The organism is Amorphus orientalis, from assembly GCF_030814015.1.
GTDB lineage: Bacteria > Pseudomonadota > Alphaproteobacteria > Rhizobiales > Amorphaceae > Amorphus > Amorphus orientalis.
This window is the reverse complement of sequence record NZ_JAUSUL010000001.1, coordinates 227,145-341,161: the sequence shown is the minus strand read 5'-3', so window position 1 is coordinate 341,161 and position 114,017 is coordinate 227,145. Positions and strand designations below refer to the sequence as shown.

107 protein-coding genes and 1 tRNA gene (2 of these 108 cut by a window edge) are annotated in these 114,017 nt (G+C 67.2%); 61 read left to right on the top strand and 47 right to left on the bottom strand.

All coding sequences use genetic code 11. From position 1 onward, the window contains the following. The 3 genes from J2S73_RS01580 to J2S73_RS01570 all read right to left on the bottom strand — a co-directional run. Positions 1–194, bottom strand: partial view of a F0F1 ATP synthase subunit delta gene (locus J2S73_RS01580; RefSeq protein WP_370874398.1) — the 5' end (the start) only. The gene continues 373 nt to the left of window position 1, outside the view; 194 of the gene's 567 nt are visible here — the first part of the coding sequence; the start codon lies at positions 192–194; its stop codon lies off the left edge, out of view. A 243-nt stretch (positions 195–437) separates the two neighbouring features. Continuing rightward, positions 438–2,642, bottom strand: coding sequence for a primosomal protein N' (locus tag J2S73_RS01575; RefSeq protein ID WP_306883668.1), 2,205 nt, complete (start codon positions 2,640–2,642; stop codon positions 438–440). Between the two features lie 28 nt (positions 2,643–2,670). Further along, a complete protein-coding gene (locus tag J2S73_RS01570) occupies positions 2,671–3,057 on the bottom strand; it encodes a VOC family protein (protein ID WP_306884924.1) in 387 nt (128 codons plus the stop codon). 71 nt (positions 3,058–3,128) lie between these two features. Here J2S73_RS01570 and fsa point away from each other — a divergent pair, with 71 nt between their 5' ends. The 5 genes from fsa (at position 3,129) to J2S73_RS01545 (ending at position 6,811) form a co-directional block, all read left to right on the top strand. Continuing rightward, positions 3,129–3,785 (top strand): fructose-6-phosphate aldolase, encoded by a 657-nt coding sequence (fsa, locus tag J2S73_RS01565; RefSeq protein ID WP_306883667.1) that lies wholly within the window; start codon positions 3,129–3,131, stop codon positions 3,783–3,785. A gap of 82 nt (positions 3,786–3,867) precedes the next feature. Further along, the gene (locus J2S73_RS01560; RefSeq protein WP_306883666.1) at positions 3,868–4,803 is read left to right on the top strand and encodes a tyrosine recombinase XerC; all 936 of its coding nucleotides are present in this window, start codon (positions 3,868–3,870) and stop codon (positions 4,801–4,803) included. Positions 4,804–4,890: 87 nt separating this feature from the next. Beyond that, complete coding sequence (locus J2S73_RS01555) at positions 4,891–5,499, top strand: 2-hydroxychromene-2-carboxylate isomerase (RefSeq protein WP_306883665.1); 609 nt, start codon at positions 4,891–4,893, stop codon at positions 5,497–5,499. A gap of 82 nt (positions 5,500–5,581) precedes the next feature. After that, positions 5,582–6,121 carry a DUF3833 family protein gene (locus J2S73_RS01550; protein WP_306883664.1) on the top strand — a complete coding sequence of 180 codons (540 nt, stop codon included), beginning with the start codon at positions 5,582–5,584 and terminating at the stop codon, positions 6,119–6,121. A 48-nt stretch (positions 6,122–6,169) separates the two neighbouring features. Beyond that, positions 6,170–6,811, top strand: coding sequence for a LysE family translocator (locus J2S73_RS01545; RefSeq protein WP_306883663.1), 642 nt, complete (start codon positions 6,170–6,172; stop codon positions 6,809–6,811). Positions 6,812–7,068: 257 nt separating this feature from the next. Here J2S73_RS01545 and rlmN read toward each other — a convergent pair whose 3' ends face one another. Together rlmN and J2S73_RS01535 are read right to left on the bottom strand one after the other, a co-directional pair. Further along, positions 7,069–8,280: a dual-specificity RNA methyltransferase RlmN gene (rlmN, locus tag J2S73_RS01540; RefSeq protein ID WP_306883662.1), complete on the bottom strand. Its 1,212-nt coding sequence runs from the start codon at positions 8,278–8,280 to the stop codon at positions 7,069–7,071. Between the two features lie 245 nt (positions 8,281–8,525). After that, positions 8,526–9,038, bottom strand: coding sequence for an invasion associated locus B family protein (locus tag J2S73_RS01535; RefSeq protein ID WP_306883661.1), 513 nt, complete (start codon positions 9,036–9,038; stop codon positions 8,526–8,528). A 310-nt stretch (positions 9,039–9,348) separates the two neighbouring features. On the opposite strand from J2S73_RS01535, the gene J2S73_RS01530 reads away from it, so the two are divergent. Both J2S73_RS01530 and J2S73_RS01525 read left to right on the top strand, forming a co-directional pair. Then, a complete protein-coding gene (locus J2S73_RS01530) occupies positions 9,349–9,915 on the top strand; it encodes a sigma-70 family RNA polymerase sigma factor (protein WP_306883660.1) in 567 nt (188 codons plus the stop codon). A gap of 36 nt (positions 9,916–9,951) precedes the next feature. Then, positions 9,952–10,926, top strand: coding sequence for an NADPH:quinone oxidoreductase family protein (locus J2S73_RS01525; protein WP_306883659.1), 975 nt, complete (start codon positions 9,952–9,954; stop codon positions 10,924–10,926). Between the two features lie 100 nt (positions 10,927–11,026). Here the strand turns inward: J2S73_RS01525 and J2S73_RS01520 are convergent, their stop codons facing one another. Both J2S73_RS01520 and J2S73_RS01515 read right to left on the bottom strand, forming a co-directional pair. Then, positions 11,027–11,410, bottom strand: coding sequence for a YkvA family protein (locus tag J2S73_RS01520; protein ID WP_370874373.1), 384 nt, complete (start codon positions 11,408–11,410; stop codon positions 11,027–11,029). A 49-nt stretch (positions 11,411–11,459) separates the two neighbouring features. Beyond that, complete coding sequence (locus J2S73_RS01515) at positions 11,460–11,753, bottom strand: 4a-hydroxytetrahydrobiopterin dehydratase (protein WP_306883657.1); 294 nt, start codon at positions 11,751–11,753, stop codon at positions 11,460–11,462. Between the two features lie 189 nt (positions 11,754–11,942). Here J2S73_RS01515 and J2S73_RS01510 point away from each other — a divergent pair, with 189 nt between their 5' ends. After that, positions 11,943–12,437 (top strand): low molecular weight protein-tyrosine-phosphatase, encoded by a 495-nt coding sequence (locus tag J2S73_RS01510; protein WP_306883656.1) that lies wholly within the window; start codon positions 11,943–11,945, stop codon positions 12,435–12,437. Positions 12,438–12,480: 43 nt separating this feature from the next. Here the strand turns inward: J2S73_RS01510 and pcaB are convergent, their stop codons facing one another. Beyond that, entirely contained in the window at positions 12,481–13,788 is a 1,308-nt protein-coding gene (gene pcaB, locus J2S73_RS01505; RefSeq protein ID WP_306883655.1) for a 3-carboxy-cis,cis-muconate cycloisomerase, read from the bottom strand. 209 nt (positions 13,789–13,997) lie between these two features. Here pcaB and J2S73_RS01500 point away from each other — a divergent pair, with 209 nt between their 5' ends. Continuing rightward, on the top strand, positions 13,998–15,503 hold the full coding sequence (locus tag J2S73_RS01500) for an NAD-dependent succinate-semialdehyde dehydrogenase (protein WP_306883654.1): 1,506 nt from the start codon (positions 13,998–14,000) through the stop codon (positions 15,501–15,503). Between the two features lie 27 nt (positions 15,504–15,530). Here the strand turns inward: J2S73_RS01500 and J2S73_RS01495 are convergent, their stop codons facing one another. After that, positions 15,531–16,325, bottom strand: a complete 795-nt coding sequence (locus J2S73_RS01495; protein ID WP_306883653.1) for an HpcH/HpaI aldolase family protein — start codon at positions 16,323–16,325, stop codon at positions 15,531–15,533. Positions 16,326–16,517: 192 nt separating this feature from the next. Between J2S73_RS01495 and J2S73_RS01490 the strand changes: the two genes are divergently transcribed. Beyond that, a complete protein-coding gene (locus J2S73_RS01490) occupies positions 16,518–17,978 on the top strand; it encodes an FAD-binding oxidoreductase (RefSeq protein ID WP_306883652.1) in 1,461 nt (486 codons plus the stop codon). Between the two features lie 18 nt (positions 17,979–17,996). Here the strand turns inward: J2S73_RS01490 and J2S73_RS01485 are convergent, their stop codons facing one another. Both J2S73_RS01485 and J2S73_RS01480 read right to left on the bottom strand, forming a co-directional pair. Then, positions 17,997–19,610, bottom strand: coding sequence for an ATP-dependent acyl-CoA ligase (locus J2S73_RS01485; RefSeq protein ID WP_306883651.1), 1,614 nt, complete (start codon positions 19,608–19,610; stop codon positions 17,997–17,999). 103 nt (positions 19,611–19,713) lie between these two features. Further along, on the bottom strand, positions 19,714–20,241 hold the full coding sequence (locus J2S73_RS01480; RefSeq protein WP_306883650.1) for a flavin reductase family protein: 528 nt from the start codon (positions 20,239–20,241) through the stop codon (positions 19,714–19,716). Positions 20,242–20,386: 145 nt separating this feature from the next. On the opposite strand from J2S73_RS01480, the gene J2S73_RS01475 reads away from it, so the two are divergent. Continuing rightward, entirely contained in the window at positions 20,387–21,058 is a 672-nt protein-coding gene (locus J2S73_RS01475) for a GntR family transcriptional regulator (RefSeq protein WP_306883649.1), read from the top strand. Positions 21,059–21,085: 27 nt separating this feature from the next. Further along, positions 21,086–22,174 carry an LLM class flavin-dependent oxidoreductase gene (locus J2S73_RS01470; protein WP_306883648.1) on the top strand — a complete coding sequence of 363 codons (1,089 nt, stop codon included), beginning with the start codon at positions 21,086–21,088 and terminating at the stop codon, positions 22,172–22,174. Between the two features lie 41 nt (positions 22,175–22,215). On the opposite strand, the gene J2S73_RS01465 is transcribed toward J2S73_RS01470, so the two are convergent. From J2S73_RS01465 to J2S73_RS01440, 6 genes are all read right to left on the bottom strand, one after another. Then, positions 22,216–23,154: an NADP-dependent oxidoreductase gene (locus J2S73_RS01465; protein ID WP_306883647.1), complete on the bottom strand. Its 939-nt coding sequence runs from the start codon at positions 23,152–23,154 to the stop codon at positions 22,216–22,218. Then, entirely contained in the window at positions 23,147–25,021 is a 1,875-nt protein-coding gene (locus tag J2S73_RS01460; protein ID WP_306883646.1) for a dipeptide ABC transporter ATP-binding protein, read from the bottom strand. Before J2S73_RS01460 ends, J2S73_RS01465 begins: the two co-directional genes overlap by 8 nt. Before the next feature lie 4 nt (positions 25,022–25,025). After that, a complete protein-coding gene (locus J2S73_RS01455) occupies positions 25,026–25,883 on the bottom strand; it encodes an ABC transporter permease (RefSeq protein WP_306883645.1) in 858 nt (285 codons plus the stop codon). Positions 25,884–25,885: 2 nt separating this feature from the next. Then, positions 25,886–26,902 carry an ABC transporter permease gene (locus tag J2S73_RS01450; protein WP_306883644.1) on the bottom strand — a complete coding sequence of 339 codons (1,017 nt, stop codon included), beginning with the start codon at positions 26,900–26,902 and terminating at the stop codon, positions 25,886–25,888. A 102-nt stretch (positions 26,903–27,004) separates the two neighbouring features. Further along, a complete protein-coding gene (locus tag J2S73_RS01445; RefSeq protein ID WP_306883643.1) occupies positions 27,005–28,540 on the bottom strand; it encodes an ABC transporter substrate-binding protein in 1,536 nt (511 codons plus the stop codon). Positions 28,541–28,829: 289 nt separating this feature from the next. Further along, a complete protein-coding gene (locus J2S73_RS01440) occupies positions 28,830–29,525 on the bottom strand; it encodes an EthD family reductase (RefSeq protein WP_306883642.1) in 696 nt (231 codons plus the stop codon). 193 nt (positions 29,526–29,718) lie between these two features. Here J2S73_RS01440 and J2S73_RS01435 point away from each other — a divergent pair, with 193 nt between their 5' ends. The 10 genes from J2S73_RS01435 (at position 29,719) to J2S73_RS01390 (ending at position 40,841) form a co-directional block, all read left to right on the top strand. Further along, positions 29,719–30,435, top strand: a complete 717-nt coding sequence (locus J2S73_RS01435) for a GntR family transcriptional regulator (protein WP_306883641.1) — start codon at positions 29,719–29,721, stop codon at positions 30,433–30,435. A 368-nt stretch (positions 30,436–30,803) separates the two neighbouring features. Then, a complete protein-coding gene (locus J2S73_RS01430) occupies positions 30,804–32,165 on the top strand; it encodes a globin-coupled sensor protein (protein WP_306883640.1) in 1,362 nt (453 codons plus the stop codon). A gap of 129 nt (positions 32,166–32,294) precedes the next feature. Continuing rightward, complete coding sequence (locus J2S73_RS01425; protein ID WP_306883639.1) at positions 32,295–32,534, top strand: hypothetical protein; 240 nt, start codon at positions 32,295–32,297, stop codon at positions 32,532–32,534. 283 nt (positions 32,535–32,817) lie between these two features. Beyond that, positions 32,818–34,125: an urea ABC transporter substrate-binding protein gene (gene urtA, locus J2S73_RS01420; protein WP_306883638.1), complete on the top strand. Its 1,308-nt coding sequence runs from the start codon at positions 32,818–32,820 to the stop codon at positions 34,123–34,125. 102 nt (positions 34,126–34,227) lie between these two features. After that, on the top strand, positions 34,228–35,889 hold the full coding sequence (gene urtB / locus J2S73_RS01415; RefSeq protein ID WP_306883637.1) for an urea ABC transporter permease subunit UrtB: 1,662 nt from the start codon (positions 34,228–34,230) through the stop codon (positions 35,887–35,889). Beyond that, a complete protein-coding gene (urtC, locus tag J2S73_RS01410; protein WP_306883636.1) occupies positions 35,889–37,091 on the top strand; it encodes an urea ABC transporter permease subunit UrtC in 1,203 nt (400 codons plus the stop codon). Before urtB ends, urtC begins: the two co-directional genes overlap by 1 nt. Continuing rightward, complete coding sequence (gene urtD, locus J2S73_RS01405) at positions 37,088–37,834, top strand: urea ABC transporter ATP-binding protein UrtD (protein WP_306883635.1); 747 nt, start codon at positions 37,088–37,090, stop codon at positions 37,832–37,834. Before urtC ends, urtD begins: the two co-directional genes overlap by 4 nt. A 10-nt stretch (positions 37,835–37,844) precedes the next feature. After that, positions 37,845–38,540 carry an urea ABC transporter ATP-binding subunit UrtE gene (gene urtE / locus J2S73_RS01400; RefSeq protein ID WP_306883634.1) on the top strand — a complete coding sequence of 232 codons (696 nt, stop codon included), beginning with the start codon at positions 37,845–37,847 and terminating at the stop codon, positions 38,538–38,540. 209 nt (positions 38,541–38,749) lie between these two features. After that, positions 38,750–39,016 carry a helix-turn-helix domain-containing protein gene (locus J2S73_RS01395; RefSeq protein ID WP_306883633.1) on the top strand — a complete coding sequence of 89 codons (267 nt, stop codon included), beginning with the start codon at positions 38,750–38,752 and terminating at the stop codon, positions 39,014–39,016. A 118-nt stretch (positions 39,017–39,134) separates the two neighbouring features. Continuing rightward, positions 39,135–40,841: a SulP family inorganic anion transporter gene (locus J2S73_RS01390; RefSeq protein ID WP_306883632.1), complete on the top strand. Its 1,707-nt coding sequence runs from the start codon at positions 39,135–39,137 to the stop codon at positions 40,839–40,841. A gap of 1 nt (position 40,842) precedes the next feature. On the opposite strand, the gene J2S73_RS01385 is transcribed toward J2S73_RS01390, so the two are convergent. Then, on the bottom strand, positions 40,843–41,595 hold the full coding sequence (locus J2S73_RS01385) for a DUF4336 domain-containing protein (protein WP_306883631.1): 753 nt from the start codon (positions 41,593–41,595) through the stop codon (positions 40,843–40,845). Between the two features lie 122 nt (positions 41,596–41,717). Between J2S73_RS01385 and J2S73_RS01380 the strand changes: the two genes are divergently transcribed. Then, positions 41,718–42,182 carry an acyl-CoA thioesterase gene (locus J2S73_RS01380; protein ID WP_370874372.1) on the top strand — a complete coding sequence of 155 codons (465 nt, stop codon included), beginning with the start codon at positions 41,718–41,720 and terminating at the stop codon, positions 42,180–42,182. A 71-nt stretch (positions 42,183–42,253) separates the two neighbouring features. Here the strand turns inward: J2S73_RS01380 and J2S73_RS01375 are convergent, their stop codons facing one another. Continuing rightward, positions 42,254–42,811: a sigma-70 family RNA polymerase sigma factor gene (locus J2S73_RS01375; protein WP_306883630.1), complete on the bottom strand. Its 558-nt coding sequence runs from the start codon at positions 42,809–42,811 to the stop codon at positions 42,254–42,256. After that, the gene (locus tag J2S73_RS01370) at positions 42,811–43,011 is read right to left on the bottom strand and encodes a NepR family anti-sigma factor (protein WP_306883629.1); all 201 of its coding nucleotides are present in this window, start codon (positions 43,009–43,011) and stop codon (positions 42,811–42,813) included. The genes J2S73_RS01375 and J2S73_RS01370 overlap by 1 nt, the downstream gene beginning before the upstream one ends. 247 nt (positions 43,012–43,258) lie before the next feature. Here J2S73_RS01370 and J2S73_RS01365 point away from each other — a divergent pair, with 247 nt between their 5' ends. Beyond that, positions 43,259–44,062: a response regulator gene (locus tag J2S73_RS01365; protein WP_306883628.1), complete on the top strand. Its 804-nt coding sequence runs from the start codon at positions 43,259–43,261 to the stop codon at positions 44,060–44,062. A 233-nt stretch (positions 44,063–44,295) separates the two neighbouring features. On the opposite strand, the gene amt is transcribed toward J2S73_RS01365, so the two are convergent. From amt to tesB, 3 genes are all read right to left on the bottom strand, one after another. Further along, positions 44,296–45,636, bottom strand: coding sequence for an ammonium transporter AmtB (gene amt, locus J2S73_RS01360; protein ID WP_306883627.1), 1,341 nt, complete (start codon positions 45,634–45,636; stop codon positions 44,296–44,298). Positions 45,637–45,683: 47 nt separating this feature from the next. After that, entirely contained in the window at positions 45,684–46,022 is a 339-nt protein-coding gene (locus J2S73_RS01355; RefSeq protein ID WP_306883626.1) for a P-II family nitrogen regulator, read from the bottom strand. Between the two features lie 292 nt (positions 46,023–46,314). After that, positions 46,315–47,184, bottom strand: a complete 870-nt coding sequence (gene tesB / locus J2S73_RS01350; protein WP_306883625.1) for an acyl-CoA thioesterase II — start codon at positions 47,182–47,184, stop codon at positions 46,315–46,317. A 143-nt stretch (positions 47,185–47,327) separates the two neighbouring features. Between tesB and J2S73_RS01345 the strand changes: the two genes are divergently transcribed. The 9 genes from J2S73_RS01345 (at position 47,328) to J2S73_RS01305 (ending at position 55,731) form a co-directional block, all read left to right on the top strand. Continuing rightward, positions 47,328–48,557, top strand: a complete 1,230-nt coding sequence (locus J2S73_RS01345) for a ubiquinone biosynthesis hydroxylase (protein ID WP_306883624.1) — start codon at positions 47,328–47,330, stop codon at positions 48,555–48,557. Between the two features lie 67 nt (positions 48,558–48,624). After that, positions 48,625–48,816, top strand: coding sequence for a twin transmembrane helix small protein (locus J2S73_RS01340; protein ID WP_306883623.1), 192 nt, complete (start codon positions 48,625–48,627; stop codon positions 48,814–48,816). A 55-nt stretch (positions 48,817–48,871) separates the two neighbouring features. Further along, positions 48,872–49,438, top strand: a complete 567-nt coding sequence (locus J2S73_RS01335) for a cob(I)yrinic acid a,c-diamide adenosyltransferase (RefSeq protein ID WP_306883622.1) — start codon at positions 48,872–48,874, stop codon at positions 49,436–49,438. A 185-nt stretch (positions 49,439–49,623) separates the two neighbouring features. Continuing rightward, a complete protein-coding gene (locus J2S73_RS01330) occupies positions 49,624–50,373 on the top strand; it encodes an electron transfer flavoprotein subunit beta/FixA family protein (RefSeq protein WP_306883621.1) in 750 nt (249 codons plus the stop codon). 172 nt (positions 50,374–50,545) lie between these two features. After that, on the top strand, positions 50,546–51,484 hold the full coding sequence (locus tag J2S73_RS01325) for an electron transfer flavoprotein subunit alpha/FixB family protein (RefSeq protein WP_306883620.1): 939 nt from the start codon (positions 50,546–50,548) through the stop codon (positions 51,482–51,484). 134 nt (positions 51,485–51,618) lie between these two features. Beyond that, positions 51,619–52,497, top strand: a complete 879-nt coding sequence (locus J2S73_RS01320) for a 3-hydroxybutyryl-CoA dehydrogenase (protein WP_306883619.1) — start codon at positions 51,619–51,621, stop codon at positions 52,495–52,497. Positions 52,498–52,660: 163 nt separating this feature from the next. Beyond that, complete coding sequence (locus J2S73_RS01315) at positions 52,661–53,293, top strand: thermonuclease family protein (protein WP_306883618.1); 633 nt, start codon at positions 52,661–52,663, stop codon at positions 53,291–53,293. Positions 53,294–53,298: 5 nt separating this feature from the next. Next, positions 53,299–54,783 carry a M48 family metalloprotease gene (locus J2S73_RS01310; RefSeq protein WP_306883617.1) on the top strand — a complete coding sequence of 495 codons (1,485 nt, stop codon included), beginning with the start codon at positions 53,299–53,301 and terminating at the stop codon, positions 54,781–54,783. Positions 54,784–54,951: 168 nt separating this feature from the next. Next, positions 54,952–55,731, top strand: a complete 780-nt coding sequence (locus tag J2S73_RS01305; RefSeq protein ID WP_306883616.1) for a dienelactone hydrolase family protein — start codon at positions 54,952–54,954, stop codon at positions 55,729–55,731. Between the two features lie 112 nt (positions 55,732–55,843). Here the strand turns inward: J2S73_RS01305 and J2S73_RS01300 are convergent, their stop codons facing one another. Together J2S73_RS01300 and J2S73_RS01295 are read right to left on the bottom strand one after the other, a co-directional pair. Then, positions 55,844–57,052: an MFS transporter gene (locus J2S73_RS01300; protein WP_306883615.1), complete on the bottom strand. Its 1,209-nt coding sequence runs from the start codon at positions 57,050–57,052 to the stop codon at positions 55,844–55,846. A 156-nt stretch (positions 57,053–57,208) separates the two neighbouring features. After that, positions 57,209–58,432 (bottom strand): argininosuccinate synthase, encoded by a 1,224-nt coding sequence (locus J2S73_RS01295; protein ID WP_306883614.1) that lies wholly within the window; start codon positions 58,430–58,432, stop codon positions 57,209–57,211. A 359-nt stretch (positions 58,433–58,791) separates the two neighbouring features. Between J2S73_RS01295 and J2S73_RS01290 the strand changes: the two genes are divergently transcribed. The 4 genes from J2S73_RS01290 to J2S73_RS01275 all read left to right on the top strand — a co-directional run bounded on the left by J2S73_RS01290 (position 58,792) and on the right by J2S73_RS01275 (position 63,455). After that, complete coding sequence (locus J2S73_RS01290) at positions 58,792–59,418, top strand: J domain-containing protein (protein WP_306883613.1); 627 nt, start codon at positions 58,792–58,794, stop codon at positions 59,416–59,418. A 69-nt stretch (positions 59,419–59,487) separates the two neighbouring features. After that, positions 59,488–60,474: a cobaltochelatase subunit CobS gene (gene cobS / locus J2S73_RS01285; protein ID WP_306883612.1), complete on the top strand. Its 987-nt coding sequence runs from the start codon at positions 59,488–59,490 to the stop codon at positions 60,472–60,474. Positions 60,475–60,519: 45 nt separating this feature from the next. Further along, a complete protein-coding gene (cobT, locus tag J2S73_RS01280; RefSeq protein WP_306883611.1) occupies positions 60,520–62,415 on the top strand; it encodes a cobaltochelatase subunit CobT in 1,896 nt (631 codons plus the stop codon). After that, positions 62,412–63,455, top strand: a complete 1,044-nt coding sequence (locus J2S73_RS01275) for an esterase-like activity of phytase family protein (RefSeq protein ID WP_306883610.1) — start codon at positions 62,412–62,414, stop codon at positions 63,453–63,455. Before cobT ends, J2S73_RS01275 begins: the two co-directional genes overlap by 4 nt. Before the next feature lie 44 nt (positions 63,456–63,499). Here J2S73_RS01275 and J2S73_RS01270 read toward each other — a convergent pair whose 3' ends face one another. Both J2S73_RS01270 and rpmB read right to left on the bottom strand, forming a co-directional pair. Next, complete coding sequence (locus J2S73_RS01270) at positions 63,500–64,150, bottom strand: queuosine precursor transporter (protein WP_306883609.1); 651 nt, start codon at positions 64,148–64,150, stop codon at positions 63,500–63,502. Between the two features lie 44 nt (positions 64,151–64,194). Beyond that, positions 64,195–64,488 (bottom strand): 50S ribosomal protein L28, encoded by a 294-nt coding sequence (gene rpmB, locus J2S73_RS01265; protein ID WP_306883608.1) that lies wholly within the window; start codon positions 64,486–64,488, stop codon positions 64,195–64,197. Positions 64,489–64,821: 333 nt separating this feature from the next. On the opposite strand from rpmB, the gene J2S73_RS01260 reads away from it, so the two are divergent. The 6 genes from J2S73_RS01260 (at position 64,822) to J2S73_RS01235 (ending at position 72,624) form a co-directional block, all read left to right on the top strand. After that, positions 64,822–65,643: a DUF3108 domain-containing protein gene (locus J2S73_RS01260; RefSeq protein WP_306883607.1), complete on the top strand. Its 822-nt coding sequence runs from the start codon at positions 64,822–64,824 to the stop codon at positions 65,641–65,643. A gap of 784 nt (positions 65,644–66,427) precedes the next feature. After that, a complete protein-coding gene (locus tag J2S73_RS01255; protein ID WP_306883606.1) occupies positions 66,428–69,712 on the top strand; it encodes a helicase-related protein in 3,285 nt (1,094 codons plus the stop codon). Further along, complete coding sequence (locus J2S73_RS01250) at positions 69,699–70,022, top strand: RNA-binding S4 domain-containing protein (protein ID WP_306883605.1); 324 nt, start codon at positions 69,699–69,701, stop codon at positions 70,020–70,022. The genes J2S73_RS01255 and J2S73_RS01250 overlap by 14 nt, the downstream gene beginning before the upstream one ends. 179 nt (positions 70,023–70,201) lie before the next feature. Next, positions 70,202–70,540, top strand: coding sequence for a ferredoxin FdxA (gene fdxA, locus J2S73_RS01245; RefSeq protein WP_306883604.1), 339 nt, complete (start codon positions 70,202–70,204; stop codon positions 70,538–70,540). 435 nt (positions 70,541–70,975) lie between these two features. After that, complete coding sequence (locus J2S73_RS01240; protein WP_306883603.1) at positions 70,976–71,569, top strand: CarD family transcriptional regulator; 594 nt, start codon at positions 70,976–70,978, stop codon at positions 71,567–71,569. A 185-nt stretch (positions 71,570–71,754) separates the two neighbouring features. Then, complete coding sequence (locus J2S73_RS01235; protein WP_306883602.1) at positions 71,755–72,624, top strand: RNA polymerase factor sigma-32; 870 nt, start codon at positions 71,755–71,757, stop codon at positions 72,622–72,624. A gap of 112 nt (positions 72,625–72,736) precedes the next feature. Here J2S73_RS01235 and J2S73_RS01230 read toward each other — a convergent pair whose 3' ends face one another. From J2S73_RS01230 to aroA, 4 genes are all read right to left on the bottom strand, one after another. Further along, positions 72,737–72,883: a DUF3096 domain-containing protein gene (locus J2S73_RS01230; protein WP_306883601.1), complete on the bottom strand. Its 147-nt coding sequence runs from the start codon at positions 72,881–72,883 to the stop codon at positions 72,737–72,739. Positions 72,884–73,234: 351 nt separating this feature from the next. After that, entirely contained in the window at positions 73,235–74,947 is a 1,713-nt protein-coding gene (rpsA, locus tag J2S73_RS01225) for a 30S ribosomal protein S1 (RefSeq protein ID WP_306883600.1), read from the bottom strand. A 249-nt stretch (positions 74,948–75,196) separates the two neighbouring features. Beyond that, complete coding sequence (cmk, locus tag J2S73_RS01220) at positions 75,197–75,835, bottom strand: (d)CMP kinase (protein ID WP_306883599.1); 639 nt, start codon at positions 75,833–75,835, stop codon at positions 75,197–75,199. Beyond that, the gene (aroA, locus tag J2S73_RS01215) at positions 75,832–77,175 is read right to left on the bottom strand and encodes a 3-phosphoshikimate 1-carboxyvinyltransferase (RefSeq protein WP_306883598.1); all 1,344 of its coding nucleotides are present in this window, start codon (positions 77,173–77,175) and stop codon (positions 75,832–75,834) included. Before aroA ends, cmk begins: the two co-directional genes overlap by 4 nt. Positions 77,176–77,474: 299 nt before the next feature. Here aroA and J2S73_RS01210 point away from each other — a divergent pair, with 299 nt between their 5' ends. Together J2S73_RS01210 and J2S73_RS01205 are read left to right on the top strand one after the other, a co-directional pair. Next, the gene (locus tag J2S73_RS01210) at positions 77,475–77,885 is read left to right on the top strand and encodes a TIGR02300 family protein (protein ID WP_306883597.1); all 411 of its coding nucleotides are present in this window, start codon (positions 77,475–77,477) and stop codon (positions 77,883–77,885) included. Between the two features lie 213 nt (positions 77,886–78,098). After that, a tRNA-Ala gene (locus J2S73_RS01205) sits at positions 78,099–78,174 on the top strand. 432 nt (positions 78,175–78,606) lie between these two features. Here the strand turns inward: J2S73_RS01205 and J2S73_RS01200 are convergent. From J2S73_RS01200 to J2S73_RS01190, 3 genes are all read right to left on the bottom strand, one after another. After that, a complete protein-coding gene (locus J2S73_RS01200) occupies positions 78,607–79,929 on the bottom strand; it encodes an esterase-like activity of phytase family protein (RefSeq protein WP_306883596.1) in 1,323 nt (440 codons plus the stop codon). 204 nt (positions 79,930–80,133) lie between these two features. After that, positions 80,134–81,000, bottom strand: coding sequence for a sterol desaturase family protein (locus J2S73_RS01195; RefSeq protein ID WP_306883595.1), 867 nt, complete (start codon positions 80,998–81,000; stop codon positions 80,134–80,136). A 111-nt stretch (positions 81,001–81,111) separates the two neighbouring features. Then, positions 81,112–81,675 carry an NADPH-dependent FMN reductase gene (locus J2S73_RS01190; protein ID WP_306883594.1) on the bottom strand — a complete coding sequence of 188 codons (564 nt, stop codon included), beginning with the start codon at positions 81,673–81,675 and terminating at the stop codon, positions 81,112–81,114. 92 nt (positions 81,676–81,767) lie between these two features. Between J2S73_RS01190 and J2S73_RS01185 the strand changes: the two genes are divergently transcribed. Continuing rightward, positions 81,768–82,157, top strand: coding sequence for a winged helix-turn-helix transcriptional regulator (locus J2S73_RS01185; protein WP_306883593.1), 390 nt, complete (start codon positions 81,768–81,770; stop codon positions 82,155–82,157). Between the two features lie 13 nt (positions 82,158–82,170). Here J2S73_RS01185 and ispG read toward each other — a convergent pair whose 3' ends face one another. The 3 genes from ispG to J2S73_RS01170 all read right to left on the bottom strand — a co-directional run bounded on the left by ispG (position 82,171) and on the right by J2S73_RS01170 (position 84,976). Continuing rightward, positions 82,171–83,439 (bottom strand): flavodoxin-dependent (E)-4-hydroxy-3-methylbut-2-enyl-diphosphate synthase, encoded by a 1,269-nt coding sequence (gene ispG, locus J2S73_RS01180; protein ID WP_306883592.1) that lies wholly within the window; start codon positions 83,437–83,439, stop codon positions 82,171–82,173. 122 nt (positions 83,440–83,561) lie between these two features. Further along, positions 83,562–84,494 carry a DMT family transporter gene (locus J2S73_RS01175; RefSeq protein ID WP_306883591.1) on the bottom strand — a complete coding sequence of 311 codons (933 nt, stop codon included), beginning with the start codon at positions 84,492–84,494 and terminating at the stop codon, positions 83,562–83,564. Then, a complete protein-coding gene (locus tag J2S73_RS01170; protein WP_306883590.1) occupies positions 84,491–84,976 on the bottom strand; it encodes a Fur family transcriptional regulator in 486 nt (161 codons plus the stop codon). The genes J2S73_RS01175 and J2S73_RS01170 overlap by 4 nt, the downstream gene beginning before the upstream one ends. Positions 84,977–85,222: 246 nt before the next feature. Between J2S73_RS01170 and J2S73_RS01165 the strand changes: the two genes are divergently transcribed. Beyond that, a complete protein-coding gene (locus tag J2S73_RS01165; protein ID WP_306883589.1) occupies positions 85,223–86,005 on the top strand; it encodes a 3-hydroxybutyrate dehydrogenase in 783 nt (260 codons plus the stop codon). Positions 86,006–86,069: 64 nt separating this feature from the next. Here the strand turns inward: J2S73_RS01165 and J2S73_RS01160 are convergent, their stop codons facing one another. Continuing rightward, positions 86,070–86,483: a tellurite resistance TerB family protein gene (locus J2S73_RS01160; protein ID WP_306883588.1), complete on the bottom strand. Its 414-nt coding sequence runs from the start codon at positions 86,481–86,483 to the stop codon at positions 86,070–86,072. 366 nt (positions 86,484–86,849) lie between these two features. Here J2S73_RS01160 and J2S73_RS01155 point away from each other — a divergent pair, with 366 nt between their 5' ends. Then, on the top strand, positions 86,850–88,523 hold the full coding sequence (locus J2S73_RS01155) for a lysine--tRNA ligase (protein ID WP_306883587.1): 1,674 nt from the start codon (positions 86,850–86,852) through the stop codon (positions 88,521–88,523). A gap of 21 nt (positions 88,524–88,544) precedes the next feature. On the opposite strand, the gene J2S73_RS01150 is transcribed toward J2S73_RS01155, so the two are convergent. Next, complete coding sequence (locus J2S73_RS01150) at positions 88,545–89,378, bottom strand: thermonuclease family protein (protein WP_306883586.1); 834 nt, start codon at positions 89,376–89,378, stop codon at positions 88,545–88,547. Beyond that, positions 89,378–90,022: a S24 family peptidase gene (locus J2S73_RS01145; RefSeq protein ID WP_306883585.1), complete on the bottom strand. Its 645-nt coding sequence runs from the start codon at positions 90,020–90,022 to the stop codon at positions 89,378–89,380. Before J2S73_RS01145 ends, J2S73_RS01150 begins: the two co-directional genes overlap by 1 nt. A gap of 338 nt (positions 90,023–90,360) precedes the next feature. Here J2S73_RS01145 and J2S73_RS01140 point away from each other — a divergent pair, with 338 nt between their 5' ends. Then, positions 90,361–90,708, top strand: coding sequence for a DUF952 domain-containing protein (locus J2S73_RS01140; RefSeq protein WP_306883584.1), 348 nt, complete (start codon positions 90,361–90,363; stop codon positions 90,706–90,708). After that, entirely contained in the window at positions 90,705–91,799 is a 1,095-nt protein-coding gene (locus tag J2S73_RS01135; protein ID WP_306883583.1) for a quinone-dependent dihydroorotate dehydrogenase, read from the top strand. The genes J2S73_RS01140 and J2S73_RS01135 overlap by 4 nt, the downstream gene beginning before the upstream one ends. Before the next feature lie 117 nt (positions 91,800–91,916). Here the strand turns inward: J2S73_RS01135 and J2S73_RS01130 are convergent, their stop codons facing one another. Next, positions 91,917–93,041 carry an NAD(P)-dependent alcohol dehydrogenase gene (locus J2S73_RS01130; protein ID WP_306883582.1) on the bottom strand — a complete coding sequence of 375 codons (1,125 nt, stop codon included), beginning with the start codon at positions 93,039–93,041 and terminating at the stop codon, positions 91,917–91,919. A 202-nt stretch (positions 93,042–93,243) separates the two neighbouring features. Further along, positions 93,244–94,278 carry an aspartate-semialdehyde dehydrogenase gene (locus J2S73_RS01125; protein ID WP_306884922.1) on the bottom strand — a complete coding sequence of 345 codons (1,035 nt, stop codon included), beginning with the start codon at positions 94,276–94,278 and terminating at the stop codon, positions 93,244–93,246. A gap of 295 nt (positions 94,279–94,573) precedes the next feature. On the opposite strand from J2S73_RS01125, the gene J2S73_RS01120 reads away from it, so the two are divergent. From J2S73_RS01120 to J2S73_RS01080, 9 genes are all read left to right on the top strand, one after another. Then, positions 94,574–94,843, top strand: coding sequence for a hypothetical protein (locus J2S73_RS01120; RefSeq protein ID WP_306883581.1), 270 nt, complete (start codon positions 94,574–94,576; stop codon positions 94,841–94,843). Beyond that, a complete protein-coding gene (locus J2S73_RS01115) occupies positions 94,840–96,387 on the top strand; it encodes a methyl-accepting chemotaxis protein (protein WP_306883580.1) in 1,548 nt (515 codons plus the stop codon). The genes J2S73_RS01120 and J2S73_RS01115 overlap by 4 nt, the downstream gene beginning before the upstream one ends. 480 nt (positions 96,388–96,867) lie before the next feature. Further along, a complete protein-coding gene (gene typA / locus J2S73_RS01110; protein ID WP_306883579.1) occupies positions 96,868–98,691 on the top strand; it encodes a translational GTPase TypA in 1,824 nt (607 codons plus the stop codon). Between the two features lie 133 nt (positions 98,692–98,824). Next, positions 98,825–99,364 (top strand): GNAT family N-acetyltransferase, encoded by a 540-nt coding sequence (locus J2S73_RS01105; protein ID WP_306883578.1) that lies wholly within the window; start codon positions 98,825–98,827, stop codon positions 99,362–99,364. A gap of 131 nt (positions 99,365–99,495) precedes the next feature. Beyond that, a complete protein-coding gene (ppa, locus tag J2S73_RS01100) occupies positions 99,496–100,041 on the top strand; it encodes an inorganic diphosphatase (protein WP_306883577.1) in 546 nt (181 codons plus the stop codon). 109 nt (positions 100,042–100,150) lie between these two features. Continuing rightward, positions 100,151–100,738 (top strand): TetR/AcrR family transcriptional regulator, encoded by a 588-nt coding sequence (locus J2S73_RS01095; protein WP_306883576.1) that lies wholly within the window; start codon positions 100,151–100,153, stop codon positions 100,736–100,738. A gap of 49 nt (positions 100,739–100,787) precedes the next feature. Continuing rightward, complete coding sequence (locus J2S73_RS01090) at positions 100,788–102,002, top strand: efflux RND transporter periplasmic adaptor subunit (protein WP_306883575.1); 1,215 nt, start codon at positions 100,788–100,790, stop codon at positions 102,000–102,002. Positions 102,003–102,014: 12 nt separating this feature from the next. After that, positions 102,015–105,167 carry a multidrug efflux RND transporter permease subunit gene (locus J2S73_RS01085; protein WP_306883574.1) on the top strand — a complete coding sequence of 1,051 codons (3,153 nt, stop codon included), beginning with the start codon at positions 102,015–102,017 and terminating at the stop codon, positions 105,165–105,167. A gap of 92 nt (positions 105,168–105,259) precedes the next feature. Continuing rightward, positions 105,260–106,192, top strand: coding sequence for a CHAD domain-containing protein (locus J2S73_RS01080; protein ID WP_306883573.1), 933 nt, complete (start codon positions 105,260–105,262; stop codon positions 106,190–106,192). Positions 106,193–106,232: 40 nt separating this feature from the next. Here J2S73_RS01080 and J2S73_RS01075 read toward each other — a convergent pair whose 3' ends face one another. From J2S73_RS01075 to J2S73_RS01060, 4 genes are all read right to left on the bottom strand, one after another. After that, positions 106,233–107,114 carry a choline/ethanolamine kinase family protein gene (locus J2S73_RS01075; protein WP_306883572.1) on the bottom strand — a complete coding sequence of 294 codons (882 nt, stop codon included), beginning with the start codon at positions 107,112–107,114 and terminating at the stop codon, positions 106,233–106,235. Between the two features lie 68 nt (positions 107,115–107,182). Then, on the bottom strand, positions 107,183–109,186 hold the full coding sequence (locus J2S73_RS01070; RefSeq protein WP_306883571.1) for an ABC transporter permease: 2,004 nt from the start codon (positions 109,184–109,186) through the stop codon (positions 107,183–107,185). Beyond that, complete coding sequence (locus J2S73_RS01065; RefSeq protein ID WP_306883570.1) at positions 109,183–110,271, bottom strand: quaternary amine ABC transporter ATP-binding protein; 1,089 nt, start codon at positions 110,269–110,271, stop codon at positions 109,183–109,185. Before J2S73_RS01065 ends, J2S73_RS01070 begins: the two co-directional genes overlap by 4 nt. A 154-nt stretch (positions 110,272–110,425) precedes the next feature. Beyond that, the gene (locus tag J2S73_RS01060) at positions 110,426–111,403 is read right to left on the bottom strand and encodes an ABC transporter substrate-binding protein (RefSeq protein WP_306883569.1); all 978 of its coding nucleotides are present in this window, start codon (positions 111,401–111,403) and stop codon (positions 110,426–110,428) included. A 347-nt stretch (positions 111,404–111,750) separates the two neighbouring features. Here J2S73_RS01060 and J2S73_RS01055 point away from each other — a divergent pair, with 347 nt between their 5' ends. Next, entirely contained in the window at positions 111,751–112,548 is a 798-nt protein-coding gene (locus tag J2S73_RS01055; RefSeq protein ID WP_306883568.1) for a DeoR/GlpR family DNA-binding transcription regulator, read from the top strand. Between the two features lie 74 nt (positions 112,549–112,622). Here the strand turns inward: J2S73_RS01055 and J2S73_RS01050 are convergent, their stop codons facing one another. Then, positions 112,623–113,543: a choline/ethanolamine kinase family protein gene (locus tag J2S73_RS01050; protein ID WP_306883567.1), complete on the bottom strand. Its 921-nt coding sequence runs from the start codon at positions 113,541–113,543 to the stop codon at positions 112,623–112,625. A gap of 224 nt (positions 113,544–113,767) precedes the next feature. Here J2S73_RS01050 and J2S73_RS01045 point away from each other — a divergent pair, with 224 nt between their 5' ends. Further along, on the top strand, positions 113,768–114,017 hold the start of the coding sequence (locus tag J2S73_RS01045; protein WP_306883566.1) for a class I SAM-dependent DNA methyltransferase. The gene runs 380 nt beyond the window's last position; only the first 250 of its 630 coding nucleotides appear in the window; the start codon lies at positions 113,768–113,770; its stop codon lies off the right edge, out of view.

The following is a 114,017-nucleotide window of genomic DNA, read 5'->3' as shown; positions in this document are numbered from 1 at the left end:
TGATCGCTCTTGGAATAGAGCGGGCTTACGGCAAGGCGGCGCAGATCCTCGCTTTCGTCGAGCATCTTGCCAAACGCTTCGACGTCGGATTCCACCGCGTCGAGGGCGTTTTCATCCTTGGCAAGCTCGAACAGAGCCGAGGCGTACCGCAGCGCAACACCGGATGTGAACGATTGGGCGTCTGTCACCGGTATCCTTCTTTCGTTCAGGCGGACGGGTCGGCAGCAAGTGCCGCGAGTGCCTAGAAATTTCGCAGAACAGAAATCGGCGGCTGGCCAGCCTCTCGGCGGCCGCGGCCCGCTTAGCACACGGGATATCGGCGCGCAACATACCGGGCGGCGCGCATGGTGCGTTTCGCCGCGAAGTTGCGCTGACCGGAAAAACGGCGGCCAGCTTGAAAAAACCGCATCTTCGGGCGGATCCGGTCGGGAATCCGCTCACAGAAAACTTTGCGGATCGACGTCGACCATGCACTTCAGCGCGCCGCGCGGACGCGGACCGGCGGCGAGCCAGTCGCGCAGATAGGCCTGCAGATCCACCGAACGCGGCGCGCGGGCCAGGAGCCGGAACCGGTAGCGTCCGCGCAGCACCGCGAGTGCCGCCTCGGCCGGACCCAGGACCTCGACGGCATCGGATCTCGGCGCGGCGCGGGCGAGCGCCCGGGCATAGGATTCGGCCTCGTGCTTGTCCGGACCGGACACGACGATCGCCGCGAGCCGTCCGAACGGGGGCAGGCCGGCATTGCGTCGGGCCGCCACCTCCTCCCGGTAGAACGCCTCCCGGTCGCCGGAGACCAGCGCCTTGATCACCGGATGCTCCGGCGCATAGGTCTGCAGCATCCCCTCGCCCGTCCCGCCGGTGCGTCCGGCCCGGCCGGTCACCTGGGTCAGGAGCTGAAAGGTGCGCTCCGCCGCGCGCGGATCGCCGTTGGCGAGCCCCAGATCCGCATCCACGACGCCGACCAGCGCCAGGTTGGGAAAGGTGTGGCCCTTGGCGACCAGCTGGGTGCCGACGATGATATCCACACCGCCGTCCGCCACCAGCTGCAGTTCCCGGCGCAGCCGGTCCGACCCGCCCGGCAGGTCGGACGAGAGCACGAGAATGCGGCTGTCGGGATGGCGCGCGCGCACTTCTTCCGCGATCCGCTCCACGCCAGGCCCGCAGGCGACGAGGCTGTCCAGATCGCCGCATTCGGGGCACGCCTCCGGCCGCTTCTCGCTGTGGCCGCAATGATGGCACTCCAGGCGACCGCGCAGCCGGTGATCCACCAGCCAGGTCGAGCAGTTCGGGCAGACGAAGCGGTGGCCGCAGGTCCGGCACAGCGTCAAAGGCGCATAGCCGCGCCGGTTCAGGAAAAAGAGAACCTGGCGGCCGTCCGCCAGCACCCGCTCGGCGGCCGATGCGAGCCGGGGCGAGATCCACTGGCCCTGCTCCGGACCGTCGCGGCGCATGTCGATCGCCGTCACCTCCGGCATTTCCGACCCGGCGATCCGGGTCGGCAGATGCAGCCGGCGGTAGCGTCCCTGGTCGGCGTTGACCCGGCTCTCGATGGACGGTGTCGCCGACGACAGGATGACCGGAAAGCCGCCTTCGCGCCCGCGTACGATCGCCATGTCGCGGGCGTGGTAGCTGACCCGGTCCTCCTGCTTGTAGGCGGGGTCGTGCTCCTCGTCGACGATCACCAGACCGAGATCGGCAAACGGCAGGAACAGGGCCGAGCGTGCGCCGACGACGATCGGCACCCGTCCCTCTGCGACGCCACGCCACACCCTGGCCCTTTGGCGCGGCGGCACGGCGGAATGCCATTCGGCCGGCCGCGCCGCGAATCGTCGCTCGATCCGGTCGATGACCACGTTGGTAAGCGAGATTTCCGGCATCAGGATCAGGCTCTGGCGGCCCCGCCGGACGGTTTCCGCCACCGCCTCCAGAAACACCTCCGTCTTGCCGGAGCCGGTGACGCCGTCCAGCAGCGACACGGAGAACCGGTCGGCCGCGACGGCCGTCACCAGACTGTCGGCCGCATGGCGCTGGGCGTCGAAGAGTTTTGGGGGCCGCGCCTCGGGATCGGGGACCGCATAGGCCGTGCTCGGCGGGATGAGGACGGCTTCGAGACAGCCCTGGGCCACCAGCCCGTCGACCACCGAGGGGGACACCCCCGCCGCGGTCGCAAGACCCGACTTGGACCAGGCCATCCCGTCGCTCATCATCTCCAGAACCCGGGCGCGGGCGTCGGTGCGTCGCTCCGGCGCGGTTCCGGTGGCGCGCACCGCCTTGATCGGCGGCTCCGGCTCCAGCGCGTCCGGCACCCTCAGCACCATTCTGAGGATCATGCCCCGGGTGCCCAGGGTCCACGCCGCGACCCAGTCCACGAACCGGCGCAGATCGTCGGCGATCGGCGGGCAGTCGAAGATCCGGCTGACCTCCCGGATCCGGTTGTGGCCGATGGTCTCGTCCGGCGGATCGTCCCAGACGCAGCCCAGTACCTCGCGCGTGCCCAGCGGCACAGCGACCACGGTTCCCGGCGCGAGCGCCCGGTCGCTGGCATAGGTGTAGGGGGCGTCGACGGCCACCGGAACCAGCACCGAGACGCGATGATCGCGCCGGCCGCTCGCCCTCGGCGCCGTGCCGAACAGATCCGTCACCCGATCGATCCCCCGACTGCGCGCGCCCTCAGGCCGGCCCGTGGCACACGGCCTCGAGATTGTGGCCCTCGGGATCGATCACGAAGGCGCCGTAGTAGTCCGGATGATACTGGGGCCGCAGGCCGGGTGCCCCGTTGTCGGTCGCCCCCGCCTCGAGCGCCGCGCGGTAGAAGGCGTCGACCTGTGCTCTGTCCTCGGCCAGGAGCGCGATGTGCATCTGCGGCGAGGGCCCGCCTGTCGCGATCCAGAATTCCGGCTTGAAGCCGCGGCCGAACCCGATCGCATGGCCGCCGTGCGCCGTCTGCTCCGGCCCGACCTCCATCACCGCGGCGATGCCGAGCGGCGCGAGGGCAGCCGTGTAGAACGCCTTTGCCTTTTCATAGTCCCCAACCGCAAATCCGATGTGATCGATAATCACCGTCTTTCCTCCTTGCGTCCGAGACGAGGCTGGCCCATGACGACGCGGAACGTGAAGAGGACGCCCCCATGAAATTTTTCGTCGACACGGCCGATGTAGCCGAGATTCGCGCCCTTGCGGAGACCGGTCTTCTGGACGGGGTAACCACGAACCCGTCCCTGATCATGAAATCCGGCCGGCCGATGACCGATGTGATCGCGGAAATCTGCGAGATCGTGCCCGGTCCGGTGAGCGCGGAAGTCGCCGCGACCGATGCGGACGAGATGATCGCCGAAGGCCGCAAGCTCGCCAAGATCGCCTCGAACGTGACGGTGAAGGTGCCGCTGACATGGGCCGGGCTGAAGGCCTGCCGCACGCTCTCCGGCGAGGGCACCATGGTCAACGTGACGCTGTGCTTTTCCGCCGTTCAGGCGCTGCTGGCCGCCAAGGCGGGCGCGAGCTTCATCTCGCCCTTCATCGGCCGCCTCGACGATATCGGCCTGGACGGGATGCAGCTCATCCAGGAAATCCGACAGGTCTACGACAACTATCCGGCGCTGGAGACCGAGCTTCTGGCCGCCTCGCTGCGTACCTCCAACCACGTGCGCGACTGCGCGCTGGCGGGAGCCGACGTGGCGACGATCCCGCCGGCCATCATCCACAAGCTCGTCGAGCATCCGCTGACCGACAAGGGCCTCGATGCCTTCCTGTCCGACTGGAAGAAGACCGGTCAGTCGATCCTCTGAGGCGGGCGACTAACCCGACCTTAAGGGGTCGCGCGCACTGTCCTTTCTGGCGGATGGAGACCGCCTGCGGAAGGACGATGGCATGACGGCACCGATCCAGATCATGGCGCCGGATCTCGCCGCCGAGGTCCGGTCCTGGCTGGCCCATCTGGCCGGCGAGCGGCGGCTGGCCGGCCATACGCTCGAAGCCTACGAGCGCGACGTGCGTCAGCTCTGCGGATTTCTCACCGAGCATCTTGGCGCACCGCCCGCCATCGCCGATCTCGCCGGACTTGAAACCCGGGACGTGCGCGCCTTCTTCGCCCGGCGTCGCATGGGCGGCGCCTCGACGCGGACCGTCGGGCGCGGGCTCGCCGGGGTCCGCTCCTTCGTCACCTATCTGGAAAAGAAGGAGCTCCTGTCGGCCGATGCGGTCCGGCTGGTGTCCGCACCGAAGACCTCGAAGCGGCTGCCCCGGCCGGTGGGCATTCCCGACGCCCGGGCCATGCTGGAGGCCGCCGGCGATCACGAGGAGCCGTGGATTGCGGCCCGGGACGCAGCGATCCTGACGCTTCTCTACGGCGCCGGCCTGCGCATCGCCGAGGCCCTGTCGCTGCCCCGCAGCGATGCCCCCACCGATCCCGCCATCGCGCTCCGCGTCACCGGCAAGGGCGGACGGGTCCGCCTGGTCCCGGTCCTGCCGGCGATCGCCGAGGCGACCACCGCCTATCTGGGTCTCGTTCCCTTCCATCTGGAGCCCGACGACCAGCTCTTCCGCGGCGCCAAGGGCGGCCCGCTGTCGCCGCGCATCGTCCAGCGCACCGTCGCCCATCTGCGCGGCGCGCTGGGCCTGCCCGACAGCGCGACGCCGCATGCGCTGCGGCATGCTTTCGCAACCCATCTGCTGGCGGCCGGCGGCGACCTGCGCGCCATCCAGGAACTGCTCGGACACGCCAGCCTGTCGACCACCCAGGGCTACACCCAGGTCGACACCGCCCATCTTCTCGAGAGCTACGCCAAGGCGCATCCCCGCGCCTGATCGTTCCGGTCGGACTCGATGCCTCTGGACGGCCGCCCGGATCACACCCGATGATGCCGGCCGGATCCGCAAACCGTCGGCAGGGCCATGTCCGCGATCGATTTCTTCTACGAGTTCGCCTCGACCTATTCCTACCTCACCGCGGAGCGCATCGAGGCGCGCGCGGCGGACGCGGGTGTGGAGGTACGCTGGCGCCCCTTTCTGCTCGGCCCCATCTTTCAGGCCCAGGGCTGGGACTCCTCGCCGTTCAACATCTATCCCGCCAAGGGCGCCTATATGTGGCGCGATGTTGCCCGTCTCGCCGAAGCGCGCGGTCTCGGCTTCGTCCGCCCCGATCCCTTTCCCCAGACCAGCCTGCGCGCCGCCCGCTGCGTCCTTGCCGTCGACCCGGCCGAGAGGCCGGCCGCAAGCCGGGCGATCTTCCGGGCGGAATTCGCCGACGGTGCCCAGATCTCCGACGAGGTCGTCCTGCGGCGCGCTTTGGAAGCGGCCGGTGTCGACGCGGACGCGACGCTTGCCGCCGCCGCCACCGATCCGGTGAAGGCCGCGCTGCGCGCGAACACCGACGAAGCCATCGCAAAGGGCGTGTTCGGGGCGCCGAGCTTCGTGACCGAAGACGGCGAACTCTTCTGGGGTGACGACCGTCTCGAGGACGCGCTGGCGTGGGCCAGCGAAAGTGTGGCGCGGCGGCCATAGGACGCCCACGGCTGGTCCGTTAGAAGGACGGCTGCGTATCCATTGGCACAGCATTCCGATCGCGACATCCCCGGAGACCTCCATGTCCCTGCTTCGCTGGCTCGCCATCCCCGCCCTCGCCGTTATCCTGGCCGGCTGCATGACGACGCCGGACGCGGACGTGCCGCCGAAGGTGGAGGCGCTGACGCTGGAATCCTTCTTCGTCGGCCGGACCAGCGGCGAAGGCCGGTTCGAGAGCGACATTGCCGGCGTCGACCGATCGTTCACGATCAGGACACGGGGCACCTGGGACGGCCGGACCCTCACCCTGCGGGAGGATTTCCGCTTCGACGACGGCGAGACAGACCGCAAGACCTGGCGCTTCACCAAGCAGGCCGATGGCAGCTACAAGGGCACCCGCGAGGACGTGATCGGGGTGGCCGACGTCTGGCAGGACGGAAAGACCGTCCGGCTGTCCTATGACGCGGAAGTCGTCGGCAAGAACGGGAAGCGCCGCGTCCTGTCGTTCGAGGACGTGCTGGTGCCCCAGTCCCGCGACGTGGTGGTCAACAAGGCGATCGTCAGCAAGTACGGCGTGCCGGTCGCAACGGTGGATGTGGTCTTCCGTCGGAACCCGAGATAGGGGAATGTGGGCTCGGTCTCACCGCCGATCCCACGGAGCGTCCCCACCTTGGATTTCCTGCCGAGCCTTCCCGTCTTCTCCGCGTTCCTGCTCGCGGCCGTCGCGCTGACCCTGACGCCGGGGCCCGACATGACGCTGTTTCTGGGCAAGACGATCGCCCAGAGCCGTCTTGCCGGGCTGGCGTCGATGGCCGGCGCCATGACCGGTCTTCTGTTCCACACGCTGCTGGTGGCGATCGGCCTTTCTGCGCTGCTGGCGGCCTCGGCGACCGCATTCCTCGTCCTGAAAGTGGTGGGCGCCGCCTATCTCCTGTGGCTCGCGGTCCAGGCACTGCGGCACGGGTCGGCGCTCGCCGTCGACGACCGCAAGGCCGCGCCGGACCCGCTCGGGCGGGTCTTCGCCAAGGGGCTGATGATCAACCTCCTCAATCCGAAGATCATCGTCTTCTTCGTGACGTTCCTGCCGCAGTTCGTGAATCCGAGCGCGCCGAACGCGGCGGCAACCCTGATCTTCCTGGGCCTGGTCTTCATCGCGATTGCGGTCGCCTTTTCCACGGCGATGATCCTCGCCGCCGACACCATCGCGCTCCGCCTGCGCCGCTCGCCGCGCCTCACGCGCCTGATCGACTGGCTGTTCGCCTCGGTGATGGCCGGATTTGCGGTGAAGCTGGCGCTCGCAGAAGCGAAGTAAGAGCAATCCCAGGAAAAGTGGGAACCGGTTTTCCGTCCGGGATTGCGTTGAAAGAGGAGCGCTCACGCGAACTCACTTCGTTCGCCGCTGCGCGGGCGCGCCCTATTCTTTCGTCCCGGTCGCTTCGCTCTGCGCCTCTTGACCGGCCGGCGGACGGTCGTCCGCTGACAAGCAAAGCCAGCGAAAGTGGAAACCGGTTTCGCGTCCGGCTTTGCGGAGTAAGAAAGCAATCCCAGGAAAAGTGGGAACCGGCGACGTCAGGCCGAGGCTTCGGCGGCGGCTTGGCGCAGCGCGCTCGCGCGGATCTTCTCCGAAGCCGACTTGAGCTGTCCGCAGGCAGCCGAGATGTCGCGGCCGCGCGGCGTGCGGATCGGCGAGGCGTAGCCGGCCCGGTTCACGATGTCGGCGAAGGTCTCGATCGTTTCCCAGTCCGAGCAGTCATAGGCCGAGCCGGGCCACGGATTGAACGGGATCAGGTTGATCTTGGCGGGGATGCCTTTGAGCAGCCGCACCAGTTCGCGCGCATCGGCCGGGCTGTCGTTCACACCGGCCAGCATCACGTACTCGAAGGTGATCCGTCGGGCGTTGGACAGGCCGGGATAGGCGCGGCAGGCGTCCAGCAGCTCGGCGATCGGATAGCGCTTGTTGAGGGGCACGAGTTCGTCGCGAACCTCGTCGCGGACCGCGTGCAGCGAGATCGCCAGCATGACCCCGATCTCCGATCCGGCCCGTTCGATCATGGGCACCACACCCGACGTGGAGAGCGTGATCCGGCGCTTCGAAAGCGCGACACCTTCGCCGTCGGAAGCGATCAGGAGCGCCTGCTTCACGGCGTCGAAATTGTAGAGCGGCTCGCCCATGCCCATCATCACGATGTTCGAGACGAGCCTGCCTTCCGAAGGCACGATCGCGCCATCGGCCGGCGCCGCCCCGGGCAGGTCGCCGAGCCGCGCCCGCGCCGCGAGGATCTGCTGCAGGATCTCGCCCGCCGTCAGGTTGCGCACGAGCCGCTGGGTCCCGGTATGGCAGAACGAGCAGGTCAGCGTGCAGCCGACCTGGCTGGAGACGCACAGCGTCCCCCTGCCCTCTTCGGGAATGTAGACGGTTTCGACCTCGACCGGCCGGCCCGCCCCGCGCGGCGGAAACCGAAAAAGCCACTTGCGGGTGCCGTCGACGGAGATCTGCTCGGAGACGACCTCCGGCTCCGACAGGCTTGCCACCTCGGCCAGCCGCTCGCGCAGATCGCGGCTGACGTTGGTCATCTGGTCGAGATCGGTCGCCCCGCGCAGATAGAGCCAGTTCCAGAGCTGGGCCGTCCGCATCCGGACCTGACGGTCCGCCACCCCGGCGCTCTTCAGAACCTCACCCAAGCCGTCCCGGTCGAGACCGACCAGCGGCACGCGCGGGTCCTCGACCGCAGATGGCGCGGCGGGTTTGACGGTTTCGGCGGTGTCGATCAGCAGGGTCATGACGGCTCAGATCGGGATCGTGACGGGCCGGTACAAGCCCGGCGGCCGGTCGGACAAGGTCCGGCCGGCGCATATCTAGCGCGAACCGCGCGCTGCGTCAGGCCCCGATTCACTAGATCCGCAGCACGTCCCAAAGATGACGAGGCCCGTCCCGGCAGGGTGGGCCTGCTCAGCCGATGGCTCCAAGAGCCATCTCCTGCCGACCGGATGATGGCATCCGAACGGAACAGGGTCACGACCAAAGGTCAGCTGCAGACCTGGTTGAGACGGTTGGTGGCGGCGGTGACGCCCGAGAGCGAGAACCGGTAAACCGTGTCGGTGCCCCGCGAGGAGGTCCCGGAGATGCTCATGGCACGACCGGCGCGCATGGCCTCCAGAAGGCTGGCCTCCTGGGCCGGGTTCTCCATCCAGGCCCCGTCGCCCTTGGTGAACATGGTGAACTTCTGCCCGTCCACATCGACCGAGACGCTGGAATTTTCCTGGAACGTGTAGCCGACCAGGACGCTGGTCTCGCCCTTCACGCCTTCGGAGGGACGGTTGCTCACGAACAGGAACACGTCGCCGTGGTCACGGTTGGCCGGCTGCATGTCCTTCGGCTTCGACAGCGCGTAGCAGATTTTCCCGTTCTGGCCGTCATAGGTATAGACTTCCCAATCGGAATACTGCTGCAGCAGCGTCGGTTTCGAAGATTGGGCCATCGCAGCCCCGGTCGCCAGGAACGACACACAAGCGGCGAGAATCGCGATACGCTTCAGCATAGCCCACCCATAGGATGTTGATTTGAATTCGCCGGATCGCCGGGACGGTAGTCCGACCAAGGTTCACGAAGGGTATATAATCGAAACGCGGGCCGTCGTCGCGGCGCCGGCCCATAGCGACCCGATCCAATTCCGTCTATGATTACCGGAACGTGAGGACGCTGGCCGGAGAATTGGGGCGAGAGTGTGACTTTTTCGCCGCCGGAGATCCAGACTGCGCCCCTTCCCATCCACACCGTTCCAGCTTCTTCTGACCCCCTTCAAAGCCCTCTGACCGCCCGCCCAACGGACAAGTAAGCACAGCGCAACCGTGGCAGACGACGATCCCTACGCCGATCTGGTCGAAGCAGTGGCCACCGCGCGAGACCGCGCCGCCTTCGTTTCCCTCTATGATCATTTCGCGCCCCGCATCAATGCGTTTCTCCTGCGCCTGGGCACCGACAACGGGACGGCGGAAGAGCTCACCCAGGAGGTGATGGTCACCCTGTGGCGGAAGGCCGCGCTGTTCGATCGCAGCAAGTCGTCGACGGCCACGTGGCTGTTCCGCATCGCCCGCAACCGGCGCATCGACGTGAAGCGCCGCGACAGGTCCGACCGTCTCGATCCGGAGGAGCCGACCCTCCAGCCGGCCGGCTCGGAGCCGCCGGACGACGCGCTGGCGGCGCGCGAGCGGGAGCATCTCGTCCGCGAGGCGATCGAATCGCTGCCGGCCGAACAGATCGAGCTCGTGCAGCTCTCCTTCTTCAAGGGCCTGTCCCATTCCGAGATCGCCGAGGCCACCGGCCTGCCCCTGGGCACCGTGAAGTCGCGGCTGAGACTGGCATTCGGCCGGCTGAGGCGGGTGCTGGACGACCCCGGCACCGATCCCTCGGCCTGACCGTCCTTCCATGACCGCTTCACGAGGAGACCGCCCATGCGTGCGATTCTGAGCCGGGAGCCCGGACCGCCGTCCAGCCTGATGCTCGACGAGATCGACGCCCCCGAACCCGGTCCGGGCGAGGTCGCCGTTGCGGTCGAAGTGGCCGCGCTCAACTTCTTCGACACGCTGATCATTGCCGACCGCTATCAGTTCAAGCCCGACCGGCCGTTCTCGCCGGGCGCGGAGATGGCCGGCCGGGTCACCGCGCTCGGATCCGACGTGACCGGACTGGCCGTTGGCGACAGGGTGATCGGCTATCTCGGCTGGGGGTGCTGCCGCGAAGTCGTGACCGTCGAGGCCGCCGATCTGGTGACCATTCCCGACGGCGTCGCCAGCGAGGCCGCGGCCGGGCTGATCGTCACATACGGCACCACCCTCTATGCCCTGCGCAGCCGCGGCGATCTGCAGGCCGGCGAAACGCTCGCCGTGCTCGGAGCCTCCGGTGGAACCGGCCAGGCGGCGGTCGAGATCGGAAAGCTGCTCGGCGCCCGGGTGATCGCCGGCGCGTCGTCACCCGACAAGGTGGCCTTCGCCCGGTCGCTCGGCGCCGACGAGGGGATCGATTACGGGTCGGAAAGCCTGAAGGAGCGGCTGAAGGCGCTGACCGGAGGCCGGGGTGTCGATGTCGTCTACGATCCGGTGGGCGGGGAACTTGCCGAGGAGGCCGTCCGGGCAACGGCGTGGCTCGGCCGGTTTCTTGTGATCGGCTTCGCCTCGGGAGAGATCCCGAAGCTGCCGCTCAATCTCGCGCTTCTGAAAAGCTGCGACATCCGTGGCGTGTTCTGGGGGGCGGCCATCAAGCGCGATCCCGCCGCGCACCGGGCAGACGTCGCCCAGCTTCTGGCATGGGTGCAGGACGGCAGCCTGAAGCCGCACATCGACACGGTCTATCCGCTGGAGGAAACCTCCACCGCCCTCGACCGGCTGGCGGCGCGCGACGTGAAGGGAAAGCTGCTGATCCGGCCCTAGAGCGTGTCCCTGTCGATCAAGTGGTGCCACCTGATCGGCGCAAGCTCAGTTCGGCCGGATCGCCGCTGAGGCGGACCTGGCCTCGCTGCCGCTTGTCGGGTCAGCCCGCGACGGGCTCACGGCCAAGGGCACGACGGGCCTCGCGGCGATGCTCGTCCTTGATGTGCGTCGAGGCGAGCGCGATGGCGCCGACCAGGACCGAGATGTCGTCAGCGAAGCCGATTCCGAGAAGGATGTCGGGGACGGCGTCGGTCGGAAGGACGAAGTAGCCAAGCGCACCGAAGAGCGTGGCCCGCACCCGCAGCGGGGTCTGCGGATCGAGGGCGCAGTAATAAGCCGCGACCACGTCCTCCACGAACGGAATCTGCCCGACCGCCCGCTTCAGCGTGCGCCAGAACCGGCTGCGCACCACCTCTTCCTGCGCGAATTCATGCTCCGGAGCCAAGATTTCCGGCTCCACCTGCCTTCGTCCCCGACCGAACATCCGCATTCCTTCCGTTGCAAAGCTCTCGTATATCCAGCGCCAATTTCACCTAAGCGCCGAAAATCCGATCCATCTTTTTCGCCATCTCGATATCGAGATCAGTCACGCCGCCGGCATCGTGGGTCGACAGAGTGACGGTTACTGTTTTATACACGTTGAACCACTCTGGATGATGATCCAATTTTTCCGCGACAAGAGCGATACGGGTCATCCACCCGAACGCTTCCTGAAAGTTGCGGAACTCGAACGTTCGCGTGACGGCGTCGCGGTCGGCGACCACGGACCATCCGGGCATGTCCTTGAGCGCGGCATCGCGCGCCTCAGTCGTCAGTCGGTCGGCCATGGCTGTCTCCCTTGTTCGCAATCTCAACATGGGGTTGCCGGAGCCGGGCGTCGAGATCCGACGGTCTGCCGGCTCAAGAGGCGACCCGCCTTGCCGACAACGTTCGAGGGGCCGTCGCAGTTCGCGGCTAAGACCTTTTCCACCGGACGGCCACGGCTCGTTCCCGGTGAGACCAGACCGGGAGACCCCATGACAAACCCCACAGGCCCATCGATCCTCGTCGTGTGCCTTGGAAACATCTGCCGCTCGCCCATGGCGGCCGGCATTCTCAAGCAGCTCGTGGCGACGGACCCCCAGGCGGGCCGGATCGAGTCCGCCGGGGTCGGGCCCTGGCACATCGGAAAACCGCCGGATGCCCGCGCCATCGCCACCGCAGCGCGCCGCGACATCGACCTGACCGGCGAACGCGCCCGCATGATCACCGAGGACGACTATCGCTCGTTCGATCTGATCCTTGCCATGGACCGCAGTGTGCTCGCCGACATCCACCAGCGCGGACCGCAGGACGGGACGGCGGAGATCCGCCTGTTCCGGGAAGCGGCCGAAGGCGAGGACAAGGACGTGGCCGATCCGTTCTTCGGGGAAGACGACGGCTTCGAGGTCTGCTTCGACGAAATCGAGGCGGCGGCGCGCCAGCTCATCCGGCGGCTGCGCGAACCCGATTCGGAGGGGGCGGTCTCCTAGAGCGCGTCCCCCTCAGGCGCAATTGGTCCGAGCGGAGAAGCTCCTACCGGGCGCGGACTTCGGCCAGAACCCGGTCGACGAAGGCGTCGGCCGCGCCGAGATGCTGACGCGGATCGCCGAGAGCTTTCCAGTCGATCGGCGCATCGCACAGGCCGCGCAGGGCCTCGACGAGATCGCCGCCGCTCATGGCGGCCTTCTTGACCAGGTCCTGGGCCTGCTCCCGGCTCATGTGCTCGGCGAGCGCGAAGCTCGCCGCCTCCGCCAGCGCCCCGCCGCCGGCCCGGTCGGCCATTGCCGCCTGCTCCACCACGAGCCCCGCCAGCAGCGCCTCCGCGTGGGCGAGCGCACCGGCTGTTGCAGTCACCATCGAGGGAAGCGTCGCCCATTCGAGCGACCAGGCGGCGCCGTCGCGCTCCTCCGCATGGATGCCCGACTGGGCGAATGTGCCCAGCGTGCCCGCGGTGTAGCGGGCGAGCGCCACCAGCAGCTCGGCCGACACGGGATTGGCCTTCTGCGGCATGGTGGAGGACCCGCCGCCCGACCCGGGTCGCAGCTCGACGATCTCGTTGCGGGCCAGCAGCGCCACATCGGTGCCGATCTTGCCGAGGCTCGCCGTCAGGCTGGCAAGCCAGGCGGCCAGCTCCATCAGGCCATCGCGGCCAGTGTGCCAGGGCAGCGGGCCCGCCTTCAGGCCGAGTTCGACGGCAAGCGCCTCCATCACCCGGACACCGTCCGCCCCGAGCGCGGAGAGATTTCCGCCGGCGCCACCGAACTGGACCACCAGAAGCCGCCCTTGCAGTTCATGAAGCTGCGCACGGCGCCGCAACAGCGGCGCGAGCCAGGTCGCCGCCTTCAGCCCGAACGTGGTCGGCACCGCAATCTGGGTGCGGGTGCGCGCCGCCATCACCGTCGCCCGATGCCGGTCCGCGAGATCCGCAAGACGCGCGATGACTTTGTCCAGCCGGGCTCCGAGCAGCCCGGTTGCGCGCTCCAGCCGGATGACCAGCGCGGTGTCGGCGATGTCCTGGCTGGTCGCCCCCCAGTGCACGTACTGCGCCGCCTCCCCGCCGGCGATCTTCCGCAGTTGCTTGACGAGACCGGGCACCACGACCCCGGCCGATCTGGCCCCGTCCGCCAGGCTCGCCGGATCGATCTCCGCCCCCGCAAGCGCCCGATCGATCTCCGCGCCCGCGGCTTCCGGGATCACCCCGAGCCGGGCCTGTGCGCGCGCCAGTGCCCGCTCCACCTCGATCAGGGCGTCCAGTTCGCTGGCATCGGAAAACACCGCCGCCACGTCGCCGTCGGTGAACAGCGGTCCGTAGACGGCCGAATCGAACGGGAGCACTGCCATTGTCGTTACCTCTTTCGAACACTGAGCCGCGTCGGCCGCGGCACCGGACATAAACCGGCAAACGCCGGCGTCAAAGACCTCAGCCGGTCCCTGTCCAACGCCGTCTGCGGCGATTATGGTCCGCCGCGGCTTCCGTTTCGATCCACCGTGGAGGCTTGGCGCCGGCTTCTCCCGGCCCGGCGCCGGCTTCCGTCCCAAGGAGTTTTCCCATGGCACAGGCATCCATGACCCGCACGGCATCCACACCTGGCGAGGATTTTGGCCTCAAGGACGGCTCGCTCTTCCGGACCCAGGCGTTCGTCGCCGGGCAGTGGATCGATGCCGACAGCGGCGCGACCATCGACGTGACCGATCCCGCCACCGGAGCCGTCCTGGGAACGGTGCCGGACTGCGGCGCGGCGGAAACCAAACGCGCCATCGAGGCGGCGAACGCGGCCTGGCCGGCCTGGCGCGCGAAACCCGCCAAGGAGCGCGCCCAGATCCTGCGGCGCCTGTTCGAGCTGATGATGGAGAACCAGGAGGACCTCGCCCGCCTGATGACCGCCGAGCAGGGCAAGCCGCTCACCGAATCGCGCGGCGAGATCGTCTATGCGGCGAGCTTCTTCGAGTGGTTCTCCGAGGAGGCCAAGCGCGTCTACGGCGAGACCATTCCCGCACCCGCCGGCGACCGCCGGATCCTCGTTCTGAAACAGCCGATCGGGGTCAGCGCCGCCATCACGCCGTGGAATTTCCCGGCCGCCATGATCACCCGCAAGCTCGCCCCGGCGCTCGCCGCCGGCTGCCCGATGGTCATCAAGCCCTCGGAGCTGACGCCGTATTCCGCCTTCGCGCTGTGCGTGCTGGCGGAACGCGCCGGCCTGCCCGAAGGCCTTCTGTCCGTGATCACCGGCGACGCCAAGGCGATCGGCGGCGAGATGACCGCCAACCCGATCGTGCGCAAGCTCTCCTTCACCGGCTCCACCGCCGTCGGCAAGCTCCTGATGAAGCAGTCGGCCGATACCGTGAAGAAGCTCTCCCTCGAGCTCGGCGGCAACGCCCCGTTCCTCGTTTTCGACGATGCCGACCTGGACGCGGCGGTCGAGGGCGCGATGGCGTCCAAATACCGCAATGCCGGCCAGACCTGCGTCTGCGCGAACCGGATCTTCGTCCAGTCCGGTGTCTACGACGAATTCGCCGAGCGGCTCGCGGCGAAGTCCAAAGAGATGAAGGTCGGCAACGGCTTCGAGGACGGCGTCGTGCAGGGGCCGCTCATCAACGAAAGCGCGATGGAAAAGGTCGAGCGCCTCATCGCGGACGCGGTCGACAAGGGCGCGCGGATCGTCACCGGCGGCGGCCGCCACGAGCTTGGCCGGACCTTCTTCCAGCCGACCGTGTTGGCCGACGTGACACCCGAAATGGCCGTCATGCGCGAGGAGACGTTCGGCCCGATGGCGCCGCTCTTCCGCTTCGAGACCGAGGAAGACGGCATCCGGCTCGCCAACGCGACGGAGTTCGGCCTGGCGTCCTATTTCTACAGCCGCGACATCGGCCGGATCATGCGGGTCGGCGAAGGTCTGGAGTACGGCATCGTCGGCGCCAACACGGGCCTCATCTCCACCGAGGTCGCGCCGTTCGGCGGCGTGAAGGAAAGCGGCCTCGGCCGCGAAGGCTCGCACCACGGCATCGAGGAATATGTCGAGCTGAAATATCTGGCCCTGGCCGGCCTCAACGGCTGACCGGTAAAGTCGGCACCGGACGCGCCGTCATCCGTCCAGCGACGGGGGCGGCGCGTCCTGGAACTTCGCAACCGTTTCGGCGGTACGGGCACGCAGGACTTCGGAATCGCAGGCCAATACCGTGAACTGGGCGCCGAGCGCGCGCCATTTCGCCCCGACGCTCTCGTCGATGGAAAAGGCCCCGGCGGCGCAGCCCGCCTTGCGCGCGCCGGCCAGAATTTCGCCGACCGCCTGGGTGTGCCGGTCGTCGATCTTGGGAAAAAGTCCGAGCGACAGCGCCAGATCGCCGGTGCCCACGAACACGAGGTCCACCCCTTCCACGGCCGCGATCTCGGCGACCGCATCCTTGCCGGCCGCCGTCTCGATCATGACGGCGACGAACGGCGGGTCCTTCTGCAGGGATGCGAACGTGGCCGGAAAGTCCAGCAGCGGACGCACTCCGCCCGCTGACCGGATTCCGTCCGGCGGATAGCGCGTGGCAGCCACGACGGCCCGAGCCGTTTCCGCACTTTCCACGAGCGGCACGATGACGCCGGCCGCCCCCGCTTCCAGCGCGGCGGCGATATCCTCCGGCCGGTCCGACAGCGTGCGCACCAGCGGAATGGTCTTCCCCGCGACACCTGCCATCGCCGCCTCGAGCCCGGTCCGCGTCCACAGGCCGTGCTGGAGATCGAACACCGCCACGTCCGGGCCGGGGTGAGCCATCGCCTCCGCCGCCGCCGGCGAGCCGAGGCACAGCCAGACCGCGCCGATGGCCTCGCCGGAGCTGAGCCGTGCCCGGAGCTGAGCGGAGGCCGAAGTTGCGCGCTTTCGTGTCGCCATCAGGTCACCTGGGTGCAATCGCCGGCCGGACCGGCCGGATCTGTGGGTGGTCGGGAGTGGAGTGAAGCCTCGCGGCGGCGCCGGGTGCGCGCGGCAGCGGCTCCGGTCAGCGGATGCCTTGTGGCGAAGGCCCCGCGCCCTGTACCGTATACAGAATACTTTTTTGTCGATGGGCAGCAAGAGGTGGACGGCATGGCGGTTTGCGAGCAGGCGGATTCGGGCGCGGCATCGGAACGGACGCCCGACGGTTCCCCGCCGGATCCGGCCGCGCTCATCGCCCGGCTTGCGGAGGCGATCGGGCCGGACCGGATCAGCGACGATCCGGACCTCCGCACCCGCCATGCCACCGACTGGAGCGGCGTCCCGGCGGCGGCTCCTCTGGCGGTCGTCCGGCCGCGAACGACCGAGGAAGTTTCCGCCGTCCTGCAGATCTGTTCCGCCGCGGGCCAGCCGGTCGCGGTTCAGGGAGGACGCACCGGCTTGTGCGGCGGGGCCGCCACGGGCGACGGCGAGATCGCCCTCTCTCTCGACCGCATGACAGGCCTGTCGACGGTCGACAGGAGGGCCGGAACCCTGACCGTCGAGGCCGGTGTGACCCTTGCCGCCGTGCAGGAAGCCGCCGAGGAGAGCGGTCTTTTCTATGCCGTGGACATCGGCGCGCGCGGCACCGCCCAGATCGGCGGCACCATCGCCACCAACGCCGGCGGCATTCGCGTTCTGCGCTACGGGATGACCCGGGAGCAGGTGCTGGGGCTGGAGGTCGTTCTGGCCGACGGGACCGTGCTGTCCGACATGAGCGGGATGCAGAAGAACAACACCGGCATCGATCTGAAGCAGCTCTTCATCGGCAGCGAAGGTTCCCTCGGCATCGTGACCCGGGCCGTCCTCAGGCTCCATCCCCGTCCCGGCGCCACCGCGACCGCCTGGGTCACCATGGACGACGAGACGCTTCTGCCAGATCTGCTGGCCTCGGCGCGGGCGGCGCTCGGTCCGGCACTCGGCGCGTTCGAGCCCATGTGGCGGGACTATCTGGAGACCGTCAGCACCCGCATGTCCGGCTTCAGTCTGCCGCTGGACCCCGCGCCGGTGGCCGTCATCGTCGAGTGTTTCGGCCCGGACGAAGCAGCGGCCCGGGAGGCCCTGGAAGGCTTTCTCGCCGACAGGATGGAGGCCGGTCGGGTAACCGACGCCGTGATCGCCTCGTCCGTCGATCAGGAGCGCCGCATCTGGGCCGTTCGCGACGAGGTGCCGGCCGCCTATCCGACCGCTTTCAAGGCCATCATTCCCTTCGACGTATCGATCCCGATCGGCCGGATGAACGCGGCGGTCGGCGAGATGCGCTCTGAGTTGACCACGGCGCTCCCGGATGCGGACCTCCTGTTCTACGGCCACCTCGGCGATTCCAATCTGCACGTGGTCGTCGGCCTGCACGAGGCACTGACCACCGAAGCCAAGCACCGGGCGGAGGCGATCGTCTACGACCGGGTGCGCGCGCTGGGAGGATCGGTTTCCGCCGAACACGGCATCGGACGCTCGAAGCGCCGATGGCTGGCTCACACCCGCTCCGCTGCCGAGATCGAGACGATGCGGCGGCTCAAGGCCGCCCTCGATCCGGCCGGCATCCTCAATCCGGGGCGGAGCTTCGCCGCGTGACGACACCATCCCGCCCCGTCAGCGCTTGAGGGTGACCCCGGCCGCCTCGCGGTCCCAGGTGGTCTCGGACCGGCCGCGCTCCCGAAGCTTGAACTTCTGGATCTTGCCGCTCTCCGTTCGCGGCAGTTCCTGGACGAACTCGACGAAGCGCGGCACGGCGAAATAGGACATCTTGCCCTCGCAGAAGCGGACGATCTCCTCCTCGCTCGCCTGGGCTCCCTCCTTGAGCACGAGAGCCGCCATCACCTCGTCCTCGGCCAGCTCGGAGCGCACCGGAAAGACGGCGGCGAGCGAGACGGCCGGATGGCTGGTGAGCACCTGCTCCACCTCGTAGGAGGAGATGTTCTCGCCCCGGCGCCGGATCGCGTCCTTCATGCGGTCGATGAAGCGATAGAAGCCGTCCGGCGACCGTTCCACCCGGTCGCCGGTGTGGAGCCAGAGATTGCGCCAGGTCTCCACGGTCTTTTCCGGCATGGCGAAATAGCCGTCGGCGAAGGCGAACGGCTCGTCGGCCCTGAGCACGAGTTCGCCCGGCGTTCCGTCCGGGACCTCGTTGTCCTGCTCGTCGACGACCCGTGCCTGAACCCCGTCGATGACGCACCCCATCCAGCCCGGCCTGCGCCGCTCCGGTGTGGAGGCGATCACGGCGTTGGTTTCCGTCGTGCCGAAGCCGTCGAGCAGGAGGACGCCGGTCCGCTCCGTGAACGGCGCGTGATAGTTCTCCGGCACGCCCGGCGCCAGCGCGACCCGCACGGTGTGGCTGCCTTCGGCCGGGGTCGGATCCCGCGACAGGAGCATCGGCACCATGGCGCCGAGAAGATAGGTGACCGTCGCGCCGGACCGGTTCAGCGCCGGCCAGAAATCGGTGACGGAAAAGCGCCGCTCCACCACCTGGGTCGCGCCGTGCAGTAGGGCCTGGAACGAGCAGTTGAGCGCGTTGGTGTGAAACAGCGGCAGCGGTGTGTGCAGCACGTCGCCCTCGCGCACGCCCAGCTGCCGGCCGGTATAGACCGCCCACCAGAAGAACTGGGCATGGGGGCAGCACACCCCTTTCGAGAGCCCCGTCGTGCCGGACGTGTAGAGGATCGTCAGGAGATCGCCGGGCGCACTCTCGCCGGCCGGGACCTCTCCCGTCGCCTCCGGCAGGCGTTCCAGAACGGTGTCCGCCGGAGCCTCTGCAAGATCGCCGTCGCCGAACACCCAGATCCGTTCGACCGGCAGGTCGGAAAAGTCCGCCGTTTCCAGCGTCGAGACGAACTGGTCCTGGATCACCAGGATCTTGGCGCCGCTGTTGGACAGCATGTGGTGGAACTGGAAGCCGCGCGAGGCCGTGTTGATCGGTACCGAGACCGCGCCGAGCCAGGCCAGGCCGAAGAAGACGCGCACGAACTCCGGATCGTTACCGCAGACCATCGCCACCCGGTCGCCCTTCGCCACGCCGGCGGAGGCAAACAGCGCAGCGTAGCGCTTCGCGTCGCGCAGCAGCTCGGCGAAGCTGATCGTGGTGTCGTCGCAGCGGAAATAGGCCGCGTCGCCATAGCGTTCGGCCTGGCGAAGAAGCATCTGCGGCACGGTGCGCGTTTCCGGCGGAAACGCGACCACGGGTCCGGACGGCGCTTGAGAGGTCGGCATGGCAGGGATCACTCGCTTGTCGTCGAAGGGATAGGCCGGGGCCGGCACATGGCGGGTGGGCGGGCCGGAGCGGAGCCGCCCCGGCAGTCGTCTGCCGGACGGCCTACGCGACCTGATCGTCGTGCAGAAGAGCCCGGAAGCGGCCGTCCGCATAGACCAGCGGCGAGACCCGCTCCTGCCACAGCTCGATCGCCCGCACAGTGCCGACGAAGATCGTGTGGCTGTCCACGTCCATCATGTCCCGCACGACACAGTCGAAGCTGGCAAGGGCGCCGACCAGCGCCGGCGCGCCGGTGGCAAGCGTCGTCCAGTCGCGATCCTCGAAACGCAGGTGCCGATCGGTCGGAACGCTGAAGCGCCGGGCGAGCGCATCGTCCGTGCTGGTCAGGAGATTGACGCAGAAGCAGCCTGCGTCGCGGATCACCGAGTGGCTCGTGGCGGTGCGGTTGACGCACACCAGAAGCGCCGGCGCATCGGCGGAGACCGAACACACCGAGGTGGCCGCCATCCCGTGCCGCTCCCCATCCAGGACCGTCGTCACGATGGAGACGCCGCCCGCCAGCCGGCGCATGCCGAGCCGGAACAGATCCGGATCCGCCGGGGTCATGGGATCGGCATCGGAGTTGGTCACGCTGCACCTTTCGATCCGCAAGGAGCGCCGCTCGCTTGACCGGCGGCACGTCGGCGCCGACTCCGCTTGACGAAGAGCGGCGACCGGATATGATCGATTTCAGTATACTGTCGACGGTCGGCAACGCAATAGCGGGCACCCCATCATGAGCGCCTCCGCCTTCGCCGAACTCAAGCGCGCCCCGGCCCTCGCCGATCAGATCTACGACGGCGTGCTCCAGAGCCTGCGCGCGGGCAACTATGCGCCGGGTGAGCGGATCGTCGAATCCGCCCTCGCCCAGGAACTGTCGGTGTCGCGCTCCCCCGTCCGCGAAGCCCTCTCCCGCCTGACCGCCGACGGTCTTCTGGAAAGCCAGGGGACCGGCTTTCGGGTCGCAGCGCCCACGGCGGCGGACATGGCGGAAATCTTCGACATGCGGCGGCTTCTGGAGCCCGTCGCGGCGCGCCGGGTCGCCCGCGACGCCGACACGGGTCTGATGCGCGCGCTCGCGGACCGACTTTCGCGCACCCAGGCCGCGCACGAGGTCGGAGATTTCCCGGAATTCCTGGATGCCAACTACGACTTTCGCGCAGTCTGGGTCGCGCGCGTGCCCAATCGCCGGCTCGGCGCCGCGATCCTGAAGTTCGACGACCAGGCCGGCTTCGTCCGCCGCAAGACCCTCGTCCGGCCGGAGGCCCAGCAGGAGGTGCTGGAGCTGCTCGGCCGGTGCGTCGAGGCGTTCCGGACCAACGACGAGGACGCGGCGGCGGCCGCCGCCGAAGGCATCATCGACGGGGCGGAGCGGCATTACCGCGCCGCGGCCGACGCCACCGACTGACATCCACCGCAAGGGGCAGGAACCACGATGTCCACCAACCCGATGAACGGCCCGAACAAGTTCAAGCTGGGCGTGTTCTCCATGAACGCCGACGGCGGCCTCGCCCTCACCAAGGTGCCGGAGCGCTGGAAGGCGGAATGGCCGGACATCGTGGCGGCGGCCCGGATCGCCGACCGGGCCGGGCTGGAGTTCATCCTGCCGATCGCCCGCTGGAAGGGGTTCGGGGGCGAACTGAACAGCCGCGAATGGAGCTTCGAGACCTTCACCTTCGCAGCCGGGCTCGCCGGCGTGACCGAGAAGATCGCCCTGTTCTCCACCGTCCACGTGCCGATGGTGCATCCGGTGTTCGCGGCCAAGGCGCTGACCACCGTGGACCACGCCTCCGGCGGCCGGGCCGGCTTCAACATCGTGTGCGGCTGGAACCCGGAAGAGTTCGGCATGTTCGGCCTGCCGATGATCGAGAACCGCTACGACCAGGGCCTGGAGTGGTTCGAGATCATCCAGAAGATCTTCACCGAGGACGAGCCGTTCGACTATGACGGCCAGTTCTACAAGCTGACCGGCGTCTCCGGAAAACCGCGGCCGATCCAGTCCCCGCGCCCGGTCACGCTGAACGCGGCGTTCTCCCCGCCTGGCCGGGAATTCGCCGCCAAGGCCGCCGACTTCCTGTTCACGACCTTCATGGAGTTCGACGACGCCAGGAAGAACATCGCCGACATGAGGGAGCGCAGCGCGGCCACGGGCCGGGACGTCGGCGTGTTCACCACCTGCCCCGTGGTGTGCCGTCCGACCCAGGCCGAGGCCGAGGACTATTTCGAGCACTACGCCGTGACCATGGCCGACACGGAAAGCGTCGACCACTACATGGCCCAGAAGCAGAAATTCTCCGGCTCCCACGACCCGGAGGCCTACCGGCTGCATCGCAAGCGCTTCGCCGGCGGCGCGGGCGGTTATCCGCTGCTGGGCACGCCGGAGCACATCGTCTCGGAGATCGTGAAGATGCACGAGGCGGGCTTCGCCGGCATGGCCATGTCGTTCGTCAACTACAAGGACGAGCTGCCCTATTTCGTGGAGACCGTGCTGCCGCTCCTGCGCGAGGCCGGCCTGCGGGAATAGCGAGGCCGGCCGCAACGGCTGAAGGCGGCGGCCCCGTCGCCTCACCCGGCGATCTCCAGCACGATCTTGCCCCGGGCGTGGCCGGTCTCGTTCAGGGACTGGGCCGCGGCGAACTCGGCGAAGGGAAACACCCGGTCGATCGCCTGGGTGATCCGACCGGCCGCGACCTCCGCCACCAGGGTCGCCAGCGCGTCCGGTTCCGGGCGGATCACCGGCCGCACCAAACTCACGCCCCGTTCCGCGCTCCGGTCCTGAAACGGCGCCGCGTTGAGGCAGACGATCCGCCCGCCGGGCTTGAGCACGTCGTAGCTGCGGGCGTGGACATCGCCGCCCATCGTGTCGAAGACCAGATCGAAGCCGCTCAGGCGGTCTTCGAACGCCTCCTCGTCATAGGCGACGACCTCGTCCGCCCCCAGGCTCGTCACGAAGTCGGCGTTGCGGGCCGAACAGGTCGCCGCCACGTGTGCCCCACGCTGGCGCATGAGCTGGACGGCCAGCGACCCGATGCCGCCGGCGCCGGCATGGATCAGGACCCGCATGCCGCGCTCCACCGGCGCGGCGACCATGAGCGGGATCCAGGCGCTGAGCCCGGCGAGCGGAAGGGCCGCGGCATCGATGTCGGACAGGGTGTCGGGGATCGGTACGGCCAGGTCCGCCGGCAGCACGACGGTCTCCGCCCAGGTTCCGACACCCTGGGGCGCCAGAAAGCACACGCGCCGGCCGACCAGATCGTTCGCGACCCCCTCGCCCGCCGCCGCGACGACGCCGGCCCCGTCGCGCCCGGTGACGAACGGAAACGGGATCGCGAACACGTCCTTCAGGAGCCCCTTGCGGAGCTTCCAGTCGATCGGGTTGACGCTGGCGGCCTTGACGTCGATCCGGACCTCTCCCGGCCCCGGCTCGGGCACTGGAACGCGGTCGGCCGACAGCACATCGACGGGGCCGTAGTCGGCGAAGCGGATCGCGGTCATGTCACCCATGAGCGGCCACCTCCGCGGTTCCGGCCCCCGCCTCCGTCGCATCGGCGAACGGTGTCCACGGCGCCGTCGGGTCGTCCGGCGGAACGGCGGCCAGAAGCATCTTCGTGTAGGGATGGCTCGGTGCGTCGAAGACCTCGCCGGTCCGGCCGGCCTCGACCACCTCGCCCCGGTACATGACCAGCACCCGGTCGCAGAGATAGCGAACCACGGATAGGTCGTGGGAAATCAGGATCATGGAGAAGCCACGCTCGCGCCGGAGCTGCAGGAGGAGATTGAGGAGCTGCGCCTGCACCGACACGTCGAGGCCGGAGACGATCTCGTCGGCGACCAGGATGTTCGGCGCCACGCAGAGCGCCCGGGCGATGTTGACCCGCTGCTTCTGACCGCCCGACAGCTGGGTCGGGTACCGGGTGGCGGCCTCCGGCGGAAGCCCGATCTCCGACAGCAGCGTTTCCGCCCGTGCCAGACGCGCGGACCAGTCCCGCTCGCCGGCCGCCTCCATCGCCTGGGTGACGATGCTGCCGACCTTGCGCCGCGGGTTGAGCGCCGACTGGGGATCCTGGAAGACCATCTGCACGTGGGCGCGCTGATGGGCCTTCGCGGCGGTCGACCCGTCGCCGACCTCCCTGCCGGCGACGACCAGCGATCCGGCGGACGGCGCCTCAAGCCCGCACAGCATCCGCGCGACGGTGCTCTTGCCGCTGCCGCTCTCGCCGACGATGCCCACGAACTCGTTCTGATGCAGCTCGAAGCTGATCTCCTTGACCGCGTCCACGGCTGTCTTGCGAAACAGGCCGCGGCTGACGGTAAAGGTCTTGGACAGGCCGGTCGCGGTGAGAAGCGGCGTGCCGAGATCCGGCGCCTCGGCGGTGGCCGGAGGCGGCGGGGCGATCCCGGCGGTGCTCTCGCTGCGGATGCAGGCCACGGTGCGGTTGCCGCCGACGGAGACGAAGGGTGGCAGACCGTCCTGGCAGGCCTCGACCACGTTCGGACAGCGGGAGGCGAAGGGACAGCCGGTCAGCTCGTTGAGGACGCTCAGCCCGGGCATCCGCTCCGGAAGGGTATAGAGGCCACGGCGCGGGCCGCTCATGGCCGGATTGGAAAGCTGCAGGCAGCGCGTATAGGGATGACCCGGCGCGGAAAACACGTCCGTGGCGGGCCCGTACTCCACCGGCCGGCCGGCATAGAGGACCATGATGTCGTCACAGATCTGGGCGGCGAGCTGCAGGTCGTGGGTGATGAACACCACGGCGGTGCCGTCCCGGTCCTTCATCTCCCGGATCAGGTTGACGACCCGCGCCTGGATGGTGACGTCGAGGGCGGTGGTCGGCTCGTCGGCGACCAGCAGCTTCGGGCCGCTGGCGAACGCCATTGCGATCAGCACGCGCTGGCACATGCCGCCTGAGAGCTGGTGAGGATATTTGTGCAGGAGCTCGGCGGGCGTCGTCAGGTGGACGGCGTCCAGCATGGCGATCGCGCGATCGCGCCGGGCGCGGGCGCTGCCGCCGGCGATCCGTTTCAGGTGCTCGTCGAACTGCTGTCCGATGGTGAGCACCGGGTTGAGGCCCGACAGGGGCTCCTGGGGAATGAACGCGATCTCTCGGCCGAGCAGGGCGCGGCGGGCATGTCCCGGCATGCGCACCAGATCCTGGCCATCGAACATCAGCTCGCCGCCGGCGATGCCGAAGCGGGGCGGTAGAAGCTTGGCGATGGTGCGGCCGATCATCGACTTGCCGGCCCCGGATTCCCCCACCAGCCCGAGCACGCGGCCGGGGGGCAGCGAGAAATCGAGCTCGCGGATGACAGGCACGGTCCCGATCGGCAGATCCGCGCTGACGGCGACGTTGCGGGCGACCAACATATCCATCGGCTCAGACCCGCTGCGTCACGGCGACACGCACATCCAGGGTGCGGCGCAGACCGTCGCCGAGCATGTTGAACCCGAACACGGCGATGAAGATGGCGAGGACCGGGAAGAACAGGCCCCAGGGCGAATCGTAGATGTACTGCCGGGCATCGGCGATCATCTGCCCCCAGGCCGGCGTCTCTGCGCCCACGCTCATTCCCACGAACGACAGGATCGCCTCGACGATGACGGCGATGCCCATCTCCAGGCTCATCAGCGTGATCAGCAGCGGCAGGCTGGCCGGGATGATCTCGCGGGTGATCGTGCGCCAGTGGGAAAAGCCGACGAGGCGGGCGGCGGAGACGTAGTCGCGGCGCGCCGTCACCATGACTTCCGCCCTGAGCACCCGGCAGAACCGGGTCCAGTCGACGAGGATGATGGCCAGGATCACGTTGCGCAGCCCGACCCCGAGGCCGACCATGAGGATGAGGGACAGGATCACCGGGGGAAACGACATCCAGACGTCCACCGCCCGGCTGATCACCGCGTCGACGCGCCCGCCGAAATAGCCGGCGATGTAGGCCAGCACGGCCCCGAGCAGCATGGCGCCCACGGACGCGACCACGGCCACGGTCATGGCCACGCGGGCCCCGTAGATGAGTTGGGACAGCACGTCGCGGCCGAGGCTGTCGGTGCCGAGCAGGTGCGCCGGATCTCCGCCCGGCGCCCAGGCCGGCGGCAGGAACATGGCAAGAAGGTCCTGCTGGTTGGGATCGTAGGGGGCCAGCACCGGCGCGAAGATGGCGCACAGGAAGATCAGGGAAACCACGACCAGTCCCGTGAGCACCCGGCCCGATCGCATCCAGGGAGGCAGCATGGCCATGGTCAGCGGGTCCTCAGCTTGGGGTTGAGGACGAGATAGAGGCTGTCCACCACCGTGTTGATGACGAGGACCATCACGCAGTAGGCGAGACCGACCGCCTGGATGATCGGCAGGTCGGCATTGCGCACCGCATCGACCATCAGGTTGCCCAGGCCGGGATAGGAGAAGATCACCTCCACCAGCAGCGTGCCGCCGAACAGGAAGCCGAACTGGACCCCCATCAGACTCAATGTCGGCAGGATCGCGTTCTTCAGCGCGTGGCGCACCAGAATCCGCCCCTCCGACAGACCGCGCAGGCGTGCGAGATGGATGTAGTCCTCCTGATAGGTGTCGATCAGGCTGGACCGGAGCACGCGCATGATGGGCGGCGCGAAGCCGATCCCCAGCGCGAAGCTCGGCAGGATCAGATGCTCCAGCGCGCTCCGGAAGATGTCGAGGCGGCCGGCGACGAGGGAATCGATCAGCAGAAAGCCGCTGCCGCCGGGATCGCTGAATTCGGAATCGAGCCGACCGGTGAACGGCAGCCAGTTCAGTTCCGCGCCGAACAGGAAAATGAAGAAGAGCGCCCAGAGAAACTCAGGCAGCGACAGAAGCATGATCGAGCCGACGTCCGCCGGCGCCTCGGCGTAGCTTCCGCGGACATGGAACAGGAGCAGGCCGCCGGCGATGCCGAGCACGGTCGCGATGATCATGGCCAGAACGGCGAGTTCGATGGTCGCCGGCAGGGTTTCCGCGATCAGACCGAGCACATCCCGGCGAAACAGGATCGAGATGCCGAAATCGCCGCGCAGGGCGTCGCCGAGCCAGATCACGTACTGATGGGGCAGCGGCAGATGCAGCCCCATTTCCCGCCGCTTCTCCTCGATCTCGGCGAGGGTCGCCGTGGGCGGCAGCGACATCGCGGCCGGATCGACCGGCAACAGCCGCAGCACGCAGAACAGCAGGATCGACACGATCAGCAGGATCAGCACCGACAGAGCCAGGCGGCGGCCGATCAGAGGAAGAATGGTCGCAATCATCGCGGAAACCCGCCACCGCAGCGGCCTTCGCCGGTCTTGGACCCAGGCGAAACGCAGCCGCTGCGATGGTTACGAGACACAGGGAAGCTCAGACGGCGGACCTCAGGTCCATTTCATGGTGTTGGCGAGCACCCAGCCGTTCTGGAACTTCTCGTAGCTCAGGCCCTTCTTGTGCACGAGGGTCTGCACGGTCTGCAGGATCGGGATCGTGGCGCCCATTTCCACCGCGCGGACCTCGAAGTCCCGGTAGCCCTGAATCCGCTTCTCGTAGTCCGTCTCGGCGAACAGCCCGTCGAGCGTCTCGCCGAACTCCGCCAACTTGAAGGCCGAGAACGGCATGTTCGGATTCAGCAGATAGCCCGCGTAGATCTCCGGATCGCCGGTCGCATTGTCCCAGGAGTAGAGCATCGCATCGGGCAGGGTGCCGCTGCGGACCAGTTCGAAATACTTCGTGTACTCCACGGTCTGCAGTTCGGCATCGATCCCGACCTGGCTCCACATCTGCTGGATCGCGCGGGCCATGTCGTAGTCGCTGGGAAAGTGCCCGTTGGTGGTCCCGAACGTGATCTTCGCCGGATTGTCCGGTCCGTAGCCGGATTCGGCCAGCAATTCCTTGGCCTTCTCCGGATCGTAGGGGAACTCGAAGCCTTCGACGTATCCGGGCGAGCCCGGAGTGGCCGGCACCGGCACGGGCACCGCCTTGCCGCCATAGAACGCCTTGGACAGGGCCTCCTTGTTGATGGCGTGGTGCGCCGCAAGGCGGACGTTCTGGTCCGTGAAGCCCTGGTCGGCCCGGCACTGCAGCAGGATCAGGCGGGCGATCGGATTGATCTCGCCGACGAGGTTCGGATCGCTCTCGTAGCGCTCGACCTCGCGCACCGGCACGTTGATGGTCAGGTCGACCTGTCCGGATTTGACCGCCGCGCCGCGGGCCGACGGATCCTTGATGATCTCGAAGATGACCCGCTTGATCGCCGGCTTGGGGCCCCAGAAGCCGTCATAGCGCTCCATGACGGCCCGCGAGTTGAGCTGATAGTCGACCAGCCTGTAGGGGCCGGTTCCGATCGGCTTCTCGGCGAAGGCCTTTTCGCCGACCTCGGTGATGTACCCTTTCGGGACGACGTAGCTGCCCAGGAAGGTGAGCCATTGCGGCACCGTCGTCGCCGGTTTGGCGAACTTCATCGTCGCCTTGGTCGGCGACTCGATCTCGATGTCGGTGAGGTTCCGCCAGGAATTCTTGATGTCGAGCGGCAGATCGGAATTCTTCCGCTCCACGAAGGAGAACCGGAAATCCTCCGTGGTCATCTTGTCGCCGTTCTGGAACGTGACGTCGTCGCGGATCTCGAAGGCGAAGCTCATGCCGTCGTCCGCCATCTCCCATTTGGTGATCAGATTGGGAGCGAGGCTGAGGTCCGGGTTCTGGGTGAGCGGCTGACTGAACACCTGCTTGTACAGCGGCTGAGCATCCGGTGCGAACCGGAGGTTCGGGTCCCAGCTCGGGACGTCGTTGGGCCAGCCGATGGTGACGGAGTCCCCATCCGCCGCCAGTACCTTGAGGCTGCCGCCCATGACGCCGGCGCTGGCCGCGCCGATACCCAGCATCTGCAACAGCGTGCGACGTTGAATCTCGTATGCCATGTGAATCCCTCTGCTGGTGATCTTGTTCTTTTTGATCGCTGCGCCGGTCTTCGCCGGTCGTCAGATCCGCCCAACCGTCACCAGGCGGCCGGTTACCCGCGGCCACATGGCTCCTGACCCGGGCGGGACGCGCGAACGCCCCGCCACAGGGGAAGGCCGCGAAAGTCCGCTGCGGCCAACTCCGATATTTGAAGCCTAAACAGTATACTGTTTTCGCGCAACGATCTTGCTCGGCTGCGAATGAAGATTTTTGAGGCAGCGAATGGCGCGCGACGCGGCACCCGCCGGCTCAGCCGAACAGGCGCTGGCGCGTCATCGGGTAATGGGTGTTCGCACCGCTGAAGGCGGGGAAATAGCGGTAGTGATCGCGCAGCTCCTCGCGAACCGGCGACTTCATGGCCACGTTGAAGGCCGCAATGTCGTCGAAGGCGACCTCGTTGCCGATCATGTAGTCCGGATCGTCGAACGGCCCGCCCGGCTCGGCCTCGCCCAGCGGCAGGTAGCACGCGATCGCCCGGATGCCGGGCAGCTTGGCCTGGGTGACCGGGTGGGTTGAGATATAGTTCTGGATGAAGGCCGCCTCGTCCTCCGCCGGGCGCTGATAGCGGACGACATAGGAAAACGGGGCTTCGAGCCGAGCCGGCTCCGTTCCGTCCGCGACCGGATACAGCCGGCGCTCGAATGCCGTGCCGGTGGCCGTCGCGCCGTCGGGAAGCGAACCGAAGGCGGCGGCGATGCGAAAGCTCCGGACGGCGTCGATCAGAGCCTCCCGGGTCGCGAAAACAATCTGGAGCAGCAGCGCCGGACCCGCCTTGTCGTGGTTGTAGGGATCGGCGGATTCGCCCTCGGCGGGCACATAGAGATCAACGTGGCGGAAACCGTCCAACCCGGCCAGCGCGGCGAGGGGGCCGGCGCGGAACCAGCGCTCCAGCGCATCGGACGTCTCGGTTGCGCTTGTCACCGCGACCTCATATGTCCATTCCATTCACGTGTCTCCGTTGTCGGGTCAAAGCCTCCGGCGCCATGCCGGATGACCGGTCGACGCAGACCTTACACGGATCGTGCCGAGGCTCGAGCCCTTCCATGCAACGGCGTCCGAAAGCGCCGATGCGTCCGCCGCGCTTTGGCCGGCGCCGCGGACCGGATAGAATCGGTGCACTGCACCCAGGAGGACACAGGTGACCAGTCGGGACCGGGCCGCGCACAAGATGGCGCCGAGACAGACCAGCCTGCGCCAGCAGGTCCGCGACACCATCCGCCGGAAGATACAGCACGGCGAGATCGGCCCCGATACGCGCCTGGTCGACCTGGAGATCGCGAGCCGGATGGGTGTGTCGCGGATGCCGGTTCGCGAAGCCCTGCTGGAACTCGTCAGCGAAGGCTATCTCGCCGGGACCACCCGCGGCTTCGTGCTGCCGAAGCTGTCCATGCAGGACGTCGCCGACATTTTCGAGATCCGCAAGCTGCTGGAACCAACGGCTGCGGCCAACGCGGCCCGCCACCTGTCGGATCGTGCGGAAGCCGATCTGGTGACCGCATACGAGCGCGCCCGTCGTGCCCACCGGGACCAGGACGCCGACGAGATGGGCCTGGCCAACATGCAGTACCGCCAGATCTGGCTGGAGGCCGAACCCAACTGGCGCCTTGCGGCCACCATTTCGCGCTTTGCCGATCAGGTGCAGACGGTCCGCCTCGCGACCCTGAAGAGCCCGGCCACACGGGACGTCGTCATGTCCGGCCTCGACCGCATGACCGCAGCCTTCCGGCACCGGGACGCCGACGCCGTCGAGGCGGCCGTGCGGATCTTCATCGAAGACGCGGAAGCCCATTTCTTCGCCACTCAGAAGGCGGCCGGGGACCGGCCCGACGCGGGGCGCCGACGCTCAAGCGTCTGATCCCGGGACCGGTCGCTGCCACAGGCGCACGTCAGGGTGGCGATGATCGGACCGTCGCAGATGACCGCGCCCCCGAGCCCGCTCGGCACGATATATTTCGTGAAACTATCCAATACGCGCGCAGATCGCATCTGGATCCTCCGGCAACCTGAAGCATGCAAGGTTAGCACAAGCTAATCCAGCGCAACGTGTCACCGACCGCAGATCACGCTTTCGTTTTTCGGCGTGCAGGCGGTGGTTCTCCCAAAGCGCGCCTCCCCGGCCATCAGCCATGGTTGAACGCGTGCACCCGTGGGGCAGCGCTCGACGCACCCTCCTCCTACTGTCGCCCGCGCGATCCTGCGCGGCCAAAGGAAATGACTTCGGCAATGACGACGCAAGGAACGACCGATCTGAAGAAGCGCTTCGAGTTCACCGGCTTCGACGCCCAGGCCCGGCAGGTTCTGCGCGATCTGAAGCCACTGATTGAACGAGAGCTGCCGAAGATCCTGGACCAGTTCTACACCGACATCGCCAAGCAGCCGGAGGCGAACGCCACCTTCGCGAACGACGCGATGCGTCGGCACGCCCGCGAAAAGCAGTTCGAGCACTGGATGCGGATCATGACCGCGGACTTCGGCGACGACTACATCAAGTCGGTCGAGCGCATCGGCGACGCCCACGCGCGCCTCGGACTGCGCCCGGAATGGTATTTCGGCGGCTATGCAAAACTCGTCTCCGCGATGGTGCAGGCCGTGAGCCGGGCCGGCGCCGGCAAGCGCTTCCTGGGTGGCAAATCGGGTGCGGCAGCCACGGAGCGCGGCATCGACTGCCTGATCAAGGCGGCGATGCTCGACATGGACCTCTGCATTTCCCGCATGGACGAGATCCGGATTACGACCAAACGCACCGAACAGGAGCGGATGGCCCAGGAATTCGAACGCGAGGTGGGCGCGATCGCGGAAACGCTGGCGGCGGCCTCGGAAGAACTCGCCGTCACGGCGAAATCGATGTCCCGCACCGCCGAAACGACCGCCGACCGGACCTCGACGATGGCGGCCGCCTCGGAAGAAATGGCTGCGACCGCCCAGTCCGTGTCCGCGGCAGCCGGCCAGTTGACCCATTCCATCCGGGAAATCTCCTCCCGGGTCCATGACGCGGCCCGCACCTCCTCGGGCGTGTCCGCCGACGCCCGATCCGCAGCCTCGACGATGCAGGAACTCTCCGCCGCCGCCGAGAAGATCGGGGAAATCGTCAACCTGATCGAGAGCGTCGCCTCCCAGACCAACCTGCTCGCCCTCAACGCCACCATCGAGGCCGCCCGCGCCGGCGATGCGGGCAAGGGGTTCGCCGTGGTGGCGAGCGAGGTGAAGAGCCTCGCCAACCAGACGGCCCGGGCAACGGAAGAGATCTCCGGCCAGATCAGCAACATCCAGGCGGTGATGAAGACCGCGGTGGACGCCATCGATCGCGTCGGTCAGTCCATCGAATCGGTCAACGACTCCTCGGCCTCGATTTCGGCCGCCGTCGAGCAGCAGAACGTCGCCACATCCGATATCAGCACCAACATCGGCGATACGGCACGCAGCGCAGCCTCGGTTTCCGCCACCATCCACGAGGTGATGGAAGGGGTGCAGGAAACCAGCAACTCCGCCGACTCGCTCGTCGGCGCGGCGTCGGAGCTCGGCCGTCAGTCGGAGCAACTGCGCACGGGTGTTGCCGGTTTCCTCGCCAAGATCCGCGCAGCCTGACGCGGGTTCGGATCAGGCCGCTCGCGCCCCGACCGGACGGGCCCTCGGGCCTGGGTCCGGCGCGCGGCGGGAACCGCGGCCGCGCTGTCGTCGTTTCCCATGTCCGAGTTATCGGCATGGAGTTCCGACATGAAGACGAGAACCTATATCGCAGCGCTCGTCTCGATGATGGCCAACGCCGTGGTGTTCGGCGTGGGCGCCCTGCTGGTCCTCTATGTGCCAGCGCTGGAAGCCCACGCGGCCGTCCTGCTGCCGATTGTCATCGTGGCAGCGTTCGTGACGACGCCGTTCATCGGCTGGAAGCTGGCGCCGCGCATGCGTGCCCGCAACTGGCGCGATGGAGAGTACGCACCGGCGCGATCGCGGTGAGCGGACCTGTGCCGCCTGGGCCCAGACGGAGGCATCCGAGCGGGCAGACAGCTCACACCCGAGCAGATGCAGCCTCTGGGCGAACCACGGCGGATCGCACACTCCGTCGTCAGCACACCCCCCAAATCTGACTAGAAATTAGGCGACCGGATCGCCCACCGGCCGCCTTTGTGCACGATTCGACACCCGGCCTCACCCTCTCCGGGCACTGGCATCCTTGTTGCAACGCCGAATGCGCCTTCGGCAACGCAATCGAGATTCAATGTCTTCATGAGGAGGGATCATGCTGGGCTTCATTCGTAAAACGGCGCGCCCGATCGCGCTTTCGTTGTGCCTGACCGGCGCGGCGACGGGCGCCGCGCTGGCGCAGGACGACGACACCATCAAGGTGGGCATCCTGCACTCGCTGTCGGGAACGATGGCGATTTCGGAAACCACTCTCAAAGACGTGATGCTGATGCTGATCGAGGAGCAGAACGCCAAGGGCGGACTGCTCGGCAAGCAGCTCGAGGCCGTCGTCGTGGACCCGGCCTCCGACTGGCCGCTCTTTGCGGAAAAGGCGCGCCAGCTGCTTTCCCAGGATGAGGTCGCGGCCGTCTTCGGAAGCTGGACTTCGGTCTCGCGGAAATCCGTGCTGCCGGTGTTCGAGGAACTCAACGGCATCCTGTTCTATCCGGTGCAGTACGAGGGCGAGGAATCCTCCCGCAACATCTTCTACACCGGCGCCGCCCCGAACCAGCAGGCGATCCCCGCCGTCGACTACCTGATGGACCAGGGCGTCGAGCGCTGGGTGCTGGCCGGTACCGACTATGTCTACCCGCGCACGACCAACAAGATCCTCGAGCAGTACCTCAAGGACAGCGGCGTCGCCGACGAAGACATCATGATCAACTACACGCCGTTCGGCCATTCCGACTGGCAGTCGATCGTGTCGGAGATCAAGACCTTCGGCTCGACCGGCAAGAAGACGGCGGTTGTCTCCACCATCAACGGCGACGCCAACGTGCCGTTCTACAAGGAGCTCGCGAACCAGGGGATCGAGGCAACCGACATTCCGGTCGTCGCCTTCTCCGTCGGCGAGGAGGAACTCGCCGGCATCGACACCGCTCCGCTGGTCGGCCATCTCGCCGCCTGGAACTACTTCATGTCGGTGGATACGCCGGAGAATGACGCGTTCATCGAAAACTGGCTCGACTTCATCGGCGACGACAACCGCGTCACCAACGACCCGATGGAGGCCCACTATATCGGCTTCAACATGTGGGTCGAAGCCGTGAAGAAGGCCGGCACCACCGATCCCGACGCCGTCATCGACGCGATGATCGGCGTGGCCGTGCCGAACCTCTCCGGCGGCTATTCGGCGATGATGCCGAACCACCACATCACCAAGCCGGTACTGATCGGCGAAATCCTCGACGACGGCCAGTTCGGCATCGTCTGGGAGACGCCGGGCCTGGTGCCGGGCGACGCGTGGTCGGACTACCTGCCGGACTCCAAGCCGCTGATCTCCGATTGGCGCGCGCCGATGTCCTGCGGAAACTTCAACACCGAGACCGGCCAGTGCGGCGGCCAGGGCGCCTCCGGCCAATAACCGCCTGACCTCAGACGAGACGGCGCGGAGCCAGTGGGGCTCCGCGCCGTTCCTCCGCTCCGGCGGACCTTGGCTTTCACATCAAAACCGCACGGGAACGCCATGCTGCAGCGTCTGCCGACCAGTCGGTTCCGCTCGATCCCCGTATTCGGCGCCCTGTTCTGCCTCGTCGCCCTTCTGATGCTGCTTGCGCCCGATGGGGCGCGCGCCCAGGACGGTCAGGACGCGGAAGAGCTCCGGCCGCTTCTCTCCGGCCTCGACAACGGCCGCGACTTCGCCGCGACCGAAGCCGGCATCCGCGCGATCGCGGCGACCGGCAACCCCGCCGCGGCGCCCCTGCTGCGCGCTCTGCGCAACGGCGATCTGGAGATCCGCAAGTCCGACAACCGCGTCGTTCTCGTGGTCGAGGAAGGGCGCGACGATTTCGCCGTCGACCCGCTGACCGGCGAACGGCTTGGCGAGCTCGGCCGGCGCGACACCAATCGCATCTCCATCAACAACAACATCCGCAACCTGATCGACGAGGTCGTAGCCGGCCTGACGCTGCGCGCCGAGGACCCGGCGATCCGCCGCACCGCGGCGCTGGAAATGCTGGCCGCCGCCTCGGGCGACAATGTCGAGCCGCTGCGGGCCGCGCTGGCCGAAGAGGACGACGCCGGCGTCCGCACGACCATGCAGCGCGCGCTCGCCGCCTCGATCCTGCAGTCCGACGCGCCGACCGAGGAGAAGCTGGAAGCGCTGGAGACCGTGGCCGCCGTCGGCGACCGGCAGGCGCTGCAGCTGCTCAACCGCGCCACGGCCGATGCGGAGCTTGCCGAGCGATCGGCCGAGCTGATCCGGGGCGTCGAGCGCAAGCTGCAGATGTGGGAGTTCGCCCAGAACATCTGGTTCGGACTGTCGCTGGGATCGGTGCTGCTTCTGGCGGCGATCGGGCTCGCCATCACCTTCGGCGTCATGGGCGTGATCAACATGGCCCATGGCGAGATGGTGATGCTCGGCGCCTACACGACGTTCGTCGTTCAGGAGGTGATCCGGCAGAACTTTCCCGAGCTGTTCGGGGCCTCCCTGGCGATCGCGCTGCCGCTCGCCTTCTGCGTCGCCGGCCTGGTCGGCATCCTGATCGAGCGGACGGTGATCCGCTTCCTCTATGGCCGCCCGCTGGAGACGCTGCTCGCCACCTGGGGCATCTCGCTGATCCTGCAGCAGACCGTCCGAGTGATCTTCGGCGCCACCAACCGCGAGGTCGGCAATCCGGACTGGATGTCCGGCGCGTTCCAGCTCGGCGGCCTGTCCATCACCTATTCGCGCATGGCGATCGTCATCTTCGCGCTGATCGTGTTCGGGCTCCTGGTCCTGCTCCTGCAGCGCACCGCCTTCGGTCTGCAGATCCGGGCCGTGACCCAGAACCGGAAGATGGCCTCGACCATGGGCATCCGCACGCCCTGGACCGACGCCCTCACCTTCGGCCTCGGCTCCGGCGTGGCCGGCATCGCCGGGGTGGCGCTCTCCCAGATCGACAACGTCTCGCCGAACCTCGGCCAGAGCTACATCATCGACAGCTTCCTGGTCGTGGTGTTCGGCGGGGTCGGCAATCTGTGGGGCACCTTCGTGGGCGCCCTGTCGCTGGGCGTGCTCAACAAGTTTCTCGAGCCCTATGCCGGCGCGGTGCTCGGCAAGATCCTGGTGCTCGTCCTCATCATCCTGTTCATCCAGAGACGGCCGCGCGGGCTCTTCCCGCAAAAAGGCCGCGCGGCGGAGGGCTGATGACCACCATCTCCCCCATCCTCCTGACCCGTTTCGCCCTCGGCGCGATCGCGATCCTGCTCGTCGGCTCGCTGGTGGTGATCTACCTGAACCTCGCCTTCGACCCGGGCGACCCCTGGCACGTGCCGACCTATGTCGTGAGCCTTCTGGGCAAGTATCTCGCCTTCGCGCTGCTGGCGCTGTCGATCGACCTGGTCTGGGGCTTCGGCGGCGTGCTGACCCTCGGCCACGGGGCGTTCTTCGCCCTCGGCGGCTACGCCATGGGCATGTACCTGATGCGCCAGATCGGCGACCGGGGCGTCTACGGCAACCCGCTGCTGCCGGACTTCATGGTGTTCCTGAACTGGGACGGCCTGCCCTGGTACTGGCACGGCTTCGACATGTTCTGGTTCGCCGCGCTGATGGTGGTGCTGGTGCCGGGCCTGCTCGCCTTCGTGTTCGGCTGGCTCGCCTTCCGCTCCCGGGTCACCGGCGTCTATCTCTCCATCATCACCCAGGCGATGACCTTCGCCCTGATGCTGGCCTTCTTCCGCAACGAGATGGGCTTCGGCGGCAACAACGGCCTGACCGACTTCAAGGACATCCTCGGCTTCAGCATCCAGGCCCGGGAGACCCGCGCCGCGCTGTTCTTCGCCACCGCGCTGGCGCTCTGTCTCGGACTGCTGCTGGCGATCTGGCTGGTCCGCTCCCGGTTCGGCCAGGCGCTGGTGGCGGTGCGCGACGCGGAGGCGCGGGCGCGCTTCATCGGCTACCGGGTGGAGCACTACAAGCTCATCATCTGGACCGTGTCGGCCGCCATGGCCGGCGTCGCCGGCGCCCTCTACGTGCCCCAGGTCGGCATCATCAATCCCGGCGAATTCGCCCCGGCCAACTCCATCGAGGCGGTGATCTGGGTCGCCGTCGGCGGGCGCGGCACCCTGGTCGGCTCCATCGTCGGCGCGGTGCTGGTCAATTTCGGCAAGACCTACTTCACCGGCGCCTTCCCCGAACTCTGGCTGTTCGTGCTCGGCGCCCTGTTCGTGGTCGTGACCGTGCTTCTGCCGCGCGGGATCATGGGCCCGTTCTTCGGCCTCATCGACCGGCGCCGCCAGCGCAAGCTGATCGCAGAGCAGCAGGAAAGCGCCGCCCGCGCCTCCGCCGAACGGGAAGCCGGCGTCGATCCCGACGACACCGCCATGGCCCGGGGAGGCGCTGCGGAATGAGCCTCACGTCCTCGCTTCTCTATCTCGACGGCGTCACCGTCTCCTTCGACGGCTTCAAGGCGCTCAACAACCTCTCCATGGTGCTCCAGGAGGGCGAGATGCGCGCCATCATCGGCCCCAACGGCGCCGGCAAGACCACCATGATGGACTGCATCACCGGCAAGACGCGTCCGGACACCGGCACCATCTATTTCGACGGAACCGTCGACCTGACCCGGCTCGACGAGGCGGCCATCGCCAACGAGGGGATCGGCCGGAAATTCCAGAAGCCGACCGTGTTCGAGAACCACACGGTGCGCACCAACATCGCGCTGGCGCTGAAGGAAAGCCGCTCGCCGTTCCACCTGCTCGTCTCCCGGCTGTCGCGGGAGCAGAACACCCGCATCGACGAGGTGCTGGACACGATCCGGCTGTCGCATCTCCAGAAGGAGACGGCGGCGAACCTCTCCCACGGCCAGAAGCAATGGCTGGAGATCGGCATGCTGCTCGCCCAGGACCCGCGGCTGCTGCTGGTCGACGAGCCGGTCGCCGGCATGACGGATTCGGAGACGGCCGAAACCGCCCGGCTGCTGGTGGAAATCGCGAAAACCCACACCGTCATCGTCGTCGAGCACGACATGGCGTTCGTGCGCGATCTCGACGTGAAGGTGACGGTGCTGCACGAGGGCTCGGTGCTGTCGGAAGGCACCCTCGATCACGTCAGCGCCGACACCCGCGTCATCGACGTCTATCTGGGTCGGTAGGGGGAGGATCATGCTGGAAGTCCGCAACGTCGACCTTCACTATGGCGCGGCCCACGCGCTGCGCTCCGTCAGCCTGACCTGCCGGCCGGGCGAGGTGACCTGCCTGATGGGCCGCAACGGCGTCGGCAAGACCTCGCTCCTGCGCGCCGTCATGGGCCAGCATCCGATTTCCGGCGGCGAGATCGTCTGGGACGGCAAGGCGTTCGGCGCAAGCCCGCCCTACGAGCGCGCCCGCCGGGGGCTGGCCATGGTGCCCCAGGGCCGCGAGATCTTTCCGCTCCTGACCGTGGGCGAGAACCTCCAGACCGGCTTCGCCGGCCTGCCGCCCGCCCAGCGGCGCATCCCGGACGACGTGTTCGAGCTGTTTCCCGTCCTGTCCTCGATGATGAACCGCCGCGGCGGCGACCTGTCCGGCGGCCAGCAGCAGCAGCTCGCCATCGGCCGCGCCATGGTGCGGCGACCGAAGCTCCTCCTGCTGGACGAGCCGACGGAAGGCATCCAGCCCTCCATCATCATCCAGATCGGCAACGCCATCGACTATCTGCGCCAGCGCGGCGACATGGCGATCCTGCTGGTGGAGCAGTATTTCGAGTTCGCCCGCGATCTGGCCGACACCTTCGCCGTGATGGAGCGCGGCGAGATCGTCATGTCCGGTACCCGCGCCGAGATGGACGAGGACAAGATCCGCGCCAACATGACGGTGTGAGATCGACGGGACGGCGGAACGCCGTCTAATCGCTATCCGGTGTCCGGCCCAATTCCCGTTCCGCCACCCGAGCACGGTCCGCCCGCTTCGGCCGGGGCGCTTGCGCGTGCGAATCTCTGTCGCACCTCAGCGCTGCATTATGATGTTTCATACATTACTATAGCATGTTAGACACCTACATCAGATATCTCAATTGGACCTGACATCTCGTGATCACCGCCGCCCAGATGCGCGCCGCGCGCGCCCTCCTCGGCATCGACCAGAAAACGCTGGCGGAAAAGGCCGGCGTGTCCGTGCCGACCATCCAGCGGATGGAGGCGAGCCCCGGCAACGTGCGCGGGGTGGTGGAAAGCCTGACCAAGGTCGTCGAGGCGCTGGATGCCCTCGGCATCGAACTGATCGGCGACAACGCACCGAGCACGGCCCTGGGCCGCGGCGTCCGCCTGAAGGAGCCCGCCCCGCCGCGCGGAGGCTGATGACCGCCCGCCGCAGGTCATGCCCTGAGCGGCCGCCCTGCAGAATTTTCTTCGAACCGCAGATCCGGACGGAAACCCGGCTCCCCCGTGTCCCGGATCTGCTTGAGGATGCCCGGAGATGACCACCGTCACCGGCCAGACCAGCCCGAGCTTCGCCGAGCTCTTCACCCCGAAGCTCGTCACCGTCCTGCGCGAGGGCTACGGCCTTTCGCAGCTCAAGGCCGACGCGATTTCGGGACTGACCGTCGCGATCGTCGCGCTGCCGCTGTCGATGGCGATCGCCATTGCCTCCGGCGCGACGCCCGCCCAGGGGCTCTACACGGCGATCGTCGGCGGTTTCTTCGTGTCGCTGCTCGGCGGCAGCCGCTTCCAGATCGGCGGTCCGGCCGGCGCCTTCATCGTGCTGGTGGCGGCGACCGTCGCCGCCCACGGCATGGAGGGGCTGTTTCTGGCCACGATCCTCTCCGGCCTGATCCTCGCCGCGCTGGGGCTGTTGCGCCTCGGCACCTACATCAAGTTCATCCCCTATCCGGTCACGGTCGGGTTTACGGCGGGGATCGCCGTCATCATCTTCGCCAGCCAGCTCAAGGAGCTGTTCGGGCTGAGCCTGTCGGGCGCCGAGCCCGGGCCGCTTCTGGACAAGCTGCCGGTGCTGTGGGCCGCCGCGCCCACCGCCGACCCGGCGACCATCGGGCTGGCGCTCGCCACCATCGTCATCATCGTCGCGCTGAAGCGGCTGCGCCCGCACTGGCCGGGCCTGCTCATCGCCGTGGCCGCCGCAACCGCCGCGACCTATGCGGCCGGCCTGCCGGTGGCGACCATCGGCTCCAAGTTCGGCGGCATTCCGAGCCAGCTGCCCATGCCGAGCCTGCCGGACATCACCGTGGACAAGATCGTCGCCGTGCTGCCGAGCGCAGTGTCGTTCGCGCTTCTGGGCTCGATCGAGTCGCTGCTGTCGGCCGTCGTTGCCGACGGCATGACCGGCCGCCGCCACCGCTCCAACTGCGAGCTGGTCGCCCAGGGCGTGGCCAACGTGGCGTCGGGCCTGTTCGGCGGGATCTGCGTGACCGGCACCATCGCCCGCACGGCGACCAACGTCCGCTCCGGCGCCCATGGCCCCGTGTCGGGCATCCTCCACGCCGCCTTTCTGGCCATCTTCATCCTGGTCGCCGCGCCGCTGGCGAGCTTCATTCCGCTGGCGAGCCTCGCCGGCGTGCTCGCGGTGGTCGCCTGGAACATGATCGAAAAGCACGCCTTCGCCACCCTGATCCGCACGTCGCGCGGCGACGCGGTGGTGCTTCTGGCGACCTTCCTGCTGACAGTCTTCCGCGACCTGACCGAGGGCATCGTGGTGGGCTTCGCCATCGGGTCGGTGCTGTTCATCCACCGCATGTCGAAGACCACCGCGATCGAGACCGAGCGGCCGTTCGTGTCGGAGGACCGGGCCGACAGCGCCGACGGGGACAGGGAACCCTACCACGAGGCCGGTGCCGACCGGGACGTGGTGGTCTACCGGATTTCCGGCGCGTTCTTCTTCGGAGCCGCCGCATCGGTCGGCGCCATCCTGGACCGGATCGCCGACACCCACCGGGTGCTCATCATCGACTTCGCCGCGGTCCCCTTCATCGATTCCACCGCCGCCAACACCATCGGCGGCATGGTCGAAAAGGCCCGGCGGCGCGGGGTGAAGGTCTTCCTGTCGGGCACCACCCACGACGCCCGGCGCACCCTGGTCACCCACGGCATCAAGCCGCCGGACGTCTCGTTCGAACACTCGGTGGCCGAGGCCCGGTCCAAGGCCCACCTGGTGCTGGCCCGGGTGTGACTCAGGTCCGGTCGAACCCGGTCCATGCGAGCGCGCGCTTCAGCTCTTCCGTCGCGTTTTCCAGATAGCAGCGGCCGTGGGCGAGGATCACCCGCTCCGGCGCCCAGTCGACCATCATCTTAGCCGCCCGCCGGACCTGATCCTTCGGCTTGAACACGAACCGCAGGTCGCGCGGGGTGGAGCCGTGCGGATCGACCACGCCGCCCAGCCCCATGAGGGTGTGCGCGAGGAAGCCGTGCAGATGGTCGGGTTCGAAATTCTCGATGAGATCGGTGAGGATCAGCGTGCGCGAACCGCGATGAAAGAACTCGACTTCGGTGAGAATGTCGCCCGGGACCACGACCTGATCGATCTCGCCGGCCCACCCGTCCGGCGCGCTGCCGCCCAGCATCGCGTCGATCCGGAACCCGCCCTCCTTCGCGTTGGTCTCGACCCCGGGAGCGGCATGAGTGACGGCGGCGGGAAAGGCGCGCTGCCAGGCGGCCAGCGACATCCAGTGGATCCGGTTCGGCGCAACCAGAAAGGCCACCTCGCCCAGCTTGGAGACGGACGCAGTCAGCTCGTCGGTGAGTTCAGTGGGCGAATGGACCCAGAGACGATCGCCGGAGAGGCGGACGATGGTCATGCGTGTTGAAAAAGGAAGCGTCGAGCCGAGGGCGTAGCGCATTCGTACCACCGGTCCGTCGACGATCCAGATGTCGTCCGCCAGCGGCTTCGGAACATTGAGCGGCGGATATGGGTCTGCAGAAAACATTTTGGCAATTCCGGTTCACCCGCAGATGGACGGCTCGTCCCTCTATCGGGCAATGTGGGGTGCGTCCAGCCGGCCGGGAAGGTCGCCCCGGCCCCTCCGTTCCCGCAAAGGATTGCCTCTCGATGTCTGCTGCCGACGCGGCACCGCCCTCCCCCCGTCCGTCCCCGTCGATCCGCGAAGACTACCGTGCCCTGCGCACGCTCACGACCCGCTGGATGGACAACGACATCTACGGCCACATGAACAATGTGGTCCATTATTCGCTGTTCGACACGGCGGTGAACGGCTGGCTGATCGATGAGGGGCTGCTGGATCTGGGTGCGGGCACCCGGATCGGACTGGTGGTGGAGACCGGCTGCCGCTACTTCGCCGAAATGGCGTTTCCCGACATCGTCACGGCGGGGATCAGGGTCGCGCGGCTCGGCACCTCGTCCGTGCGCTACGAGGTGGGCCTGTTCCGCAACGACGCGGACGAGGCAGCCGCGGAGGGGTTCTTCGTCCACGTCTATGTCGACCGGGAAACGCGCCGCCCCGCGCCGCTTGCCGCGGACATGCGGCAACGGCTGGAAACACTCCTGGTCGCCTGACCCGGACGCCGATCGCACCCGCACGGAATTGTTCAGAAGATAAAGAGAGGAAGGCCGCCCGTTGGCCGCGCTCAGGCGACCGAACGGCCCTTTGTCGGCGGCGTACCGCTGACGATCGGCCCGGCAATCGAGTCGGGACCGTATTCGGAGGTCGATTCGACCGACAGAAGATCGGCCAGCCGGGTTCGCGCCCGGTTCACGCGGCTCTTCACGGTGCCGACCGCGCACCCGCAGATCTCCGCCGCCTCTTCGTAGGAAAAGCCCGACGCGCCGATCAGGATCAACGCCTCGCGCTGATCGGACGGCAACTCGTCCAGCACCCGCCGGAAATCGTCGAAATCCATATGGCCGAGCTGTTCGGGATGGCTCGACAGCTTCGCCGCCATGGCGCCGTCCGCGTCCTCGACCTCGCGGCGCTTCTTCCGGAACTCCGAATAGAACGCGTTGCGCAGGATGGTGAACAGCCAGGCGCGCATGTTGGTGCCCGGCTGGAACCGGTCCAGCGAGGTCCACGCCTTCATCAGCGCTTCCTGAACGAGATCATCCGCCTGATCGGCATTGCCTGTCAGGGACAAAGCGAACGCCCGCAGGTTCGGAATGTGCTCCAGGAGTTCTTTGCGCGGGTTCATTACTCGTTGCCCTTCCCGCCGTCGTCCGCCGAGACCGAACGCGATTTGGCATCGAGCTTCTCCAGCAACGAGACGAGATGGTCGGGCATCGGCTCGTTGAGATAGGAATCGTACATCCCCTTCAGCTTCCGCCCGATCTGGGCCTGAAGCTGGGAATCGAGGCCCGGCCCAGCGGCTTCTTTTGCCTTGTCACCCGACACGGGGGGCACTCCCTTTTCGTCCTCGTTCTGCTTCAACACGTTTCAACCTGAGTTTGACCTGACTGCACGTGGCGAGAAACAACGCCCCGATGCCGGCTTGGTTCCGCCTTCCCGCACCGATTCGATTAAAATTTTTTAATTTCCCCGATTTTTTCCGGGCGGCCTATGGAACCAACCCGTTGCCCGATACGTTAACAGCGTCGATCTGACCGGCCGACGGCTGGCAACACTAGGGGGTTTCTTCCGTATGTCGATTGCCATGGCAATTGCGCCGCATCTTCCGTATCTGCGGCGTTTCGCGCGCGCGCTGACCGGAAGCCAGACTGGCGGCGACGCGTATGTTGCGGCGTGTCTCGAAGCCATCATCGAGGATCCGAGCCTCTTCGATGAATCGTTGGAGGCGCGGGTCGCGACCTATCGGGTTCTTCTGAGCATCTGGGACTCCATCGATCTCAACAGCCGGGTCGATCCCGGCGACCTGCCTCACGAGCGCAATCTCGAGGCGATGACGCCGAAGGCGCGGCAGGCATTCCTGCTCACCACCGTCGAGGGGTTCAGCACCGCCCAGGCGGCGACTATCCTGAAGACGGACGAGGCGGCCGTTTCGGCGCTTCTGGACGAGGCCGGCCGCGAGATCGCCAACCAGGTCTCCACCACGGTGATGATCATCGAGGACGAGCCGCTCATCGCCATGGACATCGAGGTCCTGGTGGAGGGCCTCGGCCACGACGTCGCCGGCATCGCGCGCACCCATTCCGAGGCGTCCGAACTCGCGCGCGCCACCAAGCCCGGGATGATCCTCGCCGACATCCAGCTCGCCGACGGCAGCTCGGGTCTGGATGCGGTGAACGAACTCCTGCAGGAGCTCGATGTTCCGGTGATCTTCATCACCGCCTATCCGGAGCGCCTGCTGACCGGTGAGCGGCCCGAGCCGGCCTTCCTGGTCACCAAGCCGTTCGAGCCGGAGGTGGTGAAGGCGGTGATCAGTCAGGCCCTGTTCTTCGACACCCGCGCCGGGAAAAGCCATTCGTCGGTGGCGGCGGCCGGCTGACCGCTCAACCCAGCTTCTGCGCCGGCGACAAGGCCGCTTCGGGACCGCCCCGGAGCGGCCTTTTCTGCGTCCTGAGCCCACCGCCGGCCCGATGGCCACGGCACCGCGCCCGGCAGCGCGGATGCACGTCTCCCTGCGGAGACCGGGATGGGATGGATCCCGGCACAAAAAAGCCCGGGAGCGAGAGGCTCCCGGGCCAGTGACGACCGACAGGGGTCGCCTTGGGAGGATGGTTACATCCGCTGGCTGCCGATCCCGAACTCCGGATAGGCTTCGACGCCCACCTCGGTGCGATCGAGACCCAGCTCCTCGTCTTCCGGCGTCGGCCGCAGGCCCATGATCGCCTTCAGGATGAACCAGAGGATCAGGCTCGCCACGAAGGTGAACGCGCCGTAGGCCACGATGCCGATGACCTGGGTGCCGAGGCTGGCATCGCCGTTGGACAGGACCACGGCCAGCGTGCCCCAGATGCCGGCGACCAGATGGACCGGGATCGCGCCGACCACGTCGTCGATGCGGATCTTGTCCAGAAGCGGCACGACGACCACGACGATGGCGCCACCGATACCGCCGATGATGGCGGCGAGCAGCAGCGACGGAGCGAGCGGCTCGGCGGTGATGGAGACGAGACCGGCCAGCGCGCCGTTGAGCGCCATGGTCACGTCGACCTTGCGGTAGAAGATCTGCGTCAGGATCATCACCACGACCACGCCGGCGGCGGCGGCCGTGTTGGTGTTGACGAAGATGCGGGCCACCGACGAGGCGTCTTCCGGCGAGCCGAGGGCGAGCTGCGAGCCGCCGTTGAAGCCGAACCAGCCGAGCCACAGAATGAAGGTGCCCAGGGTGGCCAGCGGGATCGACGAGCCCGGCAGGGCGTGCGCTTCACCGTTCGGACCGAACTTGCCCAGACGCGGGCCGATCACGATCGCGCCGGCAAGAGCGGCCCAGCCGCCGACCGAGTGCACGATGGTGGAGCCGGCGAAGTCGGAGAAGCCCATCTCGGACAGCCAGCCGCCGCCCCAGCCCCAGGAGCCGGTGATCGGATAGAACACACCGGTCAGGAACACGACGAAGATCATGAACGGCCAGAGCTTCACGCGCTCGGCAACGGTGCCGGACACGATCGACGCGGTGGCCGCGCAGAACACCATCTGGAAGTACCAGTCGGAGGCGGCAGCGTAGTCGCCGGTATCCGACGCCGGATCCGGCACGGAGAACCAGCTGAAGCTGCCGAGATATCCGCCGTCGACGCCGTCATACATCAGGTTGTAGCCGAGCAGCCAGAACATGATGCCGGCCGTCGAGTAGAGCCCGATGTTCTTCAGGCACTGCATCGACACGTTCTTGCCGCGCACGAGGCCGGCCTCCAGCATGGCGAAGCCCGCGGCCATGAACATGACCAGGAAGCCCGCCATCAGGAACAGCGTCGTATTGAAGATGAACGGCACGCCCGGAGCGGCGGCCGCTTCGGCTGCTTCGGCGGCGACGTCCTGGGCGAACGCCCCATGGGTCGTCAGCGCCAGGCCGAGCCCGGCGGCCGAAGCTCCGGTGAGGAGGGTGGTGAGCTTTTTCATCGGCATTCTCTTGTTCAGACTCCTGTTCGAATCCTCGACGCCAGGCCTCACAGCGCTTCCGCGTCTGTTTCGCCGGTGCGAATGCGCACCACCTGATCAATGGAGTAGGTGAAGATCTTTCCGTCACCGATCTGCCCGGTCTTGGCAGCCGCGGCGATCGCCTCGACCACCCGGTCCACCGTTTCGGAGCCAACGGCCACCTCGATCTTGAGCTTCGGCAGGAAGCTCACGGCGTATTCCGTTCCCCGATAGATTTCGGTGTGCCCCTTCTGGCGGCCGTAGCCCTTGACCTCGGTAACGGTCAGCCCCTGGACGCCGATACCCGTGAGGGCATCGCGCACCTCGTCGAGCTTGAACGGCTTGATTATGGCCATCACGATTTTCATGCGTGTTCCCGTTTTCCCTTCTCTTCACACCAACGCGGCGACTGTGACCGGCCCGATGAGCCGGCCAACCGACACGCCCGCCGGCGGGCGGTTTGGGCGCGACAGCCGAAAAGAGAATCAAACCCCGTGCCAATCGGTCCGGGACAGGCCGCACGGGGTCGAAAAAACGGCGAAACTCAGGCGGACAGACGCACGAATGGCGCGCCATTGCACAATATGCCTATTTTATGTGCGATTTTTCGGCGAGACCCGGGGCAATTTCGGCTACCAGAAGGCATTGCCTCAAAAACGATCAGGCCTTCGCCGGATCGATCGGGCGGATCAGCCCTTCCTGGGCGACCGAGGCGACGAGAACGCCCTCCCGCGTGTAGATGAGGCCGCGGCTGAAGCCCCGCGCCCCGCCGGTCCACGGGCTGTCCTGGGCATAGAGGAGCCACTCATCCGCCTTGAACGGGCGATGGAACCACATCGCATGATCCAGGCTCGCAGTCTGGATGGTCTTGTCGAAGACCGAGGTTCCATGCGGAAATAGCGACGTGTCGAGAAGCGTCAGGTCGGAGGCGTAGGCCAGCACGCAGGCATGACTTTCGCGGTCCGGTGGAAGCGGGCCGGTCGTCCGCACCCAGACATACTGGTAGGGATCGAGCTTCTCCCGGGTGAGATAGTGGCGCAGGTCCACGGGCCGGCGCTCGATGGGCCGCTCCCGCTGCCAGTAGCGACGCACGTTCTCCGGCGCGCCGTCGATCACCCGCTCCTTGAACTCCTGCTCGCTCGGCAGGTCCTCCGGCATGGGCAGGCCTTCGGGCAGGTCGATCTGATGATCGAGCCCGTCCTCGTCGACCTGAAAGGACGCCGACATGGAGAAGATCGCCTTGCCGTGCTGGATCGCGACGACCCGGCGGGTGGTGAAGCTGCGCCCGTCGCGGATGCGTTCCACCTGATAGAGGATCGGGACCTCCGGATCGCCGGGCCGCATGAAGTACCCGTGCAGCGAATGCACGCCGCGCCCCTCCACCGTGCGCGTCGCCGCCACTAGCGACTGGCCGATGACCTGACCGCCGAAAACCCGCTGCCAGCCCACCTGAGGACTCCGCCCACGGAAAAGATCTTGTTCCAGCGGTTCAAGATCCAAGATAGCAAGGAGGTCGTCGACAGCGCTCATGGGTCCGGACTTTCGGTGGTGGATCTGATTGCGTCAGACAAGCGCACTTGTCCGCCGGGGAGATCGGCTGTCAAGTTGGCGGCCGCGGATGGCTCGAGGCCAGGCGCCGGCCGGCGGGACACGGGAACACGAAGGCAGACGAGATGAGCACGGTTTCGGATCACGTCGACGTTGCCATCGCCGGAGCGGGTTCGGTCGGGATGACCCTTGCGCTCGCGCTGAAACGCGCCGATCCCCGGCTGAGCGTCGCGGTGATCGACCCGAAACCGGTCGACGCAACCAGGGGCGACGACCGGGCCTCGGCAATCGCGGCCGCGGCCCGGCGTATGCTGGTGCGGCTCGGGGTCTGGCCGGACGTCGCCGCCGACGCCCAGTCGATCGACGAGATGATCATCACCGACAGCCGGCTGCGCGACGCGGTCCGGCCGGTGTTTCTCCGCTTTCTGGGTGACGTGGAGCCGGGCGAGCCCTACGCTCACATGATCCCCAACGACGTTCTGTTTCCGGCCATCGCCCGCCACGCCCTCGATGCCGGCATCCGCACGTTCACCCCCGACAGCGTGCGGATCTTCGAAACCGGCGATGCGGGCAGCGAGCTACGGCTGGCCTCCGGCACCCGGCTGTCCGCCGCGCTGCTGATCGCCTGCGACGGCAAGACATCGCGCCTGCGCGGGCTCGCCGGCATCCGCACCGTCGGCCACGCCTACGACCAGAGCGGCATCGTCACCACGGTCAGCCACGAACTGCCCCATCAGGGCTGCGCCATCGAGCATTTCCTGCCCGCCGGCCCCTTCGCCGTCCTGCCGCTGAAGGGCAACCGCTCGTCGATCGTGTGGACCGAGCGTACCGCCGAAGCCAACCGCCTCGTCGGCCTCGACGACTTCTCCTTCGAGATCGAGCTGGCTCGCCGGTTCGGCCCGGACTGGGGCGAGATCCGGCTGGCCGGATCCCGCTCGGCCTACCCGCTGTCGGTGCAGATCGCGCGCGATCTGGTGGCGCCGCGCTTCGCGCTTGCCGGCGACGCCGCCCACGCGATCCATCCGATCGCCGGCCAGGGTCTCAACATGGGCTTCCGCGACGCCGCCGCGCTGGCGGAGACCGTGGTGGAGGCGCGCCGGATCGGCCTCGACATCGGCTCCCTCGACGTTCTGGAGCGCTATCAGAGCTGGCGCCGGTTCGACACGCTGGAAATGGCGGCGACGACCGATCTCCTCAACAGGCTGTTCTCCAACGACGTTGCGCCGGTGCGTCTGGCGCGGACCGTCGGGCTTGGGCTGGTCGACCGCCTGCCCGGCCTCAAGCGCGTCTTCATCCGCGAGGCCGCCGGCCTCGCCGCCTCCAGCCCGAAGCTCTTGCGCGGGGAAGCGATCTGAGGCGTCGGGCCCTCCGTACCAAGAACACCGTCGCGGCGGCCGGCCGCCGACAATCCCAGGTGGCTGAATGGAAGCGTTTTTCTACAATCTCGTGCCCGTCGCGATCATCCTGGTCGCGATCGTGCTGGTGCTGGGCCTGATCAATCTCATCCGCGGCGGCAACCCCAACCGCTCCCAGCGCCTGATGCGATGGCGCGTGATCCTTCAGTTCATCGCCATCATCATCATCATGCTGGCCATCTATTTCATGCGCGGCTGACGGCCGATCGCGAACGCGATCCGCAGCCCTCCCGAACACGGCGACGGAGAACGACATGGTTGTCCTCAACAAGATCTACACGCGCACCGGCGACGACGGGACCACAGCGCTGTCGACAGGCGAGCGCCGGTCGAAGGCCGATCTCCGGGTGGAAACCTACGGAACCGTCGACGAGCTGAATGCCGCGCTCGGCCTGGCCCGGCTGCACACTGGAGAAGGCGAGTTCGATGGAATGCTGGCCCGCATCCAGAACGAGCTGTTCGATCTGGGCGCCGACCTGGCCACGCCCCCCGGCGGCCCCCACGAGGACAAGGCGCTCCGGATCGTGGCCAGCCAGATCGAGCGGCTGGAAACGGAAATCGACCGGCTGAACGCGGACCTGGAGCCGCTGCGCTCCTTCGTGCTGCCCGGCGGCACGGCCCTGGCGGCACATCTCCATCACTGCCGCACGGTCGCGCGGCGCGCCGAGCGGCTCACCGTGGAGCTTGCCGGTCGCGAGCCGATCACCGCCGAGGCGCTGACCTATCTCAACCGGCTGTCCGACTTCTTCTTCGTCGCGTCCCGAGCAGCCAACGACGGCGGCCAGCTGGACGTCCTGTGGGCTCCGGGAAAGACGCGTTAACCCCGTCAGACCATGCCGGCAACCGGTCGCGGAGGCGGCTTCGGCTTCCGCGTTGACACCATTTTCGCCCGCAAGTACGGTCCCGAAACTTCCCGGCATCGGTGGCCTCGCGAAGTCGGACGACGCCCTCCAGGCGCTGTCGACACGGCCCCGGTGCCAGGTCTGGGACCGCAGGAGTTTGCGCAATGAAGATCCTCGTGCCCGTCAAGCGGGTGGTCGACTACAACGTGAAGGTCCGGGTCAAGCCGGACGGGTCCGGCGTGGACCTGGCAAACGTCAAGATGTCGATGAACCCGTTCGACGAGATCGCCGTTGAAGAGGCGATCCGGCTGAAGGAAGCGGGGACGGCCACCGAGATCGTGGCGGTGTCGATCGGCCCACAGCAGGCCCAGGAGACGCTGCGCACCGCGCTGGCCATGGGCGCGGACCGCGGCATCCTGGTGAAGACCGACGCGGTTCTGGAACCGCTGGCGGTGGCCAAGGTGCTGAAGGGCGTGGTCGAGGCCGAGGAGCCGGGCCTCGTCATTCTCGGCAAGCAGGCGATCGACGACGACGCGAACCAGACCGGCCAGATGCTGTCGGCGCTTCTGGGCTGGGCCCAGGCGACGTTCGCCTCCAAGCTGGCCATCAGCGGCGAGGAGGCCGAGGTCACCCGCGAGATCGACGGCGGCCTGCAGACGATCAAGGTGAAGATGCCGGCGATCGTGACGACGGATCTTCGCCTCAACGAGCCGCGCTATGCGTCGCTGCCGAACATCATGAAGGCGAAGAAGAAGCCGATCGACGAGAAGACCGTCGAGGACTTCGGGGTGGATCCGTCGCCGCGGCTGGAGGTCCTGAAGACAGAGGAGCCGCCGGCGCGCCAGGCGGGCGTGAAGGTCGCCGACGTGGCCGAGCTGGTGTCGAAGCTGAAGAACGAGGCGGGGGTGCTTTAAGCAACCCCGGCATAAAGTGGGAACCGGTTTTCCGTCCGGGATTGCGTAGACGAGACTGTTCCGCTCACGCCGGCTCGCGTTGCTCGCGGCTCCGACTGAGGCCGACCCTGCTTCCGATCTCCATGCACAGGCGCGCTGACCGGCGCTGCCGACCAGAAAGAGACGACAGACGATGACCACGCTTCTCATTGCGGTCCACGACAACCAGACCCTCAGCGAGCAGACGGCGAAGGCGCTGACCGCGGCCAACGCGCTGGGCGGTGACGTCCATGTGCTGGTGGCCGGCAAGGACTGCGCCGCCGTGGCCGGCGAGGCCGCCGCGCTCGAAGGGGTGACCAAGGTGCTGCACGCCGAGGCCGACGCGCTCGCCGCGCCGCTGGCGGAGCCGATGGCCGCGCTGATCGTTTCGTTGGCCGACGGCTATGACGCCATCGCCGCGCCGGCGACCACCTCGGGCAAGAACGTCATGCCCCGCGTGGCGGCGCTGCTCGACGTCATGCAGATCTCCGAGGTCATGTCAGTGGAGGCGCCAGACACGTTCAAGCGGCCGATCTACGCCGGCAACGCGGTCCAGACGGTGAAGTCGACCGACGCCAAGAAGGTGATGACGATCCGCACCGCCTCGTTCCAGGCGACGGGTGCCGGCGGATCGGAAGCCCCGGTGGAACAGGTCTCGGCCGCCGAGGACCCGGGCGTGTCCAGCTTCGTCGGCGAGAGCCTGTCGGAATCCGACCGGCCGGAGCTGACGTCGGCGAAGATCATCATCTCCGGCGGCCGCGCGCTCGGCTCGGCGGAGAAGTTCGAGGAAGTGATCACGCCGGTGGCGGAGAAGCTGGGTGCCGCGATCGGCGCCTCGCGCGCCGCCGTCGACGCGGGCTACGCGCCGAACGATCTGCAGGTCGGACAGACCGGCAAGGTTGTGGCGCCGGACCTCTACATCGCCTGCGGCATCTCCGGCGCGATCCAGCATCTGGCCGGCATGAAGGATTCCCGCGTCATCGTCGCCATCAACAAGGACGAGGACGCTCCCATCTTCCAGGTCGCCGACTATGGCCTCGTGGCGGATCTCTTCGAGGTCCTCCCGGAACTCGAAAAACAGATCCAGAAGTAGCTCAGCCTGCGCCTGAACGGCCACAGCCGGCGACCAAAGTTCGAACCCGCGGCCCCGGCGCCTTGTGCCGAGGCCGTGATTGACCCAAAGTCGCGCCGCGGTGGCAATTGGCTCGAGTATCGGTCGAGGACGGCATGGTCGAAATCAAGAAAGTTGGCGTAATCGGCGCCGGTCAGATGGGCAACGGAATCGCCCATGTGTGCGCCCTGGCGGGCTATGAGGTCCTTCTGAACGACGTCTCGATGGACCGGGTTCAGTCCGGCATGGCGTCCATCAACGGCAACATGGCGCGTCAGGTCTCCTCCGGACGGATCTCGGAAGAGGAGCGCAAGGGCGCCCTGGAGCGCATCGGTCCGGCCGAGCACCTCGACACCCTCGGCGACGTCGACCTGATCATCGAATCGGCGACGGAGAACGAGCAGGTCAAGCGCAAGATCTTCGCGCAGGTCTGTCCGCTCCTGAAGCCGGAAGCGATGCTGGCGACCAACACCTCCTCGATCTCCATCACCCGGCTGGCGGCAAGCACCGACCGGCCGGAGCGCTTCATCGGCGTTCACTTCATGAATCCGGTTCCGATCATGGAGCTGGTCGAGCTCGTCCGCGGCATCGCGACCGAGGACGAGACCTTCGACGAGGCCAAGCGGTTCGTCGCCAAGATCGGCAAGACCGCCGCGGTCGCCGAGGATTTCCCGGCCTTCATGGTCAACCGCATCCTGCTGCCGATGATCAACGAGGCGATCTACACGCTCTATGAGGGCGTCGGCTCGGTGGAAGCGATCGACACCGCCATGCGGCTCGGCGCCAACCACAAGATGGGCCCGCTGCAGCTCGCCGACTTCATCGGCCTCGACACCTGTCTGTCGATCATGCAGGTGCTGTATGAGGGACTCGCCGATTCCAAGTACCGTCCCTGCCCGCTCCTGGTGAAATATGTCGAGGCGGGCTGGCTCGGCCGGAAGGCCGGCCGCGGCTTCTACGACTATCGCGGTGAGACCCCCGTCCCGACCCGCTGACCGGATCGACAGGTCCGCACGGGCGCGAAGGCCCGGCGGCATCCTGGTGCTTGCCTGCCTTCTTGCGGGCGTCCTGCTGCCGAACGCCGACCTGAAAGCAGCGCCGGAATGCCGGGGCGTCTCGGCGCAGACGGACCGGGTTACCGAAATCGCACCGGGCCCGGTGCTCGTGACGGCCTCCGGTCTCACCCTCGTTCCCGGTGGGATCTTCGTGCCGCCGGCGGCGGAGGCAGCCCTTGCCGCCCGTCTCTCGGATCTGATCGGGCAGACGGTCGGCTACGAGATCTACGGGCACGACCGCTACGGCCACGCGCTGGCGCAGATCTTCCCGTCCCGGTCCGGCGACCGGTCCCTGTCCGCAGAGATTGTGGCCGCCGGTCAGGGCGCGGTTCTGCCCGATGCCATAGAAACGCCTTGTCTACCTGAACTTTTGCGCATCGAGGGCGAGGCACGCGCGGCGTCTCGCGGGCTTTGGGGCTCGGTCTTGAGAATTCGTCAAGCAGCCGAACCTAAACTTGCGACCCACGCCGGCACTCTGGGCCTGATCGAAGGCCGCGTGCTGTCGGTGGGAAACACGACGACGAATCACTATTTGAACTTCGGCCGGAACTGGGCGTTGGATTTCACCGTCATGATCCCCGTACGGGATGCAGGATCGTGGGGGGCCGGCGCTCCTGTTCCGGAAGAACTGGCCGGCCGGAAAGTGAGAGTCCGGGGCCTCCTGGAAGAATGGAACGGCGCCTTGATCCGCGCATGGCACCCCGCGCAGATCGAACGCATCGACGATCGCGACTGAGTGAAATGGGACTGAAGGGGATCTTCGAGGCAATTTCGGCACGTCCGCTGGCGCGGGCGATGGCCGCGTGCGGCCTGCTTCTCGGGCTCGGCGCGTGCGTTCTGACGCCTGCCGGCGATCCCATCATCACCTCCAGCTCGCCGGTGGCCTCCATCGTGCCGCCCGAGCCGATGGAGGCGGCCAGCGGCGAGACCCGTGAGCATCAGCGCCTGATCGACGCCTATGGCGGCGTCTATTCCGATCCCAGCGTCGAGCGCAGCGTGGCCCGGGTGGTCGGGCGTCTCGTGGCGGCTTCCGACGATCCGAGCCGCTCCTATCGCATCACCATCCTGAATTCGCCGGCGATCAATGCCTTCGCGCTGCCGACCGGCCATCTCTACATCACCCGCGGCCTTCTCGCGCTGGCCAGCGACCGCTCCGAAGTGGCCGCCGTCATCGCCCATGAAATGGCCCATGTGACGGCGCAGCACGCCGTCGCCCGTCAGCGGCGCGCCCAGGCCATCGCGGTGGCGAACCGGGTCGTCTCCAACATGGCCACCGAAGCAGCCGAGCAGGCGCGCCAGACGACCCAGCTGTCGCTCGCCCGGTTCAGCCAGGACCAGGAGCTGGAAGCCGACGAGGTGGGCGTGCGGACCCTGGCGGCGGCCGGCTTCGATCCGTTCGCGGCGACGCGGTTCCTGAACTCCATGAGCCGCTATGCCGACCTGCAGAGCGTGTCGGCCGGCAGCAAGGGGCTGGACTTCCTGTCCTCGCACCCGACCACGCCGTCGCGGATCGATCTCGCCCGGCGGGCGGCCCGCCAGTACGGCGCGCCCGGCATCGGCGAACAGGAGCGCGACGCCTATCTCAGAAGCCTGGACGGGATGCTCTACGGCGACGACCCGAGCGAGGGCTATATCCGCGGCCGGCAGTATCTGCACGCCTCCCTCGGGATCGGCTTCACCGTGCCCCCCGGCTACGTCCTGAAGAACACGCCGGAAGCGGTACTCGCGACCGACGGCGACCGCACGGCCCTGCGCTTCGACGGGCTGGCGCTGCCCGAAGGCATGTCGCTGACCGACTATCTCCGCTCCGGCTGGGTGAAGGGCCTGATCGAGGAGAGCGTCCGCGAGGAGACCGTCAACGGCATGAACGCGGCGACAGCGTCGGCCATCGCCGACGGCTGGTCGTTCCGCATCGGCGTGGTCCAGGCCGGATCGCGGATCTACCGGTTCATCTTCGCCACGTCGCGGCCGTCCGGCCGGTTCGACAGCAGCTTCGAAAAGACCTTCGCGTCCTTCTCGCGGCTGACGCGCGCGGAGCGCGACCAGCTCGAGCCGCTTCGCATCCGCATCGCGACCGTGCAGCCGTCGGATACCGTCTCAAGTCTCGCCGCCCGCATGCAGGGCGTCGCCGACAGCGAGCGCACCCGCATGTTCGAGGTCCTGAACGGGATCGACGCCGACAATCCGATCGTTCCCGGCCAGCTGGTCAAGATCATCTCCGAATAGCGACCCGTCCGACCGTCGCGGTCTGTCACCGAAAACCTGCGTGCCATTTCGTCCCGCCGCCCTATCCTTCCCCGCGGCGGCGCGCGGACGCGCGGCACCATGAGCGTGCCGGACGCGTTCTCCACCGAGACGCCGAAACACCGATGGGTTCACCAGGAGGTCGACAGTATGAGGGGTACGCTTTTCACCACCGCCACGGCGGCGCTGGCGCTTGCCGCGTTCGGCGGACCGGCAGCAGCCGACATCGTGACGCAGACCGTCACCTATGATGTCGACGGGACGACCTACGAGGGCTACTTCGCGATCAACGACGGCATCCAGGGCGACCAGCCGGTCGTGCTGATCGTGCACGACTGGGACGGCCTGACCGACTACGAGAAGCGCCGGGCGGAAATGCTCGCCGAGTATGGCGTCGCCGCGTTCGCCGTCGACGTTTACGGGCAGGGCGTGCGCCCGACCACCACGGAGGACAAGCGGGCGGAATCCGGCAAGCTCTACCAGGATCGCGACGCGCTCCGCGCGCGCCTGGCCGGCGGACTGGAAGCCGCACTCCAGATGGACGGCGTGGAGGACGACGTCATCGTCATCGGCTACTGCTTCGGCGGCGCGGCCGCTCTGGAATTCGCGCGCGCCGGTGCCGACGTCGACGGCTTCGTCAGCTTCCACGGCGGTCTCGGCACCCCGGACGGCCAGGACTATTCCGAGGTCGAGGCGCCGATCCTGATCCTGCACGGCTCGGAGGATCCGGTGGCCCCGATGGCGCAGGTCGCCGCGCTGGCGGAGGCGATGAACGCCGACAACGTCGATTTCGAGATGCAGATCTACTCGGGCGCCCGCCATTCCTTCACCGAGTGGTCCGCGAAGGGCGAAGGCTCGCGCTATGACGCCAACGCCGACCTGAAGTCCTGGCAGGCGCTCCTGAGCTTCATCGACGAGCAGGTCGACTAGAAGAGGCTCGGGCTCGCCTCACCGGCGGCCGCGCACCACCGCGACGTGAACGCCAAGGCTGCGGCACCGGATGCCGCAGCCTTTTTTGCCTCGCGAGACTTGGACGCCGGCCTCACGCCGACGAAGCGGCTGCCAGTTGCCCGGTCCCCGATCCTGCGCGCGTTTCGGGCCACGCCAGCGGCCAGAGCGCGGTCAGAAGCGCCGGCACGGCGGCCGTCAGGAACATGGCCCGGGAGCCGATCTGGTCGGCCAGAACACCGCTCACGGCCGGACCGACGACGCTGCCGATGGCCAGGGCGACGAGCGCGGCGGTGAAGCCGCGCGTGCCGCGGCCGGGAAACAGTCTCAGGCTCCAGAACGAGAATACCGCGCTCACCGCCATCAGCGCCGCCCCGTGCAAACCCGATGAGGCGATCACGGCCGGCCAGAGCGTGGGCGCCAGCGCGACCAGCACCATCGACAGCGCGGCGGCCGAAAAGATCGCCCGCAGCAGCCAGCCGAGCCCGATCGCCGCCTCGACCCGGCCCGTCGCAAGCCCCAACAGGCCGAACAGGCCGTAGCCGAGGAAGATCACGGGCGCGGCGGACGTTTCCGGCAGCCCGGGGAGGCCGCCGGCAGTGACGATCCGGTCGGCGGCGAAGGACAGATAGATCGCATTGGTCGCCCCGAAGCACAGGGCGGCGGCATAGAGCGGCACGGCCGGCCAGCACAAAAGCTCGCTGATGGCCTGCAGACGGGTCCTGCGGGCTGCACGGCGCTCAACGCCGGCCGGAACCGAGAGGACCGCCGCGATCGCCGTGAAAGATGCCGCCAGCGCAAAGACCACCCAGGCCGCCGTCCAGGGGAGATGGTCGTAGGTCACGGCAAGCGCGAGCAGCGCCGCCGCGGCCACACCGAGGCTCGTGCCCGTCGCGATGATGGACAGGATGCTGCTGCGGGCGTCTTCGGTGGCGACCCGTTCGGTCGCGTCGTTGAACGGTGCCCAGCACAAGCCGGCGCTGGATCCCGCCAGCGCGACGCCGATGGTCAGAACCATCGCGTTGGGTGCGAGCGCGACCGCCAGGAAACCGGCCGTGGCCAGGATGGCGCCGGACACCACCGGCAGCCGCGGACCGGTCCGCGAGACCAGAAGGGCGGCGAACGGGAGGGCTGCCAGAAAGGCCGCGAACCCGGCACTCGCGATCAGCCCGGCGATGGTGCTGGACAGATCGAACTCGGCGCGGAACTCCGGCAAGAACAGGCCGAACCCCATCCGCGCCGGGCCGAAGGCGATGGCGGTTGCGGCAAATCCTGCAAGAGCTAGGCGGGTCGTGGGTGTCAAGCGCTGGCCTTTTCAGTTCAGAGACTGGGCGGCCAACGCATAGGGAAGGTTACCGTTCGGGCCGGAGCGGTCCGAACGGCAAGGCAATTTTGTGACAGCGAGCAGGCCGCCGGCCCCTTGGCGCCGGCGAAGCCGCTCAGGAACGTCCCGACCGGATCAGGCCCCGCCGTCCCGCTTCGCCAGGGTCCTCAGACGCAGCGCGTTGAGCCGGATGAAGCCGGCGGCGTCCTTCTGGTCGTAGGCGCCGTGATCGTCCTCGAAGGTGACCAGCGCGTCGGAATAGAGGGACTTGGGCGATTCCCTGCCCTCGACGATGACGTTGCCCTTGTAGAGCTTGAGGCGGACGGTGCCCTCGACATTCTCCTGGCTCTTGTCGATCGCCGCCTGCAGCATCAGCCGCTCCGGCGAGAACCAGAACCCGTTGTAGATGAGCTCCGCATAGCGCGGCATCAGCTCGTCCTTGAGGTGGCCGGCACCCCGGTCGAGGGTGATGGATTCGATCGCCCGGTGGGCGACGAGCAGGATCGTGCCGCCCGGGGTCTCGTAGACGCCGCGCGACTTCATGCCGACGAAGCGGTTCTCGACCAGATCGAGCCGGCCGATGCCGTTGTCGCGGCCGAGATCGTTGAGCGCGGCCAGAAGCTCGTGCGGCTTCATCGGCTTGCCGTCGATCGACACCGGATCGCCGTTCTTGAAGCCGATCGTCACGATGGCGGGCCGGTCCGGCGCCTCTTCGGGGCTGACGGTGCGCTGATAGACGTAGGGTGGCGGGGTCTCGTTCGGATCCTCCAGAACCTTGCCCTCGGAGGACGAGTGCAGAAGGTTGGCGTCGACGGAGAACGGCGCCTCGCCGCGCTTGTCCTTGGTGACGAGGATCTGGTTCTTCTCGGCGAAATCGAGCAGCTCGGTGCGCGACTTGAACTCCCAGTCGCGCCACGGCGCGATCACCTTGATGTCCGGGTTCAGCGCATAGGCCGACAGCTCGAAGCGGACCTGGTCGTTGCCCTTGCCGGTCGCGCCATGGGCGATCGCGTCGGCACCGGTCTCCCGGGCGATCTCAACGAGGCGCTTGGAGATCAGCGGCCGGGCGATCGAGGTGCCGAGCAGATAGGTGCCCTCGTAGACGGCGTTGGCGCGGAACATCGGAAAGACGAAGTCGCGGCAGAACTCCTCGCGCACGTCCTCGATGTAGATCTCCTTGATGCCCGCGCGCTCGGCCTTCTCCCGCGCCGGCGCCAACTCTTCGCCCTGGCCGAGATCGGCGGTGAAGGTGACCACTTCGGCGCCGAGCTCGGTCTGCAGCCACTTCAGGATGATCGACGTGTCCAGCCCGCCGGAATAGGCAAGCACGACCTTTTTGATGGCGCCGTATTCGGCCATGAAACCTCCTTGAGCACACCCGGGGCGGACGACCAGCATCGCTCCGCCGCGATTTGCAGCCTCGCGGACGCAGCCGGTTCCACCGGCTGCCGCGGCCTCGCGCCGCAGCCCGGCAATCGGCCGGCACGGAACCGGCATCCGCATTCCGCGTGCACCAAAAGCACACTGCGCGCTCCAAGGGTAGCCGTCAGCGCCACATCCCAGCCATGCCTATGGAAATTTCGCCGCGCGGCCCCATTTCCACCCCTCCGCCGACGGCACGGTCGGCAGCCCCACTTCCGTTTTCGTGCGCCCGGTCCGATTCTCGACGTCCGTCAAGAGCTTGTTCGCCCGGATGCGCCTGCCCATAATGCGCCGCGATGAAGCTCGACTCGAAACACTTCGACCGCATTCGCATCAAACGGGCGTCGGACGAACCGGCGCCCGAGGCTCCGACGTGCGCGCACAAGGGGTGCACGGCGCGCGGCCTGTATCGCGCGCCCATGGGCCGCGGCCGCGAGGGGCAGTATCTGCTGCTCTGCCTCGACCACGTGCGCGCCTACAACAAGACCTACAACTATTTCGACGGGATGAGCGACGAGGCGGTCCAGGCCTTCCAGAAGGACGCCATCGTCGGGCACCGGCCCACCCGGAAGGTCGGCGTCAATTCCTGGGCGGAAAAGCGCGGCCAGGCGGCCGACAGCAAGCCCCAGACGGCCTGGAGCGGCCTCTACGAGGATCCGTTCGGCCTGTTCGGGGAAGACGGCGCCAAACCCGCCCCCGACAGCGACAATCGGCCGCGCCGAAGGGCGCTCGGCCCGGAGCGGCGGGCGCTGGAAACACTCGGACTTGAGGAAAGCGCCTCGCGTGACGACATCAAGTCGCGCTACAAGACCCTGGTGAAACGCCATCATCCGGACGCGAACCACGGCGATCGCGGATCGGAAGAACGGCTCCGGCGTATCATTCAAGCCTATACGGTGCTAAGGCGCGCCGGCTACTGTTGATCTCTTGCCCGCTTGGCGGGGTTCTCCCGCCGGCCTCGACGCGCGAACGTCGTGCGCGATGGAGGAACAATGACCGCTGAGACTATGGAAAGTCCCGGACTGCCCGACATGAACGTGTCGGCCCGGCAGGTGTTCGGCATCGATGCCGACTTCGACGTTCCGGCCTACTCGGAACGCTCCGAGCACGTTCCGGATCTGGATCCCGACTATCTCTTCGACCGGCCGACCACGCTGGCCATCCTGGCCGGCTTCGCCCGCAACCGGCGCGTCATGGTCACGGGCTACCACGGCACCGGTAAGTCGACCCACATCGAGCAGGTCGCGGCGCGGCTCAACTGGCCCTGCGTGCGCGTCAACCTCGACAGCCACATCTCGCGGATCGACCTGATCGGCAAGGACGCGATCGTCATTCGCGACGGCCAGCAGGTGACGGAGTTCCGCGACGGCATCCTGCCGTGGGCGCTGCAGACCAACACCGCACTGGTGTTCGACGAGTACGACGCCGGCCGCCCGGACGTGATGTTCGTCATCCAGCGCGTGCTGGAGGTCCAGGGACGTCTGACGCTGCTCGACCAGAACCGGGTGATCCGGCCGCATCCCTCCTTCCGGCTGTTCGCCACGGCGAACACGGTCGGTCTCGGCGACACGTCCGGCCTCTATCACGGCACCCAGCAGATCAACCAGGGCCAGATGGACCGCTGGTCGATCGTGGTGACGCTGAACTATCTGCCGCACGACAACGAGGTCGACATCATCCTCGCCAAGTCGCCGCACTACCGCAGCGAGGAAGGTCGCGAGACCGTCTCCAAGATGGTCCGTCTGGCGGATCTGACGCGCAACGCCTTCATGAACGGCGATCTTTCTACGGTGATGAGCCCGCGCACGGTGCTCACCTGGGCGGAGAATGCCGAGATCTTCGGGGACGTGCCGTTCGCCTTTCAGCTCACCTTCCTGAACAAGTGCGACGAGACCGAACAGTCGATCGTGTCGGAATTTTACCAGCGCTGCTTCGGCACGGAGCTGACCCAGTCCGCCGCCAACGTCGTCATGAGCTGATCGCGTTCGGGGCTATTGGGGTCTGCCAGCCAGGGACCGCCCGCTATGACGCAGGGAAGCAACTGGGACAAGAACGGCAATCCGGCCGGGAACCGGAACGACGCGTTCAAGCGCGCCGTCACGGCGACCATGCGCGCGGTCTCGCGCGATCCGGAGCTTGAAGTCTCGTTCTCCAACGATCGCCCGGCCCTGACCGGCCACAAGGCGCGATTGCCGGAACCGCCGCGGCGGCGCACCGAGGCGGATACCGCGGTCGCCCGCGGGGTCGGCGATTCCATGGCGCTCAAGCTCGCCTGCCACGACCCCAAGCTGCACACGAGCCTCGTCCCCAACGGCCGCGAGGCCCGGGGCATCTTCGACGCCATCGAACAGGCCCGCTGCGAGGCGATCGGAAGCCGCCGGATGGAGGGCGTCGCCAGCAACTTGTCGGCGATGCTCGAGGACCGCTATTTCCGCGGCAACTACCACGAGATCACCGACCGGGCCGACGCGCCCATCGAGGACGCCCTGTCGCTCATGGTGCGCGAGCGGCTGACCGGCCAGAAGCCCCCGGAAAGCGCCCAGCGCCTGGTCGATCTCTGGCGTCCCTGGATCGAGGACAAGGTCGGCCGGGATCTCGATGAGCTCGGCTCCACCCTGGAGGACCAGCAGCGCTTCGGCACCGCCATCCGCGACGTTCTCGCCGCCCTCGACATGGCCGAGGAGATGAGCTCCGATCAGGAGGAGGACGAGGACAGCGATCCGGAGAGCGAGGACAACTCCGACACCTCCAGCGACGACGAATCCTCGGCCGAAGGCCAGGAGGACCAGGAGGACGCGGCCGCCCCCCAGGAGACCGAGACCCTCGGCGAAGAGGAAGAGGCGAGCGAGTCGGAGAGCGCCGAATCCACCAGCGAGGACTACCGGGACGACGACCTGGCCGATCCTCGGGAATCCGGCGAGGCCGCGCGCGCCGAGCCGCCCACGGGGCTGCGCCGGGCCGAGGTCGACTACCGGGTCTACACCACCCGCTTCGACGAGATCATCAAGGCGGAGGAGCTGTGCGATTCCGCCGAGCTGGACCGGCTCCGCGGTTTTCTGGACAAGCAGCTCTCCCATCTTCAGGGCGTCGTCGCCCGGCTCGCGAACCGGCTGCAGCGCCGGCTGATGGCCCAGCAGAACCGCGCCTGGGAATTCGATCAGGAGGAAGGCTGGCTCGATACCGCGCGGCTCGCCCGTATCGTCATCGACCCGATGCAGCCGCTCGCCTTCAAGCGCGAACGGGAAGCCAACTTCCGCGACACCGTCGTCACGCTCCTCCTGGACAATTCCGGCTCCATGCGCGGGCGGCCGATCACGGTCGCGGCGACCTGCGCCGACATTCTCGCCCGGACCCTGGAGCGCTGCGGCGTCAAGGTGGAGATCCTGGGCTTCACGACGCGCGCCTGGAAGGGCGGCCAGTCGCGGGAAAACTGGCTGCAGAACGGCAAGCCGGTCTCGCCGGGCCGGCTGAACGATCTGCGCCACATCGTCTACAAGTCGGCCGACACGCCCTGGCGCCGGTCGCGGCGCAATCTCGGCCTGATGATGCGCGAAGGGCTCCTGAAGGAGAACATCGACGGCGAGGCGCTGGAGTGGGCCCACGGTCGCCTGCTCGGCCGCCCGGAAAGCCGGCGCATCCTGATGATGATCTCCGACGGGGCGCCGGTCGACGATTCCACGCTCTCGGTGAACAGCGGCAACTATCTGGAGCGGCACCTGCGCGCCGTGATCGACGAGATCGAGACCAATTCGGCGATCGAACTCATCGCCATCGGCATCGGCCACGACGTCACGCGCTACTATCGGCGGGCCGTCACCATCGTCGATGCCGACGAGCTGGCGGGCGCGATCGTGGAGCAGCTCGCTTCCCTGTTCGCGGAGGAAACCCAGACCCCGCGCGGCCGACGCGGCGCTGCGTGAGGCGTTCCGGGCGTCTCGCCCTTGCACTGGCCGCTCTGGGGCTCTGGCTGCCCCTCGGCGCAGTGTCCGCCCACGCCGAGCCGATCGAAGTCCAGGCGACCCCGATCCGGGCCTTCCACGTCCGCGACGAGATCAGCCGGTACGGGGATCTCCGCTTTCTGGGCGGGCTGTCCCTCACCTCCCGCAGCCGTGCGTTCGGCGCCCTGTCCGGCCTTCTGGTGTCGGACGACGGGGCGACCCTTCTCGCCGTATCGGACCTCGGCTCCTGGCTGACGCTGGACCTCCGGCAGGATCCGGACGGCGCCCCGCTCGGCATCCGGAGCGCCGATCTCGCGCCGCGTCTGGGAACCGACGGGCAGCCGATTTCCGACAAGCCGAACCAGGACGCCGAGTCGCTCGCCCGACGGGGCGACGAAGTTCTGGTCTCCGTGGAGGTCGGCCGCGCGCTGCTCGCCTATCCGGGCGCCGATCCCGTGTCGGCCACGCCGCGGTCTGTTTCGCTGCCCGCGGAGATGCGCTGCCTGCCGCCCAATGGCGGGATCGAAGCCATGGACGTGGCTCCTCCGTCGAGCCCCGTCGCCGGCACTCTCTTCCTGTTCGCCGAGCGCGGCTGCAGCCGCGGCCCGGTCGCAACCGGTCCCGACGCCCTCCCGGTCTGGCGCCTGTCACCGGGCGGCGCAAGCCAGCGGATGCGGCTGGTGCGCTCGGACGGGTTCCGGCCGACAGGTGCGGCCTTCCTGCCGCGAGGGGACCTTCTGCTTCTGGAGCGGCGCTATGCGGGCGGCATCGATATCGCCATGCGCATCCGCCGGATCGGGCGCGATGCGCTCGCCGGCTCCGCCCCGCTCGACGGTCCGGTCGTGATCGAGGCCGATTTCGCCTATGAGATCGACAATATGGAAGGCATTGCGGTCAGCGCCGACCGCGCCGGGCGGCCGGTGGTCACCCTCGTCTCCGACGACAACAGGTCCCTGTTCCAGCGCACGCTGGTGCTGCGATTTCGGCTGGAGACGCCGGTGCCCCAGGCAAAGCCCGGCTAGCCGCCCGTCCGGCCACGACCGGAACATCGCTGTCAGACAGGGCTCTAGGCTGCGGAGCGGGCCGGCGGCGCGCCGATCAGCGCCATCAGGACCCGGTAGGGCGCCAGCAGAACCAGCGCGACCAGGAGCTTCACCGACAGGTCGCCGAGCGCCCACGACATCCAGCGCGGCACTTCGACCGGCAGCACGCCGAGCAACGGCGCGGAGCCGATGGCGAAGCCATCGTTCGGGCCCAGGAAGACGAATACGGCGGCGAAGGCGATCCCGAAGAACAGGATCGTGTCGACCAGCGATCCGATCACCGACGAGACCAGCGGCGCCCGCCACCAGGCGCCGCGGCGGAGCCGGTCGAAGATGGTGACGTCCAGGAGCTGGGCGACGAGGAAGGCCGACCCGGACGCGATCGCGATGCGCGGCGTCGCCAGAACGACCGACAGGGCGAGCGCGACGGTGAACCCGGCGAACACGACCATCCGGGCCGCGGCCGGGCCGTAGCGGCGGTTGGTCAGGTCGGTCACCAGGAAGGCGATCGGATAGGTGAACGCACCCCACGTCAGAAGATCCGCGAGATCGAGCGGCCCGAGCCGGGCCGCGACCGGATACTGGACGAGGATGTTCGAGGCGAGCACCACCGCCGTCATGGCCGCAATGGCAATGACGATCTGGCGGGCGCCAAACGGCTCGGAACGGGTCATCGGCTGGCCTTGCTTGTCGAGCAGAGGACGTCGACGACCGGCACTTACGCGGCCGCTTCGGTCTTCTTGGCCACGATCTCGCGCTTCAGAAGCAGCGCGCGCGGCGACAGGGTCTTGTCGTCCTGCTTGAGCAGGAAGGCGTCGAGACCGCCCCGGTGCTCGACGGAGCGCAGCGCGGCCGCACTCACGCGGAGCCGCACACCGCGGTCGAGCGCGTCGGAAAGCAGGGTGACCGTGCACAGGTTCGGCAGGAAGCGACGCCGCGTCTTGTTGTTGGCGTGGCTCACGTTGTTGCCGGTCAGCACGGCCTTGCCGGTCAGTTCACAGCGACGGGCCATTGCAAAAAATCCTCGTCTGGAGGGCCGGGACCACCCGCCCCCACGTCATCTCGCTAGGTCATGGGATCGCGTTTCTATAGGAATACCGCCGATCCACGTCAAGCGGCCTGCGACCCTTCGTTGCCGAAAGAAGCGCTCACGTTAACCCGCTGGTGACCATACCGGGACTAGCGTCGCCGCTGACGTGCTTCGTTTCCGCCCGGCCTCGGCGAGAGGCCGACGCGAGGCAGGAGCCGTCGCCAACCATGACGCTGAGACGACACGGGCGGTCGGCCCGGTTTCATCGCGATCCAGACGAGGGTTAACAAGGTGCAGGCACGTCAGTTCCGATTCATGCGGCGCCGTTTCATCCCGATCGCCATCCTTCTGGCCGCAACGGCCTGGCCGGGCGCCGCCACCGCCGGCGAACGGACCACGGCAGGCGTGCGCTACGACGTCAGCTTCAAGGGCGTGACCATCGCCAAGGGCAGCCTGTCGGTGATCCTGGCCGACGACGCCTATTCGGTGAAGGTCGACATGAAGCCCACCGGCTTCGCCTCGCTCCTGACCGCGTCCAAGGTCGACGCGGAAGTGAAGGGGCATCTGGGCGAGACCGGCCTGTCGCCCTCCAGCTACCGGCTGGTGTCGGTCGATCCGGGCGAGACCACCAAGGTCTCGATGCGGCTCGCCGATCACAGCGTCGCCTCGCTGTCCGCCCGCCCCCCGCTCGATCCGGCACCGGACCGGGTCGACGTGGTCGCCGGCCACAAGCGCGGCATTCTCGATCCGATCAGCGCGGCCGTGCTGCCGATCCGCCGGACCGGCGCGGAACCGGACCTGAAAGAAGCCTGCAACCGCCAGCTTCCGGTCTTCGATGGATGGAGCCGCTACCAGGTCGACCTCGCCCCCAAGGGTGAAATCCGACTGCGCACGCCGAGCTACGACGGCAAGGCCTTCCAGTGCTCCGCGCGCTGGACTCCGATCGCCGGTCACCGGGCCAACTCCGAAAGCGTGGCCTATCTCGCCCGCAATCAGGGCCTGGAAGCCGCCTTCGTCGCGGTCGGCGACGACGTCTTCGTCCCCGTGTCCATCTCGATCGAGACGCCGCACGGGGTCCTGTCCGTCCAGGCCACCGATATCAAGCTGCGCGGGGTGCGCCTGGCGGCCGCCGAGTAGGCCGACAGCCGTCTGACCCGCCCAGGGGCCGCCGTCACCGACGCCGGCCCTTTTTTGCGTCCGGACGCCGTTCGGCAGGTCATGCGGCTTCACCGGCACCCGCATCCCGCAACACGGCAAGATCCCGCTGATGTGACGAAGGCCGCAAGACTTAGGTCAGAGTAAATAACGGGTAAATCTGATTGATCTAATTCTCCCGGATGTACCAGTTTCATCCTGCATATCCGGAACAAAGACAGAATTTCGAGCGGCGCCCGATTCGATCCCGATTCGGTCTACTTACGTTCTTTTTCGTGACATCAAGCCGCTCCGCACTTGCGCGGCGAAAATCCGTCAGCCCGGGATCGATCGGCGCTTGACTCTCTCTCCATTTCGATTCGCCAGCGCGACTCGCAGTGCGTGTCCCGCCGGCGCCCCGCAGTCGTCCCGTGAATCAAGATCTGGGGTGGATTTCCCGATTCAAAACAACCAGTTGCGGGGAACGAAGCGTGAATCGAAATGAGTCGCCGATTCGGCCGCGATTCGTTCCGGACTCGTTCCGGTTGCGTTTGAGCGGCCCTATTTTTGGCGTGCGAGCGCGCCACTGTGTGTTAGACAGGAAGGCAGCGTCCGAGCGGCCGGTCCTTCATCCCGGCCCGTGGCGACAGTATTCGGACCGACCGCAGGACAAGGAGCCGACCGGCGTTGAGCCGCAATTCTCCATGAAGGCCCCGGGCCTCCGTTCGCAGCGTCGTGTCCCCGCAAAGCCGCGACCTCCCGCCAAGTTCCTCGAGCCGACCATTCCATGACGGTTCCGTCGCAGATCCCCCTTCCACGCCAGGCGCGCGCCCGTACGGTGACGGCGGTGCTCGGGCCGACGAACACCGGCAAGACGCATCTGGCGATCGAGCGGATGCTCGGCCACAGCTCCGGGCTGATCGGCCTGCCGCTGCGCCTGCTTGCGCGCGAGGTCTATGGCCGGGTGGTGGCCCGGGTCGGGGCCGACCAGGTCGCCCTGGTCACCGGCGAGGAGAAGATCCTTCCCGACAATCCGCGCTACTACATCTCCACCGTGGAGGCGATGCCGCAGACCACCGATGTCGATTTCGTCGCCATCGACGAGGTTCAGCTCGCCTCCGACCTGGAACGCGGCCGCGTCTTCACCGACCGCATCCTCCGGCTGCGCGGACACTCCGAGACGCTGCTCCTGGGGGCGGCGACCGCGCGGCCGATCCTGGAGCGGCTGCTGCCGGGCCTCAACGTGGTCACCCGGCCGCGCATGTCGGTGCTGCGCTATTCCGGCTCCAAGAAGATCACCCGGCTGCCGACCCGGTCGGCGGTGGTCGCGTTTTCGTCCGCCGAGGTCTACCAGATCGCCGAGCTGATCCGCCGCCAGCGGGGCGGCGCGGCGGTGGTGCTGGGTGCGCTGAGCCCGCGCACCCGCAACGCCCAGGTCGAGCTGTTCCAGTCCGGCGACGTGGATTTCCTGATCGCCACCGACGCGATCGGCATGGGCCTGAACCTCGACGTGGACCACGTGGCGTTCGCCGCCGACCGGAAATTCGACGGCTACCAGTACCGAAGGCTCAATCCGGGCGAACTCGGCCAGATCGCCGGCCGCGCCGGCCGGCACATGCGCGACGGCACCTTCGGCGTGACCGGCCGCGTCGATCCGTTCGGCGACGATCTGGTGGAAGCGCTGGAGACCCACAGCTTCGAGCCCATCAAACTCTTCCAGTGGCGCAATCCCGATCTCGACTTCTCCTCGATCAGCGCGCTCAGGCAGGCACTCGACGCCCCGCCTCAGGAACAGGGCCTCACCCGTGCGCCGACTTCCGAGGACATCATCTGCCTCGAACACGCGGCCAAGGATCCCGAGATCAGCGGCCTCGCCAGGGGTCCGGCGGCGGTGGAGCGGCTGTGGGAAGTGTGCCAGCTTCCCGACTATCGGCGGATCGCGCCGGCAAACCATGCAGATCTGGTGCTTGGCCTTTACCGGAACCTCATGCAAGAAGGGCGCGTTCCGGACGATTGGTTTTCCAGGCAGCTCGCCTTTGCCGATCGGACGGACGGCGACATCGACACCCTGTCGAACCGAATCGCGCACATCCGGACCTGGACTTATGTTGCCAACCGTGCCGATTGGCTCGACGATCCCGCGCACTGGAGAGGAATCACCCGCGCTATAGAGGACCGCCTGTCGGACGCGCTCCACGAACGCCTGACTCAGCGCTTCGTCGACCGCCGAACCAGCGTGCTCATGCGCCGGCTGAGAGACAACGATATGCTCGAATCCGAGATTACCGCCTCGGGAGACGTGATGGTCGAGGGACATCATGTCGGCAACCTGCACGGCTTCCGCTTCGTCCCGGTCTCCACGGCCGAGACGCCGGACCTCAAGGCCGTGCGCGGAGCGGCCCAGAAAGCGCTTGCCAGCGAGTTCGAAAAGCGGGCCGAACGCCTCGGCAGCGCGCCGGACGCGGCGTTCGTGCTGGCCTCCGACGGCGCGGTCCGATGGCACGGCGAGGCGGTGGCCAAGCTCGTGCCGGGCGAGGAGACGCTGTCGCCCGGCCTGGTGGTCCTGTCCGACGACCAGTTGAGCGGACCGGCTCTGGAAAAGGTCCAGACCCGGCTGCAGCTCTGGCTCAAGGCCCAGATCGAGACCCAGCTGAAGCCGCTGTTCGATCTCAGGGCCGCGGAAGGCCTGGAAGGCATCGCGCGCGGCCTCGCCTTCCAGATCAGCGAGGCGCTGGGCGTCCTCGACCGCCAGCGCGTCGCCGACGACGTCAAGAGCCTGGACCAGCAGGCCCGCGCCGGCATGCGCCAGCTCGGCGTGCGGTTCGGCGCCTACCACATCTATGTTCCGGCCCTGCTCAAGCCGGCGCCGAGCCGGCTCCTGGCGGAGCTCTGGGCGCTCAAGCACGCGACCTTCGATGTGCCGGGGCTCGCCGAACTGCCGCAGCTGTCGGCGTCAGGCCGCACCTCGATCCCCGTCGACCCGGAAATTCCGAAGGATCTCTACGGCGTCGTGGGCTTCCGCGTCTGCGGCAACCGCGCCGTGCGCGTGGACATTCTGGAGCGTCTCGCCGACCAGATCCGTCCGCTGATTGCCTGGAAGCCGTCCGGCGACGCCACCACGCCGCCGGAGGGCGCGATCCCCGAAGGCGGCGGCTTCACCGTCACCGTGTCGATGATGTCTCTGCTCGGCTGCTCGGGCGAGGATTTCGCGTCGGTCCTGAAGTCGCTCGGCTACCGGGTGGAACGCCGGCCCGCGCCGCCCCAGCCGGTCGAACCTGTCGAGCCGGCTGCCGACGCCGGTGGGACGGGCGCTTCCGCCACGCCTGACAGTTCCGTCTCCGAGACGTCGGAGACCGTGTCCGAGGCCCCGGCCCTGTCGGAGACCGAGGCCGAAGCGCCGGCGGCAAGCGAGGACACTCCCGCGCCGGACATTGCTGCCTCCTCTGCCGAGGAAAACGTTCCCGAGCCCGCCACGGACGAGGTCGCAGGTTCGGGGGCGAACGAGGCTGCAGCCGCTCAGCCCGCCCCGCCCGAAGTCCTGACCGAGGTCGGCGCCGAGGCTCCGGCCACCGAAGAGCCGGCCGCCGCGGCGGATGCGGACGTCTCCTCGGAGGCCGAACCGGCGACCCCGTCGGCGGACGTTGCGGACGCGACGCCCGAGGCAAGCGCGGAACCCGCCATGATCGAGGTGTGGCGGCCGGGACGCCGCCGGCGCCCCGAGCATCACCGGGATCGGCGGAGCGAGGGGCAGGGCGAAGGCCCTCGTCGCGGGCGCGGCGGGCCACGCCGCGGCGACCAGAAGGGACAGGGAGCCGGTCAGGATCAGGCCGGCGGCGCCCAGGCGAGGACCGGCGGCGGTCCGGACCGCAAGCGCGGCGGGGAAAAATCCCATTATCCCGGCAAGGGCGGTGGAAAGCGTCCCAATCAGCAGGCCAAGGGCGGCGGAAACAAGCCGCCCCAGCGCGGGTCCGGCCCTCCGGAGCGCGAGAAGAAGGCCGATCCGGATTCGCCGTTCGCCAAGCTGGCAGAGCTGAAGCGCAACATGGAGCGTGACAAGGGTGGCCGCGGCTGAGGCGGAGCCCCCGGACCGGCTTCGGCTGGACCTGTGGATCTGGCGCGCGCGCCTCGCCAAGACGCGCGGGCTGGCCCAGGAACTCATCGCCGGCGGCAAGGTCCGGGTGAACCGGGACAAGGTGCGAACGTCCGGTCGTCGGGTGGGTCCGGGCGACGTGGTGACCATCACCGGGCCGCGCGGGGTTCGGGTTCTCAAGATCCAGACCTGCCCGGAGCGGCGGGGATCGGCCGCGGCGACGGCGGGCGTCTACGAGGACCTGACGCCGCCTCCGCGGGACCCGGAAGACCCGGGCTCCCTTGATCGCTGACGGCCGTCCGCGAGGTGCCCGAACCTCTTGCGGCGAACAAAGTTTCTGCCGAAGTGACGGTTTGGGGTGCGAGCTTGCTTGAGACGCACGTGCGTAACGGCTAAAGCCCACACTCAGAGTGAAAAGTTTCTAAGGTCGCGCCGCAATGCTCGGTCGGCGCACCCGGTTGGAGGTTGGAAATGACGTACGTCGTCACCGACGCGTGCATCAAATGCAAGTACACCGACTGTGTCGAGGTCTGTCCGGTCGACTGCTTCTATGAAGGCGAGAACATGCTCGTCATTCATCCCGACGAGTGCATCGACTGCGGCGTGTGCGAGCCGGAATGCCCGATCGACGCCATCAAGCCGGACACCGAGCCGGGGCTCGAGAAATGGCTTGAGGTCAACACCGAGTATGCCTCGAAGTGGCCCAATCTCACGGCCAAGAAGGATCCCATGCCGGAAGCGGATTCGTTCGACGGCGTCGAGAACAAGTTCGAGAAGTACTTCTCGACCGAGCCCGGTCCGGGCGACTGACTACGCGGACCGCGATGGCGAAACCATGCCGCAGCGCCGACGCGTTGCAACGGGTTTCCGGGACCAAATGCGGTCCGCGGCCGTTTTGCTATGCGGCAAGCCTTTGATTTTTGCCCAATTTGCGCTATATTGCAGAATTGGTTTGATCGCTCGCACCTCTTGACCGCTTCGAGGCGTTCTCTGCCGCAATCATCTTACGTGAACCGAACCAGCTCTGGCCGCAGGAGTGTTCCCGAAATCGGCCGGGCCTTGCTGCGTCGGCAGCAGATGCGGTTTTCACGGCAGAATGCGGCCTGAAGGTCGAAACGGCCGGTCCGTCCCGGACGCGCGGGATCATCCAATAACGAAAAGCGCCATCGGGCGCTCAATAGACGATTCGGCCTTTGGCATAAAGGTCGGTCGAGAACATCAAGAAGGCGCAGGAGTCAGACGCGTATGGCCACCCCGGCAAAAAAATCGGTTCAGCGTTCGACCTTCAAGCCCCAGGATTACATCGTCTATCCGGCGCACGGCGTCGGTCAGATCGAGGCAATCGAGGAGCAAGAGGTCGCTGGTCACAAGCTCGAGTTGATCGTGGTCAACTTCGAGAAGGACAAGATGACGCTGCGCGTCCCCGTGGCCAAGGCGAAGAGCGCTGGCCTGCGGAAGCTGGCCGACAGCCCGACCGTAAAGAAAGCCCTGGATGTCGTCACCGGCCGCGCCCGGGTGAAGCGCACCATGTGGAGCCGCCGCGCCCAGGAATACGAGGCGAAGATCAATTCCGGCGACCTGCTGTCCATCGCAGAGGTCGTGCGTGACCTGTTCCGCGCCGACACCCAGCCCGAGCAGTCCTATTCCGAGCGGCAGCTCTTCGAGGCTGCGCTGGACCGGATGGCGCGCGAGATCGCGGCCGTCAACAAGGTCTCGGAGACCGAGGCCGTCCGCCTCATCGAGGCCCAGCTCGCGAAGGCGCCCCGCCGCGGTCCGAAGACCGACGGAGAAGGCGGCGACGACGTGGACGGCGAAGAGGAGCACGAGGAGGCCGCCTGAGGCTTTCCTGCCTGCTTGGGCAATTTTCCTGAACGCGATGTGGAACGGGCGCCCTCGGCGCCCGTTTTCTTATTTGGCCTTGCTTCGATCACGATTACGTGCGGCGCCCACAATGAGGCTCGCATGATCCGGTCGCGCGGGGGCATCGTAGATGCATTAGAACCGCATCAAATAGCGAGGACGCTATGCCCGGTGCCACCATCTCACGTCGCCAGCTTGTCCGTGCCGCCATGGACGCGCCCTATCTCGGTCGCGAAGAGGAGTTGGAGCTCGCCCGGAAATGGCGAGAAACGGGAGATCAACCGGCACTCGACCGGCTTGCGTCGGCGCACATGCGGCTGGTGATCGCGCTCGCCGCCAAGTTCCGCAATTTCGGCCTTCCGATGAACGACCTGATCCAGGAAGGACACGTCGGACTGCTGGAAGCCGCTTCCCGTTTCGAGCCGGAACGCAACGTCCGCTTCTCCACCTACGCGACCTGGTGGATCCGCGCGTCGATCCAGGACTACATCCTGCGAAACTGGTCGATCGTGCGCGGCGGCACCTCGTCGACCCAGAAGGCGCTCTTCTTCAATCTGCGCCGCCTGCGCGCGCGGCTGACCCGCGACAGCGTGTCGAGCACGATGACGTCGGACATGATGTCGGAGGTCGCCACCGCCGTCGGCGTCTCCAAGGCCGACGTCGAGCTGATGAATTCCCGCCTGTCGGGACCGGACACGTCGCTGAACGCCCCGGTTATGGAAACCGAGGGCACCAGCGCCGACCGGCAGGACTTCCTGATCTGCGAGCAGCCGCTTCAGGACGAGACCGTCGGCGACTTCATCGACACCGAGCGTCGCAGCCGCTGGCTCAAGAATGCGCTGCAGGAGCTGAGCGAGCGCGAACTGCGCATCGTGCGCGAACGCCGGCTGACCGACGAAGGCGCAACGCTGGAAAGCCTCGGCTCCGCCCTGGGCATCTCCAAGGAGCGGGTCCGCCAGATCGAGAACAGGGCGCTGGAAAAGCTTCGGACCGCCCTTCTCCGCGATCATCCGGACCGGGCCGCCTTCAACTGACGGCCGCCCGTCCGGTCAGACGCTCCCCCTTGCCGCACCAGGTCGACAACCGGCCCGCACCGCCTCATACCGGCGGTGCGTTCGCGTTCGCACGTGGAGAACGCCGCAGCGATCAGCCCAGCAGGCCAGGGAACAGCCCGAGCAGCCCGACGACGATCAGATAGGCTGCCACGGCAATGTTCAGAACCCGCGGCACGATCAGGATCAGGATCCCGACGATCAGGGCCAGAAGCGGCTGGATTGCAACGACGTCCACCATGTGAAGTCCTCCTGATGAGAGCCGGCCGGGACCGGGGCGGCCGCGGCCCGATTCAATCTGAGTGCCCTGCCAGATAAGCCCGACGCGGACGTCGGCGGCATGACAGCTTCCCGTGTACGGGACCTTCCCGTCTCGATGGGAAAGGTCCTGGAGCCAGTTCCATGAGCAGGTGCTTCCGGTCCGGTCCGGACCGGACAACGGCAGCGCGCTCATGGCACAAAAAAGGGCGGCCCGCGAGAGCCGCCCTTTTCATGTCGGATCCGAGGATCCAACGCGGATCGCCCGCGCCGGTTCACCCGTCCAGCCGCTTTTCCTCCGGGCCGTTTCAGCCCGTACGGGAGATGCGCGGCCTTACTCTTCCTTCTCCGGCTCGTCCCCTTCGCGGGCCTTCAGCGCCGCACCGAGGATGTCGCCGAGAGACGCGCCGGAGTCGGTGGAACCGTACTGAGCGACGGCTTCCTTCTCCTCGGCGATCTCCAGGGCCTTGATCGAGATCGCGACCTTGCGGGCCTTCTTGTCGAACTGGGTGACGCGGGCGTCCACCTTCTGGCCGACAGAGAACCGCTCGGGCCGCTGCTCGGAGCGGTCGCGGGCGAGATCGGCGCGGCGGATGAACGCCGACAGGTCCGTCCCGACGATCTTCACCTCGAGGCCGGCATCCTGCACCTGGGTCACTTCGCAGGTGACGATGGCGCCCTTGCGGACATCGCCGGCCTCGGTGAACGGATCACCCTGAAGCTGCTTGATGCCCAGCGAGATGCGCTCCTTCTCGACGTCGACGTCGAGCACGACCGCACGGACCATGTCGCCCTTGTTGAAGTCGGCGATAACGTCCTCGCCCGGCCGGTTCCAGTCCAGGTCGGACAGGTGGACCATGCCGTCGATGTCGCCGTCCAGGCCGATGAACAGACCGAACTCGGTCTTGTTCTTGACCTCGCCCTCGACCTCGGTGCCGACCGGATGGGTCTCCAGGAACTGCTCCCAGGGATTCTCCAGGGTCTGCTTGAGGCCGAGCGAGATGCGCCGCTTCACCGGGTCGACTTCGAGGATCACCACCTCGACTTCCTGGCTGGTGGAGACGATCTTGCCCGGATGGACGTTCTTCTTCGTCCAGCTCATTTCCGAGACGTGGATCAGACCCTCGATCCCCGGCTCCAGCTCCACGAAGGCGCCGTAGTCGGTGATGTTGTTGACGCGGCCCGTGAAGCGCGCGTTCACCGGGTACTTCGCCTCGATGCCTTCCCACGGGTCGGCCATCAGCTGCTTCATGCCGAGCGAGATGCGGTGGGTGTCGTGATTGACACGGATCACCTGCACCTTGACGGTCTGGCCGATGGCTAGGATCTCGGTCGGATGATTGACGCGGCGCCAGGCCATGTCGGTGACGTGGAGAAGGCCGTCGATGCCGCCGAGGTCCACGAACGCACCGTAATCGGTGATGTTCTTGACCACGCCCTCGATGACCTGACCCTCTTCGAGGCTCTGGACCAGCTCGGAGCGCTGCTCGGCGCGGGTCTCTTCCAGGACGACGCGGCGGGACACGACGATGTTGCCGCGGCGCTTGTCCATCTTCAGGATCTGGAACGGCTGCGGCGTGTGCATCAGCGGGCCGACGTCGCGGACCGGACGGATGTCCACCTGGCTGCGCGGCAGGAACGCCACGGCGCCGTCGAGATCGACGGTGAAGCCGCCCTTGACGGAATTGAAGATCTGGCCGGTGACCTTCTCGTTCTTGTTGAAGGCTTCCTCGAGCCGGACCCAGCTCTCTTCACGGCGTGCCTTGTCGCGCGACAGCACGGCCTCGCCCAGGGCGTTCTCGACGCGCTCGAGGTAAACCTCGACCTCGTCGCCCATGTTGAGCGTGCCTTCACGGCCCTTGGCACCGAATTCCTTCAGCGGGACGCGGCCTTCGACCTTGAGGCCGACGTCGATGACGGCGAGATCTTTTTCGAAGCCGACCACCGTCCCCTTGACGACGGTCCCTTCCTGCATTTCGGCCGCTTTGAACGAAGCATCGAGGAGGGCGGCAAAATCCTCACGCGACGGGGTTTGTTGTAGGGTCATTCAGTCTCCTGGACGCCGATTGCTCGGCAGGCGCCGGGGGTTGGTGTTGCTCGTCCCGTTCTGCAGGGGATGGTTTGATCCGCTCCTGGTCGAAGCGGTCCGGCGCAAATGCCCCGGCAGAACGGCAATTCGATAACTCGGATGAAACGCCACGAGCGGCCGGATCGGAGATCACGGCCGTTCGAAAACTGCTCCGCTATGTGGCGACTACGGATGCCCATGTCCACCGCTGGGGACCGCCGGCGGGGCTCAGCCCCGATCCTGCGACCGCACCGCAGCGTCCACGATATCCACAGCCGCGCGAAACGCGGCATCTATATCCAAATCGGTTGTATCGAGCAAGACGGCGTCAGGCGCCACGGCGAGCGGGGCGACGGCACGGGTCGAATCCCGTTCGTCCCGGCGACGCAGATCGGCCAGGACGTCGTCATAGGTGACGCTGCCGCCGCGCGCCGCCATCTCCTCGGTGCGCCGCCGGGCCCGGGCCTCAGGGGTCGCCGTCACAAACAGTTTGACCAGCGCATGGGGGCAGACGACCGTTCCGATGTCGCGCCCGTCCAGCACCGCCCCCGGCGGCTCCTCCGCAAACGCCCGCTGCTGCTCCACCAGAGCCGTCCGCACGCCCGGGAGAACGGCGATCCGGGACGCCGCTTCGCCGACCGCGTGCTCCGACAGGGCGGTCCGGTCCATGGCTTCGAAGTCGACGTCCCGAACCATCCGCTCCGCCGCCTGCTCGTCGTCGAGCGACGCGCCGTCCGCCATCAGGGCCTGGGCCACGGCCCGGTAGGTCAGGCCGGTGTCGAGATAGCGCAGCCCGAAATGAGCGGCCAGGCGGCGCGCCATGGTGCCCTTGCCGGACGCGGCGGGGCCGTCGATCGCGATGATCATGAGCCAACAGCCTCCGGCACGCTGAAGCGGGCGCCAAGCTTCTCCATCATGGCGATGAAGCCGGGGAAGCTGGTGGCGATCATGCGGGTGTCGTCGACACTGACCGCCTCGTCGGCGGCGAGCCCCATGATCAGGAAGCTCATGGCGATGCGGTGATCGAGATGGGTGGCGACAGACCCGCCGCCCGCGCGGCCCTTCCGGCCCGTGACCGCCATCCAGGTCTCGCCGGTCTCGACCTCCACGCCGTTGGCGCGCAGCCCGTCGGCCACGGCCTCGAGCCGGTCGGCCTCCTTCACGCGCAGTTCGCCGACACCTTCCATCCGTGTGGTGCCTTCGGCAAACGCCGCGGCGATCGCCAGGATCGGATATTCGTCGATCATCGACGGCGCCCGGCTCGCCGGGACCGTCACGCCCTTGAGCCTGCTGGAGCGGACCCGGATGTCGCCGATCCGCTCGCCGCCGGAAATCCGGTCGTTCTCGATCGCGATGTCCGCGCCCATCTCCTCCAGCGTGTCGAACAGGCCGGTCCGGGTCGGATTCAGAAGCACGTCGGTGACGGTAACGTCGGAGTCGGGCACGATCAGCCCCGCCACCACGGCGAACGCCGCGGAACTCGGATCGCCCGGCACGGTGAGATCGGTCGGCTCAAGGGCCACCGGACCGCTGACGGAGATCTGGCGACGGCCGTCGGCGTCGGTCTCGGTCTTCAGCGACACGCCGAACCCGGCCAGAAGCCGTTCGGTATGGTCGCGGGAGGCGACGGGCTCGATGATCGTGGTCGTCCCCGGCGTGTTCAGCCCGGCCAGAAGCACGGCCGATTTGATCTGCGCGGAGGGAACGGGAAGCTCGTAGGTGATCGGAGCCGGCGTCCGTGCGCCGCGGATGGTGAGCGGAAGCCGGTCGCCGGAGCGCGCGATCACGTCCGCGCCCATCATCTTCAAGGGCGTCAGGACCCGCGCCATCGGCCGGCGCGACAGCGAGGCGTCCCCGATCGCGGTCGCCACCAGCGGGTGGCTTGCAAGGAGACCGAGGGTCAGCCGCACGCTCGTGCCCGCATTTCCGAAATCCAGGGCGGTTTCCGGTTCCAGCAGCGCGCCGACGCCGACGCCGTCGATCTGCCACGCCCCGTCCGGCAGCCGCTCGATGGTGGCGCCGAGCGCCCGCATCACACCGATAGTGGCGAGCACGTCTTCGGACTCCAGAAGCCCCTCGACCCGCGAGCGGCCGATGGCCAGCGCGGACAGCATGATCGCGCGGTGAGACACCGACTTGTCGCCGGGAACCGACAGCCGGCCCTTGAGCGGCACCGACGGCGGCGACGTCAACGGTTGAGAGCCCAAACTCGCGCCTCCTTCCAGGTCTGGCATCGGCCTGCCGCCCTCGGTGCCGTCCCGCCCGGAGGGGGCGCGTCCGATCGTGGCGCAGGAAAATGCGGTATCGCACGAACTCCGGCGCGGCCTCGCGGTTATTTGAATCGCACCCGGCGAGAGGCCCGCGTTCCGTGCGATCGGTAGCTAGCATGGTGGTGCGATTGCGTCACCCCGATCGGCAGGTTGGGCGTCAGCGTCGATTCGGCTTTGACAGAGGGGGCAGGCGTGTGTATTCGAGCCGCCTTCCTTTCAGAATGCGAGGCGGTTCCGTGGCGAAACCAGAACTCGGCACGAAACGACTGTGCCCCGGTTGCGGGGCAAAGTACTACGATTTGAACAAGGATCCGATCGTCTGCCCGAAGTGCGGCACCTTGTTCGCCGTCGCTGCGCCGACGCCGTCCCGGTCCGCGAAGGCGGCCGCCGCTCCCAAACCGGCGGAGCCGGAGGCCGAGACGGAAGAGGCTGAGAGCTCCGACGTCGAGCTGGTGTCGCTGGAGGAGGCGGACGACGATGCCGCGCCGGCCTCCCGCGAGACGCCGGACGAGGACGAGGACGTCGAGATCGACACGGACATTCCGGACGATGACGACGGAGCGTTCCTCGAGGACGACGACGAGGATTCGGACGAAGTGTCCGACGTGGTCCGCGGCGGTGACGAGGACGACGACGAGAACCAGTGAGGGAAGCCTGCTTCCCGGCCCCCGGCGCGGATCCCGCGGTCCGCAGATCGGGCGGTTCCGGGACCGGAAGCAGGGACCTTCTGGTGCGGTCGGAGAGGTTTTCCCGACCGCGAACGGAACGGCGGTGAATTTGGCCAACGGACCTATTGATTCCGCGGTCAAGGCCCCCTAAGTTCCGACCCTCTCGCCGGGGCCATCCCATGCCCGGCATCTGGGGCCATAGCTCAGTTGGGAGAGCGCTTGAATGGCATTCAAGAGGTCGGCGGTTCGATTCCGCCTGGCTCCACCAATTTTCCGCTCACGCCGAATTCGCTCCGCTCATCGGCTCCGCGCGGGCGGGCAGTAGCCCGGGCCGCGGTCGCGGCCTTGTGGCGGTTCGCGGTAAACCCTTTTCAGCGTCGAAAATTCTGTTTCCATCCGGCTGCTGCGCCACCAATTTTCCGCTCACGCCGAATTCGCTCCGCTCATCGGCTCCGCGCGGGCGGGCAGTAGCCCGGGCCGCGGTCGCGGCCTTGCATCGGTTCGCGGCAGATCCTCTTCAGCATCGCAAATTCCGATTCGATCCGACTGCCGCTCCGGCGTGGTCGGCGCGAACTCCCCTGCTCTTATTCGCGTCCAGCGGACGGCGCTGCCCCCGCCTCGGACGGCACCGACCCAATGGAAAACGGCCCGCCGGTTTCCCGACGGGCCGTCTCGTCAGTCGTTCGCCTGAAAGCGCGGCTTACTGCGCCTGCAGGAAGTCGCCGACCTCGAGCGTGATGAACTCGTTGTTGTCGCGCTCGCTCGCCGACCGCCCCTTTGAGAAGGGGAAATTGTTGTCGTTGGCGACGATGATCTGGCTTTCCCCGATCCGGTCCACGTCCTCGATGGTGACGAACGGGAAGGTGAACCGGCCGTCCTCGCGCTTGCCGAGACGGGCGACGCCATCGGGATCCTGGATGTTCATCAGGTCGATGTAGCCGACCTTCTTCACCGGCTGGCCGGACTCAACGCCGTCCATGTTGATCAGGTAGACGCGCTTGAACTCGGCCGGGTTCTTGAAGCAGTCCTCGGTCTGGCCGTCCGCGCAGGCCTTTTCCGCGTCGCCCTGGCCGCCGTCGCGCTCGATGATCAGGCCGCGGGTGGCGTCGATCATGTTGAAGTCGCCGATGGCATGGCCGTCGGCCTCCAGCGGATAGAGCCAGTAGTTGCCGGTGAAGGCGCGGCCGGCAACGTCGAACTCCAGGATGCGGAGCGCCTCGGTGCCGTCGGACTTCTCATAGGCGCCGGCTTCCGCGCTCCAGAGGGGACCTTCCAGCAGCGGATAGAGCGTCTTGCCGTCGGGCGACGCGGCAAAGCCCTCATAGCCCTTGGAGCGCTTCAGGTTCACCTCAGGCATGTCGCCGTCCGGGTTGGGAAGCGACACGGCGTAATGGTCGGGCGACACCACCTTGGTGCCGTCGATCACCGTCTCGTGGAATTCCTCCACGACGCCGGTCTCGCGGTCGACCACGATCAGGTACGGGCCGAACTCCTCGCCGATGAACAGCTTGTCGCCGATCGGCTGGAAGCCTTCGAGATCGAAATCCCAGCCGGTCAGATAGCGCTCGTCGCTGGCCTCGTTGGCGATCAGGAACGGCACCACCTTGTTCGGATCCTTCACGAAGGTGGTTTTCAGGATCTCCACCTCGCCGCTCTCAAAGTCCGGCTTCACGTGGTGAAACATCAGCATGGCGTCCGGCGAGTTGACCTTCTTGCCGAAGCCGTTGTCGGTCAGCACCAGGAAGGTCCCGTCCTCCAGCGTCTTGATGCCGGAGAAGCCCTGCACCGGCTGGCCGTTGAACGGCAGCTCGGCGCCGTCGGTCGGCTTGGCGGTGAGGCGGGCGGGCGTGTCGCCGGTGTACTTGCCGGAGACCTTCATCGCCGCCGGCGCGTCGTCCGGGGCGGGAACCAGGGTCTGGGCCGGCAGAACGGCATGGCCGGTCAGCTTGGCGGGGTATTCCTGCTGGGCCGCGGCCGGCACGATGGCGGCAGCGAGCAGTCCGATGGCAACGAACGTGCGCATCCGGTCGGTCCTTTCCAGTTGTCGTACGAATCCGGGCGGCGGCGGCCCGCGTCGTGCGGGTCGGCGATGCCGTCCGATCGGGAACGGCGCGGACATTACGGATGCGATGTGACGGCGATGCTGCGCTGCGATGTCGGTTTGCTGAAGCTTTTCTGACAGAGCCGGGCGGAGATGCCTGAGGAACCCGGCTGCAGCCGGTCGACATCAGACCGGCGGGGTCGGGTCCGGCTTCTGCCCGCCGGCCGCAACGCCCGGTTCCTCCGCTTTCGCCCGGCCCCGGAACGGCTGGATCAGCAACCGGTCGAGCCAGAGATCGCGGCGGGTGCGAAACAGCCCGATGCCGATGGTCATGCCTTCGTGGCCGGCCCGCGGCTGGGCGGTGTAGGTGCCGAACAGCCGGTCCCAGACGGACAGGTTGAAGCCGTAGTTGGAATCCGTCTCGCGACGCTCGATGGAATGGTGGACCCGGTGCATGTCCGGCGTCACCACGGCGAGGCGCAGGACCCGGTCGAGCCCGGCCGGCAGGCGCACATTGGCGTGGTTGAACATCGCCATGCCGTTGAGCACCACCTCGAACACCACGACGGCCACCGCCGGCACGCCGAGGAGCGCCACCAGGGCCAGCTTGATGCCCATGGAGAGCGCGATCTCGATCGGATGGAAGCGGAGCGCCGTGGTCACGTCGATGTCGAGATCGGCATGGTGCATCCGATGCACGCGCCACAGCGCCGGCACCGCATGAAACAGCACGTGCTGGCCGTAGATCGACAGATCGAGCACCAGGAGCGAGACCGCGAAGGCGAGCCAGACCGGCACGTCGACGAGATTGAACAGACCCCATCCCCGCTCCGCCGCGAGCACTGCCAGGCCGACGGCCAGCATCGGGAACACCAGCCGCAGCACCAGGGTGTCCACCACGACGAGCGCCAGATTGTTGCTCCAGCGCAAGACGCGGGGGATCTCCAGCCGCCGCCTCGGCGCGGCGACCTCCCAGATCGCCATCGCAGCGAGCACGGAGGCGAAGATCGCGAGCCGGATGGCCGGCTCATGGGCGAGGATCAGATCGGGCATGGGCCTTTCCCGGCGCGCGGGGCGCCGGGACGTTGTCATGGGACTGGACGTGTCCTCACATGTGGGCCGCGCGGGCTCCACGTCCAGTCACATCCTGGCGTCCGGCCCGGATCAGCCGCGCAGCGGCTTCAGCGCCTCGGCCCAGCGGTGGAGTTCCGACAGCATCAGGTCGGCGCTCTCCACCTGAAGCTTGTTCGGCTCGAACACGCCGTCCTTGATCTGGTCGAACACCATCGGGCACATCACCTGCTCCGGCACAGCCATCATCTTCATGACCGGGAACCAGGTGCGGGTCTGGTCGACGGCACGGGTGCCGCCCGACACGCCGCCATAGCTCACGAACGAGGCCGGCTTGTAGCCCCATTCCTTGGAGACGTAGGTCAGCGCGTTCACCAGCGCCGGGGTCGGGTGGTAGTTGTATTCCGGCGTCACGAACACGAACGCATCGGCGGCGGCGACGCTCTCGGACCACTTCTTGGTGTGGTCGTTCTGGTAGTCCTGCATCCGGGGATGCTTCGGCTCGTCGTAGACCGGAAGGTCGAACTCGGCGAGGTCCACCAGATGGACGTCGAAGGGGCTCTTCTCGGCGGCGTAGGCTTTGAACCAGTTGGCCACGGAGGGACCGACGCGGCCGGGGCGCGTGCTGGCGACGATGACGTTCAGACGAAGGGACATGTCTGCCTTCCTGTTTTCTTGTCCTGGGATCAGGTATCAAAATGATACTGCTATCTGACCGATCGCGCTGCGGCGCACAAGGAGGCACATCGATGGATGCCGGTCACATGGATGTTTCCGGACGCTGTCAGCGCGTCGCGCCGGTGCTGGCGCGCATCGGCGACAAATGGGCGGTGCTGGTGGTGGAGACGCTGGCCGACGGGCCGGTCCGCTTCAACGCGCTGAAGCGAGAAATCGGCGTGATCTCCCAGCGCATGCTGACCTTCACCCTGCGCGGGCTGGAGCGCGACGGCCTGGTCACCCGCACCGTCTATCCGACCGTGCCGCCGCGGGTCGAATATTCCCTGACGCCGCTCGGCCAGTCCCTGCTGGAGCCGATCGGCCATCTGGCGCGCTGGGCCCACGAGCACGCCGAGGAAATGGCCGCCGCCCGGCTCGCCTTCGATGCGGAGACCGTTCCCGAGGCAGAAGCGGCCGAGTAGGTGTTCGGGCGCCCTACTCCGCCGCGTCGGTCGCGGCCTCGTGCCCGAAACGCCGCTCGATATAGTCGGCGACCATCTGCTTGAACTCGTCGGCGATCTTCGGGCCGCGCAGCGTGACCACCTTCTTGCCGTCGACGAACACCGGCGCGGCCGGGGTCTCGCCCGTGCCGGGCAGCGAGATGCCGATATCGGCGTGCTTGGATTCGCCCGGTCCGTTGACGATGCAGCCCATCACGGCGACCTGCAGCGCCTCCACGCCCGGATAGCGCTCCTTCCAGACCGGCATGGAGGTCGACAGATGGTCCTGGATCTCCTTGGCGAGCTCCTGGAACACCGTCGAGGTCGTGCGGCCGCAGCCCGGACAGGCGGCGACCACCGGTACGAACTGGCGGAAGCCCATGGTCTGCAGAAGCTCCTGGGCGACCTTCACCTCCTGGGTCCGGTCGCCGTTCGGCTCCGGCGTCAGCGAGATGCGGATGGTGTCGCCGATGCCTTCCTGCAGCAGGATGCCGAGGGCGGCCGACGAGGCGACGATGCCCTTCGAGCCCATGCCGGCTTCCGTCAGGCCGAGATGCAGCGCGTAGTCGCAGCGCCGGGCAAGATCGCGGTAGACGGCGATCAGCTCCTGCACGTCCGAGACCTTGGCCGACAGCAGGATCCTGTCGCGGCCGAGACCCAGCTCCTCCGCGCGCTCGGCAGAGAGAAGCGCGGAACGGATCATCGCCTCGCGGGTGATCGCCTGGGCGGAGACCGGTGCGTCGGACGCCGCGTTCTCGTCCATGAGATGGGTGAGCAGTTCCTGGTCGAGCGAGCCCCAGTTGACGCCGATGCGGACCGGCTTGTCGTAGCGCATCGCCGTCTCGATGATCGCTCCGAACTGGGTGTCGCGCTTCGCCTTGAAGCCGACATTGCCCGGATTGATGCGGTACTTGGCCAGCGCCTCGGCGCAGGCCGGATGATCGGCGAGCAGCTTGTGGCCGATATAGTGGAAGTCGCCCACCAGCGGCACGGTGACGTTCTTCAGGAGAAGCCGGTCGCGGATGTGCGGCACGGCCGCGGCGGCCTCGTCCCGGTCGACGGTGATGCGGACGATCTCCGACCCGGCCCGGGCGAGTGCGGCCACCTGGGCGACGGTCGCCTCGATGTCGGCGGTGTCGGTGTTCGTCATCGACTGGACGACCACCGGCGCCGGCCCGCCGACGAGGACACCGCCGACGTCGACGCCGACGGAGCGGCGGCGCTGGGACGGCCCGGAAGCAATATTGGGAAGCGGCGCAGTCATACCGGAACTCTCGTTGTCGCCTGTTGCGAACGCGACGGACCCTATCACAAGCCGATCGGCGGGACAGCCGCGTTCCAAGGTCCTATCTAGGGATCGAAGCGCCGGAAGCGAACCCGGTCCGGTCAGGCCGGCTTCGCCCGCGGCCGGTAGTTGACCAGCACGAGCCCCACGAACACCAGCGCCACGGCCGCGAAGAAGCCCGGCGTCATCGGTTCCCCGAGCACGATCACCCCGGCGGCCACGCCGAAGATCGGCGTCATGGACGTGCCGGCCTGCAGCGGACCGGCGGCGTAGCGGGACAGAAGGCTGAACCAGATCAGATAGGTCACGCTGACCACCCAGACCATCTGGTAGAGCACCAGCATGACCGAGCTCGTCGAGACCGGAAGCGTCAGGCTTTCGCCGCGTACCAGCGCCAGCGCCGAGGCCACGATCACGGCGACGCCGAGTTGGTAGAGCAGCACCTTCTCGAACCGGATCGTCCTGAGCACCGACTTGCGGATCGTCAGGGTCTGGCCCGCCCACAGGGCGCCAGCCACCACGCAGGCTCCGTCGGCGACAAGGCTCGACAGGTCGGCGGACGGCGGCGGGACGCCCAGCGCCAGCGCGACGCCGCCGAACGAGAAGGCCAGACCCAGCCACTGCAGCGGCCTGAGCCGCTCGCCCGGCAGCAGCAGGATGGCGCCAAGCGCCACGAAGAAGGGCGCCGTGTAGAGAAACAGCGAGACCCGGCTGGCCGTCGTGTAGTCGAGCGCGACATAGAGCATCGCGAATTCGACGCCGAAGAAGCCACCAGAGAGCAGGCCCGGCCAGAGCGAACCGTCCTTCTCGAACAGGGACACTCCGCGCATCAGCGCCCAGGCCAGCACCAGCACGAAGGCGCCGGCATAGCGGATCCCCATCTGGATCAGCGGCGGAATGTCGACGAGGGCGAGCTTGATGGCGACCTGCTGGACGCCCCAGCTGGCGCACAGGAGCACCAGCAGGCTCACCGCGGTCACATCGGGCGCGGGCGCCGGGGCGGCTGCGCCCCGCGCATCGGCGGTTGCCGTCATGCCGGCTCCCGCGAGCAGTGTTCGCAGATGCCGAAGATTTCCAGTGTGGCGCGCTGGGGCGTGAAGCCGGCCGAGCGGGCCACCTGATCGATCTTGATGCCGAGATCGGTCGCCTTCGCCTCGCCGACCTGGCGGCAGCGCTCGCAGATCAGGAAGACCAGCGGCTGCGCCGTACCGTGGTTTTCGCCGCAGGCAACATAGGCGTTCAGGCTTTCGATCCGATGCGCCAGTCCTTCCTCGGTCAGAAAGGAGAGCGCACGGTAGACCGAGATCGGCGCCGGCCGGCCGGAGCTCTCGGCGAGACGGTCGAGAATGTCGTAGGCGCCCAGCGGCGCGTGACTTTCGGCCAGCTTTTCCAGAACGGCGCGGCGCATCGCGGAGAGACGCAAGCCCTTTGAGCGGCAATGCTCCTCCGCCGCAGCGACGGCGGCAGGCGCGCATCCGTGGTGGTCGTGGGTCGGGTCTGGAAAGATACCGCTCATGTCACGTCCTGTTCGGGCGACGCCGGGCCAGCGGCCCGGCGCATGGACTTCCCCTGCCCTCCACCGCCCCTCTTAGCCTGCAATGCGTCCGCTGACGAGATCGCCGCTTGGCACGCACCGTATTCGAGCCTATCGCATCGATGTGCCGTCGTCGTGAAACTGCGGCAATACTCAGCTTGATTGCACCCCGGCGCCCATCGATGTCATCGTTGCGGCGCAGCGAACCCGATGGAAGAGGTAACTGGAATGCTCGACGGAAAGACGGCTGTGATCACCGGCTCCACCTCCGGTATCGGTCTCGGCTATGCCCGGGCCATGGCCGAAAAGGGAGCCAACATCGTCATCAACGGGTTTGGCGACAAGGACGCGATCGAGAAGGAACGCGCCGCGATCGAGAGCGAATTCAAGGTCAAGTGCGTCTACTCCGCCGCCGACATGACCAAGCCGGACGAGATCACCGGCATGATCAAGATGGCCGAAGACACGTTCGGCGCGGTCGACATTCTGGTCAACAATGCGGGCATCCAGTACGTCTCGCCGATCGAGGACTTCCCGGACGCCAAGTGGGACCAGATCCTCGCCATCAACCTCTCCTCCGCCTTCCACACGATCAAGGCCGCCGTGCCCGGCATGAAGAGCCGGAAATGGGGCCGGATCATCAACACCGCTTCGGCCCACGCCCTGGTCGCCTCGCCCGACAAGGCGGCCTACGTGGCCGCCAAGCACGGCATCGCCGGCCTCACCAAAGTGGTGGCGCTGGAAACCGCCCAGCACGGCGTGACGGTCAACGCGCTCTGCCCGGGCTATGTCTGGACCCCGCTCGTCGAAGCGCAGATCCCGGACACCGCCAAGGCGCGCGGCATCACCGAGGAAGAGGTGAAGCGGGACGTGCTTCTGGCGGCGCAGCCAACCAAGGAGTTCGTCACCGTCGAACAGGTGGCCGCCTATGCGGTGTTCCTGTGCTCCGACGCGGCGTCGTCGATCACCGGCGCGATCCTGCCCATCGACGGCGGCTGGACGGCGGAATAACCGGCCGCGACAGCGCCAACGAGCCGGGAAGCGGGCAAGGACCCGCTTCCGCGGCCCTCACGCATCAAAGCGTGTGGTAGCGGGCGCGGGCGCTGCGTTCGAGCGCTGCCGTGGTCAGCTTGTCCAGCTCCAGCCGGTCGCGCAGCATGGCGAGAAGCCGGAGCTCCTCCGGCTCGACGTGAAGATCGGCGGCCGCCACCTCGACACCGAGCGCATAGGCGGTCTCGTAGAGCTGGGCCGGAATGCAGGTGCGGATCAGTTCCAGCACCGTCTCCAGCCCGTCGTCGGCCTGCAGGATATCCGCGCAGGTCTCCGCGGCTTCGACCAGCCGTCCCTCCCGAAAGTCACGGAAAACCGGAAGGGTACGCACGATGTCACCAATGCGCTGAAGCTCGGCGTCGGTCATGGACCGGTCGACCGCCGACATGGTGACCATGACGTAGATGAGCGCATCGTGGTGGGAAATCGGTTGATCCATGTCAGACTCGCCGTGGTTGCTCGCAAAATCCGCGCGAACCTAGAGCTTTTTCCGACGGGGTGGAAACACCTAATCGATCGGAAACGGCTCCGTATCCGATATTTGAGCAATCCCCCTCGGTCGGATCCGAGCGCTCTGCCGCATCAGGCCGATTTCGCGGCCTTGAGAATTGACCCGACCGGCCCGTCCCCATAGATCAGCGGCGTGAGAGGCGGCCTGCCGCGCGGCACATGCCCTCCGCATCGATCACGACAGACGATCCCGGCCTCCGCACGGCACCCGGTGGTGCCCAGGCACGGAGCACGGACTTTCGTCATCCGACCCGTCTCCCGTCGCACCCGACGGCAACCGATCAAGGCCCCTATCATGACCGTTCGCCCCGAGCCCTCCGATCTTTCCGAAGAGATCGTCGCTGCGGCGAAGGTCAGCAAGGCGTGGCCGTTCGAAGAGGCGCGCAAGCTGGTCGAGCGGCTGGAGCGTCAGGGCGGCAAGGACGAGGTCCTGTTCGAGACCGGCTACGGCCCGTCCGGCCTGCCGCACATCGGCACCTTCGGCGAGGTCGCCCGCACCACGATGGTGCGCCACGCCTTCCGCGTTCTGACCGAGGACCGGATCAAGACGCGGCTGCTGTGCTTCTCCGACGACATGGACGGCATGCGCAAGGTGCCCGAGAACGTGCCCAATCAGGCGCTCTTGCAGGAGAATCTCGGCAAGCCGCTGACCCGGGTCCCGGACCCGTTCGAGAACTTCGAGTCGTTCGGCGCCCACAACAACGCGAAGCTGCGCTCGTTCCTCGACGCGTTCGGCTTCGAGTACGAGTTCGCCAGCGCCACCGACTATTACACCTCCGGCCGCTTCGACGAGATCCTCCGGCGCGTCGCCGAGCGCTACCGGGCGATCATGGACGTGATGCTGCCGACGCTGGGCGAGGAGCGCCAGGCCACCTACTCGCCGTTCCTGCCGATCTCTCCCACCACCGGGCGCGTTCTCTACGTGCCGATGAAGGAGGTGAACGCCGCCGAGGGCACCGTGACCTTCGACGACGAGGACGGCACGGAGACGACGCTTCCGGTGACCGGCGGCCATGTGAAGCTGCAGTGGAAGCCCGATTTCGGCGCGCGCTGGGCGGCGCTGGGCGTCGATTTTGAGATGTTCGGCAAGGACCATCTCTCCAACCAGCCGGTCTATGACAGGATCTGCTCGGTGCTCGGCGTCGAACCGCCGGCGCACTTCGTCTACGAGCTCTTCCTCGACGACAAGGGCGAGAAGATCTCCAAGTCGAAGGGCAACGGGCTGACCATCGACGAGTGGCTGACCTACGCCTCGCCGGAAAGCCTCTCGCTCTACATGTTCCAGAAGCCGAAGACGGCGAAGAAGCTCTATTTCGACGTCATCCCGCGCGCCGTCGACGAATATTTCGCCCATCTCTCGGCCATCGGCCGGCAGGACCCGGCGGGCCAGGTGAACAACCCGACCTGGCACATTCACAGCGGCTATCCGCCGGCTGTGGAAATGCCGGTCTCGTTCGCCCTGCTGCTCAATCTGGTGTCGGCCTCGAACGCCGAAACGTCCGACGTGCTGTGGGCCTACATCTCCCGCTACGCGCCGGGCGTGACCCCGCAGACCGCGCCGGAACTGGACCGGCTCGTCGGCTACGCGATCCGCTATTTCGAGGATTTCGTCCGCCCCAAGAAGGTGTTCCGGGCACCCGACGAGACCGAGCGCGCCGCCCTGGCCGACCTCGACGCGAAGCTGGCGGCGCTGCCGGCCGACGCCGATGCGGCGGCGATCCAGGATGCGATCCTCGACGTGGCCCGTCCGATCGAGCGCTACCAGGATCCGAAGCGGAAGGGCCCCGACGGCGGTCCGGGCGTCTCCGGCGTCTGGTTCCAGGCGCTCTACCAGGTGCTGCTCGGCCAGGACCAGGGGCCGCGCTTCGGCTCCTTCGTTGCGCTTTATGGCATCGACGAGACGCGCGCGCTGATCGCCAAGGCGCTCGCCGGCGAGCTGGCGGCGGCGAACACGGAAGCGCGCGACTGACCGGCCGCCCCGTCCGGGCGCCTACTGGGTGGTCGGCGGGATCGGCTGCCAGAGGCCGCGCTTCTGACCCTGGGCAATCCAGGACAGAACCTTCAGCCGATCCGGCGCTTCTTCGGTCGGCTGAGCCCAGCCCTGGGACACGAGCCAGCCGGCGATGTCGGTGCTGCCGACCGTGCAGTCGGCCGCCACGGGTCCGGCGACATCGGACTCTCGCTCCGCCCTGGCCGCCTCTTCGAGCTTTCGCGCCGTCTCCTCGTCGAGCGCCATGCACTCGATCGCGCGCGCGCCCACCAGCTTGCGCAAAGCCGTGCGCGCGCGGATGTCGCAGCTCCATTTGACCGGAGACCCCTCCTGGCAGGATTCGAAGGTCGATGGCCCGGTGACGTGAGCCATTTTCAGGGTCAGCCCGTCGGCGCTGATGGTCAGGGCATCCTCGACCACCACGAGGAAATAGCGGACGGGTTCGGGCGGCAGCGGCGGCGGGACCTCCACCGCGCTCGGCAGCCGCTGAAGCGGCGCGGCGATGTTCGGGCTGCGGGTGATCTCGTTGGAGGAGACGTCCCGGACGGAGGCTTCGGGCTCGGGCGCACCGGCCTGGCCGGCAGCGGCGTCCTGCCCCTCCTCCCCGGCGGCCTGGGGCCGGAACTTGCCGCCCCAGTCGGACGCGTTCTGCGGATCGTCGTTGGGCGCCGCCAGCGGCAGCGTGTCCATTTTCGAGGTTACGGGTCCGAACCAGGCGTCGTCGATCAGGAGCAGCGGCACCACGCTGATCGCTGCCGCGCACACCACCACCAGCGCATAGAGCGCCCTGGAAATCGCCTGGGACCGCCGGCGTTGCCGGGAATAGGACAGCATTACTGGCTCGCCCACAGAATCCGCGCCATCCACTCGATGGAGGCGAGCGGAATCTTGCGGTCGGCGTGCTCCGGATTGAGCGAGGTGAGTTCCAGAACCTTGCCCGTCTGCCGGTGCAGAACCTTGGCCATGACCTCGCCGTCCGTCGTCTTCACGACCACCCGGTCTCCCCGCCGGATCGTCGACGCCCGCGAGACGATCAATACGTCACCGTCGCGATAGAGCGGAAGCATGGAATCGCCGGCGATCTCGAGAGCGTAAACGGGCTCGTCGCGGCGCTCTGGAAAGGCGATCTCGTCCCAGCCCGCCCCCACCGGAAATCCGCCGTCGTCGAAGAATCCGCCGGCGCCGGCCTGGGCGAACCCCAGGAGCGGAACAGCCCGCGGTGTCGGCAACGCATCCGCCGCCGCCTCCTCTGCCCCGGAGGAGCGGAAGAAGTCGGTCAGGCTTGCGCCCGTCGCCTCGAGGATCTTGGCGATCGATTCCGTCGATGGCCAGCGGGGGCGCCCGTCGCCGGCCAGCCGCTTCGACTTGTTGAAGGTCGTCGGATCGAGACCGGCACGCCGGGCCAGGCCGGACGGCGTCATCCCCTGCCGCTCGGCCAACGTGTCGATGGCCGACCAAACCTGATCGTGGGTCAGCATGGAGCCAATACCTCGCCGTCCGCCGGGATCGTCCGCCCGCTGCACCAGAGCATGCCCCGTTCGGGTTGAACCAGCCCGACCGAAAAGGGCCTGCTCAAGCAGTTGAACCAGGAGCCGTTTCTTCTCGACCGGACGGTCTTGTCCGAGCGGAAAAGGCTCCCGGGCCGCAGCGCCCTTCCCTTCGACTGCTCAAGGAATAGATACCTAATCGGCACCTTAATCACGCCCGGCGCCGTCTGTCCAGACGGGATGCCGCGGCTGCGCCCGCCCCCGCACGTCTGCGCTTGAAGCCGGCTCGCCTCACCCGCTAAGTTCGCCGCGAATCGGGAACCCGCTCCATGCACGCAAGCACTGTCTACAAAATCGTCGACAAGGACGCCTGGCGGACCGCCACAGCCGAGGGCGTCTACCATGGCGCGCCGGTCGACCTTGCCGACGGATTCATCCATTTCTCCGCCGCCCATCAGGTGGAGGAGACGGCGAGCAAGCACTTCCGGGACCAGGACGGGCTGCTCCTGGTGGCGGTCCCCACCGAAGCCCTCGGGGAGGCGCTTAAGTGGGAGCCGTCGCGGGGCGGGGATCTCTTTCCCCACCTTTACGGCGACCTCCCCGTGGACGCCGCGGCGTGGGTGAGACCGCTCCCGCTGACGCCGACCGGCCATCGCTTTCCGGATCTCGCTTCGTGAACGGGCTCGCGGCCAGGTTCGGCCCCCGCGCGCTGCATCTGCTCGATCCCGAGCGCGCCCACCGGGTCACCATCCGGCTTCTGTCCGACGGGCTGGTGCCGGCAGACCCGGTCCCGGCCGATCCGGCCCTTTCAGTCCGGGCATTCGGCCTCGACTTTCCCAATCCGCTGGGCATGGCGGCCGGCTTCGACAAGGATGCCGAGGTCCCGGATGCGCTGCTGAAGCTCGGCTTCGGGTTCGTCGAGGTGGGCACCGTGACGCCGCTCGCCCAACCCGGAAATCCGAGACCCCGTGCGTTCCGGCTGCGGCGGGATCATGCCCTCATCAACAGGTTCGGATTCAACAGCGAGGGTCATGCCGCCGCGCACCGGCGGCTTGCCGCGCGGCCAGCCTCCGGGATCGTCGGCGTGAACCTCGGCGCCAACAAGATCAGCCACGACCGGATCGACGACTATGTGCGCGGGATCGGCACCTTCGCCGATGTGGCATCCTATTTCACGATCAACATCTCGTCGCCGAACACGCCCGGTCTGCGCGATCTTCAGGGCGCGGAGGCGCTGAAAGAGCTTCTGGCCCGTGTGGCCACCGCCCGCGAGGAGGCCGCCAGCACCGGCCGGCGTGTTCCGCTTCTGGTCAAGGTGGCGCCGGATCTGGACGAGCTGGGCATCGACACGATTGCCCGGACCGTCCTGGACCACGGCATCGACGGGCTGATCGTCTCCAACACCACCATCGCCCGGCCGAACCTCAGGGAAGCCCGGCTCAGCGGCGAGGCGGGCGGACTGTCCGGCAAGCCCCTGTTTCACCCCTCCACCGTCGTCCTGGCCAGGTTCGCCGACCGGCTCGAGGGAAAGATGCCGCTGGTCGGGGTCGGCGGGATCACGTCGGGCGCCACCGCCTTCGCCAAGATCGCGGCCGGCGCCAGCCTGATCCAGGTCTATACGGGCCTCGTCTATGACGGCGCGCTGGTCGGCGAGATCCTGCGCCATCTCGGCGCCGAGGTCCGCCGCCGCGGCCTGTCGTCGATCACCGAGGCCGTGGGCTGCGAGCGCGACGCCTGGGCACGCGGAGAGGGCTCGGTCAGCGCGTAGACGGTCTGCAGACGACCATCGGGCAGCGCGGATGATCATGGGGGTATGAAAAAGCCGCCCGGCTCGCTCGATCCGGACGGCTCTGGTCTTCTGGGGTGTGTCTGATCGCCTTTGCGATCAGCTCGGCATGCGCAGGATCGGCTTGATGGTCTTGCCGCTCTCGCTGTCCTCGACCGCCTGGTTGATCTGGTCGAAGTCGTAGAACTTGACCAGCTTTTCGAACGGGAAGCGGCCCTGGCGCTGCAGCTCGACCAGGCGCGGAATGAAAATCTGCGGGACGCTGCCGCCTTCGACGATGCCCATGATCCGCTTGCCCGGTACCATCAGGCCGTTGACGTCGAAGTTCGCTTCCACTCCGAGTTTCGGCGCACCGACGACGCCGCAGGTCCCCATGATGCCGAGGGCGTCCACCGCCTGACGCAGCACCTCCGGACGCCCGCTGGATTCCAGGGTGAAGTCGGCGCCGCCGCCGGTGATCTCCTGGATCTTCTCGACCGGATCGACCTCCTTGGAATTGACCACATGGGTGGCGCCGCACTCCTTGGCGAGCTCCAGCCGGCTCGGCTGGACGTCGACGGCGATGATCGTGGTCGCGCCGGCGACCCGGGCCGCCATCACGGAGCTGAGACCGACCGCGCCGGCCCCGAACGAGGCGAAGCTCTGCCCGGCACCCACCCCGAGCGAGTTGAGCACCGCCCCGGCGCCGGTCTGGATGCCGCACCCGAGCGGACCGAGAAGCTCGAGCGGCGCCTCCTTGTCGACCTTCACGAGGTTCCGCTCATGGGCGATGGCGTAGCTGGAGAACGAGGACTGACCAAAGAAATGATCGTGGATCTGGCTGCTGCCGTCTTCCGTCACCGCGGTGGAGCCGTCCTTGCGCGAGCCGCCGAAATTGAGCGCGAAGAAGTCAGCACAGTGATAGGGATGGCCGCCCTCGCAAGGGCCGCATGTTCCGCAGGACATGAAGCTCATGACCACGTGATCGCCCGGCGCGACCGCCTTCACCGCATCGCCGACGGCTTCCACGACACCCGAGCCTTCGTGGCCGAGCACGACCGGCAGCGGCGTCGGATAATACTGGTCGCGGATGATCAGGTCGGTGTGGCACATGCCGACGGCGACCACCTTGACCACGACCTCACGCGGACCCGGCGCACCGAGCTTGAGATCCTCAAGGGTGAACTTCGATCCCTCCGAGCGAATGACGGCGGCCTTGATGTCGCGGGTCGATATTTCGTTCATGGTGCGTCTCCCGAGCTTTGTGGTGGGCGATTCTTTCCGGCCCCTACTCATCAAGCTAGGAAGTGTGCGGCCGCGTGAAAAGTGACCGATCGGTCATTATCTGCCGCCCGCAGAAAACGCTGCGCCCCAAACAGAAAAAGGCGGCCCGAAAGCCGCCTTCCCCAAAACCCGCTTTCCGCGTCAGCGGCCGGTCGCAGACCGCTCAGGCCGCTTCCTTGCGCGGCGTGACCAGCTTGCGGTTCACCAGCAGCTCGGCGATCTGCACCGTGTTGAGTGCCGCGCCCTTGCGCAGATTGTCGGAGACCACCCACATGGCGAGGCCGTTCTCGACTGTCGGATCCTCGCGGATGCGGCTGATATAGGTCGCGTCCTCGCCGGCCGCCTCGTACGGCGTGACGTAGCCGCCGGGCTCGTGCTTGTCGACGACCAGACACCCCGGCGCCTCGCGCAGGATGTCGCGCGCCTCTTCCGCCGTGATCGGCTTCTCGAATTCCAGATTCACGGCCTCGGAGTGCGAGATGAAGACCGGCACCCGCACGCAGGTCGCCGACAGCTTGATCTTGGGGTCGAGGATCTTCTTGGTCTCGACCATCATCTTCCATTCCTCCTTGGTCGAGCCGTCTTCCATGAAGACGTCGATCTGGGGAATGAGATTGAAGGCGATCCGCTTGGGGAACTTGTTCGTCTCGACCGGGTCGGACACGAACACCGCCCGCGTCTGGGTGAACAGCTCGTCCATCGCGTCCTTACCGGCTCCGGAGACCGACTGATAGGTCGACACCACGCAGCGCGTGATGGTCGCCTTGTCGTGCAGCGGCTTCAACGCCACGACGAGCTGGGCGGTCGAGCAGTTCGGGTTGGCGATGATGTTCTTCTTGGTGAAGCCCTCGATCGCATCGGCATTGACCTCCGGCACGATCAGCGGAACGTCCGGATCGGTGCGGAAGAAGGACGAGTTGTCGATCACGACGGCGCCGTCCTTGCCGATCTTCGGCGCCCATTCCTTGGCGATGGCGCCGCCGGCGGACATCAGGCACAGATCGACCTGGGTGAAATCGACGTGCTCGAGCGCCTCGACCTTGAGCGTCGTGTCACCGTAGGAAACTTCCGTGCCCTGGCTGCGCCGGGACGCGACCGGGATGACCCGATCTGCAGGAAAGCCGCGCTCGGAAAGGATATCGAGCATCTCCCGGCCGACGTTGCCCGTCGCACCGACCACTGCGATCACATAGCCCATTGGAATACTCTTCATTCAGTGTGTTCGTCCGCGCGGCAGTCGCCCCCACCAAGGGCGCGCCGGGACAGCCGGGCGTTTACCGCTTTCGGCGGCCCGAGTCCAATTCAAGCATGCGTCAAGATTGCGAAAGCGGCCGCCACAGCGAAAGCGTGCAGGCGCAAGCCCGGCGCAAGTCTGTTAGCCGATCCTCATATGCAAATATGCCAAATGGAATCCGGTTCGGCAGACCTGCGGAATTGTAAGAAACCAGATGTCTCAGGGGCACTCTGTCAGATCGATGGCACTGGCATTCGCCATGGCCCTCCTGATGGCGCTTGCGGCGCTGATCCCCTCGCTGATGCCGGCGGCAGGTGAGCCGGTCGGAATCGTTGTGCCCCCGTGGTCCTCCAGCAAAGCCATGGCGGACCGGGTCGCGGCAGCCGGCGGGTTGTTCCTGTCGGTCGGCGACAGGGTGATCGTCGCGCAGGGCGGGGCCGATTTCGTCCGATCCCTTCGCGCCCAGGGCATCTTTCATCCGGTTCGCGCCGCCGCCGCGACCTGTTTCACACGAGATCAGCAATCATGAGCGCCGTCGCAGACTTTGCCCCCGCCAGCCTCCCATCCGCAACCGGCTTGAGCGGCCGGACCCGGCCGGAGGCCCACAGGCCGCAGAAGACCAACGAGCTGGAAGCGTTCCGGGCCGTCGCGACCCGCGGGATGATGTGGTTCCTCTGGCTGAACGTGCCGGTGGTGCTGCTGATCGCCTTTCTGGCCGGCAACAGCGTCCTCTTGTCCGGCGCGATAGCGGTCTTCCTGGTCGGCTTCGCGTCGCTCACGGTTGCCCGGGTCGGATCGACGGAATTCAGCCGACAGGCGATCGGTCTCGTCGGCGTGGCGCTGACCTGCCTGATGATCTCGTCTGCGGCGGGCAGCCCGTACATCATCGACCTGCACATGTATATTTTCGCCATGCTGGCGATCCTGGCCGTGCTCTGGGACTGGCGCGTCTATCCGGCCGCGGTCGTGCTGATCGCGGTGCATCATCTTGTCCTCAACTTCGCGTTTCCCGCCGCCGTGTTTCCGGACGGGCCGGACTTCGCCCGTGTGATCGGCCACGCCGTGGTGGTCCTCCTGGAGGCCGCCGCCCTGATCACGCTCACCCTGAAGCTCGAGTCCGCCTTCGCTTCGAACGCCGCCCTCGCCGCCGAACAGGAAGCCGCTTCGGCGGAGGCCCGGTCGGCCGCCGAGCGGCTGACCGCCGCGGTGGAGGCCGACAGGCTGCGGATCGAGCACCGGGAGCAGCTGATCGACGCCTTCCGCGAAACCATGGCGTCGCTCCTGGGTGAAATGGTCGGGACCGCGGACGCGAGCCGGACGGCTTCGGCAGAGCTGATGCAGGTGGCCCGCACCACCGGAGACCGGGTCGGAACCGCGGAAAGCGCGGCGGAAGACGTGGCGGCCGGGATCGACGGCGCCGCCGAATCCACCCGGCAGCTGGCCCAGGCGACGAACGAGATCAAGGACCAGACCAACCAGGCGAGCCAGATCGCCGACAAGGCCAAGGCCAGCGCACGCCGGACCGACGAATCCGTCGGCAAGCTCTCGACCGCGGCGGGAGAGGTCGGTCAGATCATCTCCGTCATCCGCGAGGTCGCGGAGCAGACCAACCTCCTGGCGCTCAACGCCACTATCGAGGCGGCCCGGGCAGGAGAAGCCGGAAAGGGCTTCGCCGTGGTCGCAACGGAAGTGAAGGCGCTCGCCGAACAGACCGCGAAGGCTGTCGAGGACACCGTCAAGAAGATCGCTGCCATGGAGGAATCCACCGGAGACGCCGTGGCCGCCCTTTCGGAAATCGTAACCGCGATCGAGGACATGAACGGCGCCATGGTGGTGATCGCCTCCGGCATCTCCCAGCAGGCGGGCAACACCCAGACCCTCGACGGCGACCTGCAGCGCGCCGCAACGAACGCCCGTTCGGCGCGCGACTGCGTGGCGGACTTCGCCGAGGCGGCTCGGCTGACCGACCAGTCTTCGGCCAAGCTGGTCCGGACGGCGGAGGAAGTCGCCGGAGGATCGCACCGGCTTCGCACCGAGATCGAGCGCTTTCTCGCCGACGTTGCGGCCGGCTGAGCCGACCCGTCCACTCCCGCACGCGACAGGGGCGCTCCGCCCGGGGCGCCCTTTCGCCGTTCGTGCGCACGGTGCGCCTGAGCAATGCCCCGGGCCCCCAACGGGAACAGGACCGGGCGAATAGCCTTTCCCGTGCGGTTCAGATCAGCTATGGCTCTTGCGCTGCAGCAAGGGCGTGCGCGACCCGCACGGTGCCAGGGGCCTTTTTTCGGCCAGGTGGACCACCTGGTCGACCGGAAAGGCTCCGGATCTGGATGCCTGAGCAATTCCTTTCGGCCGGATGAATCCGACCTGAGTGGGACGGGCTCCGGACCGCCAGACCCGTTGCAGGACGATCAAGCGACGCTCCCGCGACGGAGCTTTCAGCCCGTGGCCGCGGCGGTCCGGGTCCATGCGGCAAGCAACAGACGAACAGGGATCATCCCGGTACCGACAGCCATTCCGCTTCGGCGCTCCGGGACGACCGGCACGGAACCTTTCATGACTTTGCGCAACATCGCCATCATCGCCCACGTCGACCATGGCAAGACCACTCTCGTCGACAAGCTCCTCCAGCAGTCGGGCACCTTCCGCGAAAACCAGCGGGTCGCCGAGCGGGCGATGGACTCCAACGACCTGGAACGCGAGCGCGGGATCACCATCCTGGCCAAGGTGACCGCGGTCACCTGGAAGGACGCCCGCATCAACATCGTCGATACGCCCGGCCATGCGGACTTCGGTGGTGAGGTCGAGCGCATCCTTCACATGGTGGATGGCGCCATTCTCCTGGTCGACGCCGCCGAAGGCCCGATGCCCCAGACCAAGTTCGTGCTCGGCAAGGCGCTGAAGGTCGGACTGCGCCCGCTGGTGGTGATCAACAAGATCGACCGCGCCGACGAGCGCCACGAGGACGTGCTGAACGAGGTGTTCGACCTGTTCGCGGCCCTCGATGCCGACGAAGAGCAGCTCGACTTCAAGGTGCTGTATGGTTCGGCGAAGGAAGGCTGGATCGCGGAAGATCCGAGCGGCCCGAAGGAGAGCGTCTCGCCGCTGCTCGATCTGGTGCTTCAGCACGTGCCGGAGCCGCCGGTCGAAGAGGGCGAGTTCCAGATGCTCGCCACCACCATCGAGGCGCATCCGTTCCTGGGCCGTATTCTCACCGGCCGGATCCGCTCCGGCCAGGTGGTGCCGAACCAGCAGGTGAAGGCGGTCGACCGGGACGGCAACGTGGTCGAGACCGGTCGCATCAGCCAGGTGCTCTCGTTCCGGGGTCTGGAACGGGTGCCCGTCGAAATCGCCAGCGCCGGCGACATCGTCGCCCTGGCCGGCATGCAGACGGCGACCGTGGCCGACACCCTCACCCATCCGTCGCGTCTGGAGCCGATCGCGGCCCAGCCGATCGACCCGCCGACCGTGTCGGTGACCTTCCGCATCAACGACGGCCCGCTTGCCGGCCGCGAGGGCGACAAGGTGCAGAGCCGGGTCATCCGCGACCGCCTGATGAAGGAAGCCGCCGGCAACGTCGCGCTCAAGGTGGAGCCCGGCCACGACGCCGATTCCATGATCGTCTCCGGCCGCGGCGAGCTGCAGCTTGCGATCCTGATCGAGCAGATGCGCCGCGAAGGCTTCGAGCTCACCGTGTCGCGGCCGAACGTCGTGTTCCAGCGGGGCGAGGACGGCTCGGTGCTGGAGCCGATCGAAGAGGTCACGATCGACGTGGACGACGAGTTCTCCGGCGCCGTCGTCTCGAAGCTCTCCGAGCGTAAGGCGGAGATGCAGGAAATGCGGCCGTCGGGCGGCGACCGGGTGCGACTGGTGTTCTACGCCCCGACCCGCGGCCTGATCGGCTATCAGTCGGAGCTTCTGTCCGACACCCGCGGCACCGCGGTCATGAACCGGGTGTTCCACGCCTACGAGCCGCACAAGGGCGAGGTCCCGACCCGGCACACCGGCGTGCTGATTTCCAATTCCGAGGGCGAGGCCGTCGCCTACGCGCTCTGGAACCTGGAAGACCGCGGCCCGATGATGATCGATCCGGGCGCCAAGGTGTACGAGGGCATGATCGTCGGCGAGCACACCCGGGGCAACGACCTCGAGGTCAACGTGATGAAGGGCAAGCAGCTCTCCAACGTGCGCTCGTCGGGCAAGGACGAGGCGATCAAGCTGACCCCGCCGATCCGCATGACGCTGGAAAAGGCGCTGGCCTTCATCGCCGACGACGAGCGGGTTGAAATCACCCCGCAGTCGATCCGCCTGCGCAAGGCCGTGCTCGACCCGAACGAGCGCAAGAAGGCGGCACGCAGCAAGGAAGCCGGCGCGGCCTGAGGCCGCACGTCCAGGCGCCCGGCGACGCCTGCCGGCCCGTTTCCCGACGGGGCGGCATCGCGGGCGAGCGAACTGGGTGCGTCGGCGCCGCTTTCCTCTTTTCCCGCCGGCCCTGTCGAGCTACGCTTCCCTCATGAAGACGGGTTCGATCGGCATAAGGCGGGCAAAACTCGCGGACGCGGCGACCATCGCCGACGTTCACGATTCGGCTTGGCGCTATGCCTATCGCGGCGTCCTTCCGGGAGCCGAACTGGAGCGCATGATCGCCCGCCGCGGCCCGGCGTGGTGGCACCGGGCCATCCAGCGACGCGTGTCCATCATGGTGCTCGAGGTCGCGGACACCGTCCGCGGATACGTGACGTTCGGCTCCAGCCGCGCCCGCAGCCTTCCCTACCGCGGCGAAATCTACGAGCTCTACATTCAGCCGGAATTCTGCGGCCTCGGCTTCGGCAGCCTGCTGTTCGACGCCTCCCGCACCGCCCTGACCAACGAGGGACGGCGGTCCTTCGTGGTTTGGGCCCTGTCGGACAACGAGACGGCCTGCGGCTTCTACAGCCATCTCGGGGGGCGCGCGGTCGCAACCGCCGAGGAAACCATCGGCAGTGTCCGCCTTCCCAAGATCGCCTACGGCTTCTCGCCCCGCAATCCGCGGACCCGCGGCCAAACCGACTGATCTCCGGCCAGGACGGCGGCCAGCCTCTTGCCTAGGAGCGGCAGCCATGGTTGAAGGCTCGCCGGTTCATCCGGTTTTTGCGCTGCAAGAACGGCGCCGAGAGATCCACCAACGAAAAGGCTCACCTGACCATGCGCATCGATGCGATCCCGATCGGGACCAATCCCCCCAAGGACATCAACGTGATCATCGAGGTGCCGGTTGGCGGCGAGCCCATCAAATACGAGCTCGACAAGGCCTCGGGGACGCTGTGGGTCGACCGCTTCCTGTACACGCCGATGCGCTATCCCGGCAATTACGGGTTCATTCCGCACACGCTCGCCGACGACGGCGATCCGCTGGACGTGATCATCGTCAACCAGCGGCCGATCGTGCCGGGCGCGGTGATGAGCTGCCGCCCGATCGGTGTGCTGAACATGCAGGACGAGCAGGGTGCGGACGAAAAGATCATCGCGGTCCCGGTCTCCAAGCTGACCAAGCGCTATGACGGCATCCAGACCTACCAGGACCTGCCGAAAATCACGCTCGACCAGATCGTGCACTTCTTCGACCACTACAAGGATCTCGAGCCCAACAAGTGGGTCGAAGTGACCGGCTGGGAAGGCCCGGAGCAGGCCGAGACGCTGATCACCCGTGCGATCCGCCAGGCTGCGGCAGACGAGCAGGCGGCCCAGTAGGCCGCCTCCCCCCTCGCAGGACCGTGAAGTGTGCACCGCAACAATTCCATTGACGGAACGGGGTGCCGCTTATAAATAACCATCCGGTTGGAAATCTACCGGATGGACCATGGGCCGCAAACGCACCATCGACCGCGACTCCGTGCTCGACGCCGCCGAATGCATCGTTCGGCGCGACGGTACCGCGCGGCTGACCCTGGATGCGGTGGCCTGCGAAGCCGGCATCAGCAAAGCCAGCGTCATCTACGACTACAAGACGAAGGCCGCCCTGATGCAGGCGATCGTCGAACGCCGGATCGCGGCGGAAGATGCTCGGCTTGAGACGATCCGCGAGGCGCTCGCCTCCTGCCCTGACGCCACCATCCGCACCCACATCGCGGCAGCGGCCGGGGAGTACGCGGAGGAAGAGGCGGAAATCGCGCTCTGCCTGTCGGCGGCCATGGCCCAGAACCCGGCACTGCGCGAACCCATTCACAAGAAGTACGCCGACTATCTCGATCAGATCAGAGCGGAATCCCAGCACCCTCGCGGCGCCCTTCTCGCCTATCTGGCTCTGGGTGGTCTGCGCATGATGGAAAAGTTCGGGGTTTACCGGTTCTCTTCGGACGAACGTTCCCAACTGCTCCAGGAGATCGGCTGGCTGGTCGACCAGGATCCGCAGCAGGTCCCGATCAAGAACCCCGAGACAACGGAATGAGCGCGCGTTCGCCAGGGGGCGGCGCGACGCATCGCTTATGGAGAATGCGATGACAACGAAGCGTATTCGGCGTGACGGATTGGTCGCCATCGCGCTTCTTTTGGTTCTTGCGGCGTGCAACGACACGGAGCAGCAAAGCTCTTCCGGTGCGTCCGCCGCACCGGCGCGTCCGCCCTCACCGGTCAGTATCGTGACGGTGGAACCCCAGCAGATCCCGATCGTCGACGAACTTCCCGGCCGAATTGCACCGACGCGGACAGCCGAAGTGCGCCCGCGGGTCTCCGGGATCGTCACGGAACGCGTCTTCACCCAGGGCAGCCGGGTGGAAAAGGGCGACGTCCTCTACAAGATCGATTCCGCGCCGTTCGAGGTTCAGGTCAAGCGGGCCGAGGCGAACCTGAAGCGCGCACAGGCCGAACAGCTGCGTGCCCAGCAGGATGCCGACCGGCAGAAGAAGCTTCTCGATCGCAACGTGGTCGCCCAGCAGGCCTACGACGTGGCCTCCGCGGAACTCGCCCAGGCCAACGCCAACGTGGCCGCCGCAGAAGCGGAGCTCAGGACGGCGAAGCTCGATCTGGAGTACGCCAACGTGACCGCTCCGATCAGCGGCCGGATCGGCCGTGCGCTGATCACCGAGGGCGCGCTGGTCAGCGCCAACAATTCCGAACCGCTGGCCACGATCCTGCAGCTCGATCCCGTCTATGCCGACTTCACCCAGTCGGTTCGGGAAATGATGTCGCTCAGGAAGGCCCTGAAGATGGGGTCGCTTGCCAAGGATCCGGGCGAAGCGCCGGTCAAACTCGTGCTGGACGATGGTACCGAGTACGCGCATGCCGGGACGCTGCTGTTTTCCGATACCGCCGTGGACCGCACGACCGGCCAGGTGATCCTGCGCGCCGAGTTCCCGAATCCGGACGGCGAGCTGCTGCCCGGGCTGTATGTCCGCGTGCAGATCGAACAGGGCATCCAGAACAACGCCCTCGCAGTGCCGCGCCAGGCCGTCCAGCGGGATGCGAGCGGCAATGCCCGCGTCTTCGTGGTCGACGGCGAAAGCAAGGCGGCCGTGCGGCCGGTCACCATCGGAAGGGTCGCCGGCGACAGCTGGATCGTCGAGGAAGGCCTGCAGGCGGGCGACAAGGTGATCGTCGAGGGCTTCCAGAAGATCGGCCCCGGCGCACCGGTGGCCCCGCAGCCCTGGAAGGCCGACGGGACCGCAGAAGGCGAGCAGCCCACCTCCGCCGCTGGCGACAAGAAAGCCGGGTAAAGGCGCACACACATGCCGAGCTTTTTCATCGACCGGCCCATCTTCGCATGGGTCATCGCGATCTTCATCATCATCGCGGGCGTGATCGCCATCCCGCAGCTGCCGGTGTCGCAGTATCCGAAGGTCGCTCCGCCCCAGATCGAAATCTCAACCGCCTATCCCGGCGCTTCGCCCGAGGACCTCTACCAGAGCGTCACGCGGCCGATCGAAGAGGAACTGAACGGCATTGAAGGCCTGATGTATTTCGAATCGACCTCGGTCGCTTCGGGCGCCGTCAGCATCACCGCCACGTTCCGCCCGGGCACCTCCGTCGATCAGGCCGCCGTCGACGTCCAGAACCGGATCCGGCGCGTCGAGCCGCGATTGCCCGACACGGTCAAGGACCAGGGCGTCGAGGTCGACCCGGCCAACAGCGGCTTCCTGATGGTCGCCGCGCTCACCTCGACCGACGGCTCGATGAGCCCGGTGGCGCTCGGCGACTACCTGACCCGCAACGTGATCGGCGAGATCCGCCGCATCGACGGCGTCGGCAGTGCCACGTTGTTCTCCACCCAGCGCGCCATGCGCATCTGGATGGATCCGGACAAGATGCTCGGTCTGGAGCTGACCGCCGACGACATCGTTCAGGCGATCCGCGCCCAGAACGCCCAGGTTGCGGCCGGTCGCATCGGCGCCCAGCCTCTGGTGCCGGATCAGCAGATCTCGGCGACCGTTCTCGTGGACGGGCAGCTGGAGACGGTGGAGGAATTCGAGTCGGTCGTCCTCAGAGCAAACCCGGACGGGTCGATGGTGCGCCTCGGCGACGTTGCCACCGTGGAGCTCGGCAGCGAGAGCTACAATTTCTCCTCGCGGCTGAACGGACAGCCGGCAGCCGCCATCGGCATCCAGCTTTCTCCGACCGGCAACGCCCTGGCAACCTCGGAGGCGGTGCGGGAGACCCTGACCGAGCTGGCACGCTACTTCCCGGCCGGCGTCGAATACGAGATTCCCTACGACACCTCTCCGTTCGTGGAAAAATCGATCGAGAAGGTGCTGCACACGCTCCTTGAGGCGGTCGGGCTCGTCTTCCTCGTGATGTTCCTGTTCCTGCAGAGTTTCCGCTACACGATCATCCCGGCGATCGTGGTGCCGATCGCCCTTCTCGGCACCTGCGCGGTCATGCTGGCCAGCGGCTTCTCCATCAACGTGCTGACCATGTTCGCCATGGTGCTGGCCATCGGCATTCTCGTCGACGACGCGATCGTGGTCATCGAGAACGTCGAACGGATCATGGCGACCGAGGGCCTGTCGCCCCGCGAAGCCACCATCAAGGCAATGAAGCAGATCACCGGCGCGATCATCGGCATCACTCTGGTGCTGACCGCGGTGTTCGTGCCGATGGCGTTCTTCCCGGGCGCGGTGGGCGTGATCTACCAGCAGTTCTCGCTGACGATGGTCGTGTCGATCCTGTTCTCCGGCTTCCTGGCGCTGTCGCTGACGCCGGCGCTCTGCGCCACGATGCTGAAGCCGGTGAAAGGGCATCACGAACGCCGCGGCTTCTTCGGCTGGTTCAACCGCAACTTCACGCGTCTGACCAACGGATACGGCCGCACCGTGCGCGGCACGGTCCGCTATGCCGGTCTGTTCATGATCGTCTACCTGGCGATCGCCGTCGGGCTCGGCTGGATGTTCATCCGGCTGCCGTCCTCGTTCCTGCCGAACGAAGACCAGGGCTTCCTGATCGTCGACATCCAGACGCCCGCCGAGGCCAGCGCCAACCGCACGGTCGACGTGCTCGAGCAGGTGGAGGGCATCTTCCGCAACGACCCGGTGGTCGAGCAGGTCATCGCGATCCTCGGCTTCTCGTTCTCCGGTGCCGGCCAGAACGCAGGCCTGGCCTTCGTAACCCTGGAAGACTGGGACGAACGCGGACCCGAGGATTCGGCTGCCGCCGTCGCCGGCCGCGCGAACCAGCAGCTGTTCGGCATCAAGGACGCGATCACGTTCGCCCTGTCGCCACCACCGATCCAGGGTCTCGGCACCTCGAACGGCTTCTCCTTCCGCCTTCAGGACCGGGCCGGCCTCGGCCAGCAGGCGCTGCTGTCCGCCCGCGACCAGCTTCTCGGCGCGGCTCGGCAGAGCGAGATCCTGACCGGCATGCGCGTGGAGGGCCTGCCCGACGCGCCCCAGGTCGCTCTCGTGATCGACCGCGAGAAGGCCAACGCCTTCGGCGTCCAGTTCGCCGAGATCAACTCAGCCATCTCCGCCAATCTGGGCTCCCGCTACGTCAACGACTTCCCCAATTCCGGCCGCATGCAGCGGGTGACGGTGGAGGCAAACGACCGAAGCCGCATGGAGATTTCCGACCTGCTCGATCTCCACGTGCGCAACGTCCATGGCGGCATGGTGCCGCTGTCCGCGTTCGCCCATGCGGAATGGACCCGGGGGCCGCTCCAGGTGGTCGGTTACAACGGCTATCCCTCGATCCGGATTTCCGGACAGGCCGCACCGGGCTATTCGTCGGGCCAGGCCATTCAGGAGATGGAGCGCCTCGCAGCCGATCTGCCGCCCGGCTTCGGCTACGAGTGGACCGGCCAGTCGCTTCAGGAGATCGCATCCGGCTCCCAGGCGCCGATCCTGATCGGTCTGTCGATCCTGTTCGTGTTCCTGCTTCTGGCCGCGCTTTACGAGAGCTGGGCAATCCCGCTGTCGGTCATGCTGGTGGTGCCGCTGGGTGCGATCGGTGCGGTGCTGGCGATCATGATGCGGGACATGTCGAACGACGTGTACTTCAAGGTCGGCCTCATCGCGATCATCGGTCTCGCCGCCAAGAACGCCATCCTGATCGTGGAATTCGCCAAGGATCTGCGCGAGCAGGGCCACGAGCTGCGCGACGCCGCCCGGGAGGCCGCCGAACTCCGGTTCCGGCCGATCCTGATGACGTCGCTCGCCTTCGCGCTCGGCGTGACGCCGCTCGCCATCGCAAGCGGTGCCAGCGCGGCCAGCCAGAACGCGATCGGCACAGGCGTGCTGGGCGGGATGATCTCGGCGACGGTCCTCGGCGTCCTGTTCGTCCCGGTCTTCTTCGTGTTCGTCATGCGGACGTTCGCCCGCAAGAAGCTGGCGCCAACCCCGGCAGACCCTGACACGGTCCCGACCGACACGGTCGGATCCGGCAGCGCCTGAGAGGTCCTCCAGCGCCGCCCGCGGAACTTTCCACAAGCGCACCCGTTGCGCTTGTGGTTAAGTGCTCCGGGCGAGTTTCGAGGAGGTTTTTGATGGGGTACCGGTTCAAGCGAACCGATGAGAGCGTCGCTGACGGCGCCCGGCGGATCGCGATCGAACAGATCGACAAGGCGATCGCGGAGATCGACGACACCGCGCTCGACCGGCATGTGGCCGTGCATCAGGTCCGCAAACGCTGCAAGAAGCTGCGTGGTCTGGTCCGGCTCATCCGCCCGTCGTTTCCCGACTATGCGAAGGAAAACGCCGCGTTTCGCGATGCCGCACGCGAGCTGTCGGGATTGCGGGACACCGAAGCGCTGCTCGAAGCCTATGACAGCCTGACCGGTCTCCACGAGGATCAGATCGACCGGCAGGCGTTCGGTTCGATCCGCCGCCGGTTGACCCTGCGCCAGAAGCAGGTGAAGGACGACGACATCGACCGGAAGCTCGCCGGCTTCCGGGAGCAGATGGTGCTGGCGAAGGTCCGCGCCCTGCGCTGGCAGATCGAGGACGATGGGGCCGAGACCTTCGCCGACGGCCTCGCCAAGACCTACGCCCGGGCTCGCAAGGCGATGCGGACGACCCGAAAGGATCCGACCGCCGAGACGTTCCACGACTGGCGCAAGCGCGTGAAGTACCACGGATACCATGCGCGCCTGCTCGCACCGGTGTGGCCCGAGCCGATGACCGTCCATGTCGACGCTGCCGCTACCCTGGCCGACCTTCTCGGCGATCACCACGATCTGGACGTGTTCGAGGCGACGCTCCGGGAGGAGCCGGACGCGTTCGGCGACCCGAAGGACATCGAGGTGTTCCTGGCGCTGATCGGCCGCCGCCGGACATCGCTCGAACATGACGCGTTCGCGCTCGGCGACAGGCTTCTGGCGGAGACCGACCGGGCGCTGGCCGAGCGCTGGACTGCCTACTGGCACGCCTGGGGCCGGGAAGGCGCGGAGGCGACGGAGAAGACGTCGCTCGCAGCCTGAATGGAAAACACGGTCGGGGTCGGATCCGACCCGACACCCGTCAGGTTCTGAGGGCGGTCCAGGCTTCCTCGAGCCGGGTCATGTTTTCCGCCGTGTAGGCCCCGAAGTCGAAGTCGACCTCCGAATAGATTTCCGACACCATGCTCCACATCGTTTCGCGCAGAAGCGAGGCGACCTTCATCGCAGCCAGCTTGCCGCGCAGAGCGTCGTCCGGTTCACGGTCGTAGTAAAGCCGGAGCATCTCGTCGCTCTGTTCCTGCGAGAACTGGCTGTTGGACGACAGACCGCCGAGATCGAACAGCGGCGAGTTGAACCCCGCATAATCCCAGTCGATCAGCCATAGCCGCTCGCCGTCGTCGATGAAGTTCGCCGGCAGAAGATCGTTGTGGCCGAACACCAGATCGATCGGGCCGATCGTCGCCTCCAGCGCGTCCGTGCGCGCCATCAGGTCCGGCAGGATCCGGCGGTGGCGGCTTTTGCCGTCTTCCAGGAGGCGGGCATAGTGCCGGCAGATATGGAAGACCCAGAACATCAGCGCGGGCGCCGACATGTGGCGCGCCATGCCTTCATGGCAGCGCCGGAGCAGCGGGACGACACGCTGGAGCATTTCCGGATCGCGCAGATCCGCCTCTTCGAGGGTCTGTCCCTCGATGAAGTCCAGAACGAGGATGCCCGGCTCGGCGTGGACGACCGGCGGGGATACCCCGATCTCCGCGGCCGCCCGTGAGGCCGCCAGTTCGTTGAAGCGCATGACGCCATGGACCGGGATATCGTCACCGACCCGGACGAAGCAGCGCCGACCGCCGTCTTCCACCAGGAAATTGGTGTTCGTGATCCCGCCCGTCACCGGCCTCGGCTCGACCGGACCGGTCCAGATATCGAGCGTGGCGGCGCGCCGTGCGGCGCTTGCGGCATCAGGCATGTGTCCTCCAATTCGTCATTCGAACCGGGCGAACGAAAGCGCGGACGACCGGGACCGGGAAGGCCCGATCAGTCGATCTGGAGCTCGCGCTTGCGCTTTTCCGCCCAGGCATTGATCAGCCGGTCGGCGATCATCGCGATGAAGGCGACACAGAGACCCGCGACGATGCCCTGGCCGATGTCAGCCCGCGTCAGCGCGATATACACCTCCTGGCCGAGATCGTTGGTCCCGACGAGCGCCGTGATCACCAGCATGGACAGCGCCATCATGATGGTCTGGTTCAACCCCAGCATCAGCTCGGGCATGGCCAGCGGCAGCTGAACCTTCCACAGAAGCTGCGAGGGCCGGCAGCCGGCCATGGTGCCGGCTTCGATGATGTTGGCCGGAACCCGCCGGATGCCGTGGTCAGCGTAGCGGACCGCCGGTGCGAGCGCATAGAGCACGATCGCGATCATCGCGGAGAAGTCGCCGACCGCGAAGAGCATGACGACCGGGATCAGATACACGAAGCTCGGAAGGGTCTGCAGCGTGTCGATCGTGGTTTGTGCGACCCGGCGGAACCCGTCGTGCCGGGCCGACAGAATGCCGATCGGGATGCCGATCAGGCTCGCGAACACCACCGAGAGCCCGCAGAGATAGACCGAGATCATCGCCTTCTCCCAGTTGCCGGTGAGCGCGATGAACGCCGCCATCAGGGAGACAGCAACGGCCAGCCGGGCGCCGCCGAGGCGCAGGCCGGCGACGGCGAGAACGGCGATCACGCCGAGCCAGGGGGCGTCCACCAGGAACCGCTTCAGCGGAACCAGGACGTAGATCAGCAGGAACGCTTTGATCGCATCCAGATAGTCGTAAAGGTGGACGTTGATGAACTCGACGAGACGGTCCCAGAACGGGCCGGTGTCGAGCACCATCGACTGGGGATAGATCGCGATTGCGGGATTGATGGCCGTAACGAGCAGGCTCGCCAGGATGAACGCCACGAACACAACCGCCGTGGCATGGCGCTGCAAGAAGCTCATACCCTGCTCGAGATGGAGCGGCTGCTTCTGGCGGTAGACGAAGGCCTGGCTCAGGCGGTCGAGCGAGATGGCCAGGAGGGTGATTGCGATACCGGCTTCGAGCCCGTCGCCGATGGCCAGCCGCCGGAGCGAGGTCAGCACGTCGCGGCCCAGTCCGCCGGCGCCGATCATGGAGGCGATGATCACCATGTTCAGGGACAGCATGATCACCTGGTTGACGCCGACCATCAGGCTCGGCCGGGCGGTCGGCAGCAGGATGCGCCACAGCATCTGGCGCGGCGTGCAGCCGGCCATGTCGCCCAGCTCGACGACCTCGGGCGGAACGCTGCGCAGCGCGAGCATTGTCACCCGGACCATCGGCGGCATCGCGTAGATGATCGTGGCGATCATCGCGGAGACCGGACCGAAGCCGAACAGGAACAGGACCGGGACCAGATAGGCGAACACCGGCACCGTCTGCATCAGGTCGAGCACCGGCTTGATGATGTCGGCGAAGGTTTCGTAGCGGTGCGCCAGAATGCCGAGCGAGATGCCCACGATCACGCCGACGGGAACCGCGACCAGGATCGAGGACAGCGTGATCATCGCGCTTTCCCACTGTCCGAAGACGGCGAGATAGGCGAAGCAGAAGAAGGCGAGCAGCGCCAGGCTGCGGCCGCCGAAGCGCCAGCCGAGCCAGGTGACGGCGGCGACGACCCCGAACCAGGGGATGGGCGGAACGAAGATGGCGCCCGCGCCGGTGGGCAGATCCCATCCCGTCGACAGGACGGCGATGCAGGCGCGAAGCGGGAGGCCGAGCACCCAGGCGATGGCGCGGGTCAGTTCCTTGAAGGTGAAGAGCCCGAACGAGAGATCGTCGACGAGCCAGTCCATCGCCGCCGTGATCCAGCCCTTCAGGGGCAGGATCCAGACCGATGCGGGGTCGCCGATCCAGGGCACAAGGGGCGCCAGATACCACAGGCCGACGAGCACCGCGATCGCGGCCAGCCAGAGCAGCTTGCCGGTTACCGGTTTCGCGGCGGGAGCAGAGAGCGGGGTCGTGGCGACGGTCATGCCGACTCCGCCAGAATCGCGATCACCGCCTCGCGGTCGACCTGCCCGATCCGGGTGCCGCGCCGGTTCACCACCACGAACGGCTTGCCGGAGGCGACGAGGTCGCCCGCGAACGAGGAGATCCGGTCGCCGGGCTTGACCTCGCCGCCATAGTCGGTGCCGTCGACCGGAGCCGTCATGATCGACCGTGCGGACAGGACCTTGGAGCGCGCGACGTTGCGGGTGAACTCTTCGACATAGGGCGTGGCCGGCCGGACCACGAGATCCTCCGGCGTGCCCACCTGGACAATCTCGCCCTGGTTCATGATGGCGATGCGGTCGGCGAGGCGGATGGCCTCGTCGAAGTCGTGAGTGATGAAGACGATCGACTTGTGAAGCAGACGCTGCAGGCGCAGGAACTCGTCCTGCATTTCGCGCCGGATCAGCGGGTCCAGCGCGGAAAACGGCTCGTCGAGGAACCAGAGTTCGGGCTCGCTGGCGAGCGAGCGGGCAATGCCGACGCGCTGCTGCTGTCCGCCGGACAGCGCGCGCGGGAAGTCGAGCTCCCGGCCGCCGAGCCCGACCAGCTCGATCACCTCCATCGCCCGCTGCTCACGGGTGGCGCGGTCCACACCCTGGATCTCCAGCGGGAAGGTGACGTTGCCCAGCACGGTCAGGTGGGGCAGCAGCGCGAAGTGCTGGAACACCATTCCCATCTTGTGGCGGCGGATGTCGATCAGCTCCTTGCGGGAGCAGGCCAGCAGGTCCTGACCTTCGAAGACGAGTTCACCGACCGTCGGCTGCAGGAGCAGCGACAGGCAGCGGATGATGGTGGACTTGCCGGAGCCCGAGAGGCCCATGATGACGAAGATCTCGCCGTCATGGACGTCGAGGGAGGCATCGCGGACCGCGGGCGTCAGACCGGCCTTGTCCAGCGCCTCGCTCGACGGACGGCCGCCGTAACGCTCGAGGAACTCGCGCGCCTCGTCCGCATCGTCGCCGAAGATCTTCCAAAGCCCCTTGCAGGAGAGCTTGACGCTGCGGTCGTCATCGCTGTCGGCGGACAGCGGACTGGCGGATTGGTTGGCGGTAACGGACTCGGACATGAACCTGACGTTGGACGGAGGAACGGACGGACGTGAGGGTCGGTGCGGGCGCGGCCGCGTCTCACTGTCTCACGAAAACGCTCGAACGGGGGTGCAGCGGATTGGCCGCAAAAATGCGGGCGGGGCGCAGACCGCCCCGCCCGTCGCTGTCGGATCAGCTCTTGGGGATCCAGCTCTTCCAGGTGTCCTGGTTGGCGTCGAGCCACTCGTCGACCACGACCTGAAGCGGCATGCCGTCAACGTCGACCTTGCCGATCATCTCGCCCATGTCGTCGTTGGTGATGGTGAAGTTGCGAATCGCCTGGTAGGCGGCCGGCCACTTCTCCTCGCCACCGGCCCAGCCGACGGCCTTGATCCAGCCATAGGGCTTGCCGCAGTCGTAGGCCATGTCCTTGTTCACGCCCCAGCTCGGATCCTCGTAGCAGGCATCCTCGTATTCCGGGAACTTGATCCATTCGCCTTCGAACTGGATCGGGGCCCAGTGCGGCGCGTAGATCCAGGCCAGAATCGGCTTCTTGCGCTGATAGGCCGACTGAACTTCGGCCAGAAGGGCGGCGTCGGTGCCGGCGTGGATCACCTCGTAGTCCAGGCCGAGCGCCTCGATGCGCTCTTCGTCATGACCGCCCCAGGTCACCGGCCCGCCAAGATAGCGGCCCTTCGGGCTGGTCTCGGGAGAAGCGAACAGCTCGGCACAGTCGTTCAGCGCTTCCCAGTCGGGCAGACCCGGACAATCTTCCTTCACGTAGGCCGGGAACCACCATTCCTCCTTGGCCTCCATGCCGGTCTCGCCGAGATCGACGGTGTCGCCGGTCTTCAGCGACTCCTCCAGCGCGTCCTTGCCGGTGGTCTCCCAGATCTCCATGGCGACGTCGAGATCGCCGCTCTCCAGACCGGCGAACTGGGCGAGATAGTCGGCCTGCACGTATTCGACGTTGTAGCCCATCTCTTCCAGGACCCCGCCCATGAGCCGGGTGGTGATCTCCTGACCGGTCCAGTCGTTGACGGTCATCTTGATCGGATCGTCGGATTCCGGAACGCTCTGCGCGAAGGCCGTGCCGGCGGCGGCGGCCAGGATGGTGCCGCCCAGAAGCAGGCGGGCGCTGGCTTTCGCAATCGAGTGTCGGCTTGTCATCTAGGTCTCCCCTTGCGGTGTGGTCTCAACCGAGTCGCGCCGGGCCGGGAGGCTACCGACGCCTGGGATCCCGAGCGTCCCGCCCAAGGCGAAGGTACCGCTCAAGATCCGGGACGAGCGAAGACGACCCCCCTTCCGGAGAGCCATCCGCGGTCGCCGACTTCGAAAATCCAACACATCTTGCGGCGCAAAAACCACAACTGTCAACCGAAAGACCACAAAAAGCCACAAATGCGGGCTGCCACTATGCGGAGACTCGTGGTAAATCGTGAGGCATGGCGCCAACTTGACGGTCTCGTCCCAACATGATCGTCCCGAACCCCATTGCCGAGGGAGAAGCTGGACCCGTGCACAAGACTGCCCGCTACAGTGCCATCATGCACGCCCTTGAAACCTCAGGCTCCTGTTCGGTCGCCGATCTGACGCGCCGGCTCGGCGTGTCCGACGAAACGGTCAGACGCGACATCAAGGCGCTGGCCGCGCGCGGCCTGGTCGAACGGGTGCACGGTGCCGTCCTGCTGCCCGAACGCACCGCCGAGGCGGAGTTCGAAAAGCGAATGGCGCTGAACGCCGCGGAAAAGGCAGCGATCGCCCGCCGAGCGGCCGAGGAGATCCAGGACGGCGACGCCGTGATGATCGACAACGGCGCGACCACCGCCTACGTGGCGCGGGCGTTGCTGGCCCGACGTGACCTGTTCGTCATCACCAACGGAACCGACATCGCCCGCACGCTGGTGCGCGGCAAGGGCAACCGGGTGCATCTCGCCGGAGGAGAAATCCGCGCCAGCGACAACGCCGCCTTCGGCGAGACCACCATCCAGTTCATCCGCAACTTCCGCGCCCGCTACGCAATCCTGTCCATCGGCGCCGTCCATCCCCAGGGCGGCTTCATGGACTTCCATCTTCAGGAGGCGGAACTGGCGCGGGCGATGATCGAGCAATCCACCCACTCGATGGTGGTGGCGGACCACACCAAGTTCCGGACCCAGGCCCCGGTCAAGGTCTGCGGGCTGGACGGGATCGGCACGCTGGTTTGCGACCAGCCGCCGCCGGAGCCGCTCGCCGAAGCGCTCACCCACTACGAGGCCCGCGTCCTGAGCGTGTCTGAGGAAGGCCAGCCGGAGCCCGAGCTGGCCCCTCTCTAGAGCCTTCCGGACGGGCACGAGACCCGACCGGAAGGAAAAGCCGCGCGGGGGAACCACGCGCCAGGAGCGGCGGATCAGCCCTTGCGCACGGCGGCCAGATGATCGGCGAAGTCGGGGCTCGCCATCAGGGCCTTGCAGCGGGCGAAGCGCTCTTCCGAATAGGCCCAGAAGTCCTCAGCCGGATTGCCGTCGGCGTGCTGGATCAGGCCCCAGAGCGTCCACAGCAGGTCGCACATGGCCTTGTAGATGACCATCCGGCCGAAGGTCGCCGCGTCGACCGGGCCGTCGCAGTAGGCTTCCATCATTTCCCGGTCGTGCTCAGCCGTGAACCCCGCCTCCACCGAGAGATCGCCGAGATCCCAGAGCGGATCGTTCATTCCCGAATACTCCCAGTCGACGATCCACATGCGATCGCCCGCATCGAGGAAGTTCTCGCACAGCGGATCGCAATGGCACGGGGCAAGGGCTGCCGGATGCGCGTCCAGCGCCTCGCGGACCGCTTCGGCCTCCGCCACCACGTCATGATAACCGTCGGGAAGCTGGGCGTTCTTCTCGCCGAGCAGCTTCAGATAGTCGTCGATCATGGAGAACAGCTCGAAGCGGAACTCGAAGGTCTGGCCGCTGGTGTGGAGCTGCTTGAACGCCCTCGCGGCGCGGGTCGGTGCGCCGGGGGTCGTACGGAACAGATCCGGAGACATGGTCGGCGCATCGATGTAGTCGGCGAGCATCAGCCCGCTGTCGGCGTCGAAATGAAAAACCTCCGGAGACACACCGGCCCTCGCCGCAGCGACCGCGTTATGGGATTCCACCTTGCGGTCGATGTAGCTCTCGGTGCCTTCTCCCGGGATGCGGAGGAGATAGGTCTTCCCCTCCCGCACCACCTTGAAGACGATGTTGGTGAGCCCGCCCAGCCGTTCGATGGCAACCTCGCTCGCAGAGACGCCTTCGAAACCGGGAACGGTCCGGAGGCGGGCAAGGGCCGTGTCGGTGTCCATACGCTCATCTCCATTTTGGCAGCCGGCGCGGCCGGCCGCATCAGTCATCAAATTGTTGGAAATCGTTGGATATGTATCGCTTGAACGGCCCATATCCGTCAAACTTCCAAAAATAACCACATCGGGTTATCATCCCCCCATCCCGCGTTTCAAGCGCACGTGACCCGAGCGTCCGGCTCGCATCGTCACGCGCGTGCCCCACGAAACCCTGAGAAGAGAGTTCCATGAGCAACGATCCAGCCAAAAGCCTTGATGTCGTCTATGCCGCGGAGAACACCGCGGACGTGGCCAAGAGGTACGACGACTGGGCCAAGCGCTACGACACGGAGATGGCCACCCTCGGCTATCGCCATCCCAACATCTGCCTGGCCATGCTGACCCGCTACCTGCCCCGCGGCGAGGGACCGGTGCTCGATGCCGGCGCCGGGACCGGACTGCTCGGCGAGTGGATGGACATTGTCGGCTACAAGAACG

Coding starts and splice junctions, on each gene's coding strand:
- fsa (WP_306883667.1), top strand. CDS start 3,129: ATGAAATTTTTCGTCGACACGGCCGATGTAGCCGAGATTCGCGCCCTT.
- J2S73_RS01560 (WP_306883666.1), top strand. CDS start 3,868: ATGACGGCACCGATCCAGATCATGGCGCCGGATCTCGCCGCCGAGGTC.
- J2S73_RS01555 (WP_306883665.1), top strand. CDS start 4,891: ATGTCCGCGATCGATTTCTTCTACGAGTTCGCCTCGACCTATTCCTAC.
- J2S73_RS01550 (WP_306883664.1), top strand. CDS start 5,582: ATGTCCCTGCTTCGCTGGCTCGCCATCCCCGCCCTCGCCGTTATCCTG.
- rlmN (WP_306883662.1), bottom strand. CDS start 8,280: ATGACCCTGCTGATCGACACCGCCGAAACCGTCAAACCCGCCGCGCCA.
- J2S73_RS01535 (WP_306883661.1), bottom strand. CDS start 9,038: ATGCTGAAGCGTATCGCGATTCTCGCCGCTTGTGTGTCGTTCCTGGCG.
- J2S73_RS01525 (WP_306883659.1), top strand. CDS start 9,952: ATGCGTGCGATTCTGAGCCGGGAGCCCGGACCGCCGTCCAGCCTGATG.
- J2S73_RS01520 (WP_370874373.1), bottom strand. CDS start 11,410: ATGTTCGGTCGGGGACGAAGGCAGGTGGAGCCGGAAATCTTGGCTCCG.
- J2S73_RS01515 (WP_306883657.1), bottom strand. CDS start 11,753: ATGGCCGACCGACTGACGACTGAGGCGCGCGATGCCGCGCTCAAGGAC.
- J2S73_RS01510 (WP_306883656.1), top strand. CDS start 11,943: ATGACAAACCCCACAGGCCCATCGATCCTCGTCGTGTGCCTTGGAAAC.
- pcaB (WP_306883655.1), bottom strand. CDS start 13,788: ATGGCAGTGCTCCCGTTCGATTCGGCCGTCTACGGACCGCTGTTCACC.
- J2S73_RS01500 (WP_306883654.1), top strand. CDS start 13,998: ATGGCACAGGCATCCATGACCCGCACGGCATCCACACCTGGCGAGGAT.
- J2S73_RS01495 (WP_306883653.1), bottom strand. CDS start 16,325: ATGGCGACACGAAAGCGCGCAACTTCGGCCTCCGCTCAGCTCCGGGCA.
- J2S73_RS01490 (WP_306883652.1), top strand. CDS start 16,518: ATGGCGGTTTGCGAGCAGGCGGATTCGGGCGCGGCATCGGAACGGACG.
- J2S73_RS01485 (WP_306883651.1), bottom strand. CDS start 19,610: ATGCCGACCTCTCAAGCGCCGTCCGGACCCGTGGTCGCGTTTCCGCCG.
- J2S73_RS01475 (WP_306883649.1), top strand. CDS start 20,387: ATGAGCGCCTCCGCCTTCGCCGAACTCAAGCGCGCCCCGGCCCTCGCC.
- J2S73_RS01470 (WP_306883648.1), top strand. CDS start 21,086: ATGTCCACCAACCCGATGAACGGCCCGAACAAGTTCAAGCTGGGCGTG.
- J2S73_RS01465 (WP_306883647.1), bottom strand. CDS start 23,154: ATGGGTGACATGACCGCGATCCGCTTCGCCGACTACGGCCCCGTCGAT.
- J2S73_RS01460 (WP_306883646.1), bottom strand. CDS start 25,021: ATGGATATGTTGGTCGCCCGCAACGTCGCCGTCAGCGCGGATCTGCCG.
- J2S73_RS01455 (WP_306883645.1), bottom strand. CDS start 25,883: ATGGCCATGCTGCCTCCCTGGATGCGATCGGGCCGGGTGCTCACGGGA.
- J2S73_RS01450 (WP_306883644.1), bottom strand. CDS start 26,902: ATGATTGCGACCATTCTTCCTCTGATCGGCCGCCGCCTGGCTCTGTCG.
- J2S73_RS01445 (WP_306883643.1), bottom strand. CDS start 28,540: ATGGCATACGAGATTCAACGTCGCACGCTGTTGCAGATGCTGGGTATC.
- J2S73_RS01440 (WP_306883642.1), bottom strand. CDS start 29,525: ATGGAATGGACATATGAGGTCGCGGTGACAAGCGCAACCGAGACGTCC.
- J2S73_RS01430 (WP_306883640.1), top strand. CDS start 30,804: ATGACGACGCAAGGAACGACCGATCTGAAGAAGCGCTTCGAGTTCACC.
- J2S73_RS01425 (WP_306883639.1), top strand. CDS start 32,295: ATGAAGACGAGAACCTATATCGCAGCGCTCGTCTCGATGATGGCCAAC.
- urtA (WP_306883638.1), top strand. CDS start 32,818: ATGCTGGGCTTCATTCGTAAAACGGCGCGCCCGATCGCGCTTTCGTTG.
- urtB (WP_306883637.1), top strand. CDS start 34,228: ATGCTGCAGCGTCTGCCGACCAGTCGGTTCCGCTCGATCCCCGTATTC.
- urtC (WP_306883636.1), top strand. CDS start 35,889: ATGACCACCATCTCCCCCATCCTCCTGACCCGTTTCGCCCTCGGCGCG.
- urtD (WP_306883635.1), top strand. CDS start 37,088: ATGAGCCTCACGTCCTCGCTTCTCTATCTCGACGGCGTCACCGTCTCC.
- urtE (WP_306883634.1), top strand. CDS start 37,845: ATGCTGGAAGTCCGCAACGTCGACCTTCACTATGGCGCGGCCCACGCG.
- J2S73_RS01390 (WP_306883632.1), top strand. CDS start 39,135: ATGACCACCGTCACCGGCCAGACCAGCCCGAGCTTCGCCGAGCTCTTC.
- J2S73_RS01385 (WP_306883631.1), bottom strand. CDS start 41,595: ATGTTTTCTGCAGACCCATATCCGCCGCTCAATGTTCCGAAGCCGCTG.
- J2S73_RS01380 (WP_370874372.1), top strand. CDS start 41,718: ATGTCTGCTGCCGACGCGGCACCGCCCTCCCCCCGTCCGTCCCCGTCG.
- J2S73_RS01375 (WP_306883630.1), bottom strand. CDS start 42,811: ATGAACCCGCGCAAAGAACTCCTGGAGCACATTCCGAACCTGCGGGCG.
- J2S73_RS01365 (WP_306883628.1), top strand. CDS start 43,259: ATGTCGATTGCCATGGCAATTGCGCCGCATCTTCCGTATCTGCGGCGT.
- amt (WP_306883627.1), bottom strand. CDS start 45,636: ATGAAAAAGCTCACCACCCTCCTCACCGGAGCTTCGGCCGCCGGGCTC.
- J2S73_RS01355 (WP_306883626.1), bottom strand. CDS start 46,022: ATGAAAATCGTGATGGCCATAATCAAGCCGTTCAAGCTCGACGAGGTG.
- tesB (WP_306883625.1), bottom strand. CDS start 47,184: ATGAGCGCTGTCGACGACCTCCTTGCTATCTTGGATCTTGAACCGCTG.
- J2S73_RS01345 (WP_306883624.1), top strand. CDS start 47,328: ATGAGCACGGTTTCGGATCACGTCGACGTTGCCATCGCCGGAGCGGGT.
- J2S73_RS01340 (WP_306883623.1), top strand. CDS start 48,625: ATGGAAGCGTTTTTCTACAATCTCGTGCCCGTCGCGATCATCCTGGTC.
- J2S73_RS01335 (WP_306883622.1), top strand. CDS start 48,872: ATGGTTGTCCTCAACAAGATCTACACGCGCACCGGCGACGACGGGACC.
- J2S73_RS01330 (WP_306883621.1), top strand. CDS start 49,624: ATGAAGATCCTCGTGCCCGTCAAGCGGGTGGTCGACTACAACGTGAAG.
- J2S73_RS01325 (WP_306883620.1), top strand. CDS start 50,546: ATGACCACGCTTCTCATTGCGGTCCACGACAACCAGACCCTCAGCGAG.
- J2S73_RS01320 (WP_306883619.1), top strand. CDS start 51,619: ATGGTCGAAATCAAGAAAGTTGGCGTAATCGGCGCCGGTCAGATGGGC.
- J2S73_RS01310 (WP_306883617.1), top strand. CDS start 53,299: ATGGGACTGAAGGGGATCTTCGAGGCAATTTCGGCACGTCCGCTGGCG.
- J2S73_RS01305 (WP_306883616.1), top strand. CDS start 54,952: ATGAGGGGTACGCTTTTCACCACCGCCACGGCGGCGCTGGCGCTTGCC.
- J2S73_RS01295 (WP_306883614.1), bottom strand. CDS start 58,432: ATGGCCGAATACGGCGCCATCAAAAAGGTCGTGCTTGCCTATTCCGGC.
- J2S73_RS01290 (WP_306883613.1), top strand. CDS start 58,792: ATGAAGCTCGACTCGAAACACTTCGACCGCATTCGCATCAAACGGGCG.
- cobS (WP_306883612.1), top strand. CDS start 59,488: ATGACCGCTGAGACTATGGAAAGTCCCGGACTGCCCGACATGAACGTG.
- cobT (WP_306883611.1), top strand. CDS start 60,520: ATGACGCAGGGAAGCAACTGGGACAAGAACGGCAATCCGGCCGGGAAC.
- J2S73_RS01270 (WP_306883609.1), bottom strand. CDS start 64,150: ATGACCCGTTCCGAGCCGTTTGGCGCCCGCCAGATCGTCATTGCCATT.
- rpmB (WP_306883608.1), bottom strand. CDS start 64,488: ATGGCCCGTCGCTGTGAACTGACCGGCAAGGCCGTGCTGACCGGCAAC.
- J2S73_RS01260 (WP_306883607.1), top strand. CDS start 64,822: ATGCGGCGCCGTTTCATCCCGATCGCCATCCTTCTGGCCGCAACGGCC.
- J2S73_RS01255 (WP_306883606.1), top strand. CDS start 66,428: ATGACGGTTCCGTCGCAGATCCCCCTTCCACGCCAGGCGCGCGCCCGT.
- fdxA (WP_306883604.1), top strand. CDS start 70,202: ATGACGTACGTCGTCACCGACGCGTGCATCAAATGCAAGTACACCGAC.
- J2S73_RS01240 (WP_306883603.1), top strand. CDS start 70,976: ATGGCCACCCCGGCAAAAAAATCGGTTCAGCGTTCGACCTTCAAGCCC.
- J2S73_RS01235 (WP_306883602.1), top strand. CDS start 71,755: ATGCCCGGTGCCACCATCTCACGTCGCCAGCTTGTCCGTGCCGCCATG.
- J2S73_RS01230 (WP_306883601.1), bottom strand. CDS start 72,883: ATGGTGGACGTCGTTGCAATCCAGCCGCTTCTGGCCCTGATCGTCGGG.
- rpsA (WP_306883600.1), bottom strand. CDS start 74,947: ATGACCCTACAACAAACCCCGTCGCGTGAGGATTTTGCCGCCCTCCTC.
- cmk (WP_306883599.1), bottom strand. CDS start 75,835: ATGATCATCGCGATCGACGGCCCCGCCGCGTCCGGCAAGGGCACCATG.
- J2S73_RS01200 (WP_306883596.1), bottom strand. CDS start 79,929: ATGCGCACGTTCGTTGCCATCGGACTGCTCGCTGCCGCCATCGTGCCG.
- J2S73_RS01195 (WP_306883595.1), bottom strand. CDS start 81,000: ATGCCCGATCTGATCCTCGCCCATGAGCCGGCCATCCGGCTCGCGATC.
- J2S73_RS01190 (WP_306883594.1), bottom strand. CDS start 81,675: ATGTCCCTTCGTCTGAACGTCATCGTCGCCAGCACGCGCCCCGGCCGC.
- J2S73_RS01185 (WP_306883593.1), top strand. CDS start 81,768: ATGGATGCCGGTCACATGGATGTTTCCGGACGCTGTCAGCGCGTCGCG.
- ispG (WP_306883592.1), bottom strand. CDS start 83,439: ATGACTGCGCCGCTTCCCAATATTGCTTCCGGGCCGTCCCAGCGCCGC.
- J2S73_RS01175 (WP_306883591.1), bottom strand. CDS start 84,494: ATGACGGCAACCGCCGATGCGCGGGGCGCAGCCGCCCCGGCGCCCGCG.
- J2S73_RS01170 (WP_306883590.1), bottom strand. CDS start 84,976: ATGAGCGGTATCTTTCCAGACCCGACCCACGACCACCACGGATGCGCG.
- J2S73_RS01165 (WP_306883589.1), top strand. CDS start 85,223: ATGCTCGACGGAAAGACGGCTGTGATCACCGGCTCCACCTCCGGTATC.
- J2S73_RS01160 (WP_306883588.1), bottom strand. CDS start 86,483: ATGGATCAACCGATTTCCCACCACGATGCGCTCATCTACGTCATGGTC.
- J2S73_RS01155 (WP_306883587.1), top strand. CDS start 86,850: ATGACCGTTCGCCCCGAGCCCTCCGATCTTTCCGAAGAGATCGTCGCT.
- J2S73_RS01150 (WP_306883586.1), bottom strand. CDS start 89,378: ATGCTGTCCTATTCCCGGCAACGCCGGCGGTCCCAGGCGATTTCCAGG.
- J2S73_RS01145 (WP_306883585.1), bottom strand. CDS start 90,022: ATGCTGACCCACGATCAGGTTTGGTCGGCCATCGACACGTTGGCCGAG.
- J2S73_RS01140 (WP_306883584.1), top strand. CDS start 90,361: ATGCACGCAAGCACTGTCTACAAAATCGTCGACAAGGACGCCTGGCGG.
- J2S73_RS01130 (WP_306883582.1), bottom strand. CDS start 93,041: ATGAACGAAATATCGACCCGCGACATCAAGGCCGCCGTCATTCGCTCG.
- J2S73_RS01125 (WP_306884922.1), bottom strand. CDS start 94,278: ATGGGCTATGTGATCGCAGTGGTCGGTGCGACGGGCAACGTCGGCCGG.
- J2S73_RS01120 (WP_306883581.1), top strand. CDS start 94,574: ATGGCCCTCCTGATGGCGCTTGCGGCGCTGATCCCCTCGCTGATGCCG.
- J2S73_RS01115 (WP_306883580.1), top strand. CDS start 94,840: ATGAGCGCCGTCGCAGACTTTGCCCCCGCCAGCCTCCCATCCGCAACC.
- typA (WP_306883579.1), top strand. CDS start 96,868: ATGACTTTGCGCAACATCGCCATCATCGCCCACGTCGACCATGGCAAG.
- J2S73_RS01105 (WP_306883578.1), top strand. CDS start 98,825: ATGAAGACGGGTTCGATCGGCATAAGGCGGGCAAAACTCGCGGACGCG.
- ppa (WP_306883577.1), top strand. CDS start 99,496: ATGCGCATCGATGCGATCCCGATCGGGACCAATCCCCCCAAGGACATC.
- J2S73_RS01095 (WP_306883576.1), top strand. CDS start 100,151: ATGGGCCGCAAACGCACCATCGACCGCGACTCCGTGCTCGACGCCGCC.
- J2S73_RS01090 (WP_306883575.1), top strand. CDS start 100,788: ATGACAACGAAGCGTATTCGGCGTGACGGATTGGTCGCCATCGCGCTT.
- J2S73_RS01085 (WP_306883574.1), top strand. CDS start 102,015: ATGCCGAGCTTTTTCATCGACCGGCCCATCTTCGCATGGGTCATCGCG.
- J2S73_RS01080 (WP_306883573.1), top strand. CDS start 105,260: ATGGGGTACCGGTTCAAGCGAACCGATGAGAGCGTCGCTGACGGCGCC.
- J2S73_RS01075 (WP_306883572.1), bottom strand. CDS start 107,114: ATGCCTGATGCCGCAAGCGCCGCACGGCGCGCCGCCACGCTCGATATC.
- J2S73_RS01070 (WP_306883571.1), bottom strand. CDS start 109,186: ATGACCGTCGCCACGACCCCGCTCTCTGCTCCCGCCGCGAAACCGGTA.
- J2S73_RS01065 (WP_306883570.1), bottom strand. CDS start 110,271: ATGTCCGAGTCCGTTACCGCCAACCAATCCGCCAGTCCGCTGTCCGCC.
- J2S73_RS01060 (WP_306883569.1), bottom strand. CDS start 111,403: ATGACAAGCCGACACTCGATTGCGAAAGCCAGCGCCCGCCTGCTTCTG.
- J2S73_RS01050 (WP_306883567.1), bottom strand. CDS start 113,543: ATGGACACCGACACGGCCCTTGCCCGCCTCCGGACCGTTCCCGGTTTC.